At 29.3% G+C, this 115343-nt stretch carries 98 protein-coding genes (1 of these 98 only partly in view); 51 read left to right on the top strand and 47 right to left on the bottom strand.

What is annotated here, in order from left to right:
* Positions 1–265 precede the first annotated feature (265 nt).
* The 3 genes from LPB03_RS01605 to rlmD all read left to right on the top strand — a co-directional run bounded on the left by LPB03_RS01605 (position 266) and on the right by rlmD (position 3023).
* Positions 266–745 carry a lipocalin family protein gene (locus LPB03_RS01605; protein ID WP_065318220.1) on the top strand — a complete coding sequence of 160 codons (480 nt, stop codon included), beginning with the start codon at positions 266–268 and terminating at the stop codon, positions 743–745.
* Between the two features lie 23 nt (positions 746–768).
* Complete coding sequence (locus LPB03_RS01600) at positions 769–1464, top strand: YiaD family glycine zipper/OmpA-like lipoprotein (RefSeq protein ID WP_065318221.1); 696 nt, start codon at positions 769–771, stop codon at positions 1462–1464.
* 104 nt (positions 1465–1568) lie between these two features.
* On the top strand, positions 1569–3023 hold the full coding sequence (rlmD, locus tag LPB03_RS01595; protein ID WP_065318222.1) for a 23S rRNA (uracil(1939)-C(5))-methyltransferase RlmD: 1455 nt from the start codon (positions 1569–1571) through the stop codon (positions 3021–3023).
* Positions 3024–3039: 16 nt separating this feature from the next.
* Here the strand turns inward: rlmD and LPB03_RS01590 are convergent, their stop codons facing one another.
* On the bottom strand, positions 3040–3384 hold the full coding sequence (locus tag LPB03_RS01590; RefSeq protein ID WP_065318223.1) for a hypothetical protein: 345 nt from the start codon (positions 3382–3384) through the stop codon (positions 3040–3042).
* A 257-nt stretch (positions 3385–3641) separates the two neighbouring features.
* On the opposite strand from LPB03_RS01590, the gene LPB03_RS01585 reads away from it, so the two are divergent.
* From LPB03_RS01585 to LPB03_RS16555, 10 genes are all read left to right on the top strand, one after another.
* Complete coding sequence (locus tag LPB03_RS01585; protein WP_065318224.1) at positions 3642–3890, top strand: hypothetical protein; 249 nt, start codon at positions 3642–3644, stop codon at positions 3888–3890.
* Positions 3891–3935: 45 nt separating this feature from the next.
* Complete coding sequence (locus LPB03_RS01580) at positions 3936–4232, top strand: 4a-hydroxytetrahydrobiopterin dehydratase (protein WP_065318404.1); 297 nt, start codon at positions 3936–3938, stop codon at positions 4230–4232.
* A 4-nt stretch (positions 4233–4236) separates the two neighbouring features.
* Positions 4237–4701 (top strand): DUF6452 family protein, encoded by a 465-nt coding sequence (locus tag LPB03_RS01575; protein ID WP_065318225.1) that lies wholly within the window; start codon positions 4237–4239, stop codon positions 4699–4701.
* A complete protein-coding gene (locus LPB03_RS01570) occupies positions 4682–5401 on the top strand; it encodes a DUF6048 family protein (RefSeq protein WP_065318405.1) in 720 nt (239 codons plus the stop codon). The genes LPB03_RS01575 and LPB03_RS01570 overlap by 20 nt, the downstream gene beginning before the upstream one ends.
* A 129-nt stretch (positions 5402–5530) precedes the next feature.
* The gene (locus LPB03_RS01565) at positions 5531–6478 is read left to right on the top strand and encodes an isopenicillin N synthase family dioxygenase (RefSeq protein WP_065318226.1); all 948 of its coding nucleotides are present in this window, start codon (positions 5531–5533) and stop codon (positions 6476–6478) included.
* Between the two features lie 76 nt (positions 6479–6554).
* Positions 6555–6878 carry a translation initiation factor gene (locus LPB03_RS01560; RefSeq protein WP_065318227.1) on the top strand — a complete coding sequence of 108 codons (324 nt, stop codon included), beginning with the start codon at positions 6555–6557 and terminating at the stop codon, positions 6876–6878.
* A gap of 149 nt (positions 6879–7027) precedes the next feature.
* Entirely contained in the window at positions 7028–7972 is a 945-nt protein-coding gene (locus LPB03_RS01555; protein ID WP_065318228.1) for a DUF1835 domain-containing protein, read from the top strand.
* Positions 7973–8842, top strand: a complete 870-nt coding sequence (locus LPB03_RS01550; RefSeq protein ID WP_065318229.1) for a nucleoside phosphorylase — start codon at positions 7973–7975, stop codon at positions 8840–8842.
* The gene (locus LPB03_RS01545; protein WP_065318230.1) at positions 8843–9703 is read left to right on the top strand and encodes a substrate-binding domain-containing protein; all 861 of its coding nucleotides are present in this window, start codon (positions 8843–8845) and stop codon (positions 9701–9703) included.
* A 19-nt stretch (positions 9704–9722) separates the two neighbouring features.
* Positions 9723–9872: a hypothetical protein gene (locus LPB03_RS16555; RefSeq protein WP_157579347.1), complete on the top strand. Its 150-nt coding sequence runs from the start codon at positions 9723–9725 to the stop codon at positions 9870–9872.
* A gap of 131 nt (positions 9873–10003) precedes the next feature.
* On the opposite strand, the gene LPB03_RS01540 is transcribed toward LPB03_RS16555, so the two are convergent.
* Positions 10004–10669: a uracil-DNA glycosylase gene (locus tag LPB03_RS01540; protein ID WP_065318231.1), complete on the bottom strand. Its 666-nt coding sequence runs from the start codon at positions 10667–10669 to the stop codon at positions 10004–10006.
* Positions 10670–10766: 97 nt separating this feature from the next.
* Here LPB03_RS01540 and LPB03_RS01535 point away from each other — a divergent pair, with 97 nt between their 5' ends.
* Positions 10767–12974, top strand: coding sequence for an endonuclease MutS2 (locus LPB03_RS01535; protein WP_065318232.1), 2208 nt, complete (start codon positions 10767–10769; stop codon positions 12972–12974).
* 193 nt (positions 12975–13167) lie between these two features.
* Here the strand turns inward: LPB03_RS01535 and LPB03_RS01530 are convergent, their stop codons facing one another.
* Together LPB03_RS01530 and LPB03_RS01525 are read right to left on the bottom strand one after the other, a co-directional pair.
* Entirely contained in the window at positions 13168–13395 is a 228-nt protein-coding gene (locus LPB03_RS01530; RefSeq protein ID WP_026777944.1) for a DUF8828 family protein, read from the bottom strand.
* 24 nt (positions 13396–13419) lie between these two features.
* On the bottom strand, positions 13420–13929 hold the full coding sequence (locus LPB03_RS01525; protein ID WP_065318233.1) for a DinB family protein: 510 nt from the start codon (positions 13927–13929) through the stop codon (positions 13420–13422).
* 84 nt (positions 13930–14013) lie between these two features.
* Between LPB03_RS01525 and LPB03_RS01520 the strand changes: the two genes are divergently transcribed.
* The 4 genes from LPB03_RS01520 to secA all read left to right on the top strand — a co-directional run bounded on the left by LPB03_RS01520 (position 14014) and on the right by secA (position 19172).
* Positions 14014–14499, top strand: coding sequence for a hypothetical protein (locus LPB03_RS01520; RefSeq protein ID WP_065318234.1), 486 nt, complete (start codon positions 14014–14016; stop codon positions 14497–14499).
* 112 nt (positions 14500–14611) lie between these two features.
* Positions 14612–15184: a cob(I)yrinic acid a,c-diamide adenosyltransferase gene (locus LPB03_RS01515; protein WP_065318235.1), complete on the top strand. Its 573-nt coding sequence runs from the start codon at positions 14612–14614 to the stop codon at positions 15182–15184.
* Positions 15185–15393: 209 nt separating this feature from the next.
* Complete coding sequence (locus tag LPB03_RS01510) at positions 15394–15615, top strand: DUF2795 domain-containing protein (protein ID WP_065318236.1); 222 nt, start codon at positions 15394–15396, stop codon at positions 15613–15615.
* A gap of 215 nt (positions 15616–15830) precedes the next feature.
* Entirely contained in the window at positions 15831–19172 is a 3342-nt protein-coding gene (gene secA / locus LPB03_RS01505) for a preprotein translocase subunit SecA (RefSeq protein WP_065318237.1), read from the top strand.
* Between the two features lie 139 nt (positions 19173–19311).
* Here the strand turns inward: secA and LPB03_RS01500 are convergent, their stop codons facing one another.
* From LPB03_RS01500 to nadC, 7 genes are all read right to left on the bottom strand, one after another.
* Positions 19312–24060 carry a glycosyl hydrolase gene (locus LPB03_RS01500; RefSeq protein WP_065318238.1) on the bottom strand — a complete coding sequence of 1583 codons (4749 nt, stop codon included), beginning with the start codon at positions 24058–24060 and terminating at the stop codon, positions 19312–19314.
* 314 nt (positions 24061–24374) lie between these two features.
* Positions 24375–25040, bottom strand: a complete 666-nt coding sequence (folE, locus tag LPB03_RS01495; RefSeq protein WP_394364925.1) for a GTP cyclohydrolase I FolE — start codon at positions 25038–25040, stop codon at positions 24375–24377.
* A gap of 138 nt (positions 25041–25178) precedes the next feature.
* Entirely contained in the window at positions 25179–26543 is a 1365-nt protein-coding gene (hisS, locus tag LPB03_RS01490; RefSeq protein ID WP_065318240.1) for a histidine--tRNA ligase, read from the bottom strand.
* 97 nt (positions 26544–26640) lie between these two features.
* Complete coding sequence (locus LPB03_RS01485; protein ID WP_065318241.1) at positions 26641–27585, bottom strand: YihY/virulence factor BrkB family protein; 945 nt, start codon at positions 27583–27585, stop codon at positions 26641–26643.
* 41 nt (positions 27586–27626) lie between these two features.
* Positions 27627–28106 (bottom strand): hypothetical protein, encoded by a 480-nt coding sequence (locus LPB03_RS01480; RefSeq protein ID WP_065318242.1) that lies wholly within the window; start codon positions 28104–28106, stop codon positions 27627–27629.
* Positions 28103–28687 (bottom strand): pentapeptide repeat-containing protein, encoded by a 585-nt coding sequence (locus LPB03_RS01475; protein ID WP_422894386.1) that lies wholly within the window; start codon positions 28685–28687, stop codon positions 28103–28105. Before LPB03_RS01475 ends, LPB03_RS01480 begins: the two co-directional genes overlap by 4 nt.
* 78 nt (positions 28688–28765) lie before the next feature.
* Positions 28766–29623 carry a carboxylating nicotinate-nucleotide diphosphorylase gene (gene nadC / locus LPB03_RS01470; protein ID WP_065318244.1) on the bottom strand — a complete coding sequence of 286 codons (858 nt, stop codon included), beginning with the start codon at positions 29621–29623 and terminating at the stop codon, positions 28766–28768.
* Between the two features lie 189 nt (positions 29624–29812).
* On the opposite strand from nadC, the gene rlmH reads away from it, so the two are divergent.
* Positions 29813–30286, top strand: a complete 474-nt coding sequence (gene rlmH / locus LPB03_RS01465) for a 23S rRNA (pseudouridine(1915)-N(3))-methyltransferase RlmH (RefSeq protein WP_065318245.1) — start codon at positions 29813–29815, stop codon at positions 30284–30286.
* Positions 30287–30292: 6 nt separating this feature from the next.
* On the opposite strand, the gene LPB03_RS01460 is transcribed toward rlmH, so the two are convergent.
* Positions 30293–31471 (bottom strand): helix-turn-helix domain-containing protein, encoded by a 1179-nt coding sequence (locus tag LPB03_RS01460; protein WP_231953126.1) that lies wholly within the window; start codon positions 31469–31471, stop codon positions 30293–30295.
* Between the two features lie 467 nt (positions 31472–31938).
* Here LPB03_RS01460 and LPB03_RS01455 point away from each other — a divergent pair, with 467 nt between their 5' ends.
* From LPB03_RS01455 to LPB03_RS01440, 4 genes are all read left to right on the top strand, one after another.
* Entirely contained in the window at positions 31939–32514 is a 576-nt protein-coding gene (locus LPB03_RS01455; protein ID WP_065318246.1) for a non-canonical purine NTP diphosphatase, read from the top strand.
* Between the two features lie 74 nt (positions 32515–32588).
* A complete protein-coding gene (locus LPB03_RS01450; protein ID WP_065318247.1) occupies positions 32589–33617 on the top strand; it encodes a FecCD family ABC transporter permease in 1029 nt (342 codons plus the stop codon).
* 122 nt (positions 33618–33739) lie between these two features.
* Positions 33740–34537, top strand: a complete 798-nt coding sequence (locus LPB03_RS01445; protein WP_065318248.1) for an ABC transporter ATP-binding protein — start codon at positions 33740–33742, stop codon at positions 34535–34537.
* Positions 34538–34604: 67 nt separating this feature from the next.
* Positions 34605–35663, top strand: coding sequence for a M28 family metallopeptidase (locus tag LPB03_RS01440; protein ID WP_065318249.1), 1059 nt, complete (start codon positions 34605–34607; stop codon positions 35661–35663).
* A gap of 139 nt (positions 35664–35802) precedes the next feature.
* Here the strand turns inward: LPB03_RS01440 and LPB03_RS01435 are convergent, their stop codons facing one another.
* The 3 genes from LPB03_RS01435 to LPB03_RS01425 form a co-directional block, all read right to left on the bottom strand.
* Positions 35803–36132: a hypothetical protein gene (locus tag LPB03_RS01435; protein ID WP_065318250.1), complete on the bottom strand. Its 330-nt coding sequence runs from the start codon at positions 36130–36132 to the stop codon at positions 35803–35805.
* A 1-nt stretch (position 36133) separates the two neighbouring features.
* Positions 36134–36976: a sulfurtransferase gene (locus LPB03_RS01430; protein ID WP_231953125.1), complete on the bottom strand. Its 843-nt coding sequence runs from the start codon at positions 36974–36976 to the stop codon at positions 36134–36136.
* Positions 36977–37068: 92 nt separating this feature from the next.
* On the bottom strand, positions 37069–38397 hold the full coding sequence (locus LPB03_RS01425) for a dicarboxylate/amino acid:cation symporter (protein ID WP_065318252.1): 1329 nt from the start codon (positions 38395–38397) through the stop codon (positions 37069–37071).
* A 123-nt stretch (positions 38398–38520) separates the two neighbouring features.
* On the opposite strand from LPB03_RS01425, the gene LPB03_RS01420 reads away from it, so the two are divergent.
* Positions 38521–39162, top strand: coding sequence for a DUF937 domain-containing protein (locus LPB03_RS01420; RefSeq protein WP_065318253.1), 642 nt, complete (start codon positions 38521–38523; stop codon positions 39160–39162).
* 108 nt (positions 39163–39270) lie between these two features.
* Here the strand turns inward: LPB03_RS01420 and bshA are convergent, their stop codons facing one another.
* The 5 genes from bshA to dnaB all read right to left on the bottom strand — a co-directional run bounded on the left by bshA (position 39271) and on the right by dnaB (position 45865).
* Positions 39271–40407 carry an N-acetyl-alpha-D-glucosaminyl L-malate synthase BshA gene (gene bshA, locus LPB03_RS01415; RefSeq protein WP_065318254.1) on the bottom strand — a complete coding sequence of 379 codons (1137 nt, stop codon included), beginning with the start codon at positions 40405–40407 and terminating at the stop codon, positions 39271–39273.
* A 183-nt stretch (positions 40408–40590) separates the two neighbouring features.
* Positions 40591–41436: a transketolase gene (locus LPB03_RS01410; RefSeq protein ID WP_065318255.1), complete on the bottom strand. Its 846-nt coding sequence runs from the start codon at positions 41434–41436 to the stop codon at positions 40591–40593.
* A gap of 102 nt (positions 41437–41538) precedes the next feature.
* Positions 41539–42999 carry a TlpA family protein disulfide reductase gene (locus LPB03_RS01405; protein WP_065318256.1) on the bottom strand — a complete coding sequence of 487 codons (1461 nt, stop codon included), beginning with the start codon at positions 42997–42999 and terminating at the stop codon, positions 41539–41541.
* A 10-nt stretch (positions 43000–43009) separates the two neighbouring features.
* A complete protein-coding gene (locus tag LPB03_RS01400; protein ID WP_065318257.1) occupies positions 43010–44194 on the bottom strand; it encodes an asparagine synthetase B in 1185 nt (394 codons plus the stop codon).
* 159 nt (positions 44195–44353) lie between these two features.
* The gene (dnaB, locus tag LPB03_RS01395) at positions 44354–45865 is read right to left on the bottom strand and encodes a replicative DNA helicase (protein ID WP_065318406.1); all 1512 of its coding nucleotides are present in this window, start codon (positions 45863–45865) and stop codon (positions 44354–44356) included.
* 137 nt (positions 45866–46002) lie between these two features.
* Here dnaB and LPB03_RS01390 point away from each other — a divergent pair, with 137 nt between their 5' ends.
* The 3 genes from LPB03_RS01390 to LPB03_RS01380 all read left to right on the top strand — a co-directional run bounded on the left by LPB03_RS01390 (position 46003) and on the right by LPB03_RS01380 (position 51532).
* Positions 46003–47079 carry a DUF3810 domain-containing protein gene (locus LPB03_RS01390; RefSeq protein WP_065318258.1) on the top strand — a complete coding sequence of 359 codons (1077 nt, stop codon included), beginning with the start codon at positions 46003–46005 and terminating at the stop codon, positions 47077–47079.
* Positions 47080–47255: 176 nt separating this feature from the next.
* Complete coding sequence (locus LPB03_RS01385) at positions 47256–50231, top strand: amidohydrolase family protein (RefSeq protein WP_065318259.1); 2976 nt, start codon at positions 47256–47258, stop codon at positions 50229–50231.
* A gap of 5 nt (positions 50232–50236) precedes the next feature.
* The gene (locus tag LPB03_RS01380; protein ID WP_065318260.1) at positions 50237–51532 is read left to right on the top strand and encodes an amidohydrolase family protein; all 1296 of its coding nucleotides are present in this window, start codon (positions 50237–50239) and stop codon (positions 51530–51532) included.
* Between the two features lie 682 nt (positions 51533–52214).
* Here the strand turns inward: LPB03_RS01380 and typA are convergent.
* The 3 genes from typA to LPB03_RS01365 form a co-directional block, all read right to left on the bottom strand.
* On the bottom strand, positions 52215–53987 hold the full coding sequence (gene typA / locus LPB03_RS01375) for a translational GTPase TypA (protein WP_065318261.1): 1773 nt from the start codon (positions 53985–53987) through the stop codon (positions 52215–52217).
* A 293-nt stretch (positions 53988–54280) separates the two neighbouring features.
* A complete protein-coding gene (locus tag LPB03_RS01370; RefSeq protein WP_065318262.1) occupies positions 54281–54577 on the bottom strand; it encodes an LETM1 domain-containing protein in 297 nt (98 codons plus the stop codon).
* A complete protein-coding gene (locus LPB03_RS01365; protein WP_065318263.1) occupies positions 54577–55740 on the bottom strand; it encodes a proline dehydrogenase family protein in 1164 nt (387 codons plus the stop codon). The genes LPB03_RS01370 and LPB03_RS01365 overlap by 1 nt, the downstream gene beginning before the upstream one ends.
* Before the next feature lie 88 nt (positions 55741–55828).
* On the opposite strand from LPB03_RS01365, the gene aroB reads away from it, so the two are divergent.
* Positions 55829–56887 (top strand): 3-dehydroquinate synthase, encoded by a 1059-nt coding sequence (aroB, locus tag LPB03_RS01360; protein WP_065318264.1) that lies wholly within the window; start codon positions 55829–55831, stop codon positions 56885–56887.
* 97 nt (positions 56888–56984) lie between these two features.
* On the opposite strand, the gene LPB03_RS01355 is transcribed toward aroB, so the two are convergent.
* The gene (locus LPB03_RS01355) at positions 56985–57437 is read right to left on the bottom strand and encodes a cold-shock protein (protein WP_065318265.1); all 453 of its coding nucleotides are present in this window, start codon (positions 57435–57437) and stop codon (positions 56985–56987) included.
* A 292-nt stretch (positions 57438–57729) separates the two neighbouring features.
* Between LPB03_RS01355 and LPB03_RS01350 the strand changes: the two genes are divergently transcribed.
* The 5 genes from LPB03_RS01350 (at position 57730) to LPB03_RS01330 (ending at position 64038) form a co-directional block, all read left to right on the top strand.
* The gene (locus tag LPB03_RS01350; RefSeq protein ID WP_065318266.1) at positions 57730–58752 is read left to right on the top strand and encodes a hypothetical protein; all 1023 of its coding nucleotides are present in this window, start codon (positions 57730–57732) and stop codon (positions 58750–58752) included.
* A gap of 139 nt (positions 58753–58891) precedes the next feature.
* Positions 58892–59563, top strand: coding sequence for a TetR/AcrR family transcriptional regulator (locus tag LPB03_RS01345; protein ID WP_065318267.1), 672 nt, complete (start codon positions 58892–58894; stop codon positions 59561–59563).
* A 3-nt stretch (positions 59564–59566) separates the two neighbouring features.
* The gene (locus LPB03_RS01340; RefSeq protein WP_065318268.1) at positions 59567–61231 is read left to right on the top strand and encodes a peptidase domain-containing ABC transporter; all 1665 of its coding nucleotides are present in this window, start codon (positions 59567–59569) and stop codon (positions 61229–61231) included.
* A 7-nt stretch (positions 61232–61238) separates the two neighbouring features.
* On the top strand, positions 61239–62600 hold the full coding sequence (locus tag LPB03_RS01335) for an HlyD family secretion protein (protein ID WP_065318269.1): 1362 nt from the start codon (positions 61239–61241) through the stop codon (positions 62598–62600).
* A gap of 28 nt (positions 62601–62628) precedes the next feature.
* Positions 62629–64038, top strand: a complete 1410-nt coding sequence (locus LPB03_RS01330; RefSeq protein WP_170324184.1) for a TolC family protein — start codon at positions 62629–62631, stop codon at positions 64036–64038.
* Between the two features lie 102 nt (positions 64039–64140).
* On the opposite strand, the gene LPB03_RS01325 is transcribed toward LPB03_RS01330, so the two are convergent.
* Together LPB03_RS01325 and LPB03_RS01320 are read right to left on the bottom strand one after the other, a co-directional pair.
* Positions 64141–64341 (bottom strand): helix-turn-helix transcriptional regulator, encoded by a 201-nt coding sequence (locus LPB03_RS01325; protein ID WP_065318270.1) that lies wholly within the window; start codon positions 64339–64341, stop codon positions 64141–64143.
* Position 64342: 1 nt separating this feature from the next.
* Positions 64343–64786, bottom strand: coding sequence for a hypothetical protein (locus LPB03_RS01320; protein ID WP_065318271.1), 444 nt, complete (start codon positions 64784–64786; stop codon positions 64343–64345).
* 109 nt (positions 64787–64895) lie between these two features.
* On the opposite strand from LPB03_RS01320, the gene LPB03_RS01315 reads away from it, so the two are divergent.
* Positions 64896–65327, top strand: coding sequence for a hypothetical protein (locus LPB03_RS01315; RefSeq protein WP_065318272.1), 432 nt, complete (start codon positions 64896–64898; stop codon positions 65325–65327).
* A 68-nt stretch (positions 65328–65395) separates the two neighbouring features.
* On the opposite strand, the gene LPB03_RS01310 is transcribed toward LPB03_RS01315, so the two are convergent.
* Positions 65396–65860: a MaoC family dehydratase gene (locus LPB03_RS01310; protein ID WP_065318273.1), complete on the bottom strand. Its 465-nt coding sequence runs from the start codon at positions 65858–65860 to the stop codon at positions 65396–65398.
* Positions 65861–65925: 65 nt separating this feature from the next.
* Between LPB03_RS01310 and LPB03_RS01305 the strand changes: the two genes are divergently transcribed.
* On the top strand, positions 65926–69171 hold the full coding sequence (locus tag LPB03_RS01305) for a S41 family peptidase (RefSeq protein ID WP_065318274.1): 3246 nt from the start codon (positions 65926–65928) through the stop codon (positions 69169–69171).
* A gap of 50 nt (positions 69172–69221) precedes the next feature.
* Here the strand turns inward: LPB03_RS01305 and LPB03_RS01300 are convergent, their stop codons facing one another.
* From LPB03_RS01300 to LPB03_RS01290, 3 genes are all read right to left on the bottom strand, one after another.
* Entirely contained in the window at positions 69222–69845 is a 624-nt protein-coding gene (locus LPB03_RS01300) for a trimeric intracellular cation channel family protein (RefSeq protein WP_065318275.1), read from the bottom strand.
* Positions 69846–70967, bottom strand: coding sequence for a DEAD/DEAH box helicase (locus tag LPB03_RS01295; protein WP_065318276.1), 1122 nt, complete (start codon positions 70965–70967; stop codon positions 69846–69848).
* Positions 70968–71130: 163 nt separating this feature from the next.
* The gene (locus LPB03_RS01290) at positions 71131–71526 is read right to left on the bottom strand and encodes an acyl-CoA thioesterase (RefSeq protein ID WP_065318277.1); all 396 of its coding nucleotides are present in this window, start codon (positions 71524–71526) and stop codon (positions 71131–71133) included.
* Positions 71527–71629: 103 nt separating this feature from the next.
* On the opposite strand from LPB03_RS01290, the gene LPB03_RS01285 reads away from it, so the two are divergent.
* Entirely contained in the window at positions 71630–72979 is a 1350-nt protein-coding gene (locus LPB03_RS01285) for an MATE family efflux transporter (RefSeq protein WP_065318278.1), read from the top strand.
* A gap of 97 nt (positions 72980–73076) precedes the next feature.
* Here the strand turns inward: LPB03_RS01285 and LPB03_RS01280 are convergent, their stop codons facing one another.
* Positions 73077–73751 (bottom strand): DUF2461 domain-containing protein, encoded by a 675-nt coding sequence (locus LPB03_RS01280; RefSeq protein ID WP_065318279.1) that lies wholly within the window; start codon positions 73749–73751, stop codon positions 73077–73079.
* A 56-nt stretch (positions 73752–73807) separates the two neighbouring features.
* Here LPB03_RS01280 and LPB03_RS01275 point away from each other — a divergent pair, with 56 nt between their 5' ends.
* Positions 73808–74620, top strand: a complete 813-nt coding sequence (locus LPB03_RS01275) for a DUF1853 family protein (protein ID WP_065318280.1) — start codon at positions 73808–73810, stop codon at positions 74618–74620.
* A 147-nt stretch (positions 74621–74767) separates the two neighbouring features.
* Here LPB03_RS01275 and LPB03_RS01270 read toward each other — a convergent pair whose 3' ends face one another.
* Genes LPB03_RS01270 through LPB03_RS01255 form a run of 4 tightly spaced genes read right to left on the bottom strand, consistent with a single transcriptional unit; the run spans position 74768 to position 79096 of the window.
* Positions 74768–75880: an efflux RND transporter periplasmic adaptor subunit gene (locus LPB03_RS01270; RefSeq protein WP_065318281.1), complete on the bottom strand. Its 1113-nt coding sequence runs from the start codon at positions 75878–75880 to the stop codon at positions 74768–74770.
* A gap of 23 nt (positions 75881–75903) precedes the next feature.
* On the bottom strand, positions 75904–77148 hold the full coding sequence (locus tag LPB03_RS01265; RefSeq protein ID WP_065318282.1) for an ABC transporter permease: 1245 nt from the start codon (positions 77146–77148) through the stop codon (positions 75904–75906).
* A gap of 2 nt (positions 77149–77150) precedes the next feature.
* Positions 77151–78383 carry an ABC transporter permease gene (locus LPB03_RS01260; RefSeq protein WP_065318283.1) on the bottom strand — a complete coding sequence of 411 codons (1233 nt, stop codon included), beginning with the start codon at positions 78381–78383 and terminating at the stop codon, positions 77151–77153.
* A gap of 2 nt (positions 78384–78385) precedes the next feature.
* Entirely contained in the window at positions 78386–79096 is a 711-nt protein-coding gene (locus LPB03_RS01255) for an ABC transporter ATP-binding protein (RefSeq protein ID WP_065318284.1), read from the bottom strand.
* A gap of 176 nt (positions 79097–79272) precedes the next feature.
* Between LPB03_RS01255 and LPB03_RS01250 the strand changes: the two genes are divergently transcribed.
* Both LPB03_RS01250 and LPB03_RS01245 read left to right on the top strand, forming a co-directional pair.
* Entirely contained in the window at positions 79273–79689 is a 417-nt protein-coding gene (locus LPB03_RS01250) for a thiol-disulfide oxidoreductase DCC family protein (RefSeq protein ID WP_065318285.1), read from the top strand.
* Between the two features lie 62 nt (positions 79690–79751).
* The gene (locus LPB03_RS01245) at positions 79752–80408 is read left to right on the top strand and encodes an HAD family hydrolase (protein WP_065318408.1); all 657 of its coding nucleotides are present in this window, start codon (positions 79752–79754) and stop codon (positions 80406–80408) included.
* Positions 80409–80481: 73 nt separating this feature from the next.
* On the opposite strand, the gene LPB03_RS01240 is transcribed toward LPB03_RS01245, so the two are convergent.
* Both LPB03_RS01240 and LPB03_RS01235 read right to left on the bottom strand, forming a co-directional pair.
* Positions 80482–81297, bottom strand: a complete 816-nt coding sequence (locus LPB03_RS01240; RefSeq protein WP_065318286.1) for a lysophospholipid acyltransferase family protein — start codon at positions 81295–81297, stop codon at positions 80482–80484.
* A gap of 55 nt (positions 81298–81352) precedes the next feature.
* Positions 81353–81979, bottom strand: coding sequence for an NUDIX hydrolase (locus LPB03_RS01235; RefSeq protein ID WP_065318287.1), 627 nt, complete (start codon positions 81977–81979; stop codon positions 81353–81355).
* An 83-nt stretch (positions 81980–82062) separates the two neighbouring features.
* Between LPB03_RS01235 and LPB03_RS01230 the strand changes: the two genes are divergently transcribed.
* Entirely contained in the window at positions 82063–82359 is a 297-nt protein-coding gene (locus LPB03_RS01230) for a hypothetical protein (protein WP_065318288.1), read from the top strand.
* Here the strand turns inward: LPB03_RS01230 and LPB03_RS01225 are convergent.
* The 7 genes from LPB03_RS01225 to LPB03_RS01195 all read right to left on the bottom strand — a co-directional run bounded on the left by LPB03_RS01225 (position 82356) and on the right by LPB03_RS01195 (position 88000).
* Positions 82356–82667 (bottom strand): DUF6787 family protein, encoded by a 312-nt coding sequence (locus LPB03_RS01225; protein WP_065318289.1) that lies wholly within the window; start codon positions 82665–82667, stop codon positions 82356–82358. The two genes, LPB03_RS01230 and LPB03_RS01225, sit on opposite strands and share 4 nt — an antisense overlap.
* Positions 82667–83533: a prolipoprotein diacylglyceryl transferase gene (gene lgt, locus LPB03_RS01220; protein ID WP_065318290.1), complete on the bottom strand. Its 867-nt coding sequence runs from the start codon at positions 83531–83533 to the stop codon at positions 82667–82669. The genes LPB03_RS01225 and lgt overlap by 1 nt, the downstream gene beginning before the upstream one ends.
* A gap of 79 nt (positions 83534–83612) precedes the next feature.
* On the bottom strand, positions 83613–83852 hold the full coding sequence (gene yidD, locus LPB03_RS01215; protein WP_065318291.1) for a membrane protein insertion efficiency factor YidD: 240 nt from the start codon (positions 83850–83852) through the stop codon (positions 83613–83615).
* A 101-nt stretch (positions 83853–83953) separates the two neighbouring features.
* Entirely contained in the window at positions 83954–85432 is a 1479-nt protein-coding gene (gene cysS, locus LPB03_RS01210) for a cysteine--tRNA ligase (protein WP_065318292.1), read from the bottom strand.
* A gap of 112 nt (positions 85433–85544) precedes the next feature.
* A complete protein-coding gene (locus LPB03_RS01205) occupies positions 85545–86915 on the bottom strand; it encodes a hypothetical protein (RefSeq protein WP_065318293.1) in 1371 nt (456 codons plus the stop codon).
* Positions 86896–87459, bottom strand: coding sequence for a hypothetical protein (locus LPB03_RS01200; RefSeq protein WP_065318294.1), 564 nt, complete (start codon positions 87457–87459; stop codon positions 86896–86898). Before LPB03_RS01200 ends, LPB03_RS01205 begins: the two co-directional genes overlap by 20 nt.
* The gene (locus LPB03_RS01195) at positions 87443–88000 is read right to left on the bottom strand and encodes an RNA polymerase sigma factor (protein ID WP_065318295.1); all 558 of its coding nucleotides are present in this window, start codon (positions 87998–88000) and stop codon (positions 87443–87445) included. Before LPB03_RS01195 ends, LPB03_RS01200 begins: the two co-directional genes overlap by 17 nt.
* A gap of 91 nt (positions 88001–88091) precedes the next feature.
* On the opposite strand from LPB03_RS01195, the gene meaB reads away from it, so the two are divergent.
* Both meaB and LPB03_RS01185 read left to right on the top strand, forming a co-directional pair.
* On the top strand, positions 88092–89159 hold the full coding sequence (gene meaB, locus LPB03_RS01190) for a methylmalonyl Co-A mutase-associated GTPase MeaB (protein ID WP_065318296.1): 1068 nt from the start codon (positions 88092–88094) through the stop codon (positions 89157–89159).
* A gap of 302 nt (positions 89160–89461) precedes the next feature.
* Positions 89462–90736 carry a TlpA family protein disulfide reductase gene (locus tag LPB03_RS01185; RefSeq protein ID WP_170324185.1) on the top strand — a complete coding sequence of 425 codons (1275 nt, stop codon included), beginning with the start codon at positions 89462–89464 and terminating at the stop codon, positions 90734–90736.
* A 251-nt stretch (positions 90737–90987) separates the two neighbouring features.
* Here LPB03_RS01185 and LPB03_RS01180 read toward each other — a convergent pair whose 3' ends face one another.
* Complete coding sequence (locus tag LPB03_RS01180) at positions 90988–93528, bottom strand: DUF559 domain-containing protein (protein ID WP_065318298.1); 2541 nt, start codon at positions 93526–93528, stop codon at positions 90988–90990.
* Between the two features lie 291 nt (positions 93529–93819).
* On the opposite strand from LPB03_RS01180, the gene LPB03_RS01175 reads away from it, so the two are divergent.
* From LPB03_RS01175 to LPB03_RS01145, 7 genes are all read left to right on the top strand, one after another.
* Positions 93820–95031, top strand: coding sequence for an RsmB/NOP family class I SAM-dependent RNA methyltransferase (locus tag LPB03_RS01175; RefSeq protein ID WP_065318299.1), 1212 nt, complete (start codon positions 93820–93822; stop codon positions 95029–95031).
* A gap of 73 nt (positions 95032–95104) precedes the next feature.
* A complete protein-coding gene (locus tag LPB03_RS01170; protein WP_139058928.1) occupies positions 95105–97279 on the top strand; it encodes an endonuclease in 2175 nt (724 codons plus the stop codon).
* A 3-nt stretch (positions 97280–97282) separates the two neighbouring features.
* Positions 97283–99502: an endonuclease gene (locus LPB03_RS01165; protein WP_083186987.1), complete on the top strand. Its 2220-nt coding sequence runs from the start codon at positions 97283–97285 to the stop codon at positions 99500–99502.
* A gap of 64 nt (positions 99503–99566) precedes the next feature.
* Positions 99567–101627, top strand: coding sequence for an endonuclease (locus LPB03_RS01160; RefSeq protein WP_065318302.1), 2061 nt, complete (start codon positions 99567–99569; stop codon positions 101625–101627).
* Positions 101628–101786: 159 nt separating this feature from the next.
* Positions 101787–105494: a phosphoribosylformylglycinamidine synthase gene (purL, locus tag LPB03_RS01155; protein ID WP_065318303.1), complete on the top strand. Its 3708-nt coding sequence runs from the start codon at positions 101787–101789 to the stop codon at positions 105492–105494.
* A gap of 517 nt (positions 105495–106011) precedes the next feature.
* Positions 106012–106893 (top strand): hypothetical protein, encoded by an 882-nt coding sequence (locus tag LPB03_RS01150; RefSeq protein ID WP_065318304.1) that lies wholly within the window; start codon positions 106012–106014, stop codon positions 106891–106893.
* A 26-nt stretch (positions 106894–106919) separates the two neighbouring features.
* Positions 106920–107921 (top strand): fasciclin domain-containing protein, encoded by a 1002-nt coding sequence (locus tag LPB03_RS01145; protein ID WP_065318305.1) that lies wholly within the window; start codon positions 106920–106922, stop codon positions 107919–107921.
* Between the two features lie 143 nt (positions 107922–108064).
* On the opposite strand, the gene LPB03_RS01140 is transcribed toward LPB03_RS01145, so the two are convergent.
* Together LPB03_RS01140 and LPB03_RS01135 are read right to left on the bottom strand one after the other, a co-directional pair.
* Positions 108065–109015 (bottom strand): alpha-E domain-containing protein, encoded by a 951-nt coding sequence (locus LPB03_RS01140; RefSeq protein ID WP_065318306.1) that lies wholly within the window; start codon positions 109013–109015, stop codon positions 108065–108067.
* A 9-nt stretch (positions 109016–109024) separates the two neighbouring features.
* Positions 109025–110491: a circularly permuted type 2 ATP-grasp protein gene (locus LPB03_RS01135; protein ID WP_065318307.1), complete on the bottom strand. Its 1467-nt coding sequence runs from the start codon at positions 110489–110491 to the stop codon at positions 109025–109027.
* Positions 110492–110737: 246 nt separating this feature from the next.
* On the opposite strand from LPB03_RS01135, the gene LPB03_RS01130 reads away from it, so the two are divergent.
* Together LPB03_RS01130 and LPB03_RS01125 are read left to right on the top strand one after the other, a co-directional pair.
* Positions 110738–114106 (top strand): transglutaminase family protein, encoded by a 3369-nt coding sequence (locus LPB03_RS01130; protein WP_065318409.1) that lies wholly within the window; start codon positions 110738–110740, stop codon positions 114104–114106.
* A gap of 6 nt (positions 114107–114112) precedes the next feature.
* Positions 114113–115343, top strand: partial view of a circularly permuted type 2 ATP-grasp protein gene (locus LPB03_RS01125; protein WP_231953124.1) — the start only. 1334 nt of this gene lie beyond the right edge of the window; only the first 1231 of its 2565 coding nucleotides appear in the window; its start codon is at positions 114113–114115; its stop codon lies beyond the right edge, outside the window.

Genomic DNA, 115343 nt, shown 5'->3' with positions numbered 1-115343 from the left:
GTCGAAAGGTTCAATCGCTAACGCACATTAAGCATACAAAAAATTGTTGTTTAAAAATTTGATTTCGATTAAAGAAAAAACTTAATGAGCTAAACTGTAAATCAAAAATAAATTAATTTTGAATAATTATATTACAATTAATTAAGAATAGATTAAGTAGAAAATACATTCTTCTAATATTCTTTTGTATACATTAGCCTTTGCTAAAAAAGATTTTTTTTTGTAATAAAAACTAATAAACTAATAAAAAAACAAATTATCAATCATGAAAAAAACCTTATTCACTTTATTATTATTGACAGCTTTTATCAGCTGTAAATCTACATCATCTACAGTAAGCACAAATTTAGACAATAAAACAGAGCGTATGCTAAAAGGAGATTGGACCTTAACTTCCGTTAATTATCCAAACTCTGCATATTTTAAAGTAAATTCTTTTAATATTGAAGACTCCAAATGTTTTGTAAATAGTAACTGGAGCTTTGTTTCAAATAACAACAAAGGTGAAATGTCGCTAAATAACGTAAGTAGTGACTGTAAAAACTTTAGCTCTCCAATAACTTGGTACATCAACAAAGAAGGTAATTTTGTTTTAAAAATTATTAATGATTACAAAGCAAAAGAAGTTAACAATGGTTTTGTTTTAGCTGTAAGAAATGTTACTGAATCTAGTTTTAATTTAATTGACACCATTAATGTTGCAGGACAAACAAAAAATATAACATATACTTTTCAAAGAAATTAATTTAAACAATAAAAACATATATAATGAAAAAAACAATAATTTATAGTTTAGCTATTTTAATAGCATCAGCATTTACATTAACATCTTGTGAGGCTACAAAAAATGCAAATAACACGCAAAAAGGTGCTGCAATTGGTACAGCTGCAGGCGCTATTATTGGTGGTGTTATTGGTAACAATGTTGGGAACAAGAAAAATTCTGAATTAGGTGCCATTTTAGGTGGTGTTATTGGAGGTGTTACTGGTGGTGTAATTGGTAATAAAATGGATAAACAAGCTAGAGAAATTGAAGAAGCTGTTCCTGGAGCACAAGTAGAAAGAGTTGGTGAAGGGATTATGTTAACTTTAGGTGAAAATGCGATTCGTTTTGATACGAATAAAGCTACATTATCTACAACAGCAAAAGAAAATTTACAAAAATTAGTACCTGTTTTAAATAACTATGAAAATACAAACATTATAATTTATGGTTATACAGATAATACTGGTAGAGCAGAATACAATTTATCTTTATCTGAAAAAAGAGCAAATTCTGTAATGGAATTTTTAGCTTCAAATGGTGTACAAAAAAGTAGATTTGAAACAAAAGGAAAAGGAATTGCAGATCCAATTGCTACCAATGAAACTGCAGAAGGAAGAAGTAAAAACAGACGTGTTGAGTTTGCGATTGTTGCCAATGAAGAAATGATTAAAGAAGCGCAAGAAGAAGCAAAACAATAATCATCCTATTTTTTATATAAAAAAGGCTACTCAAAATGAGTAGCCTTTTTTGCTTTGTAAAAGTCTTATTTTACTTAATTTTGTGCATCCATAAAAAACAAGAAATGCCACGTAGAGAACGAAATAAATTTGTCAAAAAAAATCAAATTTTAGAATTAAAGATTGAAGATTATGCTTTTGGAGGAAAAGGAATCGCGAGAATAAAATCCGAAGAAGGTAGTTTTGTCGTTTTTGTTCCAAATACGTTGCCTGGACAATTGGTAAAAGCTCAAATTAATAAAACGAGTAAAAACTACGCAGAAGCAAAATTAATTGATGTTTTACAACCTTCTGAAGATGAAGTTGAAGTTCCTTACCAAGATATTCCTGGTGCTCCTTACATTCAGTTGCCTATAGAATTACAACATCAATATAAAAAAGAAAGCACATTATCTTTATTTAAAAGAATTGGTAAAGTAGAAAATATTGAAGACTTATTTGATGAATTTATAGCTTCTCCAAACGTGTTTCATTATCGAAATAAAATGGAATATGGTTTTTCTGCAATTGGTTATGACAGAGTTAATAAAACTGATAAAGATGAATTTACGCTAGGTTTTAAAAGACGTGGAGTTTGGTGGATGGGAGATAATTTAGAGAAAGATTCTGGTTTGTTTGATAAACAACTAGAAGACAATCTAAAAAACATAAGACAATATTGTATCGAAACTGGTTTAGAACCTTGGCATGGACCTAAGAAAGAAGGTTTTTTCAGATATTTTGTAGTCAGAAAATCTTTTAAAACAGATGAATTATTATGCAATTTAGTAACCACTTCTGATGATTTAGAGAAGTTCGATTTAAACAAATTTGCAGGTTTTTTAAAAGATATTTTTGGAGAACGTTTAGCAGGTTTATTACATACAATTAATGATGAAACTGGAGATAGAACGATTGCAACTTCTGGAAGTTTAAATCTTGTTTATGGAAAAGACAAAATTGTAGAAGAATTATTAGGTTTAAATTTCGAAATCAGCATGAAAAGCTTTTTTCAAACCAACCCTAAATGTGCCGAAAAATTATATGCTAAAGTTGTAGAATATGTTTTGGAAGATAAAAGTAAAGTAGACAATTCTGTTGTGATGGATTTATTTTGCGGAACAGGAACAATTGGTCAAATTGTAGCCTCTAGAAGCGAAAACGCAAAAATTGTTGGGGTAGATATTGTTGCTTCTGCTATTGATGATGCAAAAAAGAACGCCAAAAGAAATAATATTGATGGCTTAAAATTTTATGCTGCTGATGTTGGTAAATTCTTAATTGCGCATCCAGAATATCAAGATAAAATAAAAACAATAATTTTAGATCCTGCAAGAGCTGGAATTGCACCAAAAACATTACAGAAAATCATCAATTTAAATGCGGATAGAATGGTGTACGTTTCTTGTAATCCTGCAACGCAAGCAAGAGATACAGAGTTATTAAGTGAAGCTGGTTATCAACTTAAAAAAATTAGCTTGGTAGATCAATTTCCACATACAAGTCATATAGAAACTGTGGTTTTGTTTGAGAAAAATTAATCAATATTAATCTACTTTAATGCCAACCAGCACAATGGACTACAAATTTATATTCTCCTCCAGAATATGGACTTGTTTTATAATATGCCGTAAATTGACCTCTATCTAAATATGAATTTCCTAAATTATTTCTCCACCTTTTTTCATTGTAAGCAATATCATTTCCTTTTTTGTCTTTAATATAAACCTTTCCTGCCACATATTTATCAGTTTCAGGATTTAAAACAAAATACAATACTTCAATAGTTGCACATTGCCCTCCACTACTTTGATTGTAATTTGATAAAGCAGAGCTTAATTCAGCACAATTATAAAAAGCTAAAAAGCTAATTGATAAAATTATTTTTTTGTAAAATTTCATAATTATAATTTTTATTTTCAAATATATAATTAGAAAAACGTAGTCGAAATACCTACTAATGGGTAATTTTAGATTTTTTTATATTAAATTAGAATTTTCACTTGCATAAGAATAGTAAAATAGTGCATTATGTTAACGTTAAAAAAGAATAATAAATGTATAATTTAGATATTTTATACATGTGTAGAGAAATTATGTATTTAAAAAATCAAATTAATTAACATCAGTAAGAAGTTATACTTTAATATATTTGTAATATGATTAAAAAAATATTTGGTGCTTTTTTTATTTTAATCTCTATTTTTCTTGGATTAGGATTTTTGATGCAAATACCTACAATTATAGGAACATTTTCCAATAATTTCACAGGGTATTCGTTTGGTTATATCTTTGGCTCACTTTTAATTTTAGGAATTGCTATTTTGCTTTTTAAATTAGGTTTAAAGTGGACAAGGAAAAACCCAAATCCTACAGATAATATCAATAATATTGGCATCAACAAATAAACAAAACAAAGAATTAATTTTTTATAAAAAACAATACTTATGAAAATGCTAAAACTATCTGAAGAAGCAATTGAATCAAAATTAAAAAACTTAATTGATTGGGAATATTATGATGATGCTTTGCACACCGATTTTGTGTTCGATAATTTTAAAGATTGTATGTCTGCAATGAATAGAATTGCCTTTGAATGTGAGGCTTTGAACCATCATCCAGAATGGACTAATATTTACAACACCTTAGATATTACCTTAACAACTCACGATGCAAATGGTGTTACAGAGTTAGATTTTAAATTGGCTGCAGCAATCAATAAAATTGTAGAAGTTGAAGAAGAAGATTAGGTTTATGAAAAAAACAATTGCAATTCTTTTTTTGTCAATCATCATTTTTTCAAGTTGTGAGAAAGACGATTTTTGTATACAAAATCCTGTAACTCCAAGTTTAGTTTTAGAATTTTATGATGCTAATAATAGAGAATCACCTAAAAACTTTAGCTCTATAACTGTTTGGTCTGAAAGTGCAGAGAATAAAGATAATCTTTTCGAAAACATTACTGGAAACAAACTGGAAATTCCTTTAAATCAATTCGCTACAGAAACAGTTTATAATTTTTCTCAAAATGGTGTTGTGAATCAATTGACTATAAAATATTCAACTGAAGAAGTGTATGTTTCTAGATCTTGTGGATTTAGAGTTATTTTTAATGATGTAAGTTTTGAATCAGACAATACTTGGATAACCAGTTTTACGCCTCAAACATTAACAACGATAGACAATCAAAATGAAACTCATGTACAAATATTTCATTAATATTTTCGTCCTATTTGTTTTTGTTGATGGATTTTCACAAGAACAACAAAAGGACTCTGTAGGTACTTCAAAAGATTCTATTGTTTACAAATCTCCTTATGGAATTCGTGTTGGAATCGATTTAAGCAAACCAATTCTATCAAGTATTAAAGATTCTTACACTGGTTTAGAAATTGTTGGAGATTATAGAATTTCTAAGAAATTTTATATAGCAGCAGAAGTAGGTTTTGAAGAGGAAACAACACAAGAAGATTTTACAAACTCAACCTCAAAAGGTAATTATATTCGCTTAGGTTTTAATTACAATGCTTATGAAAACTGGTTGGATATGAACAACGAAATTTTTGCAGGATATAGATATGGTTTTAGTATTTTTGATCAAACTCTAAATAGCTACACTCCAAATGTGGTAAGAGGTGAAGGGAATGGGATTCCATATTTTCCTGTAATTACAAATACAACTGCATCAACAACTAGTTTAAATACTCATTGGTCAGAATTCGTGGTTGGTTTTAAAGCAGAAACCTTTAAAAATGTATTTGTAAGTGTTAGTGGTTCTTATAAAATTTTAATGAGCGCCAAAGAACCAGAAAACTTCCAAACATTATACTCACCAGGTTTTAACAGAGTTTTTGAGAGTGGCACTGGTTTTGGTTTCAACTACACCATTAGTTATTTAATTCCATTTACTAAAAGGTAATATTTAAAATATTCTTACATTTACTACCCTAAAAAAGGACCTATAAAAATTGGTTTGCTTTTTTTGAAAGTTAAAAGACAAAATTTTTTGTAACTTTAAACTCTTATTTTACTAAAATTTCAATTAATTATGAATAAAATACCAAGCGTTAATTTAGCTGATTTTTTATCAGATGATACAACTAGAAAACAAAAATTTATAGATGAAATTGGCCACGCTTATGAAAACATAGGTTTTGTGGCATTAAAAGGTCATTTTTTAGATGATAAATTAGTGGATAATTTATATACTGAAATTAAAAACTTTTTTGATTTACCTACAGATGTAAAAGAAAAGTATGAAATTCCTGGAATTGGTGGTCAAAGAGGCTATGTTTCTTTTGGTAAAGAATCTGCAAAAGGAAAAAAAGAAGGCGATTTAAAAGAGTTTTGGCATTTTGGACAATATGTAGATAAAGATTCTAAATATGCAGATGAATATCCTGAAAATGTGCAAGTAGAAGAATTACCTAACTTTAATAAAGTTGGTAAAGAAACCTACCAAATGTTAGAGAAAACAGCAAAATTTGTGTTGCGTTCTTTGGCCTTACATTTAGGTTTAGAAGAAACGTATTTTGACAATTATATAAAAAACGGAAATAGTATTTTAAGACCAATTCATTATCCACCAATAAAAACGGAACCAAAAGGTGCTGAAAGAGCTGCTGCTCATGGAGATATTAATTTGATTACCTTATTAATGGGTGCTCAAGGAAAAGGTTTACAAGTTCAAAATCATAATGGAGAATGGATTGATGCAATGGCTGAACCAGATGAATTAATGATTAATGTTGGTGATATGTTGTCAAGACATAGTAACAATAAATTAAAATCTACCATTCACAGAGTGGTAAATCCGCCAAAAGAAATGTGGGGAACTTCTCGTTATTCAATTCCGTTTTTTATGCACCCAATTTCTGATATGAAATTAGATGTTTTAGAAAATTGTATCGATGACAAAAACCCAAAACAGTTTGATGATATTACAGCTGGCGAGTTTTTAGATGAACGATTAAGAGAATTGGGATTAAAAAAATAGTTGGTAGTTTTTCAGTCTTCAGTTGGCAATAACAAGCTGACTGAATACTGAAGACTGCTGACTGCAAACTGAAAGAATGGATTTTAAAGATCAATTAAAAAACTTATTTCCAGATCATCAGGAAACTGAGGAACCAAAGGAAGAAAAATCTAATATTTGGTTACAGGAGGACCCAATCCTTTGCAAATACGAAAAACGTAAAGGCAAACCAATTACGATTTTAGATGGGTATACAGGAGCAACATCCGACTTTAAAATGTTAGCCAAAGAAATAAAAACAACTCTTTCTGTTGGTGGTAGTTTTAAAGATGATAAAATTATTATTCAAGGAGATTTTAGAGATAAAATCATGAAAATATTGAAAGAAAAAGGCTTTAAAGTTAAAAGAGTTGGTGGTTAAATCAACACTTTACAAAACAAAGAAATTAACTAGATTGAAGTTATAAATTGCAAAATATTTTATACCATTTTTTGAAATTTATTTTGTAAAAACAAGTATATCAATCTAAAAGCACAATAAAGTAAGACTACAAACGTTATTTTTTAATTATGAGTTCATCTATTTTACATATTACAAATGGAGATTTTACTACAAATTATTTAAAAGAATTAAATTTTTCTGGAGATTTTATTACTTGGAGAGAAATGTTGAGTGAAGGCAAAACAACAACAGATGTTGGTAGTGAAGCTTTTTGGAAAAATAGATTCGAGTTTTTTAAAACTTCTTATAAAGTAAGCAAGCAAAAATTTATAGAGTATACTCTTAAAGAATACAGAAACCTTTGTAATAAAAAAAGTAATAAAGAAATCGTGTTGTGGTTTGAGCATGATTTATTTTGCCAAATTAACATGTTGGCAGTTTTAAGTTGGTTAAACCGTTATCGAAAAGGATATGATATTTCTTTAATTTGTAGCGGAAAAATTGGGAATTCTACTAAAATGTATAGTATTTCAGAACTCAATAAAAACCAAATAAATAATCATTTTAAAAATAGAGTTGCACTTTCTCAAGACGATATTGAGTATGCAGATTATATTTGGCAACTATATTGTTCTGATTCTCCTTTGCGATTAGAAACCGTTTATAAATCCAATCCAATGTCGCCATTTCATTATTTGGCAACTGCTATTGAAGCACATTTACAACGTTTTCCATCCATTAAAAACGGTTTAAACAAAATTGAAAATACCGTTTTAGAAGCTGCTCAAAATCAAAATTTTACTTCAAAAAAAGAATTAATTTCTACATTGATACAAGAACAAAAAGTTTATGGTTTAGGAGATTTACAATATGAATATAGTATAGATACCTTAAACCCACTTTTTAACTCTTTTAATCCTGTAAAATTGTCTAAAAAAGGGAAACAAGTTTTAGAAAATCAATTGAATTTTTATGGTCAAATAAGAAATGATATTTCGTATCTTGGGGGCTCTAAAAAATATAGTTTTTTGTTTCAGAACGATTCTAAAAAACTACTACAAATTACCTCATAAATGGCTATAAAACAATCTGAATTAATCTTAAATCCAGATGGAAGTATTTATCATCTTAATTTAAGACCAGAAAATATTGCTACAGATATTATTTTCGTTGGTGATCAAGATCGTGTTGATAAAATCACACAACTATTTGATAATATTGAGTTTACCACTCAAAAAAGAGAATTTAAAACATCCACAGGAATTTATAAAGGAAAACGACTTTCTGTAATTTCAACAGGAATTGGTCCTGATAATATAGATATTGTTTTAAATGAATTGGATGCTTTGGTAAATATCAATTTAGAAACCAGAGAAATTAAGGAAAAACATACTGCCTTAAATATTGTAAGAATTGGTACTTCTGGTTCTTTGCAAAAAGATATTCCAGTAGATTCTTTTTTACTAAGTTCTCATGCAATCGATTTAAATGGGATGCTTCACTCCTATCAAGTTGATGAAATTTCGCATCCAGAAATCGAAGAAGCTTTTGTAAAACACACCAATTGGAGTGCTAAAAAATCGTATCCTTTGGTAATTGCAAATGGTAATGACTTAGCAAATAAAATTATTTCTGACACAATTTTTCAAGGAATTACGGCTACTGCTGGTGGTTTTTATGCGCCTCAAGGACGAATTTTACGTTTAGGTTTACAGGATGAATATTTAAATTCTAAAATTGATAGTTTTAATTTTAACGGAATTAGAATTACAAATTTAGAAATGGAAACATCTGCAATTTATGGTTTATCTAAACTTTTAGGACACAATGCAGTTTCTATGAATGCCATTATTGCCAACAGAGCAAATGGTACTTTTAGTGAAAATCCATATAAAGTTGTTGAAAATTTAATTGAATACACTTTGCAAAAATTAATTGAGTAAATGACAAACTTAAAAATTGGAGGTGTTCCAGAACACTTTAATTACCCTTGGTACATCACTCTAAAAAATAAAGAATATAGCAAACACAATATTAATCTTCGTTGGCAAGATTATCCTGGAGGAACAGGACAAATGTGTAAAGCTTTAAGAGATGGTTCTGTAGATATTGCTATTGTTTTAACGGAAGGAATTATCAAAGATATTGCAGATGGAAATCCGTCGAAAATTGTACAAACTTTTGTACAAACTCCTTTAATTTGGGGAATTCATGTAGGTGCAAAATCTAAATTTAAAACGATTGATGATTTAGAAAATGCTACTATTGCCATTAGTAGATTTGGTTCTGGATCTCATTTAATGGCAATTGTAAATGCCTACAATCAAGGTTGGGATATTGCAAAACTAAAATTTAAAGTGATAAAAGATTTGCAAGGTGGCATTGATGCTTTAACAAATGGCGAAGCAGATTATTTTATGTGGGAACATTTTACCACAAAACCTTTAGTTGATAATGGCACTTTTAGAAGAATTGATAATTGCCCAACTCCTTGGCCTTGTTTTGTAATTGCTGTTAGAAACGAAGTTTTAGAGAATAATTTTGAAGAAGTTAAAAAAGTTTTAGAGATTATAAATGCTGAAACTAAAGATTTTAAAAAATTAAATAATATTGATAAAACCTTAGCAAAAAGATACGAACAGCAATTGGAAGACATTCAAAAATGGTTACAAATAACAGAGTGGAATGATGGAAATCCTATTACTAAAAATTTAATTGGTCGTATTCAAAATAAAATGGTGCAGTTTAACGTTCTAGAAGAGAAGAAAAATTCGGGAGATTTCATAAAAAATATGTACATTTAAACCGTAAATAGAAGAATTAATGAAAAGAGCAGTATTTATTGTAGTTTGTATTTTAGGAATTATTTGTTTTGCTTCTTGCAGAAGTACATCTTCTTCTTGTGGTTTGGCAGATCATATTCAACTAGAGCAACCTCAAAATGAAGAATTAGAACAAATGTTATTTGTATAAATCCTAATTTTCTGTAAATTTTAAAATTTCAGTTTATATATATTTTAATTTATAAACTTAAAAATATACAAAACCCTTCAAGTTTTTAAAACTTGAAGGGTTTTTAATTGATGAGAAATCGTGACAGAAATCTACCAATCTATTTCATTTTTATGAATAGATTTTAAAAAAGCATTGGTCTTCGAAAAATGCTCATTTCCAAACCAATAACCGCGATTTGCACTTAAAGGTGATGGATGCCCAGATTCTAAAATATGATGTTTCTTTTTATCAATTAATTTTACCTTTTTCTTAGCAAAACCTCCCCAAAGTAAAAAAACAATATTTTCTTTTTCGTTTGATATTTGTTTAATCACTTGATCTGTAAAAGTTTCCCAACCTTGTTTTTGATGACTTCCAGCTTCATGAGCTTTTACTGTTAAAGTTGCATTCAATAATAAAACACCTTGTTTTGCCCATTTTTCTAAATTTCCACTTTCAGGAATTTCCTGATTTAAATCTGTAGAAATTTCTTTAAAAATATTTTTTAATGAAGGTGGATAAGCGATTCCGTCTTTTACAGAAAAACACAAACCATTGGCTTGATTTGGTCCATGATAAGGATCTTGACCAATAATAACTACTTTTAAATCATTTAAAGAACAAAAGTCAAAAGCAGCAAAAATATCTTTTCCTTTTGGGTAACATGTATAATTTGAATATTCCTGTTTTACAAATTCTATTAAGTTTTTAAAATAAGGCTTTTCAAACTCGTTTTGTAAAATATTTTTCCAAGGATCGGCTATTTTTACTTGCATTGTTTCTTATTTTTGTTCTCTGAATTCAAGGTTCAAAATTTTGAATTCAAAGTTACTTATTAGTTCGCAAAAAACCTTGAACATTAAATTTTAAACTTTGAATACTAGTATCTCCGAAAAAACATTACAAGATTTAGAATTTTCTACAGTTTTACAACACATTACAGAATTTTGTATTTCTGGTTTAGGAAAAGAAAAAGTGCTGGAAATTATTCCAATTCGCAACAAAAGGCAGTTGTTTAAGGAACTAAATTTAGTGGATGAATATGTGTCTTCTTTTGAAAGTGAAAATAGAGTTCCTAATCATAATTTTGATAATATTTCATCAAGTATAAAACGTTTAGCCATAGAAAATAGTTTTATAGAAACGGATGCCTTTTTAAAAATTGCAACGACTTCTTTAACTGTAAATGAACTGATTAAGTTTTTTAAAAAATTTCAAATTCAGTTTCCAGCGTTTTATGAACTTTCTCAAAAAATCGAATTCACTACTTATATTGATGATGAAATCAAGAAAATTATCGAGATTTCTGGCGAAGTAAAAAACAATGCCTCATCAACTTTAAAACAATTAAGAAAAGATATTAATAATGTTCGTGGCAAAATTGGCGCAAGTTTTTCGAGTGCTTTATCCAAAGCAATTGCTGCAGGTTATTTAGATGATATTAAAGAAACTGTAGTTGATAATCAGCGTGTTTTAGCAGTTGCTGCCATGCACAGAAGAAAAGTTGCTGGTAGTTTATTGGGGTCATCTAAATCTGGAAATATCGTTTACATTGCTCCACAAGCAACCTTGGCTTACAGCAGAGAATATCAAAATTTAATTTATGATGAAAAACAGGAGGTTGTAAAAATTTTAAGAGATTTATCAACCACAATTAGACCAATGGTTTCTTTGTTAGAAGACTATTTTGAGTTTTTAATTCATGTTGATAGCATTGGAGCCAAAGCAAAATACGCGCAAGAAATAAATGCGATTCTGCCAAAAATATCTAAAACAAAAAGAATCTTTTTCAAAAATGCGTATCATCCTGTTTTATGGAGAAAAAATAAAAAACAAAATTTACATACAGTTCCGCAAACTATTGAGTTGAATGAACAACAACAAATAATCGTAATTTCTGGTCCAAATGCTGGTGGAAAAAGTATCACTTTAAAAACGATTGGTTTGTTACAGATTATGGTACAAAGTGGTATTTTAATTCCTGTTGATGAACGAAGTGAAACTCATATTTTCGATATTGTTTTAACGGATATTGGAGACAATCAATCTATTGAAAACCAACTAAGTACTTATAGTTACCGTTTAAAAAACATGCGTAACTTTTTAAGAAGATGTAACGAAAACACCTTGTTTTTAATTGATGAATTTGGTACAGGTTCAGACCCAGAATTGGGTGGAGCTTTAGCCGAAATTTTCTTGGAAGAATTTTACAATAAAAAAGCATTCGGAATAATTACAACCCACTACTCCAACTTAAAAGTGTTGGCAAACGAGTTGGAAAATGTTACCAACGCAAACATGCAGTTTGATGAACGTACTTTAGAACCTTTGTATAAATTATTTGTTGGACAAGCAGGAAGTTCGTTCACGTTTGAAGTAGCACAAAAAAACGGAATTCCTTTTAGCTTAATTAATAAAGCAAAAAAGCGAGTTGATACAGAAAAAGTACGTTTGGACAAAACCATTTCTAAACTTCAAAAAGAGAGAAATAAACTCCAGAAAAACTCAGATAATTTAGAAAAACAAAAAACAAAAGGTCAAGAACATATAGATAGTTTACAAGAAAAAGAACAGCGAATTCAAGAAAAACTATCTGGTTTTCAGGAATTATATGATCAAAATCAAAAAATGCTTTCTTTGGGTAGAAAGACAAATGAGTTATTAAATAAGTACTTCCAAACAAATAATAAAAAGGAATTAAATACTAATTTCAATAAATGGGTTACAGATGAAAAAGTAAAACATTTAAAGAAAAATCCTGTTCAACCTAAAACAAAATCTCAAAAACAGAAAGCAAAAGTTGTTCAAAAACAAATGCAAGAGGTCATTAATAAAGTAGAAAAAGAAGTTTTAGAAAAAGTTGTTGAAGTTAGAAAGGAAAAGAAGATAGAAGCTGTAAAAATTGCTCAAGAAAAATCTGAATACATCTACAAAATAAATGATCGAGTACGAATTATAGATTCTAATTCTGTGGGAACTATCGATAAAATTGACAAAAAAAATGTAACTATTAACTACGGAATTTTTACCACAAAAACTACTTTGAGTAAAATTGAGTTGGTAGAGAAAGCAAAGAAATAATTTTATAGACTTATATAAAAAACGTTAAATAAGTATTAAATAGCCTTATTAAATGAAACCTTTTTTATATTAAATCGTCTTTATTTTGTACTTATAATTTTAAACTTGTAGTAGTAAGCTTAATTTTACAAAGTATAACAACGGTTGGTTAGTTGTTGCCCAAATTAGTTTTTAACTAATTTGGGCTTTTTTATTAATCTTCGAATTGTTTCATTTCAGAATCATAAAATTCTCCAGCTTTATCCATTAAATCTGCTAATTCTGTTGATATATCTTCTTCACTTTCTCCTGTTAAATCTTCAAACCATTCAATTTCATCATCTTTTAGATTAATCAAAAAACGAGGAAACTCTGTGTGTAACACAAAAATATCATCTGGAAAGTTACTATTATCTGCCAATAAAAATTTTGGTAAAGTCATATGCTAAAATTAATTTTTACAAATTTACAAATATCTTTCTTTAAGAATGTTTAAATGATGCATTTGATGTCCAGAAAATAAATATCCTAATGCTCTAACAGAAATTTTATTGCCTGAAGCAATTCCAATTCGCAATAAAGCTTCATCAGAAAAACTTTTATATAAGTGAATAGTCGATTTTCGTAAAGTGCTCATTTCATCCAATAAATCACTAAACTCTAATTGATTTGCATTGCCATTATCAACAAAAATATCTTGATCAAAACCAGGTAAAGAAGTTTTATCATTTCTAGCAAAACACAAAGCTCTATAACAAAAAACACGCTCAGTATCTATACTATGTTGAATCAATTCTTTTAGTGTCCATTTACCTTCTGCATAGCTAAAATTATGCTTTTCTTTTGGTAAGTTTCTTAAAATAGTATCAAATTCTATTTGAGAATTTTGCATATTTTCTATAATCGATTTGCCTTCTTTCGTTACCAATTGCATGTATTGTTCAAAATAAGGAGCATATTCGTTTTTAGGAATCATTTCAATAGATTATTGTAAGTTTGTATCAGCGAATTTAATCATTTTAATAAACAAATTCATCAATCTTAATTAGAACAAATTTTAATGTTTTTTAAAACGTATTCTTACCTCAAGTTTTTAATCAAATCTCAAAATCAACATGGTTTACATTCGCCTTTTGTTTATGATTTTATAACCAAAGGATTGTATCAGCAAAAAATAAGAAATAACGACTTATTAGAACTTAATGAGCTAAAAAGTCTATCAAAAAAACAATTAATAATTTTGACTAAGATTGTTAATTATTTTGAGATTAATCATATTAATTTTGATGTAAATCCATTTATAAAAAATGAAAACAAAACCTATAAACTATTATTTACCAAAGACTTACCTTCTTTAAAAAATATAAATTTCAAGCTTTTAAATTCTCATCATATCATACTTATTGATGCAATTTATCAGCATACAAAAGAGTGGCAAAAATTGATTAATTTACAAGATGCAACAGTTACAATCGATCTTTTTTATTTTGGATTAATTTTCTTCAGAAAGGAACAAGTAAAAGAACATTTTATAATAAGGCCCTAACTTTTTTGGAGTTTTACAATTGATCTTGTGTTAAATTATGCTAACATTTCTTTAAACAATTTTCAAACTTCGTAACTTTGAATTCTAAACTATAAACATTTAACTTTTAAGCATGAAAATATACACAAAAACTGGTGATAATGGCACAACTGCTCTTTTTGGTGGTTCTAGAGTTAAAAAATACAATTTGCGCATAGAAAGTTATGGAACTGTAGATGAATTGAACTCTTACATTGGTTTGATTAAAGACCAAGACATTAGCTCAGCTGCAAAAGATGCTTTGTTAAAAATTCAAAATGAATTATTCACTTTAGGTGCAATGTTGGCAACTCCACCAGAAAAAGAAACGTTGAAATCTGGTAAAGAGCGTTTAAATATTCCTAAAATTGATGAAAATTCTATTCTTTTTCTAGAAAATGAAATTGATAAAATGGATGAAGTATTGCCTCAAATGACTCATTTTATTTTGCCTGGAGGTCATCAAGCTGTGTCATTCTGTCACGTTGCAAGATGTGTTTGTAGACGCGCAGAACGTTTGTCTGTTGAGTTAAATGATAATGAACCCATAAATGAAGACATTTTAAAATACCTAAACCGACTTTCTGACTACCTTTTTGTGCTGGCACGAAAATTGTCTTTAGACTTACAAGTTGAGGAAATCAAATGGATTCCTACAAAACAATAAAGAAATCTTAAAGCCTTGCTAAAAGAAATCTTTTAATGTTAAGTTCTTTTTTTATCGATATTAAAGAAATTATAAAATTTTTATCAAACTAAATAATTGATTTTCAATAGTTTATAAAACAATACAATATCTTTAAGGTATATTTCTTAAAAAAGACTTGCATAATTGCGTAAAAAAATTATTTTTGCACAAAATTAAACAATTAAGAAATGTATTGGACATTAGAATTAGCATCTTATTTAGCAGATGCACCTTGGCCAGCAACCAAAGACGAATTAATAGATTACGCTATTAGAACTGGATCTCCTTTAGAGGTAGTGGAAAATCTACAAGATATAGAAGATGAAGGTGATGCGTATGACTCAATTGTTGAAATTTGGCCAGATTATCCTACAGAGGATGATTATCTTTGGAATGAGGATGAATATTAAACATCATAATAAAATATAAAAAGTCTCTAAAGAGGCTTTTTTTTTGTTTTTAATTAAAAAAGAGCTTTTGAGGTTTTTACCTCAAATTACTATTACAACTGTTATTTCTGTAAAAACAGGAATCCAGAAAATAATTCTTTATTAATTTTTGATAAAAACCGAACATACAATTAAATAATACAGCTTTCTTTAAAGCTGACAAAAACATATAGAGAATGAGTATTTTAAATTCAGTTATTAAACTTTTTGTAGGTGATAAACAGCAAAAAGATTTAAAAAATTTGCAACCAATTGTAGATAATGTTAGAAAGTTTGAAGCGGAAATTGCTAAACTTTCTCATAATGAATTAAGAGCCAAAACGCAAGAATTCAAAAACATTATTAAAGAAGCTTTAAAAGAATTTAATGATAAAATTGAAACCTTAGAAGCAGAAGCAAAAGGTGCAGATATTGACAGACAAGAAGATATTTATACTGAAATTGACGCTTTAAAAGACGAATCTTACAAGGTTTCTGAAGAAACGTTATTAAAAATTATGCCAGAAGCTTTTGCTGTTGTAAAAGAAACTGCAAAACGTTTTGTAGAAAATGAAGAAATTGAAGTAACTGCTTCAGCTTTTGATAGAGAATTGTCTGCAGAAAGAGACAATGTTACTTTAGAAGGCGATAAAGCATATTGGGCAAATTCTTGGGATGCTGCAGGAAAACCTGTTACTTGGGACATGATTCATTATGATGTTCAATTAATTGGTGGTTCTGTTTTACACCAAGGTAAAATTGCAGAAATGATGACTGGAGAAGGAAAAACATTAGTTTCTACTTTACCAGTATACTTAAATGCATTAACTGGAAATGGTGTGCATTTAGTTACAGTAAATGATTATTTGGCAAAACGTGATAAAGCTTGGATGGGACCAATTTTTGAGTTTCATGGACTTTCTACAGATTGTATCGATTATCATCAACCAAACTCAGATGCTAGAAGAAAAGCCTATAATGCAGACATCACCTATGGAACCAATAACGAATTTGGTTTTGATTATTTGCGTGATAATATGGCTAGCTCTAAAGACGATTTAGTGCAAAGACCTCCAAATTATGCCATTATTGATGAAGTAGATTCTGTTTTAATTGATGATGCAAGAACGCCGTTAATTATTTCTGGACCAGTTCCTCAAGGAGACAGACATGAATTTACAGAATTAAAACCTTTAGTTGCTGATATTGTTGCTTTACAAAAACAACATTTGGTAAAAGTTTTAGCAGAAGCAAAAAAATTATTAGCAGAAGGTAATGATAAAGATGGTGGGTTCTTATTATTAAGAGTCTATAGAGGTTTGCCTAAAAATAAAGCCTTAATTAAATTTTTATCGCAAGAAGGTATTAAGCAGATTTTACAGAAAACTGAAAACACATATATGGCAGACAACAATAAGTTGATGCCAGAAGTAGATGAAGATTTATGGTTTGTTGTTGAGGAAAAAAATAATCAAATTGATTTAACTGATAAAGGAATTGCACATCTATCAGAAAAAACTCAAAACGATAACTTCTTTGTGTTACCAGATATTGGTGTAAAAATTGGTGAAATTGATACTGCTGAAATTTCTAAAGAAGAAAAAGCAGCTCAAAAAGACGAATTATATAAAGATTTTAGCATCAAAAGTGAGCGTATTCATACCATGAATCAACTTTTAAAAGCATATACTGTTTTTGAAAAAGATGTGGAATATGTTGTGATGGAAAATAAAGTAATGATTGTTGATGAACAGACTGGACGTATTATGGATGGTCGTCGTTATTCTGATGGTTTACACCAAGCAATTGAAGCAAAAGAAAATGTAAAAATTGAAGACGCTACACAAACTTTTGCAACAGTAACTTTACAAAATTACTTTAGAATGTACAGAAAACTGTCTGGTATGACAGGAACTGCTATTACAGAAGCTGGGGAATTATGGGAAATCTACAAATTAGATGTTGTAGAAATACCTACGAATAAACCAATTCAAAGAGATGATAAAGAAGATTTAGTATACAAAACTGCACGTGAAAAATACAACGCAGTTATAGAAGATATCGTAAAATTAGTTGCAGAAAATCGTCCTGTTTTAGTGGGAACAACTTCTGTAGAAATATCAGAATTATTGGGTAGAATGTTACAAATGCGTAAAATTCCTCATAATATTTTGAATGCAAAATTACACAAACGTGAAGCTGATGTTGTTGCAGAAGCTGGTAAATCTGGAGTTGTAACTATTGCAACAAACATGGCTGGTCGTGGAACGGATATTAAACTTTCTAATGATGTAAAAAATGCTGGTGGTTTGGCAATTATTGGTACAGAAAGACACGATTCACGAAGAGTTGATAGACAGTTAAGAGGACGTGCAGGAAGACAAGGTGATGTTGGTTCTACTCAATTTTACGTAGCTTTAGATGATAATTTAATGCGTTTGTTTGGTTCTGATAGAATAGCCAAAATGATGGATAGAATGGGCTTAAAAGAAGGCGAAGTTATTCAGCATTCTATGATCTCAAAATCTATTGAAAGAGCACAAAAGAAAGTTGAAGAAAATAACTTCGGTATTCGTAAACGTTTGTTAGAGTATGATGATATTATGAACGCTCAACGTGAGTTTGTTTATAAAAGAAGACGTAATGCTTTAGATGGAAAACGTTTGCAAGTTGATATTGCCAATATGATTTACGATACATGTGAATCGATTATCAACTCAAATAAAGCTGTTAAAGATTTCCAGAATTTTGAATTTGAATTGATAAAATTCTCTTCAATGACCTCTCCTTTTTCTGAGGATGAATTCAATAAAATGTCTGAAAAGGAAATGACAGACAAATTATATGATATTGTTACTGAACATTACAAAAATAAAATTGAGAGAAATGCAGTTTTAGCATTCCCTGTTATCAAAGATGTTTTTGAAAATGAAGGTGATAGATATGAGCGAATTGTAGTTCCTTTTACAGACGGAAGTAAATCTTTACAAGTTGTTACCAACTTAAAAGAAGCGTATGAAAGTGAAGGTAAAAGTTTGGTTACAGATTTTGAAAAAAACATTACGTTAGCAATTATCGATGAAAACTGGAAAGAGCATTTACGTAAAATGGACGAGTTAAAACAGTCTGTGCAAAATGCATCTTATGAGCAAAAAGATCCTTTATTAGTCTATAAGTTTGAAGCCTTTGAGTTGTTTAAGAAAACTGTAGATGAAATTAATAAAGAAGTGTTATCATTCTTATTTAAAGGAGAATTACCTGTACAAGACCGTTCTCAAATTTCTGAAGCTAGGAGTCAAAAAAGAGAGCGTTTAAATACGAGTAAAGCAGATGTTCAGAATTCTACAGAACAAGCTATTCAGAATTCTAGATCACAACAATCTGAACCTGTTGAAACCATGGTTAGAGAGCAACCAAAAATTGGAAGAAACGAACGAGTTACTATTAAAAATGTAATGAGTGGAGCAGAAAAAGAGGTAAAATACAAACAAGCTATTCCTTTAATTGAAAAAGGTGAGTATGTTTTGGTGAATAAATAAGTTATTAAAAATGTTCTCGATGCAATTTTTCTAAAAAAGAAAAATTACTCGAACAGACATCTTTTAATTCTTTTAATATAAAAAAATCCGTTTAGAAATATATCTAAACGGATTTTTCAATTTAAAACTTATGCTAATTTTATTCTTTTATAAATTTAGTAGTATAACTTCCTTTATCAGAAATTACCTTTATCAAATACAAACCACTAGATAAATCATCAACATTAACTTTATGTAAGTTTGATGTAAACTGTTTCATTTTTTTACCAATTACTGAATAAATTTCTATTTTAGTTAACTTGAATTCTTTAGAATCAATATTCAATATATTTTTAACTGGATTTGGATATAAGTTCAAAGACTGTGATAAAAGATGATCATCAATACCCAAAACACAATTATTGCCTACTTTATAAGATAAGTATTTAGTTACTGCTAAACCACCTGAAAAAGCAAATTTACAAGCATAATTAATAGTTTGTCCTGCAGTTAATCCACTAACAGTTTTAGTGAATTTTTTGCCTTCAGAATTATTCATTTGAACTTCCGAAAATGGGGATTGTTTCCACAAATAAGCAACTACACCAGTTTTATCTGTGTCTAGCAACTCAAAAGAAATGGTAACATCTGTTCCATTTGTAATAAATTCGTAGGTATAGCCTAGTGAAAAAGAACCATCAGATGCTTCACTGTTAGTTCCTGAACACTCAGAATTTGTATTTGCTAATGTTGTAGCTTGTAAATCAATAGCATTATTTGAGGCCTCATTTCCAGAAAGGTCTTTTGCAGAAACACTAAAAGAATACGAAGTTTCTGGTTGTAAAGCATTTATAATAAATGATTTTTGAACTCCAGAATCTCCATTTACAGATTCAGTATTCGTACCATCAGTAACCTCATAAACTACTTTTCCTGAATCATCTGTTGCATTTAATAAAATCTCTACAGTAGAAACAGTTATATTACCAATTGTAGCCGTAAAGTTTTCTGGAGCAATTGTATCTGAACTACTTCCTGTACAACTACTTCCAACAACATAATCGAAATATTTTGTAACAGATAAACCACCTGAAAAAGCAAATTTAGTTGCAAAACTTATTGTTTCACCAAGGGTAAAACCACTTATTGTTTTAGAAAAAGTTAAACCTGAACTTTCTTGTAATTGTGTTTCTGAAAAAGGCGTTTTTTGCCATAAGTAAGCTACTACTCCAGCTTTATCTGTATCTAATAATTTGAACGTAATATCTACACTTGTTCCTACAGTTTCGAAAGTAACTTCATATCCCTGTGAAAAACTACCTTGTTGTGCATCTGCAGAAACTTCAACACACTTTTTTTCTTCGGATACTGAAATTGTAACTACTGCTGATGTAGTTTTTGCTCCTAGATTATCGGTTGCAATTGCTGTAATTTTATGCGACCCAATACTTGCATCCATCCAAATAAAATTAAAAGAAGATGAAGAGTCTTCACCTAATTTTGTAGTTCCATTAAAAAATTCAACTAAAGTAACTGTACCATCTAAATCAGTTGCTGTTGCAGAGATTGTAATATCTTCTCCTTCTTTAAAAGAGGTATTATTACTTGGTGATGTAATTGATATAGTAGGATTTATATTTCCCCCATTTGAAACTAATATTAACACTTCATCATTAGCTGAATATGTGCCATCATTTACTGTTAATTTACATTTATAAACACCTTCAACTAAATTAGAAATACTAGGAGATGCAATTGCTTTATCTTCAAAAGATATATTTGTTGGCCCATAAATTTGTTCCCAATTATAGGTAATGGTTTGTCCTTCTGGATCGTTACTTGCAGAGCCATCTAAACTAGCAGTTGAATTAGGTAAAATTACTGAAACATTTGCACCAGCATCTGCAATTGGTGGTACGAATGATAAAGCTTCTTTATAGGTAAATGCCATTTTTCCAATATTAAATTCTCCATTTTCTATAAATAAACGTAAAACTTTTTCACCTTTTGTTAATTGAATATCTGAAACAGTTTTAGTTTGCCAAACATCCCAATCTGAAGTATAATCAACAGAAATATCTGGACTTATTTTGCTTCCATCAACTTCAAAATAAAAAGGGCCACCACCATTTTCATTACCAGAAGCATATCTAAAACTTACATCATAAACTCCAGAAGTTTGCACATTTACTGTATACTCCATCCACTCTCCTGCTCCATTCCAACCTACAGTTGCTCCTTCTCCATCTACAATAGTTGCATCAATATTTTCATTTATTCTAAAATCTCCATTATTACCAACAGAAGTATCTACATAAGCAATATTTTGTCCTATTCCACCTTCAAATTTATCATAAAAACCAGCCTCTATTTCACCAGGAATATTATGTGGGCTTCCTAAATAAGAAACCTGTTCACCAACTTGTACTTCTACATTATTGGTTACATTAAATTCGTTACCAATAAAAACTTTGGCATAAAAGCCATGGACTCCTAAAGTTAAATTTTGTGCTTTAAACTCGTATGGTGTACTTGTATCTTCACCAATAGAGGTGGTGCCATCAAAAAATTCAACTTTAGTAACATTATCTCCTGTAATTGCTGCAGATAAATTTACACTACCATTTGGAAAAGCTTGTGTAAAATCTGAACTCAAAACGCCAGAAACATTTGCGTCTCTGCTTGTTTTCATTTGATTTGCAGGAACTGTTAGTTGATATCCATCAGAAAAAGTTACAACAATCTCTGAATCTGAATAATTATGGGCGACATAAGTAGTTTCTCCATTTTGTTTAAAAACCCCAGTAATCGGATAATTTGCAGTAATAGAAGCATCTATAACCCCTAATGCATTTACAGAATGTAACCAGTGATAGGTTTGAGCATCAGAAATACCAAATTTTAAATTTCTTTCTGGATATGCATTATAAAGGTTTATAGCTTCTTGAGGATTGGTCATAGACAAATATTTCCAATAAGTATCGTGCCATAAATTAGCATTATCTTCTTTGCTTAAAACTCCTGTATTTTGTGTAATCTCTGTCCATAATTTTTTTGCATATTCTTGATTGTGTCCTAAATAAAAAGAACCTCCATGAATTGGATACATTTCTATACCATAAGAAGCTGCAATATCTGCTGTCCAAAAAGTACCATTATCAAAAGAATTACCCCAAACTCTAGATACTAAACTAAATTGCTGATTATTAGGAAAATTTCTTTCGTAAACATCAAACCAATATTCTTCAACTGCTGTTTGCTCAGTTGTATAAATATAAATTCCTAAATCTCTAATTTCTTTATTTTCTGTTATCGTTCCCCAATGAATTAAAGAAGACGCAAATTGCATACTTTCTGAGGTAGATTCTTGATCATTTCCTTGAGGAAAAGTTGCAAATCCATTTGCCCAGCTATGACCAGCATAAGGACTTAAGTTTCTTAAAAAGGGAAATTTTGTATCTGTTCTATCAGAAGAAGCAGCATCACTTATTAATGTGTTTATCATTGCTCCCCATTTTGCAGACCATCCAGGTTCAAATTGTTCCATAAATGCAGCAGCATGAATAAAATAACCCCAGTGAAAATGGTGATCATTAATGTTTGTATCTTGTCCATGACCTGAAGGATATCCTAACATTGCTGACCATGTATCATTATAATAAAACAAAAAGGCTTTTTCTCCAGATTCGTAGGTAAGCCAATCTTCCAAACGTTCTTTAACTTTAGCAATCATTTTATTTCTTGCTGAAAGATTTCCTGTTTGATCTGCAATTCTTGCAGTTTGTATTAAACGATTCATTACTTGCCCTTCATTGTAAGAGTCTGTCCAAGTTGATAGACCATCATTCTCAATTTGAGAAATTTTGGAATCTAATTCTGAAGGACTAAAGCCAGTACTATAATTTGCCAAATAAGGTATGGTTGGCAAAATACCTTTAAAAGTATTTTCTACAGTAAAACTATTACCTTCTAACATCTTTAACGCTCCTCTTACTGAACTGTAAGTATAGGTACTAGGAACAGGAGAATTAGAACTTGTATTATACCATTGATGAGGCAATAAACCCAAAAGCATATTACTATTTGTACCTTCTTTAACCTCTGTAGTTACAGAAAATGTAGTTGATAATTTTGAATTACCTTCATTATAAGTCCAAGCTGTAATTGTATTTGTTGGAAAAACAAAAGCGTATTTTTTTAAATCTTGAGCAACAGCTGTAATATTACTTGTATTTTGTGGTAACATTGCCATTGACCAATATGTTTTACCATTTAATGTTGATGTGAAAGTATTTCCAGATTGAATCCAAGTACTACCTGCTGGAGCATAAAAAACAAAGTCTTGCCCATTTGCTGCGTTTTCAACAATTAAAAGTTCGTTATTAATTACAGAAGTTCCAGATTTTACTTTAATTTCAACAACATCATCTACATCTTTTTCATAATATAAAAAAGGCATTCCAATACCAGATGTAACACTTAGTTCGTTATCAGCATCTTTCCAATTCATGGTTACTGTCCAATCAGAATAATCAGAAACAGTAACTCTATCTGTTGATAAACCTTGCAAACCAACTTCTATAGGAGCAGAATCTCCTATAACTCCAGATGGAATATAGGTAACAATTAAACCAGTATTGATGGTTTTCATTGTCATTGGATAATTAAACAAATTATCTGCATGATTTTCTTTGACTAACTTAGACCACCAATCGTTTGTAGGTACAGGTTTGCCTAAAGCATTGCCAGATAATTGAGGAGAGCCAGAAGGAAAGCCATTTCTGCCAGCAATATCTGTTCCTGGAAATGAGTTGGTGTAACTTCCACTGCCAACTTGTGTGATTTGAGCATTTAAATTTACCGCAAACAAAAGCAGTAAGATTTTAAACAATTGCATTCTTAATTTCATATGAGTAGTTTTTAGTTTGTTGTAAAACTATTCTTATTCAACATATAACACCTAAAACACAACAATACAAAAACACAACAAGTATGGAAATATTAAAAATTTACCTGAATTATAATTAAAAAAGATACTGACATTAAAACTCCTTAACTTTAAGGGGTTTATGGAATATTCAACGAAAAATTAAATTAAAAGAGATAAAAATATAACCATACATGAACCGTACAAAAGAATATTAAATCCAAAAAAAACCGTTTAGAAATAAATCTAAACGGTTTTTTATATTTTATAAGAATCTGAAATAAATTCAGGTTGATTTAAAAATTTGTATCCATTTTTATATAATTTAAAAACTCATTTTTGGTATCTTTTTCTTTAAATTTACCTCCAAACTCTGCAGTTACAGTTGAGCTTTCTATATCTTTTATTCCTCTAGAATTTACGCATAAATGTTTTGCATCGATAACACAAGCAACATCTTTTGTCCCTAAAGCTTCTTGCATTGCTTGTACAACTTGCATCGTTAAACGCTCTTGGACTTGTGGTCTTTTTGCAAAATACTCTACAATTCTGTTCATTTTTGATAAACCAATAACTTTACCATCAGAAATATAAGCCACATGTGCTCTACCAATAATTGGTAATAAATGATGCTCGCAAGTAGAATAGACCACAATGTTTTTTTCTACCAACATTTCACCATAACTATAATTATTATCAAAAGTTGATGGAACTGGTTTGTTTTTAGGATTTAACCCCATAAACAACTCATTTACAAACGCTTTTGCAACTCTTTTTGGAGTTCCTTGGATACTATCATCCTCTAAATCCATTCCTAAAGTGAACAAAATATCTTTAACACTTTCTTGGATTCTACTTATTTTTTCTTCGTCAGAAATATCAAAAGCATCAGCTCTTAATGGAGTTTTCGCAGAAGTTCCTACGTGATTTTCTCCTAATTCCTCTATTCTTTCGTCATTCATTTTGCTGTCTAATTCAAACATTTCAAACTATTCTATTAAAATGCAAATTTACGTCTTTACAACGTATTATAAATAATTTTATATCAATTAAAGTTATAATAGAATAAATCTTGATTAGTAAAACGTACCCTTTTAAACTTACTTCAATTTCTGTATCAATTCTTGTAAAGAACAATTGGATTGCTCTCCAGAAATCATATTTTTTAACGTGAATTCCTCATTATTCATTTCATTAGAACCAGCAATAACAACAAATTCGATTTCTCGATTGTTGGCATATGTCATTTGCTTTTTCATTTTTGCGTTATCAGGATACAATTCAGATTTTATATTATTTGCTCTTAATTGTGTAATTGCTTTCATACAATACAAACCTTCTGCATCTCCAAAATTCACGAATAATACTTTTGGTTTTGGCAAAGCCACAGTTTTAAACAATCCTAATTCTTCTAAAACTAAATAAATTCTATCCAATCCAAAAGATATTCCAACACCAGAAACATCTTTCATTCCGAAAATTCCAGTTAAATCATCATATCTTCCTCCACCACCAATGGAACCCATTTTTACACCTTTTGGAGCAGCGACTTCAAAAATTGCGCCTGTGTAATAATTTAAACCTCTTGCTAAAGTTACATCGATCTCTAAATTAGCAGATTGCAAACCTAACTCTGCTATTGATGAAATTACAAAGCGTAATTCCTGCACACCTTGCAAACCTTCTTCCGAAGTTTGTAACATGTTTTTTAAAGACTCCAATTTATCTAAATTAGACCCTGTAAAAGAAAATAATGGCTGTACTTTTTGAATTGCTTCTTCAGTAATTCCTTTGGAAATCATTTCTGCTTCCACTTTTTCTTGACCAATTTTATCTAACTTATCTAAAGCTACAGTAAAATCTATTAATTTATCTTGAGCGCCAATTACTTCTGCAATTCCAGAAAGTATTTTTCTATTATTGATTTTAATAGTCGTTTGTTGTAAACCTAACTTACTAAAAACGGTATCATATAACTGAATAAATTCAACTTCTTGCCATAAAGATTTACTACCAACTACATCTGCATCACATTGAAAAAACTCTCTGAAACGCCCTTTTTGAGGACGATCTGCTCTCCAAACTGGCTGTATTTGATATCTTTTAAAAGGAAAAGTTATTTCATTTTGATGTTGCACTACATATCTTGCAAAAGGTACAGTTAAATCGTAACGAAGTGCTTTTTCTGAGATTTGTGAGGTAAGTTTTAAACTATCTTTTTCTTTAATTAAAGTATCATCTGCCTTAGATAAATAATCCCCAGAATTCAAAATCTTAAAAATCAAACGATCTCCTTCTTCTCCATATTTCCCCATTAACGTATCAGAATTTTCAAAACTTGGAGTTTCAATAGGTTGAAATCCATAGGTTTCAAAAGCAGTTTTAATCGCGTTCATGATATACGTACGATTGGCAACTTCTGTTGGCGAAAAATCTCTTGTTCCTTTTGGGATGCTTGGCTTCATTAAATAGGTTTTAGGTTTTAGGTTTTAGTGATTACACTAAAAACTTAACATTGAACACTTGCAATTAAAAATTGCGAGCGCAAATATCGTGAAAAAGTTATACTTTTTCAGGAGTTTCAAAGGTTTTATTTTGCCTTCTTAAAGCGTAAATTGTAGCATTTAATTCGAACCCTAACAATAGAATAATTGCATTTAACCAGATAAATAACATCAAAATTAAAAGTGTACCAATAGAACCATATAACTCATTATATTTGGCAAATTCATTTACATAATAGCCAAATAAATTAAAGGTTAAAAGCAATAAAACTGTAGTAAAAACGGAGCCTGGAGAGAAAAAACGAGAGTGTTTCCCTTCTTTAACTCCATAATGATATAACATAGAAACTGTTACAAAAATCATGATAAGGAAAATAAAACCACGTACAATTTGAATCCAAATAAGGTTATCATCTAACCAACCTAAGGTTACATGATCCTTTAAAATAAGTTCGAAAAAAATGATGATTGCCACTGTTATCAATAAAAAAACTACAATAATTACAGAAACATACATGGCTATAAAATAGGCTCTAAAAACGTTTCTAATTTCTTTTACGTGATACGAAAATTCAAAACCTCCAAAAATGGCATTTACTCCATTGGTCATTAAAAATATGGAACCAATAAAACCAAAAGAAAGTAAACCTCCATATTGATTTTTAATAATATCTACTAAAACTGAATCTACTGCATCAAAGGTTTTTGGTGGCAAAACATCGCTAATTATAGATAATAAACCTTCTTGAGCACCATCAAAAGGTAAAAACGGAATTAATGTTAATACAAAAAGTAAAAACGGAAAAATAGCCATAAAAAAACTATAGGCAATTCCTCCTGCTCTCGTAGTTAAAGCACCTTCTACAATGCCAATAAAGTACATTTCTAAAAGATCGTATAAAGACATACCTTCTAACCCAGGAATTTTTACTTTTTTCCCGAATTTCACCAACACATTTACGATTGGTATTTTCTCTAATTTGTCTTCAATTTCTTTACTCATTCGTATTTTGTCTTTTAGACATTTCCAAAAAAGGGAAAAACTTACTCAACATTAATTTTGTTTAAATTTAGAAAAAGTTGTTTATAAATTATTTCTCTTTGATTTGCTGAAGTTGAATCTTTTAAAAACAGAAAATTTGCTCCATAGCCAAGAGTTGCAAAAAGACCATAATCTTCATTAAAAACGAATGTTGTGTTATGACTTTTAATTTCTTTATTTTGATACATTTCAAAATTAACTTTTTTAGTTTTAAAACTTTTATTTGTAACTAAAAAAGTATCTAAATCAGCAATTAAAACGTTTTTATTTTTATCATATTTCAGAAATATATTTTTGATAGCATCTTTATCATTGGTATAACTATATTCAATTAAACCATCATTTTTGATTTTATTAAATGAAAGCTTTTCAATTTTATTATTTTGTAATGAGTGTAAATAAATAGTTTCAGAAGTGGTGCTATCATCGCAAGAAAAAATAGTCATTAAACCTAGTAAAAGAGCAAAAACTATATTTCTCATTCAACAATTACTTTAAAAATTGAGACTAAACCAACCACATTTTGTTTATTAAATTTTGCGCCTTTCAAATTATTTTCTTGAGGATTTATATCTAAATTAAAAGCCGTTGTAAAATCTACTTTTTCAAGATTAGTTCTATCGAAAATGGCGTTTTTTAAATCGCACTTTTCAAAAACCGTATTTTGCAACATCGATTCTGTAAAATCTACTTCCTCTAAATTACAACTATTAAAAATTGTTTTTGGTATTTTTAATTGATAAAAAGATGAAAAGTTTAACTGACATTCTTTGAACGTAAATTGCAATAAAAAAGCATCACATTCATTAAACTTAACTCCTATCATTTTACAGTTGATGAAATCTACATCCTTAAAAGCTGTATGGGTTACAATAGCATTGCTAAAATTACAATTAATAAATTCACATTCTACAAACTGAATATTAGAAGCATGAACATTCTCGAAATTACAGTTCGAAAATGTACAATTATCATATTCTCCTTTTTTGATTTTCTTTTTTGTGAAATCAATTTTAGAGTATTCTTCGTTATCAAAAAAGTCGTTCATGCTTTTTAAATCAATATTAAATGTTCAAAATTCAAAATTGGGTTTTAGTTTAAGAATTCAACTTTAAACTTTAAACCTTAAACTCGGAACTTCTTAAAGCGCTTTTAAACTTAAATCTAAATTGTAAACAGAATGTGTTAATGCACCAGATGAAATAAAATCGACTCCACATTCTGCATATTTTCTAATGGTTTTTTCGTTGATTCCTCCAGAAGATTCTGTTAAACATTGGTCGCCAATTAATGCAACTGCTTTTTTGGTGTCTTCATAGTTAAAGTTGTCAATTAAAATTCTGTAAACACCTTCGTTAGCCAATATTTCTTTGATTTCTGCTAAACTTCTTGCTTCTACAATAATCTTAATATCAAGATTTTTTTCGGCTAAATATTTTTTCGTTTTGGTAATTGCTGCAGTAATTCCGCCAGCAAAATCTATGTGATTATCCTTAATCATAACCATATCATATAATGCAAATCTATGGTTTTCTCCTCCTCCTATTTTTACAGCCCATTTTTCTAGTGCTCTAATTCCTGGTGTTGTTTTTCGGGTGTCTAAAACTTTGGTTTTGGTTCCTTTTAATAAATCAGCAAAAAAAGCAGTTTTGGTTGCAATTGCACTCATTCTTTGCATCGCATTTAAAACCAAACGTTCTGCCATTAAAATAGATTGTGATTTCCCAGAAACATGAAAAACAATATCTCCATATTTTACTTTTTCGCCATCGTTTATAAAAGTTTCTACTTTTAAATCTTTATCAACATAACAAAAAACTTGTTTTGCAAACGCAACACCTGCAATTATACCTTCGTCTTTTACCAATAATTTTGCTTTTCCTTCAGCATCAGCAGGAATACAAGAAAGTGAAGTATGATCTCCATCTCCAATATCTTCTCTAATGGCATTTTTTATAATGATGTCTAATTCGTCTTGAAATTTTGCTTCTGATATCATAAATTCTAAATTCTGCTGTAAAAATAACAATGATTTTCATTTTTATCTTACTTCTGATGGTTTAATGTTTTAAAACTAATAAATTTGTATGATTATTTTTGGAAGTTTGTCCCCTCGAGCGCAGTCGAGAGGTTAATTTTTAGGAAATAAATTTAAATAGTTCTCGACTGCGCTCGAACAGACACAGATATGAAAATTAAACTTTTAGCAATCGGAAAAACAGACAATAAAAACTTAATCAAATTAATTGATGAATATCAAAATCGATTAAAACATTATATAAAGTTTGAGTTGGAAATTATTCCTGATATAAAAAATGTAAAAAATTTAAGTGAGATTCAGCAAAAAGAAAAAGAAGGTGAATTAATTTTATCGAAATTGCAAAACACAGATCAATTGGTTTTGTTAGATGATAAAGGAAAACATTTTACTTCGATTGAATTTTCTAATTATTTACAGAAGAAAATGAATGCTGGTTTAAAACAATTGGTTTTGGTAATAGGTGGACCTTATGGTTTTTCTGATGCAGTTTATCAAAAATCAACAGGAAAAATTTCACTTTCTAAAATGACGTTTTCGCATCAAATGATTCGTTTATTTATTGTGGAGCAATTGTATAGAGGCTTTACAATTTTAAAGAACGAGCCTTATCATCATGAGTAAAAAAAATTAAATCTTGTTTACTTTAAGATAGTCTTGAGGTGAAAAACTAGTGATTTTTTTAAAAGCTATAAAAAACGGATTGTATGATGAAAAGCCTGTTGTAAAAGCTAAAGACTCAAAAGTTTCATTATTTAAAAAGCCATCATTTATAAGTTCTATAGCATCTTGAATTCTACTTTGCATTCTGTATTCTGAAAAAGAAATTTTAGAATGATATTTAAATAAATATACAATATGACTTGTTGGCACCCCTAATTTTTCTGCAATATTATTTTGAGATGTTTTTTGATTCCTAAAAATATGTTCTTCCAAACTTAATTTATCAACTTGTTGAATATAACTAGTAATATTTTTGGTTATCTTTTCTTTTAATTTTTGGTCTTGATCAATTTTTTTTCCATTTGCTTCTAAGATCCAATTATTAGGTATCGGTTTTAAAATTTCATTTTTTTCTAACAAAGAATCATTAAATCTTAATAAAGTTTTATTAAGAATTGGAAGTCCATATAAAATTTCTGGAGAAATTAAAATTTTAAAAAATAAAAACAACCAAAAAAACAATAAGAAAATTGCCATTGATTTTCCTGAAAGAATATGTCCACTCTTTATTTCTATATATAAAGAGGCTAGCACAGCAAAGCTAGAAAGTACATGGATTGTAAAAAAATAGATGGTCCAATTTTTAATTAACTTAAAATGATTCTTATTTAGGAGGATTGTTTTTTGAAACCAAATATTTTTACTTAATACTTTAAAAATCAACGTTAAATAGAAAACTAAAAACATTAAGATTAAAAAGAAGTTTGTAAAAGAACCAAAATAAAAGATAAAACTATTTCTTAAACCATCTATTGAATTGATTAGAAATAAGAAAACAATAAAAATTAAATGTTTTAAATCTTTATAGTTAATTGTATTTATTTGAAAAATTAAATTTTTATAATATAAATAAGAACTAGGAACAACAATTAAAAACAGAATTGAATACAAACCTCTATCTGGTTTTAAGATTGTTTGTAAACCTAAATTGTAACTACCATGAATAAAAAATCGAATAGAAACGATACTTATAACAAGTATTAAAAAGAAGTTACAGAATGGATTTGATTTATAAAACCTTAACATTAAGACTAAGGTTACAAATCCAATAATCCCAGTAAATAAAAATAAAAATAATTCTATCAAAATATATGGGGAGTTTGAATGCCAAATGTAATAAATCTGATTCTTTTTTTTGAATATATCTTACTGATTCTTTAAAATTCTTACTGATTTCCCCAAAACAGCAATATTCTATTATATATAGTTAAGTAAAATCTAATTTTTTGTTTTATGTTTGGTAGATAAGATTATACATTCTTAAAAACATTAAATATACCTGTCAGTATAAAATTGTTTATGAAAAAGGGAAGTAAGAGTAGTTATTTATAATTGGGGGATTTTAAAAAACAAACTCAAAAACCTAAATTAAACAATACTGGCAGGTTTATTAAAAAATAAATTTCTTCATAAAAAAAAATCACTTATTTATTGTGATAAATTACACTACATTTTTCCTTTTTTTTTTCTAAAAAATCTTACATAATTTCAGTTATCACATAACTAGTTTAAGTATTTTTCTTTTACGAATTTAAATTGATTATTTTCGCTCCATGAAATTAGTCTTTGCTACCAATAATTTTAACAAGCTTAAAGAAGTGCAAGAAATGTTATCTAATTCAATAGAAATATTGAGTTTAAAAGACATTAATTGTTTTGATGATGTTGATGAAACTGAAACTACTTTAGAAGGAAATTCGAAGTTAAAAGCAAACCATATCACTAAAAAATTTGGTTATAATTGCTTTGCAGATGATTCTGGTTTAGAAGTAGAAAGTTTAGATGGAAAGCCAGGAGTGTATTCTGCACGTTTTGCTGGTGAACCTACAAATGCTGAAAATAATATGCAAAAATTATTATCGGAATTAAAAGATAAAGAAAACAGAAAAGCACAATTTAGAACCGCTGTTTGTTTAAATATTGATGACAAACAATATATTTTTGAAGGAATTTGCAAAGGTGAAATCTTACAAGAAAAACAAGGTGAAAAAGGTTTTGGGTACGATCCTATTTTTAAACCTGAAGGATATAATATATCGTTTGCTGAAATGACACCAGAAGAAAAAAATAAAATTTCTCATAGAGGAATTGCAATTCAAAAATTGGTTGATTTTTTAAAAAGTTATTAATTTAAAGCTGTCTCCTTGAGCGCACTTGAAAGATTATTTTAGCTTTCGACTGCTCCCAACCTGACATCAAAACAATGAAACAAAAAAACTACACAAAACATTTTATAATTTTATCAGTTTTACTAGTCGTTTTATTTTTTGTAAATATTAGTCTAGGTTCTGTTTCTATTCCTTTTGATGAAATTTTTACCACTTTAATTGGTGGAAAATCTACCAAAGCAAGTTGGGAAATTATTATTTTAAATTTTAGATTACCCAAAGCAATTACAGCAATTTTAGTAGGTTCAGGTTTGTCTATCTGTGGTTTGTTAATGCAAACATTATTTCGAAATCCGTTAGCTGGCCCTTTTGTTTTAGGGATTTCTTCGGGTGCAAGTTTAGGAGTTGCTATCTTAATTTTAGGAAGTTCGGTTTTTGGCGGATTTTTGTTATCGGCATCAATTTCTAATATTTCTTTGCCAATTGCAGCAAGTTTAGGTGCTTTTTTAGTTTTATCGGCTGTTATTATTGCTGCAAATAAAGTTCGAAATACCATGTCAATTTTAATTATTGGGTTGATGTTTGGGAGTTTAACATCGGCAGTAATTAGTGTTTTAGCTTACTTTTCTGAAGCTGAACAAATTCAGCAATATTTATTTTGGAGTTTTGGAAGTTTAGGTAATTTATCTTGGAATGAAATTATAGTTTTTATCCTTATTTATAGTATTGGAATTTTAGGAACTTTATCAGTTATAAAGCCTTTAAATAGTTTTTTATTAGGCGAAAATTATGCAAAAAGCTTGGGCATCAACATTAAAAAAAATAGAAATATTATTTTATTAATTACAAGTTTATTAACAGGTGTAATTACCGCTTTTTCTGGTCCAATTGCATTTGTAGGTTTGGCTGTGCCTCATATTGCTCGATTATTTTTTACAACCTCAAATCATAAAATACTAATTCCTGCTGTAGCTATTTTAGGCGGAATTATTTTATTAATTTGTGATGGTATTGCACAGTTACCAACAAGCGAATATACACTGCCAATTAATGCAATAACATCGTTATTTGGTGCGCCTGTTGTCATTTGGTTATTAGTTAGGAAAAAGAAGATTTATATTTAAAAAAGATGAAAGTTTGAAGTAGGAAGTAGGAATTTTTGGAAAATAATCTAATCCTATTTCCAATTTCAGTAAATAATATTCAATATATCGAAGGTAAGATTCAACATTAAAACAATTACACAATTAAACAACAAAAAGAAAATATAGTCCTAAAAACTGAAAACCTAAGCATTGGTTATCAATCTAAAAAAGCGCAAAATATTGTTGCTTCAAAGATTGATATTGCTATTGAAAAAGGCAAATTAGTAGCGGTTTTAGGTAAAAACGGAATCGGAAAATCTACCTTATTAAGAACCATTGCTAAAGTGCAAAACCCTTTACATGGTGATATTTTTATCAACCAAAAAAACATAGAAAAATATTCAAATAAAGACCTTTCTACTGTTTTGAGTTTGGTATTAACTGAACGTTTACCAGAAAGCCAAATGACCGTTTTTGAATTGGTTGCTTTGGGCAGACAACCTTACACAAATTGGATAGATTCACTTTCTGAAACTGATTTAGAAAAAATAAATTGGGCAATTGAACAAACTGAAATCAATCATTTAAAAGATAAATTCTTTTATGAGTTGAGTGATGGACAACTACAACGTGTTTTAATTGCAAGAGCTTTGGCACAAGATACAGACATTATTATTTTAGATGAACCTACTGCTCATTTAGATTTGCATCACACTATAAAAATATTTTCTTTATTAAAGAAATTGGTTTCTGAAACTTCTAAAACCATTATGCTATCTACTCACGAAGTAAATTTAGCGATTCAGTTTGCGAATGAAATTGTTTTATTTACAGATGATAAAATTTTTACAGGAACTCCAACTGAATTGATATCAAAAAATGCGTTTGATAATTTATTCTCTAAAGAAATTGTAATTTTTAACAGAAATTTGCAACAATTTATAATAAACAAAAAGTAATTTTGAAGAAGCTGTAACTTTTTGTTACATTTGGATACTAATAAATTAAATAAATAATTTTTAATCGATGAGAAAAATACTTTATATGGCTAGTGCAGTCGCTTTTATGGCTTGCAGTTCTAGTAAAAATGCGTCTAATGATGATGATGCTAATGTAGATCAAGCTGCAAAATATGCAGCAACAATTACAGCTAAAGATTTAGGTGCTCACTTATTTACATATGCTTCAGATGAGTTTGAAGGAAGAGAAACTGGTGAACCTGGACAGAAAAAAGCCGTTGAATATTTAAAAAACTTTTATGTAAGTAACGAAATCGTATCGCCTTTAGGAGGAGATGATTATTTTCAAGAAGTACCTGCAGAATGGATTAATAAAAATACACGTAGAGGAAAATATAACGATTCAGAAAATGTAGTTGCATTTATTAAAGGTTCTGAAAAGCCAGATGAAATTATTGTTATTTCAGCACATTTAGATCATGAAGGTATTAAAGGTGAAGAAATTTACAATGGTGCAGATGATGATGGTTCTGGAACTGTTGCTATGCTAGAAATTGCAGAAGCATTTCAAATGGCTGTAAAGGCTGGAAAAGGTCCAAAAAGATCTATCTTATTTTTACATGTAACTGGTGAAGAAAAAGGTTTATTAGGTTCTAAATATTATGCTGATGAAGATCCAATTTTTCCTTTAGCTAACACAGTTTGTGATTTAAATATTGACATGATTGGTAGAACTGATGACAGACATAAAGCTGATCCAAATTATGTTTATTTAATTGGTTCTGATAAATTAAGTACTGAGTTGCATAATATATCTGAAGCTATAAACGCAAAATACACAAACATCAATTTAGATTATAAATATAATGATGAGAATGATCCAAATCGTTTTTACTACAGATCTGATCATTATAACTTTGCAAAAAACAATGTGCCAATTATTTTTTACTTTAATGGTACTCACGTAGATTACCATAAGCCAACTGATACTCCTGACAAAATTAATTACGAATTGTTAGAAAATAGAACACGTTTGGTTTTCCATACTGCTTGGGAAGTTGCCAACAGAGAAGCTAGAATTGTAGCTGATAAAGCTGAAGTTAAAAAAGAAGAAACAGGAAAGTAATTTCTTATTTTTATTGATATTAAAAAGCCAAGTAATTTAAATTACTTGGCTTTTTCTATTTCTTTTTATAGATGAAAAAATATTTTATATCTCTTTATTTTTTATGTAATAACAGGTTATTGAACTAATGTTTTAAAAATCAATCAATAATTTTTCTTAAAATAGTAAATACTTTTTTCTCAAGAACATCAACAGAGCCATCTGCAAAAAATACGTTTTTAATATCTCTGATTAAATCCTCTTTTTCATTTTGATTTAATTTATTTTCTGAAATATATTGCTGAATTTTATTCAGATTTTCTTCATCAGAATCTACAATTACTTCTGTATGGATTTTATGATACGTTGTAGAATTCACTCTCGATAAAATATAATTTTCTTCTTCTTTTGATTCAAAGAAGTTACAATGTGCAGCATATAAAAGCACATACGCTTCAAATTCTTTTTGAGTCCAATCTAATTTTTCCATTTTATTTTTCTATTGGTAAATTTTCTGTGGATGCCCATTCTGTCCAAGAACCATCATACACAGCATGATTTTTAAAACCAGCTATTTCTGCTCCTAAAGCCAACACAGCTGCAGTAATTCCTGATCCACAAGAAAATATAAAATCTTTGTTTTTAGGATTCTTTTCCTTAAATATTTCTTTTAAATCTTTTGCTGATTTTAATTTACCATCAACAATAATTTCAGTAATTGGAAAACTAATGGAGTTTGGAATATGGCCTCCTTTTAACCCTTTTCTTGGTTCTGGTTCAGTTGCATAAAAACGTCCTTTTGAACGAGCATCAGCAATTAAAAATTTATCATTTTCAATTTCTTTTAAAACATCTTCTGTAAACTTTACTTTTTGTGGTTGATAATCAACCCTAAAATTTCCTCTTTTAGGTTGATGAGAAAATGGTTTTTCAATTGGGTATTCTTTCTTTTTCCATTCAGGAAAACCGTCATTTAAAACTGCAATATTTTTGAACCCCATCAATTGAAAAAGCCACCAAACTCTTGGTGAGGAATACATTCCTAAATCATCATACACAACAATACAACTGTTATTGTTAATACCTAATTCTTGCGCCTTTTCTTCAAATTCCTTTGGTGATAATATGGTGTTTGGAAATGGCGCATTTTTATCAGAAAAAACAGCTTGTATATCAAAAAATATAGCGTTTTTAATTTGATGTTTCTCTCCTATTCCCTCCTCTTTTGATGTAACTTTTGGAATTGTGGCATCTAAAATAATTAGATGTTCATTTTCTAAATTAGAAAACAACCAATCTACAGAAACTAAAGGTGAGTTTATCTTTAAAGACATCATTTAAAATTCTTAAATCTAGCGTAAAATAAAAAAACATTACTCTTTATTTACATTATAATTAACTGTAAACTGACACTGGAAACTGTTAACTATTTCACATCATCATAATCATCATCCCAATTTTTAGGTTTAGGATTATCGTGTAATTTACCAACAGATTTTGCTACCAAACTTGCTACAGTTGCATCTCCAGTAACATTAATTACAGTTCTACACATATCAAGAGGTCTATCAACTGCAAAAATTAATGCCAAACCTATGGCTAGTTTATCCGCAGGAAAATTAACGGATTCTAATACAATTACTAACATTACCATTCCTGCTCCAGGAACTGCAGCAGATCCAATTGAAGCTAATAACGCTGTTAAAATAATGGTTAATTGACCTGTAAACGTTAAATCGAACCCAAGAGCTTGCGCAATAAAAACGGCTGCAACTGCTTGATATAATGAAGTTCCATCCATATTTATGGTAGCTCCAACAGGCAACACAAAACTAGAAACTTCTTTATCAACACCTATATGTTCTTCAACACGTTCCATAGTTACAGGTAAAGTTGCTGCACTTGAACTTGTAGAAAATGCTAATAATTGAGCAGGACTTAATTGCTTCAAAAACCAAAATGGATTCTTTTTCGTGAAAATACTTATTAAAATCATATAGAAAATCACCATCAATAATAAACCACCAACCACAGTAAGTGCATATTTTAAAAGTGCAATTAGTAAATCTGGATCATTAGATGAAACTACCACATTTGCCAACAATGCAAAAACTGCATAAGGAGCAAAAAGCATAATTAAATCGACCATTTTTAAAACTACTTCATTTAAAGAATCAAAGAAATCTTTTAATGGTTTTGCTCTTTTCTCGCCAATTAATAACATAGAAATACCAAGAAAAATAGTAAAGAAAATTACTTGTAACATAGAGGTGTTATCACCCAAAGCTTTTATAGCATTGTCTGGAACCATGTCTTCTAAAAACTGTAAAGGACCTGTATTTCTTTGTTTAGAAGCTTCCGATAATTTATCTTGTACACCTCCACTATTTGCGTAAGTTTCTGTAAGTTTGGTGATTGTATCTTCAGAGATTCCTTCTCCAGGTTTTACAACATTTACCAATAACAAACCAATTGTAATAGCAATAACAGTGGTACCAATATAAATGGCGATGGTTTTTAAACCAATATTTTTAAATTTTGAAATATCTTTTAAATCTGATATTCCTTTTACTAAAGACGCTATAATTAAAGGAACTGCTATTAATTTTAATAATTTTACAAAAATAGTTCCAAATGGATTTATCCAATTTAAAATAAATTTTGCTCCTCCATCTACAGTTGTCATTCCTAATCCAAAAAGGATTCCAACAACCATTCCTATTAAAATTTGCCAGTGTAATTCTAATTTTTTCATACTATATTATAAACGTTTTTTAAAAAATGAAAGATAGAAAAATATTTAAACTTATAAGTGACTTTATTCTTATATTGTGTCATATTACTATAAAGTAAACATATTAATTATTAAAAATACAAAATGGCAGGAATTTTAGATTTATTAAATAGTGATTTAGGAAAACAAATAGTATCTGGTGTAGCAGGATCTACAGGTACAGATTCAAGTAAAACAAGTAGTGTTTTAACGATGGCTTTACCAGTTTTAATGAAAGCAATGGAAAGAAATGCTGCAACTCCTGAAGGTGCACAAAGTTTACAAAATGCTTTAGAAAATAAACATGATGGTAGTATTTTAGACAATCTTGGAGGTTTGTTTGGTGGTGGAGTTGATGAGAGTGTAAAACAAGATGGAGCAGGAATTTTAAGCCATATTTTAGGAGCTAAACAACAAGGTGTTGAGCAAGTTATTGGACAAAAAGCTGGTTTAGATGCTGGTTCTGTTGCAAATATTTTAAAAGTTGCTGCTCCTTTAGTAATGGGAATGTTAGGAAAACAAAAGAAAGAACAAAACGTAAATTCTTCTGGAGATTTAACTGGACTTTTAGGAGGTTTATTAGGTGGAAGTTCTGCTAGTAACGAACAAAATTTTCTTGAGAAAATTTTAGATGCTGATGGTGATGGAAGTGTTATAGATGATGTTGCTGGAATGTTTTTAGGAGGCGATAAGAAATCTTCTGGAGGTGGACTTGGAGGAATGCTAGGTGGTATGTTTGGAAAATAATTTTTAAGTTGGAAGATGAAGTTAGAAGCATGAAGTTGGAAAATTAGATATTGAAATTAGAATAGATAAAAAAAGCTCAAACAGATTAACGTTTGAGCTTTTTTTATGTTACTTCACTTCACTTTTGTAACAAGATTTATAAATCTCTTCATATACAGGTAAAATATTTTCTAACGAAAAATGTTTGGTATGTTCTTGTGCATTTAGTTTAAAACGTTCTAAAACATCATCGTGTTTTAAAATAGAAATTGCATTTTTAGCCATGTCCTCAACATCGCCTAAATTGCTTAAGAAACCTGTTTCTCCATGAATATTTACTTCTGGCAAACCTCCTGTATTCGTAGAAATTATTGCTGTTTTTGCAGCCATTGCTTCTAAGGCTGCTAAACCAAAACTTTCTGTTTTAGAAGGCAGTAGAAAAACATCTGAATAACATAAAATCTTATCAATTTCTGTACTATTTCCTAAAAAGAAAACTTTGTTATGTATGCCTAGTTTTTTCGTTAAAAGTTCTGCTTTTTTTCTGTCTGGTCCTTCTCCAATCATCAATAATTTTGATGGAATTTCTTTTTGAACTTCATAGAAAACTTTAATAACATCTTCTACCCTTTTAACAGGTCTAAAATTACTAATATGTGTTAGAATACGTTCATTGGGTTCTGCCAAAGCACTTCTTTTACATTCTTCATTTTCTGCTTTGTTATATTTATTTACATCAATAAAATTATAAATAACTTTAATATCTTTTTTGATATTAAAAAGTTGATTTGTGGTTTCTTTCAGGTTATTTGAAACTGCTGTTACTACATCAGAATTATTAATACTAAATTCTACTGCTGTTTTATAGGTTGGGTGGCTACCTACCAAAGTAATATCTGTACCATGCAAAGTAGTAACTACTTTTATTTCAATTCCTTTTTCTCTTAACATTTGCTTTGCCATAAAAGCAGCATACGCATGTGGAATTGCATAATGAACATGTAAAACTTCCAATTCATATTTCTGAACAACTTCAACCATTTTACTAGACAATGCTAACTCATAAGGTTGATATTGAAATAATGGATATTCTTCTATTAAAACTTGATGAAAATGTAATTTATGTGATATAAAATCTAAACGAACTGGTTGATTGTAGGTTATAAAATGAACTTCATGCCCTTTATCTGCCAAAGCCATTCCTAATTCTGTTGCTACTACTCCACTTCCTCCAAAAGTTGGATAACAAACAATTCCTATTTTCATAATTTTATTAAAAGTTTAAAAATTCAATAATTCAAAAGCTGAATGATTGTACAAAATTTGTTAGTTGTAAAGATAAAAGGATTCTTACAGTATACATCCAAATAAATTCATAAAAAAAGAGTTATTCATTTTAAATGAACAACTCTTTTTAAATATTTCAATTCTTTATTTACGAATATTTTTTTAATAATCTCCTAAAGTTGCAGGGTTTTGAGCCAAAGCATTTTCTAACTGCTCATCATTTGGTGCTTTTCCATGCCAAGCGTGTGTATTCATCATAAAATCTACTCCATTCCCCATTTCTGTATATAATAAAATACAAACTGGTTTTCCTTTTCCTGTTAATGATTTTGCTTCTTTTAGTCCAGCTAAAATTGCTTCAATATCATTTCCTTCTTTTACTTCTAAAACATCCCAACCAAAAGCTTCAAATTTTGCTTTGATGCTTCCCATTGGTAAAACATCGTCTGTAGCACCATCAATTTGCTTTCCATTTAAATCGATAGTTGCAATTAAATTATCTACTTTTTTACCTGAAGCATACATAATTGCTTCCCAGTTTTGCCCTTCTTGCAATTCTCCATCACCATGTAAAGTATACACAATTTTATCATCACCATTTAACTTTTTTGCTTGTGCAACACCTAATGCAACAGACATTCCTTGCCCTAAAGATCCAGAAGCAATTCTAATTCCTGGTAAACCTTCGTGCGTTGTTGGATGACCTTGTAAACGAGAATCTATCAATCTAAACGTGCTTAATTCTTCTACTGGAAAAAAGCCACTATGAGCCAAAACACTATAATAAACAGGAGAAATATGTCCATTAGAAAGGAAAAATAAATCTTCGTTTTTTCCATCCATTTTAAAATCCGTAGAATAATCCATTACTTCTTGATACAAACAAGTAAAAAATTCTGCACAGCCTAAAGAACCTCCTGGATGACCAGAATTTACTTTATGAACCATTCTTAAAATATCTCTACGAACTTGTTGTGTAAAATCTTGTAATTCTTTAGTTGTTGGCATTGTATACTTTTTAATTTATATCGACAAAAATACAAAAGTGATTGTATTGATAATAGATAAAATAGCAATTTATTTGATATTTGTTAACAGTTTTAAAAAAAGTTAATTTAAAAGTTTTTCTATATCTTTTTTTAAATTTTCAGAGCTAGGTCTAGATGCATTTTCATAGATTAAATCTCCTTTTTTATTATACAATAAATATCTAGGAATTGTATTGATTTCTAAATCTTTATAAAAATCTGCTGAAGGATAATTAGTAGCTAAAAAACTAAATTTATTATTTAAATCTAAATTTTTAAGAGAATTGAACCAGACTTGCTTTTTTTTATCAATAGATATATAAACGAATATAATATCTTCATCTTTAAAATATTCACTTAATAATTTTGATGCTGGAAATTCTTTTATACATGGAGCACACCAACTAGCCCAGAAATCAATATAAATTACACGTCCTTTATATTTATTTATAAAATCTTGCAAAGTAGATTCTTCAGAATTTACATTTAATAATGTTACATTTTTTGAAGAGTAATTTTTATTGATATCTATTAAATAATCAGATTCAAAGCTTTCATTAAATTTTGATTCTGGATATTCCTCTTTGTATTTGTTAAAATAACTTATTAGTTCATTAGAACTTTGTTTACTTAAAGCTATTTGATGCAAGCAAAATTCTCTAAAAAATTGTAGCTGTTTTCCTTTAAAGAAATTAGGTAACTTATCAAAAGCTATTTTATAATCTGCATTAATTATAGAACTTTCTAAGATTATATTAATAATAAAATTATTCAAATATCCGTATGAAACAAATTCATCTTTATAGGCTATTTCACTTTCAAAAAAAAGTTTATCAATTTTATCTAAATAGTATTGATCTTTTGTTAAGTTATAATTTTGAAGTAAAGATGTATAATAATTAAAATTTAATTTAGACAATTCACTCAAATAATTTGATTTACTTAGTTGTTTCTTTTTGAAAATAGTTGATAAAATTTGCTGTTTTTTAATAAATTTCTTCTCCTTAAATTCATCTAATTTTCTGAATTTTCGCAAATTTGATAATATATATTCTTTGTTAGGTATTATCTTATTTTCGCTAGTAATAGAATTAAATTTTTTGAAATATTTATTATAATTTAGTATCTCTTTCTCAGCATTTAATAAATATAATTTATCAATAGAAATTGTATCAAACTTCATCAATTTTCTATTTAAAAGATTTATAACAATCTCTTTGTTTGTTATATTTATTTTAACAGTATCGTTTGATAAAATGTTTAATACTTTAAAAGAATTATTATTTTTAATATAAATCTTTTTAGAAATATTAGTTTTTATAATAATTATGTCTTTATCATTTTTAGAATCTCTGTCTAATTTAGAAAAACTTAAAGCATCAATTCCACTTCCAAAGTTTGTTAAAATGTTTTCTTTATTATTGATAAAAAAAACAACTTGATTGGAGTTTTCAATAACATTATCTGATTTTTTGTTGATGTTTTCTTTATGATTACAACAAGAAAAAACAAAGAATATTAAGAATAAAAAATTATTTTTCATGATAAAAAAATCAGGTCTTCTGTTTCTTCTTTTTAGCTGCAGGAAACAATACATTATTTAATATTAATCTGTAGCCAGGTGAAGTTTTGTGTAAATCGAGTTCCGTTTTTGGATCGCCAACTCTATGTGTGTAATCTTCTGGATCATGACCTCCATAAAAAGTAAACATTCCTTTTCCTTTGGTTCCATGAATATATCTTGCTTCTCTATTGGTTCTATTTTCACCTAAAACTAACACATTTGTTTTTACGGTGTTTCTATCAAAAGAAGTTGTTTGCCCCATAAAACCTTTCACCAAAGTTGTATGATTTTGAGTTAACATGGTTGGCACAGGATCCCATTTTGCAGAAAATTCTATCAACGAAAAATAATCTGAGGTTTTTGGAATTCTACGTTTTCTTGTCATATCAATAGAAGAAAACTCATACGTAATTGGGTTTCTTTCCAACTCAAAATCTTTAAAAGCAAATGTTTTATTAAAATTTATTTTAGATTGATAATTCATTTCTGAGGCATCACCATCAAACATGGCTTCTGCAATATCAACACCTTCTGCTGCTAAAGCAATATCAAAACTATCTGTTGCAGAACACATAGCAAACATAAAACCACCTCCAATTACATAATCTCTAATTTTTTTTGCGACTGCTAATTTTTCTTCGGATACTTTATTGTACCCTAATTCTTTTGCTAATTTCTCAGCATTTAATTTTGCATCAATATACCAAGGAGTTGTTCTAAATGAACCGTAAAACTTTCCATATTGACCTGTAAAATCTTCATGATGCAAATGCAACCATTCGTAAATTAAGAGTTTATCCGCTAAAACGTCTTTGTCGTAAATTACATCAAAAGGAATTTCTGCATACGTTAAAACCATAGTTACAGCATCATCCCAAGGCATTTTATCTTTTGGAGAATATACTGCAATTTTTGGCGCTTTTTCTAAAGTTACAGCTTCCTGGTTTGAGGATGGAGCAGAAATTTCCTGCAATATTAACTGTGCTTTTGCATCAGAAATAATTTGATAAGAAACACCGCGAATTTTACATTCGTTTTCGATGGCTTTATTATTTTCAATTAAAAAAGCACCTCCATCATAATTCAACAACCATTTCGATTTTAAACCAGCTTCTAAACCAAAATATACAATTCCATACGCTTTTAAATGATTTCTTTGATTATCATGATTCATAGGCACATAAATAAAGGATGCCCAAATTGAATTTGTAGTTAGTATAAATGTTAGTATTGTGAAGAGTTTTTTCATATTAAAAACTAAAATACACAATTACTTGAAAGCAATTGTGTATTTATATAAATTTAATATTTTTTAACAAATGTCGATTATCGACTAAAAAGGAACATCATCTCCAAAAGCATCTTTAGGATCAATTCCTCCTTCACCTGCAAAAGGATCATCTGGAAAATCTGCGTTCATAGAAGATTGGAATTCCGAACTAAAACCTTCCTCTAAATCAGAAAATTTTGCTAAGTGTCCTGTAAATTTCAAACGAATATTATCCAAACCACCATTTCTGTGTTTTGCCACAATAAATTCTCCTTGACCTTCACATGGTGTATGTTCATCATCATCCCATTCTGTCATTCCATAATATTCTGGTCTAAAAATGAAACTCACAATATCTGCATCCTGCTCAATTGCACCAGATTCACGTAAATCTGATAGTAAAGGCCTTTTAGAACCTCCACGTGTTTCTACAGCTCTCGATAACTGAGAAAGTGCAATTACTGGTACAGATAATTCTTTTGCTAATGCTTTTAAGTTTCTAGAAATCATCGAGATTTCTTGTTCACGATTTCCTCCTGCTTTTCCTCCAGCTGTCATTAATTGCAAATAATCAATGACAATTATTTTTACATTATGTTGCGAAACCAAACGTCTTGCTTTTGCTCGTAAATCGAATACAGAAAGCGATGGAGTATCATCAATAAAAATAGGTGCATCAGATAATTTCTTAACTTTTACATTTAATTGTTCCCATTCATGAGCCTCTAAATTACCTTTTCTTAATTTTTCTGATGTTAAACCCGTTTCTGAAGAAATCATACGAGTTATCAACTGAACAGAAGACATCTCTAAAGAAAATACTGCAACTCCATGACCAAAATCGATTGCCATGTTTTTTGCCATCGAAATTACAAATGCAGTTTTACCCATACCTGGTCTTGCTGCAATAATCACTAAATCTGAAGGCTGCCAACCAGAAGTTAACGCATCTAATTTTGTAAAACCAGTTTCCAAGCCAGACATTCCTTCTTGATTACCAATTTCCTGAATTTTTGTCAAAGCTTGTTTTACAAGAGAACCTGCATCTTCTGAACTCTTTTTTAAGTTACCTTGTGTAACTTCAAAAAGCTTTGCTTCAGCGTCATCTAATAAATCAAAAACATCTGTACTTTCATCATACGCATTTTCTATGATTTCTGATGATATTGAAATTAATTTACGCTGAATATATTTTTGTAAAATGATTCTAGCATGAAACTCAATATGTGCAGAAGAAGCTACTTTTTGAGTTAAACGAATTAAGGCAAAATCGCCACCAACAAATTCTAACTTTCCATTCTTTTTCAACAAATTAGAAACTGTTAAAATATCTATAGGTTCAGAATTTTGGAATAATTGATAAATTGCAGCATATATTTCTTGATGTTTTTGATCGTAAAAAGCATCTGCACTTAAAACATCAATAACATCATCAATTCCTTTTTTATCAATCATCATGGCTCCAAGCACAGCCTCTTCCAACTCCACTGCTTGTGGGGGAATTTTACCTTTTTCAAGACTAATAATTCTTGCTTTATCTATCTTTTTGCCTGCTACAGTATTCGTTTTTTCCATTGTTACAAATGTACTTTTTTTAGCTGTTAAATTGTACTTTGAAATACAATTTTCTTTGTTCACAAAAATGTATAAAAATTGTTATTAGAATGTTAATAACTACCTAACTTCCAAAATGAAATGTTATTTTTACCACAATGAAATGGAATAAGACTCATATTTTTTTAGCAATTTTTCTGCCAATTCAAGTTTTATTATTGCAAATTTTTGCAAAAAACCCTGCATTTGTAGAACGTTTTTACTCCAATGGAATTTATCCAACTATTTCATCTTTTTTTAGAATTATATTCGGTTGGATTCCTTTTTCTGTGGGAGATATTTTATTGGCTTTTGGTGTTTTTATTTTTTTTCGTTTTTTATATCGATTGATAAAAACGAGATTCCGAAATTTTATTCCGAAAATAATTCATTTAGTTGCTGTTTTATCCATAATTTATTTTTGCTTTTATCTTTTCTGGGGATTCAATTATTACAGAGAACCTTTGGCGAAAAACTTACACTATCAACAACAAAAATATACAACAGAACAACTTACAAAAGTTACCAAACATATTATTGAACAGCTAAATTTTTATCAACATAAAATTACACAAAACGATACTATAAAAGTTGAAAATAGTTATCAACCAAAAGAAATGTATAGGATTGCTTTTGCTGGTTACGAAAATTTAGCTACCGATTTTCCACAATTAAAATATCAACATATATCTGTAAAAAGTTCGTTAATGAGTTTATTACAAAGTTATAATGGAACTTCTGGTTATTTGAATCCTTTAACTGGTGAAGCTCATGTAAATGACAAAATTCCTAAAACGAGTTACCCAACAACAACCTGTCATGAAATGGCGCATCAAATTGGTTTTGCAGCTGAAAATGAGGCTAATTTTGTAGGTTTTTTAGCGGCCAATTATAATGACGATGTTTATTTTAAATACGCAAGTTATAGAATGGCTTTTGGATATTGTATTTCCGAAATTCGAAAACGAGATACCGAAAAATCTAAAGAACTTTGGCTAACCGTAAACAAAGGAATTATCAAAGATTTTAATGCGAGTTATGATTTTTGGGAGCAATACAAAAATCCTTTTGAACCTTTAGTTAAAAAAGGTTATAACGCTTACTTAAAAGCAAATAATCAAGCAAAAGGGGTTGAATCTTATAATTATGTAGTGGATTTGTTGATTTCCTATTTCGAGGATTCTAATCAACTTTAATTTTATCTGTCGCAAATTCGCGAATTCCTTGCTGAATTTAAAATTCAACTTTCAAATCAGTTTTCAAACAACTAAAAATCAATTTCTTAAAATTTTGTTAAAAACTAAATCATTTAACATTTTTCAAAATACATATCAATAAATTTATCATTAATTCAAAAAACAAATCAAACTACATGAAAAAACTATTTTTCCTACTCTTTTTCTTGTCGCTAACAGTTACACAGGCACAAGATTATTTTCCTACGGATTCTGGAGTAAAAACAGCAGAAAATGCAACTTTTGCATTTACAAATGCAACCATTTATGTAACACCAACAGAAGTTATTAAAAAAGGAACTTTATTAATTAAAGACGGTAAAGTTGTAAGTGTTGGTAAATCTGTAAAAATCCCTAAAGGCACAAGTACTACAGATTTAGAGGGCAAAACAATTTATCCATCTTTTATTGATATTTATAGCGATTTTGGTATTTCAAAGCCAAAAAGAAGTTCTAGCAACTCTAGATCAACTCAATATGACGCATCAAGAGAAGGCTATTATTGGAATGATCATATAAGACCAGACACAAACCCAATCGAATCTTTTAATTTTGATAATAAAAAAGCGAAAGAATTATTAGAAGCTGGTTTTGGAGCCGTAAATACGCATTTACAAGATGGTATTATTCGTGGAAATGGATTGCTGATTGCTTTAAATCCTAACTCATCAAACGCTTACAGAATTTTAGATACAAAATCTGCACAATATTTATCTTTCAATAAAAGTGTACAATCAAGACAAGCATATCCAGGTTCAAGAATGGGTGCAATGGCTTTATTACGTCAAGTTTATAATGACGCAGATTGGTATGCAAAAGGCAATATGAAAAATAAAGATATGGCTTTAGAGGCTTTAAATAGCAATAAAAATCTAATCCAAATTTTTGAAACTGGTAATCATTTAGATGCTGTAAGAGCAGATAAAGTTGGTGACGAATTTTCTATTCAATATACAATTGTTGGTTCTGGAGATGAATATGAAAGAATTGCAGATATTAAAGGAACCAATGCCAATTTTATAATTCCTATCGATTTTAGCAATGCTTACGATGTTTCAAATCCGCTTTTAGCGCAACAAATTTCGTTGCAAGATATGCGTAAATGGAATCAAGAGCCATCAAATTTGTCTGTTTTATCTAAAAACGGAGTTAATTTTGCATTAACCACACACAAATTAAAATCGGTTAAATCTTTTCATAAAAATTTACAAAAAGCCATTAAATATGGTTTTGACAAAGAAAAAGCATTAGCAGCTTTAACAACTATTCCTGCAAATATTATTGGAAATTCATCCTTAGGAAATTTAAAAACAGGAAGCTATGCAAACTTCATTATTACTTCTGGTGATATTTTTGATGCAAAAACTACACTTTTCGAAAACTGGGTTCAAGGAAATAAAAATGTTGTAAATGATATTGATGTAAAAGATATTTCAGGAACATATATGTTATCTGTAAATAATAAAAGTTATGATTTAATTATTTCTGGAGAAGGAGCTAAACAAAAAGCATCAATAAAATCAGGAGAAGATAAAATAAAATCTACTTTTTCTTTTAAAGATGATTGGATTGCTATCAACCTAAATGAAGATGGTAATTACACAAGAATGACTGGTAAAATCATAAACGACGCTAATGTAATGCAAGGAACTGCTTATGATAGTGAAGCAAATGAAACTTCTTGGTCTGCAAGTAAAAAGGTAGCAAAAGAAGAAACTAAAGAAGAGGATGAAGATGAAGACAAAAAAGAAAAAGAAGAAGATGTTCTTACAGTTTTACCTGTAAGTTATCCAAACATCGGTTTTGGAAACTTTACACAACCAAAATCTGAAACTATTTTAATCAAAAACGTTACTGTTTGGACAAGTGAAGATGCTGGAATCTTAGAAAATACAGATGTACTTTTAAAAGACGGAAAAATAGCTGAAATTGGTAAAAACTTAAAAGCGAGAAATGCTGTTGAAGTTGATGGAACAGGAAAGCATTTAACTGCTGGTATTGTAGATGAACACTCTCATATTGCAACTTCTGCTGTAAACGAAGGTGGTCAAAATTCTTCTGCAGAAGTAACTATAGAAGATGTTGTAGATCCTACAGACATCAATATTTATAGAAATATTTCTGGAGGTACAACTTCTGCTCAAATTTTACATGGTTCTGCAAATCCTATTGGGGGTCGTTCTGCAATTCTTAAATTAAAATGGGGAGAAAATGCCGATAATATGATTTATAACAATTCTCCTAAATTTATAAAATTTGCTTTGGGTGAAAATGTAAAACAATCTCGTTCTTCAAATGGAGTTCGTTTTCCACAAACAAGAATGGGTGTTGAGCAAATGTTTACCGATTATTTTACAAGAGCAAAAGAATATGAAGCTAAAAAGAAATCTGGAAAACCATACAGAAAAGATGCTGAAATGGAAACTTTGGTTGAAATTTTAAACGGAGAACGTTATATTTCTTGTCATTCTTATGTGCAATCAGAAATTAATATGTTAATGAAAGTTGCTGATAAAATGGGCTTTAAAGTAAATACATTTACTCATATTTTAGAAGGTTATAAAGTTGCTGATAAAATGGTTGAACATGGAGTTGGTGGTTCTACTTTTTCAGATTGGTGGGGTTATAAATACGAAGTGAATGACGCAATTCCTTTTAATGCAGCAATTATGCACAATGCAGGAGTTACAGTTGCTATTAATTCTGATGATAGAGAAATGTCTAGACGTTTAAATCAAGAAGCAGCAAAAACTATGAAATATGGTGGAATGTCTGAATTAGAAGCATGGAAAACAGTAACTATAAACCCAGCAAAATTATTACATATTGATGATAAAGTGGGTAGTATAAAAGTTGGTAAAGATGCTGATGTTGTTCTTTGGAGCGATTACCCAATGTCTATCTACGCAAAAGTGGAAAAAACCATAATTGATGGTAAAGTATTTTTTGATAGAACTGAAGATGCTAAAAAGCGAGAAGCAATCAAGCAAGAAAAAAGCATTTTAATCAATATGATGTTGAAAGAGAAAATGGGTGGTGGAAAAACAAAAGCTCCTATGATTAGAAAGGATAGAAATTTTGAATGTGATACTTTAGAAGAACTTAAAAACTAAAAAAGATGAAAAAAATATTATATAGTTTACTGTTTTTCTTTTTGATAGGAAATGTAAACGCACAACAAACACCTGCAGATAAACAAACCTCAGCAATTTCTATTGAAGGTGCAACTGCACATTTAGGAAATGGAGAAGTTATTGAAAATTCATTAATTATGTTTAATGATGGTAAAATAACTTTTGTGGGTTCTGCAATGTTGAAAATTGCAAGACAAGGAACCATCATAAATGCTAAAGGAAAGCATATTTACCCTGGTTTTATAGCTGCAAATGCAACGTTAGGTTTGGTAGAAATTGATGCTGTAAAAGCAAGTGATGATGAAGACGAAATTGGTCTTTTAAATCCTCATATTAGAAGTTTAATCGCTTATAATGCAGAAAGTAAAATTGTAGAATCTATGAGACCAAATGGTGTTTTAATGGCACAAATTACGCCTAGAGGTGGTTTGGTTTCTGGAACTTCATCTATTGTTCAATTAGATGCTTGGAACTGGGAAGATGCAGCTTTAAAAGTAGATGATGCAATTCATATGAATTGGCCAGGAAGTTTTACACGTGGTAGATGGTGGTTAGGAGAAGATCCTGCATTAAAAGCCGATCCAAAATATAGCGAAAATGTTGAGAGCATTAAATCTTATTTTGCAAATGCTAAAACTTATTTAGCAGGTAATATAGAAAAAACACATCTTCCATATAAAGCAATGAAAGGTCTTTTTGATGGTTCTCAAAAATTATTTATCCACGTTAATGGAGAAAAAGAAATTACAGATGCTGTTACAACTGCCAAAGAAGCTGGTATTGATAATATTGTAATTTTAGGTGGAGAAGGTGCAGAAAGTGTTGCAGATTTATTAGTAAAACATAATGTTGCTGTGGTTTTAAACAGACCTCATAGAAACCCAAATTCTGAAGATGATGCATACGATTATACTTATACAATTGCAAAAAAATTAACAGATAAAGGTATTTTAGTAAGTATAGGAATGGAAGGAGCAATGGAACGTATGAACACCAGAAATCTTCCTTTTTATGCTGGTACTTTTGCTGCACATGGTTTAGATAAAGAAGAAGCTTTAAAATTAATAACTTCTAATACAGCTAAAATTTTAGGAATAGATGATATGGCTGGAACGTTAGAAGTTGGTAAAGATGCTACTTTATTTATTTCTGATGGTGATGCTTTAGATATGAGAGGTAATATTTTATCGAAAGCTTATATTCAAGGTAGAGATATTAGTTTGGAAACACATCAAACAGAATTATGGAAACGTTATTCTGAAAAATATAAATCAAAATAAAGAAAATTTCTTTTAGATAAAAAAGGCTCGCAATTGCGAGCCTTTTTACTTTTAAATACTATATAAAATCTCCTTTTTCATTTACTTCTTCTTTTTCATAGTTTTTTAAATTACAATAAAAGTTAAGAGAAATCACATATTATTTGATGGCAAAATTGATTAAAATTCTACAAATATAAAATACCTACTATTAGGTATATTTGTGTTTTTTCGAGAAAACATTCTAAAAATATAAATGAAAAAACTATTCTTAAATCTTCTTTTAGTAAATACATTGTTCTTAAAATCTTATTCTTAAGATGATGTTGTAATTGAATCTTGCCTCGAAATTGATAAAGTTTCTGAAAGTTTAGTGTCAACACAATTTAAAGTTGATAAAATCGAAGAAATCATCTTTAAACTCATCAGTTGTTATGAAGTAGATTTTTCTATTACAGATTCTAAAATTTTTGATAATTCAATCAAATCAGTATACAAAGAATCAATAAAAGTGAGATTAACAAACCAGAAGTTTTGATTTTAATCTTTTATTTTCACCAAAGCAAAAGGTGTAAACAGTTTTTTTTTCAATTTACAAAAATATTGGACAAGCTATGATTAATTTATGTATAGAAAGTGTATAAAAAAAAGAGCCGCATAAAATGCAGCTCTTTTTTAAATATTTCAAAAATTAATTTTAAAACTATGCTTTAAAATTAATTTTACGCATACGTAAGCTTGAAGGTGTTACTTCTAAATACTCATCAGCTTTAATGTACTCCATATTTTCTTCTAAAGAGAAATCTACTTTCGGAGCAATTTTCATAGCATCATCTGTACCAGATTTACGCATGTTTGTTAATTGCTTTCCTTTAATTAAGTTAACAGCCATATCATCAGATTTACTGTTTTCACCAATTACTTGACCAACATAGATTTCTTGGTTGATATCAATAAAGAAAACTCCTCTATCTTGTAAACGGTTTAATGCGTAAGCAGTTGCTTTACCAGCTGCAGAAGAAACGATTGCTCCTTTAACTTCTTCAGTAAAATCTCCTTTATAAGGACCATATTCACTAAATCTGTGGTTTATAATTGCTGTACCACCAGTTGCCGTTAAAATTTTGTTTCTTAAACCAATTAATCCTCTTGAAGGAATAGAAAATTCTAAATGTTGTAAATCTCCTTTTGGTTCCATTACTAACATATCTCCTTTTCTTAAAGAAACTAAGTTAATTGCTTTAGAAGCCATGTCTTCTGGTACATCAATAGACAATGTTTCCATTGGCTCATGTTTCTTACCATCAATTTCCTTAAGAATAACTTGTGGTCTTCCCACTTGTAATTCATACCCTTCTCTACGCATTGTTTCGATTAATACTGATAAGTGTAAAACTCCACGTCCGAAAACGTTAAATTTATCTTCACTATCTGTAGTTTCTACTTTTAATGCAAGGTTTTTTTCTAATTCTTTAAATAAACGATCTCTTAAGTGACGAGAAGTTACAAATTTACCTTCTTTACCAAAGAAAGGAGAGTTGTTAATTGTAAACAACATACTCATTGTAGGTTGATCGATTTCTGTTCTAGGTAATGCTTCTGGGTTTTCTAAATCTGCAATTGTATCTCCAATTTCAAATCCTTCTAAACCAGTAATTGCACAAATATCTCCACAAGGAACTTTTTCTACTTGCACTTTACCCATCCCTTCGAATACGTGTAATTCTTTAATTCTAACTTTTTTGATAGAACCATCTGCTTTACATAAGCTATAATCTTTACCAACTTCTAAGTCTCCTCTAAAAACACGTCCAATTGCAATTCTTCCTGTAAATTTAGAAAAATCTAAAGAAGTAATTTGCATTTGTGGAGTTCCTTCATTGTATTTAGTTGCAGGAATAGATTCTAATACAGCATCTAATAAAGGTACAATATCTTCAGTTTGGTTTTTCCAATCTGTAGACATCCAGTTATTTTTTGCAGAACCATAAATAGTTGTAAAGTCTAATTGTTCTTCAGTTGCTTCTAGAGCAAACATTAAATCAAAAACTTTTTCGTGAACGATATCTGGAGTACAGTTTTCTTTATCTACTTTATTTACAACTACAATAGGAGTTAATCCTAATTCTAAGGCTTTACCTAATACAAAACGAGTTTGTGGCATTGGGCCTTCAAAAGCATCAACTAATAATAAAACACCATCAGCCATTTTTAATACACGTTCTACTTCTCCACCAAAATCGGCGTGACCAGGAGTATCAATAACGTTAATTTTTGTGTCCTTATACATAACAGAAACGTTCTTAGAAAGAATTGTAATTCCTCTTTCACGTTCTAAATCGTTATTATCTAACAATAAATCTGTACGTTCTTTACGATCGTCTAAAATTTTTGCTTGATCTATTATCTTGTCTACTAACGTCGTTTTTCCGTGATCGACGTGAGCAATAATTGCGATGTTTCTAATTTCGTGCATTTGTACTTTCTTAAATTTCGTGCAAAAGTAGTTGTTTCTATGCGATTTACACGATTTATGATGAATTATTTTATGTTATAATTTTTCTTTTATTTGAAGGAAAAAATAGCCTAAACACTAATTTTTTAAAAATTATTTTTCTTTTAAGCTTAAAAAAAGCTCTTAAAAAAGTGCGTTAGCGATTGAATGGCTTGTTTGAGCTCTTTTTGTTTTTCACAAAAAAGCGAGTAATGAAAGCGCGACTTGGTCCTGAATGTTTTCAGGATAAAGGAACGCCCAAAGAAATAAATTTGTTATTTTTCTTGTTTTGGAAAATCTTCTCTAAATGCAGAAGGTAAAATATCTGGAATTAGTTTAATTAAAAGGGGTAATAATAAGGCACCTCCAGGCAATAAAAAAACGGCTAATGCTGGGATAGATTTACAAATATCTAATAATTGTAGTTTAACTTTTATTTTTTCTTCTGGAGATAATTTTGAATGAGTAGATTTTTTGATCAAATACATTGCCTCTTTACTTTCAGACAATTCTTTATATAATCTTAATTTATTTCTTTGCAGTAAAATTTTAATTTCGTCTACAGTTTTCATTATAATTTTCTACGCTTACGCTCCGATTTTAAAAGATTTAATTCTCTACTTGTTTGCCCAGCTACTGAGGTATTTTCTTCTGCTCTTCTAATTAAATATGGCATTACATCTCTAACAGGACCAAAAGGTAAATATTTGGCTACGTTATACCCTTCGTTTGCTAAATTGTAGCTAATATGATCGCTCATGCCAAATAATTGACCAAACCAAAGTCTATAATCATTTTCTTGAATGTTAAACTGTTTGGCTAATTCCATGACTAAATAAGAACTATCTTCATTATGTGTACCAACAAATAAAGCCATTTTGGGACTTTCCATCATGTATTTTGTAGCTGCATCATAATTTTCATCAGTAGCTTTTTTGTTGATGCAAATTGGTGATGGATAACCTTTTTCTTCTGCTCTTTCTCTTTCTTTTTCCATATAAGCACCTCTCACTACTTTTAAACCAACATAAAAATCTTTTTCTTGTGCTTTTTTATGTAGGTCTTTTAAATAGTTAAACCTATCATGTCTATACATTTGTAATGTATTAAAAACAATAGCTTTTTTAGTGTTGTAGATTTCCATTAATTCTTCAATTAACTCATCTGCTGCTTTTTGCATCCAGCTTTCTTCTGCATCTATTAATAAAGGTACATCTTTTTCTACAGCAAGCTTACACACTTTATGAAAACGTGCTTCTACTCTACTCCATTCATCTTGTTCTTTTTGTGTTAGTTCTTTTCCTTCAGATATTTTTTGATATAACTCAAAACGTCCAAATCCTGTTGGTTTAAAAACGGCAAAAGGAATCGATTTTTTCTCTTCACAAAAATTAAGAATTTTAACAATCTTATCTAAAGCTCCATCAAAACTTTGTTCTTGGTCTTTACCTTCTACAGAATAATCTAACACACTATGTACATTTCCGTTCTTGTACATATTATCGATTATTGGCAAACAATCTTCTTCTGTTACACCACCACAAAAATGATCGAAAACTGTAGCACGAATTAAACCTTCTATTGGCAAATGTGCTTTTAGTGCAAAGTTGGTTACAGCACTTCCTATTTTAACCAATGGCTGATTTTGTATCATTTTAAACAAAAAATAAGCACGCTCTAATTGAGAATCCGTTTTTAAGGCAAAAGCAACTTGTGTATTGTCAAAAAGTTTCATACTATAACGTTTTAGTGGAACAAAGATAGTTGAAGAGGGTTAATAATTCAATAATTTCTATTTAATTTGCACTATCAATAATAATCCCATGAAAACAATTCAAGCAGTTTCTTATCCTGTTCATTTTCAAGAAGAAAGCTATACAGAGCTTAATAATTTAATCAATAAAAACAATTATTCTACTATTTTTATTTTAGTTGATGAGAATACTTTTGAGCATTGTTATCCTAAATTCATCCCTTTTTTAGACACAAATAAAACAATTGAACTCATAGAAATTGAATCTGGAGAAATTAATAAAAACCTAGAAACTTGTATTGGTGTTTGGAACGCAATTACAGAATTAGGTGGAGACAGAAAAAGTTTACTGATTACTTTAGGTGGTGGTGTTATTACAGATTTAGGTGGTTTTGTAGCATCTTGTTTTAAACGTGGAATCGATTTTGTAAACATTCCAACTACGTTACTTTCTATGGTTGATGCTTCTGTTGGTGGAAAAACAGGTGTTGATTTAGGCGTTTTAAAAAATCAAATTGGGTTGTTTGCGAATCCGCAAATGGTGCTAGTTGATCATCAATATTTAGAAACTGTTTCAGAAAGAGAAATAAAATCTGGCACTGCAGAAATTTTAAAATATGGATTAACCTATGATGTGAATTTATTCCATCAAATAAAAAACAATAAAGAGTTAGATATTAGTGATTTAATTTTTAGATCTGTCGAAATTAAAAACGAAGTTGTTTTGCAAGATCCAAAAGAGCAAAACTTGCGTAAGATTTTAAATTTCGGACATACTTTAGGACATGCAATTGAATCTTTTTATCTAGAATCTGAAGATAAAGAAAACCTAACTCATGGAGAAGCCATTGCAATTGGTATGGTTTGCGAATGTTACCTTTCTCACAAACTTTTAAATTTTCCTGTTGATAAAATTCATGAAGTTAAAGGGGTTGTTTTATCAATATATGATAAAACGAATCTTTTAAAAGAAGATTTTTCTGCCATTATGGATTTATTAAAACACGATAAGAAAAACGTAAACGGTCAAGTAAATTTTGTACTTTTAAATGATTTTGAAGATTTTAAAATTGATTGTAAAGTTCCTGAAGATTTGATTGTTGAAAGTTTGGAGTTTTATAATGAGTAAAATGATTTAAGAGTTAAAATTCAATTTAAGCCACATAAAAAAATCCTATCATTTAATAACGATAGGATTTTTTTATATTTTAAAGCAGTAAGATTCTTTAAATTTTCTTAACTTTTACAGCGTTCATTCCACGCATTCCTTTTTCTAATTCGAAAGAAACTTTGTCGTTTTCTGCAATTTCATCTATTAAACCACTAACGTGTGTAAAATATTTTTCACCATTATCAGAATCAATAATAAAACCAAAACCTTTAGAAGTATCGAAAAAGTTTACTTTTCCTTTTCTTACTGGATCTTCTTCTGGTAAATCTTCTTTTTTAGTTACAGAAATTTGAATATCTTCTAACTCGTACTCTACTTTTAATTCTGGATCTGGTGGAGTATCAGTTAAATTTCCATTATGATCTACATAAGCAAACTGAATTCCTGATGTTCCATTTTCATCTTTGTCGGCTTTTCTTGCCTCCATTTTCTTCTTTTTATCCAAACGCTTTTTCATGCGTTTTTTTTCTTTCTCACTCTTACTAAATGTTTGTTGCGATTTTGCCATTAACTATATAAATGTATTTATTATGATTGTATTTGTTTGTACTAAATTAATATACTGATTTTAATCATCAATAACAAATTATAATCAATTTTTTAAAAGTTGTACAAAAATTGATATGTAATTATAAAATATTAGTAAGCACAAAGATATTATAAATAAAAATGTTTTCAAAATTCAATCAAAAAATAATATTTATGTTTTAAAATGTTAAAAACATCTTAAAATCACCAATTTTAAAAACCAAAACTTAAGTAACCTCGTAAATACTATTATAAACTAAAATAATAAATTTATGAAAACAATTAAAACATTAGCACTTACTTGCGCAATCGCAGTCGGATTAGTTTCTTGTTCAGATAATGATAACAATGATTCAATTATTCAAAATGAAACAAAAGTTTTATTTACCTCTAACAATGCAGATGGTAATGTAAACGTTTACAATGTAACCAATATTAATAGCGTTATGAAATCTACGCTTGAAACTTCTGCTACTGCTGCAGATGGTATTTATTATGATGGTAGTGAAGATTTGATTGTACAAGCTTCAAGATCTACTTTAGGTTTAGAAGGTTATGCAGGTGTTTCTATTATGTCTTCTGCCATTAATGCAACAGTTACAGCAAGTATTATGAGTGGTTTAAACATGTCTAGCCCTAGAGAAGTTGCTGTAAATGGAGATTTTTATGTAGTTGCAGATAATGCAGATGCAGATGGTATTGATATTACTAAAGATGGTAGATTATTTATTTACACAAAAAGTGGAAGTAATTTTACGTTAAGAAATATTATTACAACAGACATTAAATTGTGGGGAATTACTTTTATAGGCAATGATTTATACGCAGTTGCTGATACAACAAATGAATTGGCAGTGTATTCTAATTTTTTAAATAACACATCTACAACTACTTTAACAGCTTCAAAACAAATTGCTATTGAAGGTATAGTAAGAACTCATGGTTTAACCTACGATTCTATGACAGATACCATGATTTTAACTGATATTGGTGATGCTGATAGTGGAACTGATGGTGGTTTTCATGTAATTGAAAACTTTAACTCTAAATTTAATAACACTGCAAATGGTGCAACTTTGGCTGTAAATCAGCAAACAAGAGTTGCAGGTTCTAATACTGTTTTAGGAAATCCTGTAGATGTTGCTTATGATGGTTCTACTAAAACTGTATTTATAGCAGAAGCAAAAAATGGAAAAATTTTAGCTTTTAATAATATTAATACAGGTGGTAACATTACCCCAGTTTACAGTGCAGATTTAGCAGCTGCATCTGCTGTGTACTTTTACAAAGAATAAAAATTAATTGGATTAATTTTACATTGAAAAGTCTTTCGTTAAATCGAAAGACTTTTTTTTGTTAAAAAAGTAATAAATTAATTTATAAAACAACACTATTAATAGTAATACTATTATCTTTGCAATTAAACATAGTAATATGAAAAATTTATTATCAATCTTAAAAATATCTGTACCAGATAAAATTTTTATAAAAGATCCTGAAACATCAGATTTAGGAAAAAGAATTATAGAAAATAGTATTCTGTTAATTTATGAAATAGGTTTTGAAAGCTTTACCTTTAAAAAATTAGGGAGTAAAATTGGCTCAAATGAAAGTTCTATTTATCGATATTTTGAGAGCAAACATAAACTTTTGCTATATTTATCTTCTTGGTATTGGGCTTGGTTAGAATATCAATTAGTAATTGAAACTTTTAGCCTTTCTGACAAAAACGAAAAATTAGATAAAGCCATTACTATTTTAACAAGAACGGTTGAAGAAGACAGTAACTTTTCTCACATAAATGAAACCTTATTATATAGAATAATAGTTAATGAAAGTTCAAAATCTTTTTTAACCAAAGAGGTTGATAAAGATAATAAAGAGGGTTATTTCGAAATTTATAAACGCTTAATTTCTAGATTAGAAGTTATGATTACAGACGTAAATCCTACATATCAATATCCTTTAAGTTTAGCGAGTACAATTTTAGAAGGTGGTTTGCATCAGCATTTTTTAAATGAGCATTTCCCTTCTATTACCAATTGTTTAAACAATACATCACCAACAGAATTTCTTAAACACATCGTAACAAAAACATTAAGTTAATTTATGGAACAGCAAGAATTAACGCCTTGGGTGCGTTTTGTAAGAGCTTTAAAAATAGAAAGAAAAGATATAGTTCAAATATTATATTATTCTGTTTTTGGCGGATTCGTATCTTTAACTTTACCCTTAGGTATTCAAGCAATTATCAACTTAATACAAGGAGCACAAGTTTCTACTTCTTGGATTGTTTTAGTAATCTTTGTTACAGTTGGTGTTATTTTTGCTGGAGCCCTGCAAATAATGCAATTAAGAATTGTAGAAACCATACAGCAACGTATTTTTACAAGAGCTGCTTTTGAGCTTTGTTTTCGGTTTCCAAAAATAAAAATGACGGAATTAAGAAACAATTATCCACCAGAATTGGCAAATCGTTTCTTTGATACGTTAACGTTTCAAAAAGGAATCTCAAAAATTTTAATTGATGTACCAGCAGCAATTTTACAAATAATTTTTGCCTTAATTTTATTATCATTTTATCACCCATTCTTTATTGTTTTCGGAATCTTTTTATTGTTATTAATTTATATCGTTTTTAAATTTACCATTCAAAAAGGACTACAAACCAGCTTGTTAGAATCTAAAATTAAATATAAAGTTGCTCATTGGATTCAAGAAGTTGCTAGAACAATTATCAGTTTTAAACTTTCTGGAAAAACTGATTTAGCAATGACAAAAAATGATTATTTGGTTGATAAATATTTACAAGCTAGAGAAAATCACTTTAAAATATTAATTATGCAATTTACGCAAATGATTGGTTTTAAAGTTATTGTAACTGCTAGTTTATTATTAATTGGTGGTATTTTAGTCTTGAATCAACAAATGAATATCGGACAATTTGTAGCTGCAGAAATTGTAATTTTACTAGTAATTAACTCTGTAGAAAAATTAATTGTTGGGTTAGAATCTTTTTATGATGTGTTAACATCTATCGAAAAAATAGGCCAAGTTGTAGATAAGGAATTAGAATCTCAAGGAGGTGAAAGTCCTACTTTTAAAGATGGCTTATCTATTGAATTAGAAAAAGTTACGTTTAGTGTAAAAGACAAACTTACTCCCATCATCAATAATATTTCTTTAAAAATAGAAGACAAAAGTAGAATTTTAATTACTGGAGAAAGTGGTTCTGGTAAATCGAGTTTACTACGTTTAATTGCTGGAATTATAGAACCAACAGAAGGAAATATTTACGTTAATAATTTATCTTTAAAAAGTTTATATTTAAATCATTACAGATCTCAATTGGGTTTATCCTTATCTGAAGAAACTACTTTTGAAGGCACATTAAGAGAAAATCTTATTTTTAGTAATGATAAATCTAAAGACGAAATTATATTTAAAGTTTTAAGTGCAATTGGATTATCACAATTTTTAAGGGAACAATTAAATGGTTTAGATACTATTTTATATCCTGAAGGAAAGCAAATGTCTTATACAATCTCTAAAAAAATAATTTTAGCAAGAGCTATCATCAAACAGCCCAAAGTTTTAATTTTAGAAGATCCTTTAGATCAATTTAATTCAGATGAATCTGCAAAAATCATAGAATATTTAACAGGCAAAGAAAGACCTTGGGCACTTGTTGTTGTAAGTAATAAAAAAAGTTGGATAACAAAATGTAGCCAAATAGTTATTTTAGAACAAGGAGAAATTAAATATAAAAATTAGAAGTATCATGTTAAATATATCTAAAAACGAATTAGAAAAGAAAATCGATATAACTAATTATGCTTCAGGCAAAAGAGTTTTCAATATAGAATATTACAAACATTTTAATAATTTTTTGAAAATTTTTGCAATCATAATATTTGTTGCTCTATTTTTACCTTGGACACAAAATATTACTGGTAATGGTTTAGTAACTACCTTAACTCCAGGACAAAGACCACAAACGATACAATCTCAAATTCCTGGTAGAATTGAGCAATGGTATGTAAGAGAAGGAGATAATGTTCAAAAAGGAGATACTATTTTAAGAATCTCTGAAGTAAAAAGCGACTATTTTGATGATCAATTAATTGAAAGAACTAACGATCAAATTAACGCGAAAATATCTTCTGTTGATAATTATAAATTTAAAGTAAGTGCTTTAGGAAGACAAATTACAGCACTAAAACAAGATAGAGCTTTAAAATTAGAAATTGCAAGAAATAAACTTTTGCAATCAAAACTTAAAGTTAAAAGCGATAGCATAAAGTTTGAAGCTGCCAAAACAAATATTAAGATTGCAGAGAGTCAATTTAATAGAATTGCCATGTTGCAAAACGAAGGTATTATGGCTGTAAAAGACGTAGAAGAAAAACGGTTAAAGTTACAAGAAACTCAAGCTAAATTAATAGAACAAGAAAATAACTTATTAGCTGCAAAAAATAATGTTTTAAATGCAAAAGCAGAAATTTCTAGCGTAAATGCAACCTATGCAGATAAAATATCAAAAGCACAAAGTGATCAATTTACAGCAGAATCTAGTGGTTTAAATGCGCAAGTTGAAGTTTCTAAATTAGAAAACAGCAATAGTAATTATAAGGTTAGAAATAGTTTATTATTTGTAACAGCTCCACAAAATGGCTACATCAATAAAGCATTAAAAGGTGGTATTGGAGAAACTTTTAAAGAAGGTGAGCAATTGGTTAGCATAATGCCAGCGCAAGTAGATTTAGCTGTAGAAACTTTTGTAAGACCTATAGATTTGCCATTATTACATATTGGAGAGGAAGTTCGTGTAGAATTTGATGGTTGGCCAGCAATTGTTTTTAGTGGTTGGCCTAATGTTTCTTATGGAACTTATGGTGCAAAAGTTGTTGCTATAGATCGTTTTATTAGCAGCAATGGAAAATACAGAATTTTATTGGCTCCTGATGAAAATGACCATGATTGGCCAGAAGGAATAAGAGCTGGTTCTGGCGCAAGAACAATTGCATTGTTAGAAGATGTACAAATTTGGTATGAACTATGGAGACAATTAAACAGTTTTCCTCCAAATTATTATCAACCTGAAGGAAATTCTAAAGGAACATCAGATTCCAAAAAGAAATAAAATATCAATCGATTTTTAAGTATTTAAAATGATAGAAAAAAACATTTTTATATTATTTTTATTGATGTGTACCCAACTTTTTTCGCAAGAAAAAGTGGCGTCTATTATGACTTTGTCAGAGTATTTGGGCTATGTAAAAACGTATCACCCAATTGTAAAACAAGCTAATTTAGTGATTAATGATAGTGAAGCTAAATTGTTAAAAGTAAGAGGTGCATTCGATCCAAAAATTGAGGTAGATTTTGATAAAAAACAATTCAAAGAAAAAGAATATTATAACAAATTAAATGGCGCTTTTAAAATACCTACCTATTATGGTTTAGAATTTAAAGCCAATTTCGAAAACAATAATGGCATTTATTTAAATCCTGAAAATAGTGTACCAACAGATGGTTTATACGCAGCTGGAGTATCTGCATCTTTATTAAAAGGTTTATTGATTAATAAAAGAATGGCTTCTTTAAAACAAGCTAAGCTTTTCTTAAACCAGGCAAAACAAGATCAACAAATTCTAGTAAACGAAATTTTATATGAGGCTTCTTTGGCTTATTTCGATTGGTTAAAAACCTTTAATGAAAAATTAATTTACGATTCCTTTTTAGAAAATGCAGTAATTCGCTTTGATGTTACAAAAAGAGCTTTTTTAGCTGGAGAAAAACCTTCTATAGATACTTTAGAGGCTGGCATCACTTTAAAAAATAGAAAATTAAATCTAGAAAAAGCTCGAATTAAATTGGTAAAATCTTCTTTAGAGTTATCCAATTTTTTATGGTTGAATGATAATATTCCAATTGAATTACAAGACCATATTATTCCAGATACTGCAACTATTACAAATGTTGATACGACTTTTAATATTGCCTTGTTTAACAATGCTAATTTTGATATTGAAAATCATCCAAAAATTAAATCTTTAGAATTTAAAATAAAGAGTTTAAATGTGGACAGACAATTAAAATTGAACAATTTATTACCTCAATTAGATGTTCAATATAATTTTTTAACAGAAACTCCAAGGCAAGCAAACTCTTTAAATGTTGATAATTACAAAGCTGGAATCACTTTTAAACTGCCTATTTTTTTAAGAAAAGAAAGAGCCGATTTAAAAATGGCAAAAATAAAATTACAAGATGCTGAATTAGAAAATGAAGCCACAAAAGTGGTCATTACAAACAAAGTAAATGCTATTCAACAAGAATTAGAATCTTTTGTAATTCAGAGCGATTTTATTGCCAGTATTGTAAAAGATTATGGCACTTTATTAAAAGCTGAAGAGCGTAAATTTTTCTTAGGAGAAAGCTCTTTATTCTTGGTAAATTATCGAGAATCTAAATTGATAGAAACAAGATTAAAGGCTGTAGAGTTAGAAAATAAATTCTTTGAATCGAAAGCAAACTTGTTTAAAACTGCTGTAGTTAATATTGATATTGCTGAGTAATTTTTAATTACAGAAAATAAAATTTTGATAAAGTTCGCAAAGAATAATCTATTTTTCTTTGCGAACTTTCCATTTATTACTTGAGTTTATAGTATTTAAAAACTACTCCTCATCTTCCAAAATAAAAAAATCGTTTACAGAAATATTAAAAACGGCTGATAATTTTAAAGCCAAAACTGTAGAAGGTACATACCTATTTTTTTCAATAGAATTAATTGTTTGACGAGAAACACCGATTTTTTTAGCCAAATCTTCCTGCGTTAAATCTAAAATTGCACGTTGAATTTTTAAAGTATTTTTCATCTTATCTATTCATTCTTTTAAGTTGCCAAAACATCATTAATTGAACTATCAACATAAAAAATAGTACTTGAAAATAACTAAAACCCTGTAATTCATCATCTTGATTAAACAAAACTGCTACTGCATAATTTACTACTGGTTGTACTAAAGAATATACAATTGCCATAATAAAAGCCAATCTATAAGATTGAGAACGCAAACTATCTAGATATTCATCTTCTAACTTTTCTTTTGATAAAGAAATCACCAACAACCCAATAAGCAAAACTCCGTGTAAAATCGGTCTTAACCATTCTGAATTTTCAATGTATTTTCTACCAATCATCAAAATAAATGCAGCAATTGCAATGCCATATCCTACTTTTTTAAATTGATTTCCCAATTGGAATTTATTCATTTTTGATAAATAACTTCTTTCTCTTTCACAAATTGATTGTTTTGACATACTTTATTACTTTACAATTAGACAAGTTTATTTTATATAATGACAAATATACTTTACATTATAACAATATCCAATTTTTTTTAGTAATTTTAAAAAAAATAAAAAATTTATGGCGACAAAAATAAAACCTAAAAAGAATTACTGGATCATTGGAGCAGTTGCTTTTGTGTGGTATTTTGTAGGAATTATTGTACTATTTAGGGAAAATTTAGTACCCGAATTTGTAATTAACGAAATTGCAGATATACAATTAGATTTTATTATTGATAAACCTGTTTGGGTTATTTTTGCTTATGGTCTTTATGCAATTTTCGGTTTATTAGGTTCCATTACACTTTTAGCGCAAAGAAAAATAGCTTATTTTTTATTTTTAATATCTTTTGTAGCATCTATGATAAGACTTGCTTACAACGTTATAACCATAAATATTATTGATGTTTATGGCAAAGTTGGTGTAGCTTTGGTAATCGTAACTTTTTTTGTTAGTGTTTTCTTATTGATTTTTTCTAGAAGTGCGAAAAAAGTTGGTATTTTAAAATAATTTATTATTATTTATATTAAATAGAGGTTTTGCTAAAATGATAACTTTAGCAAAACCTTTTTTATTTACTATTCATACAAAGCTGCCAAAAACTCTGCAACACAAGCTGGTTTATCTTGTCCTTTAATTTCTATGGTACATAAAAATGTAACTTTAATTCCGTTGTTTGCTAAATCTTCAATTTCTTTTACAACAGTGTGCATTCTTAATTCGCTATTAACAGGCACAGCATTTGGAAAACGCACTTTATTCAAGCCATAATTCAAACCCATTTTTACAGATTTTATACTAAAAGCTTCTTCTAATAATTTAGAAATCATAGCTACAGACATAAAACCATGAGCAACCGTTTTTTTAAATGGAGATTCTTTTGCAGCTCTTTCTTCATCAACATGAATCCATTGTTTATCTAAAGTTGCGTTTGCGAAATCGTTAATCATTTGCTGTGTAATTGTGTACCAATTTCCTGTTGGCAACTCCTTCCCTATCATGGTTTTAAATTCCGAAAAATCTTTAAAAACTAATGGTTTCATATTTTTTATATTACAAGTTATTTTAATAATTTTTAAATCATTAATTTAGACAAAAAATTTTACACATGAAACAACTAACCTTACTTTTTACACTATTTTCTATTGCTATTTATTCACAAAACAATCCTCAATGGATGAGACATTCCTCAATTTCTCCAGATGGATCTCAAATTGCTTTTACCTATAAAGGCGATTTGTACAAAGTAAATGCAAATGGAGGAACTGCAACACAACTTACCTATCATTCTGCTCACGATTACAAAGCCATTTGGAATAAAGATGGCTCTAAAATTGCGTTTGCATCGAACAGATTTGGAAATTTCGATATTTATGTCATGAATTCTGAAGGTGGAGCAGCTACAAGATTAACATTTCATTCTAATGATGAAACTCCTTATTCTTTTTCTGCTGATGACCAAAATATTGTTTTTGGAGCCTTAAGACAAGATGATGTAAATCACAGACAATATCCTCATAGATCACAAACTGAATTGTATAGTGTTCCTGTAAATTCTGGTAGAATTTCTCAAGTTTTTACATTTCCTGCAGAAGATGTTCAGTTTTCTAAAGACGGAAAATCGATGTTATATCATGATAAAAAAGGAGGAGAAAATGAATGGAGAAAACACCATACATCTGCAATAGCTAGAGATATTTGGCATTATAATGCTACCACAAATTCGCATAAAATGATTACTTCTCATAAAGCAGAAGACAGACAGCCGTATTTTAGTGAAGATGAAAAAAGCATGTATTTTTTAAGTGAAAGAAGTGGTTCTTTTAACATTCATAGAATGAATTTAGAAAACAATACTACTGAAAAATTAACTGATTTTAGTTTGCATCCTGTACGTTTTTTAAGTGTTGCAAATGGTATTATCTCTTTTGGTTATGATGGAGAATTATACACGATGAAAGAAGGAGATGCTCCTAAAAAAATCAACGTAAAAATAATTACTCAAGATAAAGAAAATACAGAAAAATTTGTTTCTGTAAATGGAGGAATCAGTGAAATGGCTGTTTCTCCAAATGGAAAGGAAATTGCTTTTGTTGCAAGAGGCGAAGTTTTTGTAACGTCAATCGATAAATCTTTTACTAAAAGAATAACCAATACCCCAGAAAATGAACGTTTTGTTTCTTGGAATCATAAAGGTGATGCTGTAATATATAGCAGTGAAAGAAATGGAAAGTGGAGCGTTTTTAAAACTGAAAAAACAAGAAAACAAGAACCGTTTTTCTATGCTTCTACGCTTTTAAAGGAATCTCCATTAATCAATAATAACCTTGATAATTATTTGGCAGAATATTCTCCTGATGGAAAAAAAATTGCATTTATTGAAGGTAGAAGAACCTTGAAAATTTTAGACATCGCTTCTAAAAAAGAAACCACATTATTAACGCCAAAAGATTTATTTCACATGAGAGATGGAGATCAATATTTTACTTGGAGTCCTGACAGCAAATGGTTGTTAGTTGATTGGGGTAAAACTCTAAGCAATAGTGAAGTCCTTTTAATGGCTGCAGATGGTTCAAAAAGAATTAATTTAAACGAAAGTGGTTATTATGATTATAGTCCAAAATGGATAAATAATGGAAAACAAATGTTGTGGTTTAGCAACAGAAATGGCTTAAAATCGTATGCTACAAGTGGGCAATCTCAGTCTGATGTGTATAGTATGTTTTTTACGCAAGATGCTTGGGACGAGTTTAATTTGAGTGATGAAGATTACAAATTAATGGAAGCTATTAAAGCAGAAGAAAAAAAGCAAAAAGAGAAAGAAGAAAAAGACAAAAAAGATGACAAAAAATCTTCTAAAAAAGATAAAAAGGAAACCAAAAAAGATTCAACAAAAACATTAGAGTTTGATTGGGAAACTATGAAAGATAGAACCAAAAGATTAACCATTCATTCTTCTAAATTAGGGGACGCTGTTGTTTCTAAAAAGGGCGATTTTTTATATTATTTATCAAGTTTTGAAGGAAAATCGAATCTTTGGAGTACAAATTTACGTACCAAAGAAACTAAAATGTTAATGCCATTAAACACCAATTATGGAAGTTTACAATGGGATAAGGAAATGAAAAACTTGTATCTTTTAAGTAGTGGAAAAATAACAAAATTAGATCCTGAAACAAAAAAACAAAAAGGTGTTTCTATAAAGGGAGAAATTTTATTAGATGAATATGCAGAAAGACAAGCAATGTTCGATCATGTTTGGATTAGAACAAATGCAGTTTTTTACGAACCTACTTTTCACGGAATTGATTGGAATAATATGAAAGTGGAATATCAAAAATATCTACCTCATATTTCTAATGGATTTGAATTTTCGGAAATGTTATCGGAAATGTTGGGCGAATTAAACGTTTCTCATTCAGGAGCTGGTTTTAGTGCAAGTGGTGTTTCAAATCCTGATGAAACTGCCTCTTTAGGTATTTTTTATGATTTCGATTTTAAAGAAGAGGGTATTTTAATTGATGAAATATTAATTGGAGGTCCTTTAGATAAAGCGAGTTTTAAGATTGAGAAAGGAAATATCATCAAAAAAATAGATGGAATTACAATTGATAAAAATGAAGATTTAGCAAAATATTTAAACAGAAAATCTGATAAATTTATGTTGCTAGAAATTGAAAATCCGAAGACTAAAAAAACTCAAACCATTACAGTAAAACCAATTTCTTTAGGTGCCGAAAGTAGATTATTATATGACAGATGGGTTAAAATGAATGAAAAAGAAGTTGAAAAAGAAAGTAATGGACAATTAGGTTATGTACATATTCCAGGAATGGGAGATGGACCTTACAGAAGTATTTACCAAGATATGATGGGTAAATACTCTGAGAAAAAAGGGGTAATTATAGATACACGATTTAATGGAGGTGGAGATTTAGTGGCAGATTTAGCAATGTTTTTTACAGGAGTTCCTTTTATTACGTATGCAACTGAAGCTAAAGTTGTTGGTGGAGAACCAACAAGTAGATGGACAAAACCAACGTTATCTATCTTTAATGAAAGTATGTATTCTGATGGACATTGTTATGCACAAGGTTATACAGATTTAAAAATCGGAAAAACAGTTGGGATGCCAGTTCCTGGAACTTGTAGTTTTGCAGGTTGGGAAGGTTTACAAAATGGTGGTTATTGGGGAGTTGTGCCTATAAGTGCCAAAAACAAAGCTGGTGAATGGATGGAAAACAACCAAACTGAACCAACCATTCAAGTTAAAAACATGCCTGGACAAATTGATAATGGAATTGATCAACAATTATTACGTTCTATTAGAGAATTATTAAAAGATGTTGAGTAAGGTTATTAAATGATTCTAAAAAAAAGCGAAACTTAAAAGTTTCGCTTTTTTTATGACTTCCCAAATAAATCATCATTAATTTTAGGCAATTGTAATTGAAATTTCACAGAAATTAAACGAATAAAAATAATTACTGATGCAGAAATTACAAAGTTTATATTTTTAGGCACGTTAAATTTAACCAATATTAAATATGAGATTCCACCAGCTAAACAAGCAGAAGCATAAATTTCTTTTTCAAAAATTAAGGGAACTTTATTGGTTAAAACATCTCTTAAAACACCACCAAAAACAGCAGAAATCATTCCCATGATTAAAGCAACAATTGGGTGCAAATCAAGTAAAAGTCCTTTTTGCAAACCTAGCAAGGTAAAAACACTTATACCAACAGTATCAAACAAAAAAAGCGTTTTACTTAAATAGGCAATCTTACTTTTAAATAAAAAAGTTAAAATTACAGCCGCTAAAATTGTAAATAAATAATTTAAATCGCCAATCCAATTAATGGGGTGTGCATTTATTAAAACATCACGTAACATTCCACCACCAATAGCAGTAACAAATGCAATGATAATCACACCAAATAAATCGAACTTTTTATCAGAAGCCACTAAAGCACCACTAATGGCAAACGCAAACGTTCCAAGAATATCTAATACATAAATAAACTCCATTTAAACTGTAACTTCCGTAAATTTAATATTTAATTCTTTTTGAAGTTCATGAACTCTTTCCAATTCATAAGGTAAAACTAATGCTAAAGAAATCCCCGTTTTTCCTGCTCTTGCAGTTCTTCCACTTCTATGAGTGTAATAATCTGTTTGTTCTGGTAATTGATGATGAATTACAAACTCTAAATCTCTCACATCAATTCCACGTGCAGAAACATCTGTAGAAATTAAATATTGTAGACTTTCATTTTTAAAAGCACGCATTACTTTATCACGTTCTTTTTGTTGCATATCGCCTTCTAAAGCAGCAGCAGAAAAACCTTCTTCAATTAACTGATGAGCCAAATTTTGCGCTCCAGCCTTGGTTCTACAAAAAATAATACCTCTTTGTGCACCTCTTTTTTCGATAAACTTGATAATTAAACCTGTTTTTTCTTTAATCGTAGTTTTTATAAATTGATGACGAATATTTTCATTCACCAAAGAGTTAGGATTAATTTCCACTCTTGGTGCATTTGCATCCATATACGTTTTTACAATTTTCTTAATTTCTTCTGGCATTGTTGCAGAAAATAACCAAGTATTTCTGTCGTTTTTAGTCGTGAATTTTAAGATTCTATTCAAATCTTGTTTAAAACCCATACTCAACATTTCATCAGCTTCATCTAAAATAACCGTATTTACATGACTAATATCAATATCTCCACGTTCTATTAAATCGATTAATCTTCCAGGAGTTGCTACAACAATATGTGTTGTTCTTTTTAAATTACCAATTTGTCTATCAATTTTTTCACCACCAAAAACAGCTTCTAAAAATATTTTTTCATCAACATATTTTGTAAACTTAAAGAGTTGTTTTTTAATTTGTTGCACCAATTCTCTTGTTGGCGATAAAATTAAAGCTTGAATATGAGGAGAATTTGCATCAATTTGATGTAAAACAGGCAAACCAAAAGCAGCTGTTTTTCCTGTACCTGTTTGTGCTAAACCAATAAAATCGGTTTTAGAATTTAATAAAATAGGAATCGCTTTTTCTTGAATTTCTGAAGGTTTAGAAATACCTATTTCTTTAATCGATTGTATATATTCTTTACGAATTCCTAATGCAGCAAATGTTGACATTGTTTTTAATTTTTTGCAAAGATACTTTTATTAAAGTTTAATAACACAAAATTAAACAAATTCAAAAAAAGCAAAATTTCATAAAAATAAAACACTTTAATTCTTAATTTAATTTCTTTAATAGATCTAAAATACTTTTTATTGAATTTAATAAAATTAGTGTCTAATTTTCTGGCAGTAAAACATTTAAAACATCCTCTCTTATTCTGGTTGGTTTAAAAGTTTCTGCATGTAACATTGCCCAAACTGTTTTTGCTTTTACTAATAAAACATCCTTTTTATAAAACTCCATAAAACGCACAGAGGTGATTCCTTTAGTTTCACCAACCCACGTTTTTACCACAATTTCATCACCTAAAGTAGCTTGTTTTAAATAATCGATTTCGTGCCTCATAACCACCCAAATATATTGTGGTAAAGGATTGTCTTTAGTCAAAAAATCCCAATGAGTCGTTGCAATTTTATCCATCCATTTTACATACACTAAATTATTTACATGATGCAAAGTGTCTATATCTTCAGGTAAAACTGTAATTGTTAACGTAAAAGCGTTCTTCATTTTTATCAATTTAAACAAATTTAAAAATTTTAATTTTTCTATAACAAATATTGATGATAGAATTCCTTTAAAAATTTATTAATGCTGATATTTGCATCTTCTTATGGCAAAATTAGCAAACGAATTAGGTACCGAAAAAATCGGTAAATTATTGATAAAACAAGCAGTTCCTGCAACTATTGGAATTCTTGTAATGTCTTTAAATATGATTGTTGACACCATTTTTGTTGGTCAATGGATTGGTGTTTTGGCAATTGCAGCAATTACTGTGGTGTTACCAATTGCATTCTTAATATCCTCTATTGGAATGGGAATTGGAATTGGAGGAAGCTCGATAATATCAAGAGCTTTAGGCGCAGATAAAACTGAAAAGGCATTTTTAACTTTTGGAAATCAGATTTGTTTAACACTTATTTTAGCAATTATTTTTGTCTTATTGGGCAACTTTTTTAGTGTGCCAATCTTAAATTTATTTGGTGCAAAAGGCGATATTTTACCAATTGCGTCCGATTATTTTGCAGTGGTAATTTATGGTGTACCGTTTTTGGCTTTTGCAATGATGGGAAATCCTGTAATTAGAGCAGAAGGAAAACCAAAATTTGCCATGTATGCAATGATGATTCCTGCTGTATTAAACATTATTTTAGATGTAATTTTTATTAAATTTTTCGATTGGGGAATGACAGGTGCTGGTTTGGCAACCTCAATTTCTTATGCGAGTTGTGGTTTGTATATATTATATTTCTTTTTATCGAGTAAAAGTGAACTTAAAATTTTACCAAAAAACTTTAAATTAGATTTTAAAATTGTTAGAGAAATTATTGCTTTAGGAGGAGTTACAATTGTTAGACAAGGTGCCATTAGTGTTTTAATGATTGTTTTAAATTACTCACTTTTTACATATGGAGGAGAAATTTCAATATCCATATTCGGGATTATAAATCGAGTAATGATGTTTGCTCTATCTCCAGTTCTAGGAGTTTCTCAAGGTTTTTTACCTGTAGCTGGCTTTAATATTGGAGCCAATAAAAACGAACGTGTTAAGGAAATTATAAAAAAATCGATTTATTTTGGTTCTATTTTAGGAACTGTAATTTTTATAGGGATTGTAATTTTTAAAGAACAAATTATTTGGGTTTTTACCAATGATGAAACTTTATTAAGCGAAACTCCAAATGCCATGTTAATTGTATTTTTAGTAACACCAATTGTTACCATGCAATTAATTGGATCTGCTTATTTTCAAGCTGCAGGAAAAGCTTTTCCTGCTTTAATTTTAACACTTTTAAAACAAGGAATTTTCTTAATTCCTTTAGCTTATATTTTACCTAAATACTATGGAGTTGCTGGTGTTTGGTGGTCTTTTCCCATTGCCGATATTTTATCTACAATTATTACAGTTTTGGTGTTAAGGGATGAAGTTAAGAAGAATTTAAAGGTGGTTAGTGGTTAGTGGTTAGTGGTTAGTGGTTAGTGGTTAGTGGTTAGTGGTTAGTGAAAATAAAAAAAAATACTTTTTTTCAACTTTAGGGGGAAACAACTTTGAAATTTTAAACCATTTTCTCGCCATTTAAATTCGTCGTTAAAATATCGCTAAATAAATCAAAGAAAGGTCTTAGTGCTTTATAGCTTTCATCAACTTTATCTATAAAATTTGGTGATAAAACTTCTGCATCTGTAAAGTTCTTAGTGGCAATAAATCCTTTTTTGCGTAATAAGTCTACATCTGGGTGTTCCTTATCAAAACCTCTTGGTGCTGTTTTTAATTCGCTGAAACTTTCGAAAGTTCCTCCAAAATGTTTTTTGTAAGCTGCATGGTCTAAAATTGCTCTAATTTCTGAGGAATCTTGTTCAATTTCTTTTCTAATTCTGAATAAATCGTCTTTGCTTGGTTCCCAAAATCCACCAGCTAAAAAAGATTCTCCTGGCCTTATTCTTAAAAAATAACCTCCTCTTAATTCTTTTCCTAATCTAGAATATGAATTTGCAAAATGTGCTTTGTATGGTGTTTTATCTTTAGAAAAACGAACGTCTCTATAAATACGCATCATTTTCGATTTTTCTATTTCATCATGGTTTTGTAATTTATGATGAATAGCTGTAAATACTTCTTTTGAATTTTCCTTTGCTTTTTCATATGTAGGTTTATGTTCTGCAAACCAATCTCTGTCATTATTTTTTTGTAAATTTTTTAAGAATTGAAATGTTGATTTTTCTATCTGCATTTATAAGGAATTTAAAAGTTCAATTTACAAAATAGATTTGTAACTTCGATTTTGATATGCACCAAAAAACAAAAGATATTCAAAAAAGATATGATGGATTTTTACAAACAAATTGTTTGTGGAAGAGCAGCGTTGTTTTTGACTTACATCAATTTAAAATTGAGGAGAAATCATCAAAAGTAAATATTGACATTGATGAAAAATTAAGACTTGGAAAATATATAGAACGTTTTGTTTCTTATCAACTAGCGCAAGAAAATAATATTACTGTTTTATGTGAAAATGTTCAAATTCAAAAAGAAAAAAGAACTTTGGGTGAATTGGATTGTATCCTTCTAAAAGATCAAAAACCAATTCATTTAGAAATTATTTATAAATTTTATGTGTATGATACTTCCATAGGTAACACTGAAATAGAGCATTTTATTGGACCTAATAAAAAAGATTCTCTGTTTGAAAAACTAACAAAGCTTAAAGAAAAACAGCTACCTCTTCTCTACTCTAAGGAATGTAAATCTTATTTAAAAACCATCAATTTAAATATTGACAACATTGAGCAACAGGTATATTTTAAAGCACAATTATTTGTTCCGTTTTCTAAATTAAATATTGAATTTACGTCAATAAATAAAGATTGTCTTGTTGGTTTTTTTATCAATACAAAGGAATTAGAACGTTTTTCTGATTCTAAATTTTACATTCCAATTAAAAAAGATTGGCTGGTAATTCCGCATGAAAATGTGGATTGGCTTACCTTTTTTCAATTCAAAGAAAAATCTGATGAGTATTTAGCACGAGATTTTTCTCCTCTTTGCTGGCTTAAAAAAGCCAATGGAGAAATTGAAAAATTCTTTTTGGTTTGGTGGTAATAAGGTTTAAAATTTAATTTCCTTATTATATGTTGTTAAATACTCTTTAAGTCTAATTTTATAAATTAATAACAACAAAAAAGGAACTCAAAATAAATTGAATTCCTTTTTATATTAAAAACCTTCTCGATTAAGATTATTTACTCATTAATCATCAATTTTCTTACCATCTTTAGACGCTTTGTTCCAAATTTTTATTTGATCGTCTATAGTAACGCCTTCTAAAATTTCTACGTTTACTCCATCTGAAGTTCCTAATTTTAGAGTTACATTTTTAAAAGTACCATCTGCTTGTTTTACCTCAACATAAGGCTCCTCTGTTTTTTTATCGAATCTTAAAACAGCTTCTTTTACAGATAAAACACTATCTCTTTTTTCTAAAACAATATCTGCGTTTGCACTATAGCCAGCTCTAATAAAATAATCATCACTTAAAGAAACATCTGCTTTTATTTTAAATTGAACTGCACCACCTTCTTCTGTTCCTTTTGGAGCGATAAAATTTAATTTAGCTGGAAATTTAACACCTTCAATAGCTCCGATTGAAACTTCAATATCTGAACCACTTACTAATTTACCAACTTCAGACTCATCTACCTTTCCTTCAAAAATCATCTTGCTCATATCTGCAATAGATGCGATTGTAGTTCCTGCATTAAAGTTATTAGATTGTATTACTTGATCTCCTTCTTTTACAGGAATTTCTAAAATAGTTCCAGACATTTGCGCCATAATATTTGTATTAGCAGAACCACCTGAACCTGCAGAACCTTTTTTGATAATCAAATAATCGTTTTGAGCATTTTGTAAATCTTGCTTTGCTTGATTATATGTTAATTCAAAACGTTCGAATTCTTGCTTAGAAATAACACCTTTATCAAATAAATTCTTATTTCTTTTGTATGCAATTTCTGAGTTTTCAACGTTCAATTTAATATTATCTACTCTACCTCTAGCACTTATTAAAGATTGCTCATTAGGTACAACTCTTACAGTAGCAATTAAATCTCCTTTTTTTACTTTAGAACCTTCTAACAACATTATTTTATCAATAATACCTGTAATTTGTGGCTTAATTTCAATTTCTTCTAAAGGAGTTACTTTACCTGTTGCTACTGTTTTCTTAATGATTGTAGTTTTAAAAGGCGTTTCAGTTTCGTATTCTATGATACTTTTCTTGTTCTTTTTTCCGAACCAAACTAATGCAACAACAAATAGTATTGCAATTATAATTAAAATAATTTTTGATCTTTTACTCATGATTTAGTTAATTGTGATTGATTTTATTCTTCTCTTAATGCTTCTATTGGTCTTACTACTGTTGCCATGTGTGCAGGAATTAATCCTATTAAAGTTCCTAACACTATTAAAGTGGCAAATGCTATTATAATTATTGGGATATCGACTGTTGGGTTTACAAGTGCTGCATCTTCTCCTTGTCCAAATGCGGAGTCTATTATAAATAATATTAAACTTCCGAAAATAATTCCCAGCATTCCTGCAATGGTTGTTAAAAAAACAGATTCCAATATAATTTGTTGTCGAATACTTTTAGGAGTTGCACCTAAAGCTCTTCTAATTCCTATTTCCTGCGTTCTTTCTTTTACTGTAATCAATAAAATATTACCGATTGCGAAAACTCCTGCAATTAAAGTTGCAATACCTACAAACCAAGTTAAAAACTGCATTCCAGTTAAGAAACCTGTAACTTTTCCTATTTCTTTACCTAGATTAACGCTTCCAAAAGCTCTTTCATCATCTGGATGAACTTTATGCAAACCTTTTAGAGTAAGTAAAATATCTTTTTCCATTTGCTCGATGTTTGTACCTTCATTGGCAGTAATCATCATCCAATCTACTCTATTGGCTGTATTATATACTTTTTTAAAAGTTGAAAATGGAATGTATGCACAATCTCCATCAAAATCTATTGTATTAGAAGGTTTGTAAACACCTATTACTTGGTATCCAATACTGTTTATTTTTATATACTGACCAATTGGCATTTCATCAATATCAAACAGTTGCTTGTACATATCTTCAGAAATAACAGTAACTTTGGCTGTATTTAAAATATCGTTATCATTTAAGAAACGGCCATATAATAATTGTTTTTTCTGAATTTGATCTAATACAGGATAATCTCCACTTACTTGAAAATTACCAGATTTAAAATCTTTTATAATTAAGTTATTGGTTTGATTTCTTGGTGCTAACAACCTAATTTCATTAGCATATTCAGATTTTAAAACCTCAATATCATTCATTTTTAAACTAAATCGTCTGCCTTCTTGAAAACCTTTAAAAGGTGTGTCTGTAGATTGTGTCCATACAAAAACACTATTGGTTGCAAAATTACCAAACAGTTTATTAAAACCATTTTCCATTCCTCTTGCAGCTCCTAAAAGAACAACTAAAAGAAATATTCCCCATAAAACACCAATAATTGTAATTGCTGTTCTTACTTTATTTTTACGAATACTTCCGTAAATTTCTTGCCAAGTGTCTGAATCAAATAAAAATTTCATAATTAATCTGCTCTTAATGCTACAATTGGTTTAATATTTGCTGCTCTTTTTGCAGGTAAATAACCAGCAATTAATCCTGATAAAACTAAAACAACTGTTGCTCCAATTACAATACCTGTGCTTACACTTGGATCTTTTATAAAATAATCTTCCTCTAAACTATTACCAATTAAACTTAAAATATAAGTTCCTAAAGAAAGCCCTAAGTACCCTGCAATTGTAGTTATTAATACAGATTCCTGGACAACCATACCAACAATAGAGGATGGTTTTGCTCCTAAAGCTTTACGAATACCAAATTCTTTAGTACGTTCTTTAATTACAAAAATCATAATGTTAGAAATACCTATAATACCTGCAATTAAAGTTCCTGACCCCACTAGAATTACAATAGCATATAAAATTCCCATAAATTGACCAACTCCTTTATTTGCCTCTGCCATATTTCTAACTGAAAGAGCACTTTGATCATCAGGATGAATGTTCAGTCTTTTACGCATATCACGTTCCATTTGATTCCCAAAAGCAATTGCTGCATCTAAACTTAGATTAGGATTATAACCCAAATTTATTTGGCTTATATAATCATTATTTCCATACATCATTTGTGCTGTTGTAACTGGTATATACGCTAGCCTTTCTTCATTATCACCACCTTCATCAGAAAAAACACCAATAATTAAATAAGAACTACCATTCACATTAAGTCTTTTGCCTAAAGCTGGTTTTTCGCCAAATAAATCTTTTTTTATTAATCTACCGATTACAATAACTTTAGATTTTTCCTTTAAATCCCTTTCGTTTAAATATCTTCCTTCATCTATGATTGTTTTTTCCAAAAATTGATGATCTGGATTTACAGCTCTTACACTATAAGAACTTGCTTCATTTTTGTATTTTAACGTAAAATTTTTATAAATTCTTGCAGATTGATATTGTATTTTGCTCTCATACTCTTCAGTAACAAAATTATAATCATCGTTTTTCAATTGAACTGTTCTACCTGTCTGTAAACCTTTATAAGGCATAGATGTTTTCCATACACGAACAAACATTGAGTTTTGAGCATCATCACTAAAAGCACTTGTAAATGAATTACTTAAACCACTTACAACTCCAAATAATAAAGTGAATAATAAAATTGCAAAAGCAACTGTAAAACCAGACATTACAGAACGTAATCTGTTTTTATTGATACTTTGAAAAATTTCTCTCCAGCGATCTAAATCAAACATAATTAAATTGCTTTTGTTGCGTTTGGTAATTTTTCAGCATTAGTATACTCATCACTAATAATTACTCCATCTTTTAAGCGTACTATTCTTTTGGTTTGTTCTGCTACTTCTTCTTCGTGCGTAATAACAAAAACAGTCATGCCTTCATTATTAATATCTTTTAACAAATCCATTACGTTATCCGTAGTTGTAGAATCTAAGGCTCCTGTAGGCTCATCAGCTAAAACAACTTTTGGTTTCGTAACTAATGCTCTTGCAATGGCAACACGTTGTTTTTGACCTCCAGAAAGTTCGTTTGGTAAATGATTTGCCCATTCTTTTAAACCTACTTTCTCTAAATAATCTAAAGCAACACTTAAACGCTCTTTTCTAGCCATTCCTTTATAATAAAGAGGAAGAGCTACATTTTCTAAAGCTGTTTTGTAAGATATTAAATTGAATGATTGGAAAACAAATCCTAAAAACTTGTTTCTTAATAAAGCTGCCTTCTTCTCATTCATATCTTTAATAAGTTGACCATTTAAGTAATAATCACCTTCATCATGAATATCTAACAAACCAACTATATTTAATAAAGTAGATTTTCCTGAACCAGAAGAACCCATAATAGAAACAAATTCGCCTTCTTTTATGTGTAAATCAATTCCCTTTAATACGTGCAAAGAATCTTTTCCTATAGGATAAGATTTGTGAAGTTTTTCTATTCTAATCATTCGTTTGGTTAATTTTACTATAAAAGTATTGATTGCTATTGATAGCGATTATTAATTTTTTGTTAAAAGGAATTAATAAACTCGAATACAAACATAAGACGACAACAAATAGTTTTTGTTACATCAATTTTAAAAAAAGATACATTAATTTTGTTTTCTACTCTTTAAGCCTTAAAATGATTGAGATTCCTAAAACTAAAAAACTAATTCTTTTTGATGGTGTTTGTAATTTGTGCAATAATGCTGTTTTAAAAGTGATAAAATACGATCAAAAAAATACCTTTATTTTTGCTGCATTACAATCTGAAGCTGGTAAAAAAATTACAGAATATTTACATATAAATACCACTAAAGTAGATTCTATTATTTTATATGAACCTGGTGTTGCTTACTACCTAAAATCTACAGCAGCTTTAAAAGTGATGAAAGATTTTGGCGGACTTTGGCAACTTACTCAAATTGGGTTGCTTTTCCCAGAAAGTTTTAGAGATTTTGTGTACGATTTTATTGCAAAAAACAGGTATAAATGGTTTGGTAAAAAAGAAAGTTGTGTGATTCCAACTCCAGAATTAAAAGCTAAATTTTTAGATTGATATTTTTTTAGAAAATAGATCAAAGAGAATTAATGAATAAGTTTTCAAATAAAAAAAATAAAATGAAAATACCTACAGAAATAAAATGTGTAATATTTGATATGGATGGCGTTATTATAGACTCTGAAGAAATTCATAAAAAAGCCTATTATGAAACCTTTATTTCAATTGGAGTTGATGTTTCTGATGAACTTTATAAATCGCTCACAGGTTCATCCACTATTAATGCATTTCAAAAATTAGTCGCTCATTTTAAGTTGGATTTAAATCCTGAAGAACTCGTTTTAAATAAAAGAAAACGATATGTAAATTTCTTTGAAAACGACCCAACCTTGCACTTGGTAAAAGATGTTGAGGATTTAATTAAACATTGTTACAACAAAGGTTTAACGTTGGTTTTAGCTTCTTCATCAGCAATGGTAAATATTGATAGAGTTTTTAATAGATTTAATTTAAACCCATATTTTACGGCTAAAATTTCTGGTGCAGATTTAACTGCATCAAAACCACATCCTGAAATTTTTGAAAAAGCTGCACTTTTAGGAAAAACATCTAAAGAGAATTGCATCGTTATTGAAGATTCAGATAATGGAATTAAAGCCGCAAACGATGCTGGCATTTTCGTTATTGGGTATAAAAATCCGATGGCTGCAGACCAAACTTTAAAAAATGCCGATGTTATAATTGATGATTTTAGTGAATTACAAAAAATAATTTAGAGATTTTTTAAATTAACTTCATAAAAAAACATCCAAAATTTGGATGTTTTTAGTTATTTTTAGTGAAGTAATATTAACTCCAAAACTCTCTTTTCTTGTTTAATTCTTCTTCTTCTTTAATGTATTCTTCAGCATCTTCTGGAGAAAGCACCTTTAAAAAAGATGGATGTTGCTCAATAGCATATTCTATTTTTGTGACAATATCTGCAATATCTTCGTTTTCGTAATCAATCTCTAAAGGCTCTTTTATCACCATAGATTGTAATACGTTTTTTCTTTTAATACGTAAACCTTTTTTATCAAAAGAACGTCTAAAACCATCAATTACAACTGGTACAACAATTGGTTTGTATGTTTTAATAATATGTGCAGTTCCTCTTCTAATGGGTTTAAAAGGCGTTGTTGTTCCTTGTGGAAATGTTACAACCCAACCATCATTAATGGCTTTACCAATATTAGATATATCAGAATTTTTAACTTGTCTTTTTACATCTTGACCAGCACTTCTCCAAGTTCTATCAATAGAAACAGAACCTGCATAGGCAAATATTTTTGGCAATAATCCAGAACGCATTGTTTCTCCAGCAGCAACAAAATAAAAATTCAATTTTGGCTGCCATATATAACCAATATTTTTAATTGTATCATCTCTACCTTTTAAAGCAGCATTAAAAACATGAAACATGGCTGCAACATCTGCAAAATAGGTTTGATGATTAGATATAAAAAGTACATTTCTTTCTGGTAAATTTCTCAATATTTGTGAACCTTCAATTTTAAGATTGTTAAAATTTTGATATCGACCATGTGAAACCACTCCAAAAAAACGGATAATCCATTTTTTTAAGAATAAATAGTGACCAAAAGGATTTGTCTTAAATAAGGGCATTTATAGGCTTTTTACTTGATTTGTTAACAAAATTACAAAACTATTTGTGAACTTGCTATTTTAAGAGTTCTTTAATTTCTGAAAGCATCATACCTGTTGCTCCCCAAATTATATGATCATCAATCTTAAAACAAGGCACGTCTATATTTTTCATGTATGATGTTGTTAAATTAACAGTGGTAATATTATTTTCATTTAGCAAATCGCTCACTAAAATCTCAATAGTATTTGCAACTTCATGGTTTAAAATAAATGCGGGTTTTTTATCAATAAACCCTAAAAAAGGAGTTGCTAAAAAATTACTTGGAGGAATGTAAACATCTGTTAATTCTCTAATTATTTTTATCGATGAAGTTTGCACACCAACTTCTTCAAACGTTTCTCTTAAAGCTGTTTCTTTTAAATTTCCATCTGTTTTTTCTGCTTTTCCTCCTGGAAAACTTATTTGAGCAGAATGTATGCCTTTATAACTTGGTCTTTGAGTTAAAAGTAAGGTCGTTTCATTTTTTTTATTCGGATAAAATAATGCCAAAACTGCTGCTTTTCTTGGCTTATTTGCTGCAATTTTATCTTTATTATATTGTAATCTAAGTTTTGGTGCCATTTTAAATTGAGCATCTAAACCTCCTAATTCAACATTTTTAAAATCTTCTATTTTATCAGTAAAATTTTTAAAATTCATTTTTGATTTCTTACTTTTAACAAACTTACTATTTTCTGTAGCACCAAATTAATTTTTGGCAGGAATTTTGAATACCTATAAATATGAATAAAAAATATAAAAAATTAGGATTAAGTATTGTTTTAGATATTATCGGTTTTATACCTATTCCTTTATTAGATTTAGCTTGGGCACCAATTTCTGGTTATGTAATGACTAAAATGTACAAAGGTACCAAAGGTAAAATTGCAGGTATTGTGAGTTTTTTAGAAGAAATTCTTCCTTTAGATATTATTCCAACTTTTACAATTATGTGGATTTACACCTATATAATTCAAAAAGAAACTATTGAAACTGATGAAAATACTACTACAGAAAAAACGACTATTATTGACGTTTAGTTATTTTCTTTAAATAAAAAACCCAATCCTAATCTGCCTAAAAACTTTTTCTCGAAAGCCCAAAAGAATTTAAATTGACCAAAAAGCCAACCTACAATTGGTAAAGTAAGTTGATAAACTGGAAAAATTAATAAAATTCTTAACGGATAATAAAACCAAGGGCTCATAGTTTCTGTTGATAATCCTAAAAAAGCTGTAATAGGTTTTGCAACCCAAGCTGCAAAAGATCCATTAATTGCAAAGACAATAAAAATAGCAACGATAGCCCAATTGCTTTCTATGTCCCATCTTTCTTTTAATTTTTCCATTAGGCTATTTTCTCTGAGTTTTTTGTTTTTCTAAACATTAACCACAACCCTATTAAAACTAAAGGAATACTCAATACTTGACCAGTGTTTAAAGGACTAAAGAACCATTCTTCTCCTCTTTCTTGAACTTGTGGTTCTTTTAAAAATTCTATGACGAATCTTAAAGACCATAAAACTGCAAAGAACAAGCCAAATAAGAACCCAGTTTTTTCTTTTTTATCGGTTTTCCAATACAAATACCACATTACAAAAAATAAGATTAAATAACTAAAAGCTTCATATAATTGAGTTGGGTGTCTTGCTAAATCTTCAGCATTATTTTTAAAAATTACACCAAAATCAGTTCCTGTTGCTTTCCCAACAATTTCTGAATTCATAAAATTACCAGTTCTAATAAAGAAACCAGCTAAAGCAACCATAATTGCCAATCTATCTAAAATAAAAAGCCAAGGTTTATGCAAGTGTTTTTTTGCGTAAAAATACATAGCAATAGGAATACCAATGGCTGCTCCATGACTCGCAAAACCAGTGAATCCAGTAAATTTCCAACCTTTAATAAACCCAAATAAAGAGTCGTTTGCACTTTCTTTTATAGGTAAAAATATTTCTAATAAATGATTTTGGTAATAGTCCCAACTATAAAAGAAAACATCTCCCAAACGCATTCCAATTAACATCGAAATAAAAACATACATAAATAATGTATCTAACTTTTCTTTAGGTATTTTATCTTCTACATATATTTTTTTCATTAAGTGTAGACCTAATAAAAAAGCGGCAACAAACATTAAACTATACCAACGAATTACAAAAAAACCTAAATCGATTCCTATTGATGGACTCCACTCTATTGCTGAAAAATTCATATACTTATGTTCAATGTTTAAAATTTAAAGTCTTGCGTCTTTTCTCTTTATTCTTTGCTCTTTTTCTATTTTCTCTAATCTATTTTTTAATTTCTTTCTCTGGCACAGGATCATAACCACTTCCTCCCCAAGGATGACAACTAAAAATTCGCTTCAAAGATAACCAACCTCCAGAAAATAATCCGTGTTTTTGCAAAGCTTCTATTGTATAATGTGAACAAGTTGGGCTATATCTACAAGTTGCTGGTGTATATGGAGAAATTGCTACCTGATAAAAACGAACTAATAAAATAAATGGGTATGAAAGTATTTTTTTCATTACTAAATTTTACGATTTAAATTATGAGATTTCTCCTATCGTCGAAATGACAATTATACTTAAAAATTTGTAATTCGTAATTTACAATTCGTAATTATCTATTAATTAATCGAAAAAGTGGTGCCTTCCTTACCATCTTTTAATTGAATTCCTAGTTCAATTAATTCGTCTCTAATTTGATCTGATAATGCCCAGTCTTTATTTTCTCTTGCTTCTTTTCTTAGTTTGATGAGCAACTCCACTACTCCATTTACTTTACCTGAATTATCTTGAGCGTTTTCATTCATCAACCCTAAAACATCAAAAACCAACGCATTTATAGTTTGCTTAAATTCCACTAAATCATCAGCAGTTAAACTTGCTTTATTTTCTTTTATTTGGTTGATAAGCTTCACAGCATCAAACAAATGCGAAATTAAAATTGGTGTATTAAAATCGTCATTCATTGCTGCATAACAATCCTTTTTCCATTTTTTAACATCCAAAGTTGATGTGTTGCCAGCTTCAATTTTCTCTAAATAAGAAATAGCTTCCATTAATTTTGCATGTCCTTTTTCTGATGCTTCTAAAGCTTCTCCAGAAAAATCTAAAATGCTTCTATAATTAGCTTGCATGTTAAAAAAACGAACTACAGATGCAGAAAATGCTTTTGGTAAAATATCATTTTCTCCAGATAAAATTTCATTTGGTAAAATAAAATTTCCTGTAGATTTTGCCATTTTTTGGCTATTTAACAGCAACATATTTGTGTGCATCCAATAATTTACGGGTTTTACACCAGAACATGTTTGCGATTGTGCTATTTCACATTCATGATGTGGAAATTTTAAATCCAATCCACCTCCATGAATATCAAATTGTTCGCCTAAATATTTTGTACTCATTACAGAACATTCTAAATGCCAACCAGGAAAACCATCACTCCAAGGTGAAGGCCATCTCATAATATGACGTTCATCTGCTTTTTTCCAAAGTGCAAAATCTTGTGGATTTTTCTTGTCAGATTGTCCATCTAAAGCTCTTGTATTGTGGATTAAATCTTCCACTTTTCTACCAGAAAGAATTCCGTAATTTCCTTTTTTATTGTATTCTAAAACATCAAAGTAAACAGAACCATTTACTTCATAAGCAAAACCTTTTTCAATGATTTCTTTAATCATTTCTATCTGCTCAACAATATGTCCTGTTGCAGTTGGCTCTATACTTGGAGGTAAAAAATTGTAGTTTTTTAAAACGTTATGAAAATCGACCGTATATTTTTGAACCACTTCCATAGGTTCAATTTTTTCTAAACGTGCTTTTTTAGAAATCCTATCTTCACCTTCATCAGCATCATTTTCTAAATGCCCAGCATCTGTAATATTACGTACATAACGCACTTTGTAGCCCAAATGCAATAAATAACGATACACCACATCAAAGAACATAAACGTTCTAACATTGCCTAAATGTGCATTGCTGTATACTGTTGGTCCACACACGTACATACCTACATATCCGTCTGTTATAGGTTTAAAATCTTCTTTCGTTTTTGAAAGAGAATTGTATATTTTAAGTTGATTTTCTTTGTATAATTCCATTAAATAAGTGACTATTTACAGGCGATAAATATAGGCACTTTAAAAAGAATACCGAAATGGAAATTAAGGGAAGTTTTGGAAAGAAATTGAGGATATAAAATCTATGAAAATATTATTTTATTACAGTTAATTTACTGTTTTTAGCTTCAATAATAATTCTATTAGTTTTTGCGGAGATCATACCATGAAAAGTAGTACTTTTTGATTTGTTTGATGATGGATTCTCGCTTAAATATGTTGCTGCAAAATTTAATTTATCTTTTATATTTTTAAAATTTAGTATCGCTGATGATGCATCCAAATTTAAATTAAAGGAAGTAAAAGTTGGTGAAAAGTTTAAAACTTCTAGATCACCAAATTTACCTTTAATATCTACATTATCATTAACAAGATTGATAAAAATTCCAGAAGAATTTGTATTTAAGTTGGTATTAGTAACTGATGCTATTTTAGCATCAGTTACATTGTTTAAAAATAAAGTACAAGCGTTTAAATCATTGATAGTTACAGGAGAAAAATCGATAGTTAATTCACCACCATTTAAGTTATGAGCATTAAAAGTGCCATATTTTACGTTTCCAAAGGCAACTGTGTTTGGTAATGTTACTTTACAATGACGCGTATTCAAATCGAAAGTTGCGCCTTTTGGGACTTTAATTTCTAACCTCTTTTTAATTTTAATTTTTTTTCCATTGATGATGATATCATCTGAATTAGATTTAAAGTTTAATTTTTTAAGTTCTTCTTTAACTTTCAATAATTCTTGCTTTATTTTTTCTTTATCTATCTTATAATATTTTTCTTTAGATTCCTTTAATTGCTTTTTCATTTCTTCTTGAGATTCAGCAAAATCTTTTCTTAATTTTTCTTTATCAATTTTCATTTTACTTTTTAGTTCTGCATATTTTTTAGATTTCTTAAATGCTTCCCATTCCTCTTTCGTGTTGATTACAATGTTATTATCATCATCTTTCCATCTAAAGTTATACTTACCATCTTTTCCCATGTTTTCGTCAATATCATCAAAAACATCTTTAAAGTCAAAATTGAAATCAAAATCAAAATCCATCTTTGGTAATTCTAAATTTTCAAAACTCGAAAAATCAATATTTGGCATTTCAAAATCGAAATTCATATCATCAAAAAAGACAAAATCATTCTTAAAGTTAAAGGCATTATTACCTTTAGAGGTAATTTGAACTTTTCTCTTATTTCCTAAAGCTTCAAATTCCCAATTTTTGAAAAACTTTTCAGCTTCTTCTTTAGAAATTCCTTCAATTTCTATAAAAGCCTCAATCTGAACTTCATTTTTATCCCAAGTTGTAACGTTTATATCTGTGTTAGATGCATTAATGGCAACTTCCACATCTTTATTTGTTGTAAAGTTTTCTGTAAACTTTTTATCGAACTTTTGTGCAAAGGCAGTTCCTAAAAAACTGATGGCTATAAAAGTAAAAATATATTTATATGACTTGTGTTTCATGTTGATTTGTGTTTAAATTTTTAAGTTCATTTAGTTGCTTTTTTAAACGTTGTAAAAGCTGTAAGCGTAATTGTAAATTACCAATTAGTGCATCTATAGTTGCATCATTAACCCCATTTGTATTGAGCTCTTTGGTTAATAATTTGTATTCTTTGGTGAGTTCTGCAATTTTTAATAAATAATTATCTACAATTTCTTTATTCCCATCAGATAAGTCTAATTGACTAATTTCTAGTTTAATACTATTTGTATAATAGGTTTCTATAGTGTTAAATTCAGGGGAAATATTTCCTAAAGTAATTTCAGCATCTTTTTTTACTATTGGTTGTTCTTCTATATTTTCTGTAGGATAAAATTTAATTGCCAAACTAACTAACAATACAATTGATGCTGCAACAGACAACCATTTAAAAGGTGTTTTTTTCTTTTTCTTAGAATGTAATTCAGCCTTTAATAAGTTTTCAAACTTTGATGCATGATTTGCTGATAATTCTATATTTTGTTCCTGGAAATCCTTTAATTTTTCTCTAATATCTTGCTGCATAATTCGTGTCTTTTAAATGTTCTCTCAATAATCTTTTTCCTCTAAGCAAATTTGTTCTAGATGTATTTTCTGTAATCTTTAAAACTTGTGCAATCTCTTGATGATCATACCCTTCTAACAAATACAAACTCAAAACCAAGCGATATTTTTCTTTTAATAATTTTATTTTCTCTACAATTTCATCAACAGAAATTTCACAGTCAACTTGCCAGTTATCATCTTCTCTACTCGTTGTAATTTCTTCATTAATGGCAACTAAATCTAATTTCTTTTTCTTTAATTGATCGATACTTTGATTGATAACAATTCGTTTTAACCAAGCTCCAAAAGCGACTTCATTCTTATAATTATCGATATTTTTAAACGCTTTTATAAAAGCATCTTGCATCACATCTTCTGCAATAAATTGGTCTTTTACATATCTATAGGCAATTAAAAACATAGCCTTTCCATACAAATTATACAATTGCATTTGTGCCTTTGCATTATTGTTTTTGCATTGGTTTATAATAGTTTGATGTAATTGTTTGGTTGGTTTCATTAAATCATTCTTACTCTAAAGACGATACATTTTTCGAGTTGTTGCAAAAATTATAAATTAATTATCTTTAAATTTACATATTAATTTTACAATGGATAAAAATAAATCTGCTTTACAAGAAAATGAAGGTGTTTTAAAACCAGAAACAACCAGTTTTTTAAGCGCAGAAAACATAAAAAGAAATAGAGCTAAGCAGAATTCTGTGGATGAGTTTGTGTCCAAAATTTTGGATGGAAATATCACTTTTTTAAGCAGAGCAATCACTTTGGTGGAAAGTACGAATGCAAATCATCAAAAAAAAGCAAACGAAATTTTAGAACGCTGTTTGCCTTTTACTAACAAATCTGTAAGAATCGGAATTACAGGAGTTCCTGGAGTTGGAAAAAGTACATTTATCGAATCTTTTGGAAAACACTTAACTTCTCAACATAAAAAAGTAGCTGTTTTGGCTGTTGATCCAAGTAGTTCCGTAAATAAAGGTTCTATTTTAGGTGATAAAACTAGAATGGAAGAATTAGTGACTGATAAAAATGCGTTTATCAGGCCTTCGCCTTCTGGAACTTCTTTGGGTGGAGTTGCGCAAAAAACTAGAGAATCTATTATTTTGTGTGAAGCTGCTGGTTTTGATACCATTATTATAGAAACTGTTGGAGTTGGGCAATCTGAAACTGTGGTACATTCTATGGTCGATTTCTTTTTGTTGTTAAAACTCGCTGGTGCTGGAGATGAATTGCAAGGAATTAAACGTGGAATTATTGAAATGGCAGATGCAATCGTTATCAACAAAGCTGATGGTGATAATGAAAAAAATGCCAAAATTGCAAAAGTTGAATTCAACAGAGCTTTGCATTTATACCCAATAAAAGAAAGTAATTGGCAACCGAAAGTTTTAACTGCAAGTGCTTTAAAAAACATCGGAATTGATAAAATCGACAAGATGATTGTGGATTATATTGCTTTGACAAAAGCCAATAACTATTTTGATAAAAAACGAAATCAGCAAAATAAATACTGGTTATTAGCGACTATTGACCAACAATTGAAAGCTAATTTTTACCAAAATCCATTAATTAAAAATGCGTTATCAAAAGAAATTGAGGATTTAGAAAATGGAAAAACAACACCTTTTAACGCTGCTAAAAGACTGTTGGAGTTGTAGTTTAGTTTTTTGAAATTTAATAAAATTTGGATTATCTTTACAAGATATGCGTAATAAAAGTTGTTATATAATGAGTTGTATGTAATCAAATCTAAGAATTAGAAATAATAAAAATTCATATGAAAAAAATTAATATCCTTTTTATATTATTAATCTTAATGTTAGGTTGCTCTGAAAAAAAAGATAAGTCTTCTAAAATAAAAGAAGAACCAAAAAAATCTACAATTAGAAACGAAGTTTACATTTCTTTAAATGATTTTTCTGAACCACTTAGTTTAAATGTAAAAAATGACAAAAATCAAATGAAACCAGATTTGATTACAATTAGCAATAAAACAAACTCTAATGACATAATAATTCCAACTGACAATATAGTTGAAATTCTAATTGCAAATAAATTGTACATCACTAAAGCACAATTTAAAAAAGGTGATTCAGTCTTCATTGCCAAAAAAATTATAACCAAAAATAATCAAAATATTGATTATCCATTTTTTAATGTTAAGAACGTAAATCTCTATGAATTGAATTTTGATTATTACGTAGCTTTAAATTCACCCACAAGAAGTAGCTATGTAATTCATAACATTAATACAAAGCTTAATAAAAGATTACGTAGATTTTCTATTGATGAAGTCATAGAAAACACTAAGAAAACAGCAGATAGTTTGTTAAAAAGAAATTTAATTACAGACGAGTTTTATAAAAAAGAAAATTTTGAATTATTATTTTTTAAAAAAAATATGAAAATAAAAAACTCTCTTAAAACAAAACAAAAAAACATTGAACTTAGTCTTGAAAAAATAGATGACATAGAAAATATAACTCCCAATAGTAATTATATCAATTATTTAATAAGCAAAGTTAAATATGACCATTTTTTCAATGAAGGAATTAGAGTTAAAAACTCCGAAGTTTTAAAATATTTAATAATAAATAAACCATTTGAATATAATGATAAATTAGAATATCTAATTTATGACAATTTACTTTCTAATATATACAATCTAGAAAAAGAAAATCTTGATAAAATTCTAAAAAAGCTCGAAAACGATAATCAAATCAAGTTAGTAAACAAATATAAAAATATAAAAACTAACGAGAATAAAGATCTTGAATTAATGAAAAAACTCAGCTCTTTAAAAGAAAAAATACTTGAATTTAACAGTAATGATAATATTCAATCAGCAATGAGTTTTGATAAGATGTTAGAGAGAGAAAAAGGAAAGTTGGTTTTAATCGATTACTGGGCAAGTTGGTGTGCTCCTTGTAGAAAGGAAATGCCAAGTTTAAGGAAAATTAAAAAAGAAATAGACTCTACTAGATTTTCAGTGATTTCGATTTCTATCGATGATAAGATATCTCTATGGAAAAAAGCAGCAAAGCAAGAAATTTTAACAGAAAAAAGTTTTCTTTTATTAGATCATAAAAATTCAGAAATCATAAAAAAATATAAAATAACAACTATTCCAAGATATATGCTATTTGATAAAAATGGTGTTCTAATTTCTGACAATGTAATGAAACCTAGCGAAGAAAAATTTAAAGATTTTATTTTAAAAAGTTTGAATAATTAAATCAACTACTTGCAATATCCAAATATAAGTAATAGAAAAAGTAGAACTTGTATAAAAACTAGAATCATTACCAAACAGAAATATCCTTAAAATTTTATTATAAATTATTATTTGTCACCTATTTTTATACTAATCTTTATTTCAACTTCTTAGGTTTCATCCCAAGAAAAAAATTAACAACTAAAAATTTACACATTCAAGAATGTTTTAAAGGAAACAGGATGAAAACTAGCCATCAACTTTTAACCAACCTAACTAATCTCACTCCAAATTTTAGAACTTCTAGAAATGGCTAAATAAGTAGCTTTAATCATCGCATTTTCTGGTTTCGACAAATTAGAGTCTTCTTGCAATAAAGCAATAGCTGTATTTCTTGCAGAAACTAAGATTTTGGAATCTTTAACAACATCAGCAATTTTTAAGTTTAAAACGCCACTTTGTTGTGTTCCCATTAAATTTCCTGGTCCACGTAATTTTAAATCTACTTCAGCAATTTTAAAACCATCTGTGGTTTCTACCATGGTTTTTAAACGCGTTTTTGCTTCTTCAGATAATTTAAAACTCGACAATAAAATACAATAACTTTGGTCTGCTCCTCTACCAACTCTTCCTCTTAATTGGTGCAATTGACTTAAACCAAATCGTTCTGAACTTTCAATAATCATTACACTTGCATTGGGCACATTTACACCAACTTCAATAACGGTTGTTGCCACCATAATTTGAGTTTCGTGTTTTACAAAACGTTGCATTTCATGTTCTTTATCTGCAGGTTTCATTTTTCCATGCACAATACTTATTTGATATTTTGGCAATGGAAATTCGCGAGAAACACTTTCAAAACCATCCATTAAATCTTTATAATCCATCGATTCTGATTCTTGAATTAACGGATACACAATGTATACTTGTCTGCCTTTTGCAATTTCATCTTTCATAAATTTAAAAACAGATAATCTGTTGCTATCAAATCTATGAACAGTTTTTACTTCTTTTCTTCCTGGAGGCAATTCATCAATTACAGAAATATCTAAATCTCCATAAACTGACATTGCCAAAGTTCTAGGAATTGGTGTTGCAGTCATTACTAAAATGTGTGGGGGAGCCCACCCTAACCCTCCCAAAGGGAGGGAACTCTCACTGTTGTTTTTTAATTCTTGAGAAATCTTTGAGATTGTGTTTTCTATGTTTCCAATTACTTCTTCATTTGTAAATCTGATTACCTTGAAACCTAATTCTTGTAGAATTTTTGTTCTTAAATCATCTGCTTCTTGCTGTTCTTTTGTAGTGTGATATTTGCCATCAACTTCTATTATTAAGTTTTTTTCGATACAAATAAAATCGACAATAAACTCATCAACAATATGTTGTCTTCTAAATTTAGAATCTAATTTTTTAGTTTTTAATTGTTCCCAAAGAATTTGTTCAGCTTCTGTAGTTTTCTTTTTACGTTCCAATTGCAATTCTTTCATCAACTTATAAACTGATGGACGAGCAGTTTCATAACGATTCCGTAATTCTGCTCCTTCCCTTTGGGAAGATTGGGATGGGCCTCCTTTTCCCCATAACTTAGAACGCTGAGCAACCCCAAACCTGTGTTGTTCATCAATAATGGCGATTCCTAAGTTTTTAAATTTCACTTTATCTTCTAACAAAGCATGTGTACCAATTAGAATATGTAACGTACCATCTTCTAAATTAGCGTGAATTTCTCTTCGTTTTTTTGTTCTAACTGAGCCTGTTAAAATATCAACTTTAATATCCATTCCTTGTAAAAGTTCTGAAACAGCTATATAATGTTGATTTGCCAAAATTTCTGTTGGTGCCATAATTGTGGCCTGAAAACCATTATCAATTGCCAAAAGCATCGATAATAATGCAACAATTGTTTTTCCTGAGCCAACATCACCTTGCAAAAGACGATTCATGTGCGCTCCTGAAGCTACATCTTTTCTAATTTCTTTTAATACTCTTTTTTGTGCGTTGGTTAAATCGAAAGGTAGTTGATTACTATAAAACTCATTAAAAATTGGACCAACATTTTCAAATACAAATCCTTTTATTTTTGTTTTGTTGATGAGTTTTTTGCGCAATAATTGTAATTGGATAAAAAATAATTCTTCAAATTTTAAACGGTTTTGTGCTTTGGCTAAACTTTCTTGACTTTTAGGAAAGTGAACATTTAAATAAGCATCTCTTTTTGATATCAACTTAAAATCATCAATAATTTCTTTTGATAACGTTTCTTGAAGTGAATCGTAAACTTGCTGTAACAATTTCTGAATATAATTGCGTATCAATTTATTTGAAACTCCAGCATTTGTTAATTTTTCTGTGGATGGATATACAGGTTGCATTTTAGATTGCAACTTTTTTTTATATTCTGTAACCAATTCCATTTCAGGATGAGGAATGCTAAAAGAACCATTGTAATGATTTAGTTTTCCATAAACTACATAAGGTTCATTTACTTTTAACGAATCTTTAATCCATTTTTGACCACGAAACCAAACCAATTCCATAGTTCCTGTTGCATCTTGAAAAGTAGCCACTAACCTACTTCCTCTTTTTTGAGCCACCGATTTTATATGAGTAATTTTCCCAACAATTTGTACTTCAGAAGAGTTGGGTTGCAACTCTTTTATTGCATAAAATTGAGTTTTATCAATATACCTAAAAGGAAAAAAATTAAGCAAATCGTTACACTTTTTTATACCTAATTCTGTGTATAAAAGTGCAGCTCTTTGAGAACTTATTCCTGAAATATATGTGATGGGTTTGTTTAAAATCAACTTTTAAATTTATAAAGAACGAAAATACACAAATCATTATAAATTTTGATTTCAAAAATAATTTAAAATCATTTAGAATATACATTTTAGAGATAGTTCTCTAATCGAAAAATTTTAATTAAAGAACTTCCATTTTTATAACAAAACTATAATTTTATCAATATTTAAAAATAAAATTTGATTTTTATCTTACTTACAAAACAATAATTTGACTCGCAAAATATATTAATCATCAAAAACAATAATCTTTTTAATTGATGTATCTTTGCAGCCCATTTATTCAATAAAAAAATGAGATTACACAGAAACTTAACATTTGCTGTTATAGACAGTATTAGAGATATATTTAACGAAGGTGTTTACGCAGATAAAGCTGTAGAAAAAGCTTTAAAACGAGATAAACGTTGGGGAGCTAGAGACCGTAAATTTGTTGCAGAAACTATTTATGATATTGTGCGCTGGAACAGATTATACGCAGAAATCGCTGAAGTAAAACTACCTTATGATAGAGATAACATTTGGAGATTATTCTCTGTTTGGTGTATTTTAAGGGGGATAAAATTACCAGATTGGAATCAAATTGGTGATGTGCCAGAAAGACGTATTAAAGGTCGTTTTGCAGAATTATCAAAAACTAGAAAATACAGAGAATCTATTCCTGATTGGATGGATAAATTATGTGTTTCTGAATTGGGAGAAGAAGTTTGGACCAAAGAAATTGCAGCTTTAAACGAACAGGCTAAAGTTATTTTAAGAACAAATACCTTAAATATCTCTAAAGAAATTCTTCAAAAGAAATTAAAAAGCGAAGATGTAGATACTGAGTTTGTACCTAATCATCCAGATGCTTTGGTTTTACCAGAAAGAGCAAATGTTTTTAAAACCGAAGCTTTTCATAATGGTTTTTTTGAAGTACAAGATGCTTCATCTCAATTAGTTGCTGCTTATTTAGATGTAAAACCAGGAATGAAAGTAATAGATACTTGTGCTGGAGCTGGAGGAAAAACCTTGCATTTATCTGCCTTAATGGAAAATAAAGGACAAATAATTGCCATGGATATTTACGAAAGTAAACTCCGTAAATTAAAAGTAAGAGCAAAAAGAAACAAAGCACATAATATAGATATGCGTGTAATTGATTCTACAAAACCTATAAAAAAGTTATATGGTAAAGCAGATCGTGTTTTAATAGATGCTCCTTGTTCTGGTTTAGGTGTTATTCGTAGAAATCCAGATTCTAAATGGAAATTACAACCTGAGTTTATAGATAATATTAAAAAAGTTCAGCAAGATGTATTGCAACAATATTCTAAAATGGTAAAACCTGGAGGAAAAATGGTGTATGCAACATGTTCTATTTTACCATCAGAAAATCAAAATCAAGTTAAAACTTTTTTAGAATCTGAATCAGGAAAAGATTTTACCTTTGTAAGCGATAAAAAAGTACTTGCTCATCTTTCTGGATTTGATGGATTTTATATGGCACTTTTAGAAAAAAAGTAGGTTTTACATTATAATTGCTATTTGTAAAATTACAAACCTGAAAAAGAAATTGTTTTATGTTAAAAACAGTTTTATGATTAAAAAAATTACATTTTTACTATTATTTGTTTGCTCAACATTTATTTATGCGCAACAAACATATTATAATGATGTCAATTTAAATTTAACAGGAATAACTTTAAAAGAAGAATTAGCTACTAAAATTATTAGTACACATACTCAATTTTTATTCTACGACCAAGTTTGGGGCGCAAGTAAAGCCACAGATGTTAATCCAAATAATAACCAAGAGGTTTTATTAATTTACGGTTTTGAAAATGGTACAGATACAGATGTTACCAATAACAGAGAACGTGGAATTGATAATAATAGTGGAACTCCTGGAGACTGGAATAGAGAACATGTATTTTCTCAATCTTTAGGTGTACCTCCTCTATCAGATGCTGGTCCAGGTTCAGATGCACACCATTTAAGAGCTGCAGATGCTCAAAGAAATTCATCAAGAAATAACAGAAAATTTACAATAGGTTCTGGGTTTTCTGGTATTCAACAAAATGGAGGTTGGTATCCAGGAGATGAGTGGAAAGGAGATGTTGCAAGAATGATGATGTATATGTATGTTAGATATAATAACAGATGTTTACCATCAAATATTGGAACTGGAGACAACTCTTCTACTCCAGATGATATGATTGATTTGTTTTTACAATGGAATGTAGAAGATCCTGTTTCAGAATTTGAAAAACAACGAAATACCTATCATGAAAACACAGCAAATCAAAATGCACAAGGAAATAGAAATCCTTTTATTGATAATCCTATTTTAGCAACTAGAATTTGGGGAGGCACAAAAGCAGAAGATCTTTGGGGAATTTATACAAGTAGCGATATTCAAGCACCTTCTACTCCAACCAATTTAATAGCATCAAATAACACAACTTTTTCTATTGATTTATCTTGGGAAGCAGCCACAGATAATGTAGTCGTTTCAAGTTATGATGTTTTTGTAGATGGAAATTTGTTTGCAAATACAACCAACACTTCTTTAACAATTAATCAATTAAATTCTGATACAAATTATAGTTTTACAGTTTTAGCCAAAGACATTGTTAATAATTTATCAGCTCAAAGCAATCCTGTAAATGCATCAACTTTAAAAGATACAGAAGCACCAAGTGTTCCAACTAATCTTGTAATTAGCAACCAAACCACAACTTCTTTTGTAGTTTCTTGGGATGCATCAACAGATAATACTGCTGTTACTGAATATGATGTTTATTTGGATGGAAACAAAATAGCTACTGTAACAGAAACAATGTACACGATTACTAATTTATTTGCAGCTACTTCTTACACTGTTCAAATTTTAGCAAAAGATAAGGTTGGTAATCTATCTAATTTAAGTGATGATATAATTGCGACAACAAATAATATTGATACAAATTCTACAGAAATCTTTTTTTCAGAATATTTAGAAGGTTCATCAAACAACAAAGCTTTAGAATTGGTTAATTTAACAGATAAAGATATCGATTTAAGTGCATACAGCATAAAAAGACAAAGCAATGGAGGTTTAAATGGAGCAGATTGGGAATTTAATTTTCCGTTAACAGGAAAAATTATAAAATCTCAAGATGTTTTTGTAATTGTTAATGAAGCAGCTGGAGAGCATTCAGCTAGTAAATCTCAAAAAGCAATTGCTGCTGGAGATTTTTTAATTTCGATTGCAGATTCTATTCGAGTTCATAATGGAGATACTAATTTTGGAGCTCCACTAAATTTTAATGGAGATGATCCAATAGGATTATTTAAAAATAATGTTTTAATTGATATTATTGGCACGTATAACAGTGGACAAATAGAGTTTGGAGAGGACAAAACGTTAAGAAGAAAAAAAAATATTACACAACCTAACACAAATTTCGACTTAACAAACGAATGGGATATTTTTGATAAAGACAATGCAGATGATTTTGGAAAACATAGTGCAATTGTACTTTCAATCAATCTCTTTTTGGAAGGTAATATTCAGTTTTATCCCAATCCTGTAAGAGATATTCTAAACATTAGAAATACAACAAATAGTGAAATAAAAAATATTACTATCTATAATTTTTTAGGTAAAAAAGTTTTTTATCAAAAAAAACCTACTTACAATATTAACGTTAAAAAAATATCAAAAGGAATCTATATGCTTACTTTTGAAGTCGAAAATAAAATGTATAAATCAAAAATAATTAAATATTAAAATATGAAGAAAATATTACTTTTAGCATTTATCATGCTTTCATTTACTTTCTTTGGGCAACAAAGTTATTATAATGATGTAGATTTAACGCTTACTGGCACAGAACTTAAAGAAGCTTTAGCAGTCAAAACAATTTCGGCTCATACAAATATACTTACTTATACTCCAGGTGTTTGGGAAGCATCTAAAATCACAGATATTAATCCTGCAAATACTTCTGAAGTTATTTTAATTTATGGTTGGGAAAATGGTTCTGATCAAGATATCACGAATGACAGAACTAGAAATAAAAGTTTACAAGATAGGGGAACTGGAGAAAATTTTGTTTGGAACAGAGAACATGTATTCTCTAAATCTTTAGCAAACCCTAATTTAATAGGAGAAGGTAATAGTCAAGGTCCTGGATCTGATGCGCACAATTTAAGACCCGCTGATAGAACAAGAAATTCTGAAAGAAATAATTTTAAATTTGCTCCAGGTTCTGGCAATTCTAGTCGTTCTACAATTACTTACAATGGCCCAGAAGGCCCAAATACAAGAGGCTGGTATCCTGGAGATGAATGGAAAGGAGATGCAGCAAGAATGATTATGTATATGTATCTTCGATATGGAACCCAATGTTTACCTGGAAATGTTGGTGTTGGAAGTAAGGAGTTTACTGCTGATGAAATGATCGATTTATTTTTACAATGGAATGTAGAAGACCCAGTTTCAGCAATTGAAATAGCTAGAAATACATATCATGCAAACACTTCAAACACCTATGCACAAGGAAATAGGAATCCGTTTATAGATAATCCTTATTTAGCTACTAGGATTTGGGGTGGTACATCTGCAGAAGATAGATGGGGAATTTATATTAATAGTGACACTGAAGCTCCTACTGCTCCAACAAACGTAACATTAAGTAATGTAGCTTTAACATCTATGGATATATCTTGGTCTTCTTCAACAGATAATGTTGGTGTAACTGGATATAATGTGTATGTTAATGATGTGCTAACTGCCCAAACTTCTGGTACAACTACTAGTGCAACAATTTCAAAACTTACTACAAATACAACCTACAAGTTTACAGTTATTGCAAAAGATCTAATCAATAATTTTTCTGCAACAAGTATTGCTGTTTTTGAAAAAACTTTACAAGACAACACACCTCCTTCTGTACCACAAGATGTAACAATAACTAATGTTACAGATAGTTCATTTAGTGTAAACTGGTCTGCTTCTTCAGATAATAATGAAGTAAATGGATATGATATTTTTATTGATGAATCGTTTAAAGCATCCTCTTTAACAACATCTTATACAGTTACTGGTTTAACTTCTGCTACAACCTATACTGTAGCTGTATTAGCAAAAGATATTGATGGCAACAAATCTGTTAAAAGTAATTCTATAAGTGTTAAAACTAATGATAAATCTAGTGGAGGAGTTGCTTCAGAATTATTTTTCTCTGAATATGTAGAAGGAGATGGAGGTACAAACAAAGCTTTAGAAATTGTTAATTTAACAGGAAACACAATAAGTCTTGCTGGTTACGTAGTTAAATTAGAAAGAAATGGTGCAGGCGTGTGGACAACACCATTAGCTCTAGATAGTGGAACAGTTAAAAGTATTGTTCCAGAAGATGTATTTGTTATTGGAAATGGTGATAATTCAGCTCCAGAATTACAACCTAAATCTGCTTCTAACCCAAATGGACAAATAGATTTAGTGCAACTTAACAATCAAAATACTAATTTTGGCCAACCTGTAAACTTTAATGGAGATGACGCTGTGGCTTTATTTAAAGATGATGTATTAATTGATATTATAGGAGTTTTTGGAAGCAGTGCTAGTTTTGCTTTAAATGTAACTTTAAGAAGAAATGGAACTATAAGTGCTCCAAATACAATTTTTGATAAACAAGCAGAGTGGACTTCTTTTCCAGCAAATACTTTTGATGGTATTGGCAGCCATACTTATACTTTAAGTACACAAAACAATGTTTTTAAATCTTTTAGAATGTTTCCTAACCCAGCAAACGGAAATAACGTTTATTTTAGTGTTACAGAAGATGCAACTATAAACATATACAATATTTTAGGAAAACTAATACAATCAACAGGAGTTACAAAAAGCAAAAACAACATTGATATCTCAAACTTATCTAAAGGTGTTTATTTACTTAAAATTAACTCTGGTAAACAATTTATCACTAAAAAATTAATTAAAAACTAATACAATTTACCCTTTAACAAAAAACGATTCATTTTAATGGATCGTTTTTTAAATTATTACAACCATGAAAAAAAACCTACTTTTTTTATTACTTTTTTTAACGGCAATAATTTCTGCTCAAGAACAATATTATAACGGACTTGACTGGACAAAATCTGGTCTTGAATTAAAAGAAGAGTTAGCGACAAAAACGATTACTGCCCACACCAATATCCTATCATATGGTTGGGATGCTATAAAAGCAACAGATGTAAATCCAGAAAATAGTGGTGAAGTTTTATTAATTTATGGATATTCTCAATCTGGTACAACTGCAAGAACAAGAGGAATAAACGATAATAGTGGAGATCAAGGAGATTGGAACAGAGAACATACCTACGCTAAATCTTTAGGGAATCCAAACCTCGGTACTTCTGGTCCAGGAGCAGATACACATCATTTAAGAGCTTCAGATGTGAGCTACAATAGTCAAAGAGGAAGTCTTAAATTTGCTGATGGCTCAGGAAATTCTGGAAGCGTTTCTGGTGGTTGGTTTCCTGGTGATGAATGGAAAGGCGATATTGCAAGAATGATGATGTACATGTATATTCGATATGGAGACCAATGTAAACCAACAGGTGTTGGTATTGGTAATAATGCAAATGCAGGTGATGCTATGATCGATTTATTTTTAGAATGGAACGTAGAAGATCCAGTTTCAGATTTTGAAAGACAAAGAAATGAGTATCATGATTCAAATGCAACTTATGCACAAGGAAACAGAAATCCTTTTATAGATAATGCATATTTAGCAACAAGAATATGGGGTGGAGAAAATGCAATTGATTCTTGGGGAATTTTCATTACTTCTGATGATCAAGCTCCAACTGTACCAACAAATGTTGCTTTAAGCAATATTACAACTTCTTCAATAGATGTATCTTGGACAGCTTCAGCAGACAATATAGCTGTAACAAAATATGAAGTATATGTAGATGGAACTTTAAATGGAGAAGTATCAAATACAAACTATACAATTACAGGCTTAACACCAAATACAACTTATACTGTTACTGTTTTAGCTAAAGACATTGCAAGTAATAAATCTGCACAATCAACTGCTGTAAATGGAACTACTTTAGCAGATTTGGAAGCTCCATCTGTACCTACAAATGTAACAATTACAAATGAAGCTGGCACAAGTTTTAAGGTAAATTGGTCTGCTTCTACAGATGATACTGCTGTAGCTGGTTATGATGTTTTTTTAGATGGAACATATAACGGAACTACCACAGAAACAAATTATTCATTTTCTAATTTAACTGCCTCTACAACATATAGTGTAACTGTTTTAGCAAAAGATACAACAGATAATAAATCTGCACAATCTACAGCAGTTAATGCTACAACAACTGATGGTTCTGCTATTACAAATGAAATATTTTTCTCTGAATACTTGGAAGGATCTAGCAACAATAAAGCTATTGAAATTGCAAACTTTACTGGACAAATAGTTTCTTTAAAAGAATATAGTGTTAAACTTGGTTCAAACGGACAAGATTTTGGAACTCAAACTTTAACTTTTACCAATGAAAGTATTGCTGATGGTGATGTTTTTGTAATTGGAAATTCTCAATTAGAAGTTTGTGCATCAGAAGTAGACATAAGCAGTAACGTAACTTATTTTAATGGAAATGATGTTTTAGGTTTATTTAAAAATGGAATTTTAATAGATATTATTGGTGAAGAAAATAGTTCAACTACTTTTGGAGAAAATGTTACCTTAAAAAGAAAACCTTCTATAATATCTCCAAATCCTGTTTATAATCCTAATGAATGGGTAGAAACTTCTACAGACGATTGTTTAGATTTAGGTAAACACACAATAAGTACTGCAAATGTAAATTCTTCTGAATTTGAAAACTTTAAAATGTACCCAAACCCTTTAAATGGAAATAAATTATATTTTAATGTTTCAGACAACGTAAATATTGAAATTTACAGTGTTTTAGGAAAATTAATACAATTTTCAAAAATTACTGAGAGTAAAAAAGATATGGATGTTTCTAATTTAGCTACAGGAATTTACCTTGTTAAAATTAGCAACGGAAACCAATTTGTTACTAAAAAATTAATGAAAAATTAATTTTTTAGATATATTTTATAAAAAAGACTGCTTAAGCAGTCTTTTTTTGATTTATAACCACATGAATAACTCTTAAATTTCAATAAATTAATTCATTATAATTAAATTGAAAAAAAGTAAATTTGTATTTTTAAAACAATACCCAAACACAACACAATAATGATTCATTTCTTTGGAAATAAAGACAGTAAAGTATTCGCTGTTCAAACAACAAAAGATTTAGCTAAAACAACAATTTCTAAACTGACTTGGTTATTTGCTAATCAACCAAAAATAGAAGAAACATCAATCGATGCTTTTTTTGTTGGTCCAAGAGCAGCAATGATTACTCCTTGGAGTACAAATGCAGTTGAAATTACTCAGAATATGGGTATTAAAGATATCATCAGAATTGAAGAATTCACGGCTTCAACTGAGGAGTTTTCTGACTTTGATCCAATGATTTCTGAAAAATTTAATGGTTTACATCAAGAATCGTTTACTATTGATATTCAGCCAGAAGCTATTTTAGATATTGAAGATATTGCTGCTTATAACGAACAAGAAGGATTATCTTTAAGTGATGAGGAAGTTCAATATTTAGAAAGTGTTGCTACAAAAATCGGAAGAAAATTAACAGATTCTGAAGTATTTGGTTTTAGCCAAGTAAATTCTGAGCACTGTAGACATAAAATATTTAACGGAACTTTTGTTATTGATGGTGAAGAAATGCCAACATCATTATTCAAATTGATAAAAGAAACGTCTAAACAATTTCCGAACGATATTGTTTCTGCATATAAAGATAACGTTGCTTTTGTAAAGGGTCCTAAAGTGGAACAGTTTGCACCAAAAACAGCAGACAAACCAGATTTTTATCAAACTTCACTTTTTGATTCTGTAATTTCTTTAAAAGCAGAAACGCACAATTTTCCAACAACAGTTGAGCCTTTTAATGGTGCTGCAACAGGTTCTGGTGGAGAAATTAGAGATAGACTTGCAGGAGGAAAAGGTTCTTTACCTTTAGCAGGAACAGCTGTTTATATGACTTCGTATTCTCGTTTAGAAGCTTCTATAGATTCAGTGAAGAATACAAGATATTGGGAAAACAAATTTGAAGCAAGAGATTGGTTATACCAAACTCCAATGGATATTTTAATAAAAGCATCTAATGGAGCTTCAGATTTTGGAAATAAATTCGGACAGCCTTTAATTACAGGTTCTGTATTAACTTTTGAACATGAAGAAAATTCTTCTTCAAGTGAATCTAAACCAAGAAAACTTGGATTTGATAAAGTAATCATGCAAGCTGGTGGAATTGGGTATGGAAAAGCAGATCAAGCATTAAAAGACACACCAAAAGAAGGTGATAAAATTGTAATTTTGGGTGGTGAAAACTACAGAATTGGAATGGGTGGAGCTGCAGTTTCATCTGCAGATACAGGAGCTTTAGATTCAGGAATTGAATTAAATGCTGTACAACGTTCTAATCCAGAAATGCAAAAACGTGCTGCAAACGCAGTTCGTGGAATGGTAGAAAGCGAAGAAAACTTTATCGTTTCTATTCACGATCATGGAGCTGGAGGACATTTAAATTGTTTATCAGAATTAGTAGAAGATACTGGAGGTAAAATCAATTTAGATGCATTACCAGTTGGAGATCCTACTTTATCAGCAAAAGAAATAATCGGTAACGAATCTCAAGAAAGAATGGGATTAGTTATTGCTGAAGAACATTTAGAAACTTTACATAAAATTGCAGATAGAGAACGTTCTCCTATTTATGATGTTGGTGAAGTTACAGGAAATGACCGTTTTACTTTTGAATCTAAATCAACTGGAAAAAAACCAATGGATTTAGCTTTAGAAGACATGTTTGGTTCTTCTCCTAAAACTGTTTTAACAGATAAAACTGTAAAAAGAAACTATAAGAACTCAAGATATAAAGTTAAGAATTTTAAAAACTATTTAACGCAAGTTTTACAGTTAGAAGCTGTTGCTTGTAAAGATTGGTTAACAAATAAAGTAGACAGATGTGTTGGTGGTAAAGTTGCCAAACAACAATGTGTTGGTCCATTACAAATTCCGTTAAATAACGTTGGTGTAATGGCATTAGATTATAAAGGAAAAGAAGGAGTTGCAACTTCAATTGGGCACTCTCCTATTTCTGGATTAATTGATCCTGCTGCAGGAAGTAGAAATGCAATTACAGAATCTTTAACAAATATTATTTGGGCTCCTTTAAAGGATAATTTAGATTCAATTTCATTGTCAGCTAACTGGATGTGGCCTTGTAAAAACGAAGGTGAAGACGCTCGTTTATACAAAGCTGTAAAAGCGGTTTCAGAATTTTCTATAGATTTAGGAATCAATGTACCAACAGGAAAAGATTCTTTATCAATGAAGCAAAAATATGCTGATGATGAAGTAATTGCTCCAGGAACTGTTATTATTTCTGCTGCAGGTAACTGTAATGAAATAAGTAAAGTTGTGGAACCTCTTTTAAAAGTTGATGGAGGAAATATCTATTATATTAATATTTCTCAAGATGAATTTAAATTAGGAGGAAGTTCTTTCCACCAAGTTTTAAATACGATTGGAAATGAAGCTCCAGATGTAAAAAATTCTGCTTTTGTAAAGAATACTTTTAATACAATTCAAGAGTTAATTAAAGGTGATAAAATTACAGCAGGACACGATGTTGCTTCTGGTGGATTGATTACAACGTTGTTAGAAATGTGTTTTGCTGATGTTAATTTAGGAGCAGATTTTAATATTTCTGATTTAAATGAAGAAGATTCTATCAAAGTTTTATTTTCTGAAAATTCAGGAATTATTTTTCAAGCTGATGCTTCAGTTGAAACTATTTTATCAGAAAATAACATTGAGTTCTTCAATATTGGAACTGCAAATAATTCAGGAACTGTAACTATTAAAAACAGTGAAGAAAACTTCACATTTGATATTGCTGAAATGAGAGATGTTTGGTATAAAACTTCTTTCTTATTAGATCAAAAACAAACAGCTAATAATTTAGCTCAAGATCGTTTTGATAACTATAAAAATCAACCTCTACAATATACTTTCCCTAAAAACTTTAAAGGAAAGTTACCAAAAATAAATTCAAAAGGTGCAAAACCAAAAGCGGCTATTATTCGTGAAAAAGGTTCAAATTCTGAACGTGAAATGGCAAATGCAATGTATTTAGCTGGTTTTGACGTGAAAGATGTACACATGACAGATTTAATTTCTGGTCGTGAAACTTTAGAAGATATTCAGTTTATTGGAGCTGTTGGTGGTTTCTCGAATTCAGATGTTTTAGGTTCTGCTAAAGGTTGGGCTGGAGCATTTTTATACAATGCAAAAGCGAAGAAAGCTTTAAAGAACTTCTTTAAAAGAGAAGATACTTTATCTGTGGGTATTTGTAATGGTGCACAATTATGGATGGAATTAGATTTAATTAATCCTGATCATAAAGTACATGGTAAATTAGTTCATAATGATTCTCAGAAACATGAAAGTTCTTTTACTTCTGTAAAAATTCAAGAAAATAATTCTATAATGTTATCATCTTTAGCAGGAACAGAATTAGGAGTTTGGATTTCTCATGGAGAAGGAAAATTTAACTTACCAGAATCTGAAGAAAACTATAATATTGTAGCAAAATACGGTTATGAAGGATATCCAAATAACCCAAATGGTTCTGATTTTAACACAGCAATGATGTGTGATAAGTCTGGAAGACATTTAGTTACAATGCCACATATTGAGCGTTCTACTTTTCAATGGAACTGGGCAAATTATCCTGCTGGAAGAAAAGATGAAGTAACTCCTTGGTTAGAAGCTTTTGTTAATGCTAAAAACTGGATAGATACTAAAAATTCTTAAAATAAACATATATTTAATATTGAGATGATTCTTTTGCTTATTTTAAATCTCAATTAAATACTTCTAAAACGAATAACATTTTTTAAGAAAAAAAATAATTTTACAATTATTTACCTTTTTAAATCGTAATAAAATATTAATTTTACGATAATTATTTATTTATAGTTTTGGGGGAAACTTTATTTAATAATTCTAGAGTACTAATTATTATAATTAGTACTCTTTTTTTTTTATATAACTTTTATACAAATCATCTTCCAATCAATGAGATGACTTCTTCAAATTTCTTATTCATCATTGTTTCTTTAAAATATTCAAGGCAACTAATGTTTACTTAAAAAAAAATATTAACAACTGAATATCAAAAAGTTAATCATAATTTTTAGATGGTAATTATTTTTTTCATTGATAAAATAAGTTTTTTTTCACTTAAATATCATTTTAATAAAACCAGCCTATAAAATTTCTCGTATATATTTTAGAACACAAAAAATATAAACTAAATCAAATTAAAATTATGAAAATCAATTTAAAATTACTTGGAGGAATGCTTTTTATGCTCCCTTTAACAATGACAGCTCAAAGTCCAATTAGTGGGTTTATGAAATCAAAAGGAAAAGCTAGTATAACAGTTACACAGTCTAGAGAAGATTATAATGATGTTTTTTTAGTACCAAACAAAGTTAACTCAGTTCCTGTATTTAATAAGGTGACTACAAAAAGTGTTTCATTGTATGCAGAATATGGTTTTTCTGACCGTTTAAACTTTGTAGTAAGTTTACCTTACATACAAACTACTGGTGAAGCAACTCCTGCTACTTTAGCAAACAATGGCTTCGAAAATGAAAGAAGTGGATTTCAAGATGTAAGCATTTATGGTAAGTACAAAATTAAATCTTACAAAGTTATGAATGGAAATTTAAGCATCATAGGTGCTTTAGGTGTAGAAACTCCTCTTGGAAATTATAAGGTAGATGAAGGTTTACAATCAATTATTGCAATTGGTAATCGTTCAACAGATATTACTGGTCTTGCAATTGCTAATTATAAACATAATTCAGGATTTTTTGCTATTGGTCAAGCAGGATATAGTTTAAGAAGTAATGAAGTACCCAATGCGCTTATTAGCGAATTAAAATTAGGATATGCAGCCTCTGTTATTTATGGAGATATTTTTATTGCAAACCAATTATCTGGTAATGATGGAGTTGATATTTTAGGTCAAGGTTTTACAGGATTTTTCCCTGCAACTCGTGTAAACTATACAAGAATTGGAGCAAATATGTTTGTACCAATTGTTAAAGGATTTGGCTTAACAGCAGGAATAAACACTTATATAGAAGGGCGTAATTTAGGAGATTCTACAGGAGCATATAGTGGAATTTCTTACTCATTTTAATCAACATAAAACTAAAACAAATAATCATGAAAAATATATATAAAAAATTCGGAATTGGACTAACACTATGTTGTGTTCTATTAACAGCAATTTCTTGTGAAAATAGTTCTTCTTACGAAGATGAATTACCATCCATAGCAAATATTGCAGTATCAAATGACGCGTTTTCTACTTTAGAAGCTGCTGCCATTAATGGTGGAGTTGCAGGAGTTTTAAGTAATAGCAACCCAAATGATGCATCAGGAGATTATACTGTATTTGCACCAAACAATAGTGCTTTTGCACGTTTAGGTTTAGATGAATCTACTTTAGGTGTTTTACAAACTCCTTTTTTAACAAATACTTTATTATACCACGTTTCTAACGGAAATTTACCAAGTTCTGCAATAGCTGCAAATGGAACGTCTGCTTCTGCCTTAGGTGGATTGACAAGAAGATTTGTAAGTAGAGATGGATCTCTTTTTATCAATGGTTCTAAAATTATTGCTACAGATATTACAGCAGAAAACGGAACTGTACATGTTATCGATAAAGTAATGATTGCAACTGGTGGAAATGTTGTAGAATCTGCAATCGCATTGCAATCTGCATCTGTATTTAAAAACCCTGAATTGAGTTATTTAGTAGAAGCTGTTGTATATGCAGAATTAGCGGATGCTTTAAGTAATCCAGCTGCAAAATTTACTGTATTTGCTCCAAATGATCAAGCTTTTATCAATTTAGGTACTGCTTTAGGTTTAACTTTTGATAAGCCTGCTGATGTTAGAATGATCGATAAAGATTTATTAACTGCAGTTTTATTAAACCATGTATTTGCAGAGACTAGCAAAGATAGCTTTACTTCTGAATTAAATGCTGGTTCTTATGATGCTTTAGGAAGTGATACTATTACTTTAGGAACTTACAATAATGGTGTTTTAACTGTTAGTGGTTCAGGAAATACATCTCCTGCAAACATGGTAATTCCAGATGTGCAAACTACAAATGGAATTGTACATGTAATTGACCAAGTATTGTTACCCCAATAAAAAATTATGTTCACAACGTTTAAGAGCAGCTGTTTTAAACAGCTGTTTTTTCTGTAAATGAAACATTGTTAATTCCCCATACTAAAAAATCCACAGAAAGATATATTTTCTGTGGATTTATATTTTGTTTGATAAGTAATTTTTTAATACAAGCTAAAATAATCTTTATCCATTTTTTCGCCAACTAAAGATAAGTCATCTACTAATTTTTCGATACAAACTTTTAAATCTCCTTGTACATCTTCAATCGTTTTATATTGATGATCGTACTTTAATTTACCAATTAAAAATGCTGCAGAATCTTTATGTGGTATTTCTTCTTTTGATAAATAACAAATATAATAATGGATATTATTTAAAGAATTCATGATAGAACGTGGGCAAGCAGGATTTAGAATTAAAAAATCTAAAACAGTGTGACTTGTAGGAACTTTTCTATAATATCTACGCATCATATCATAACTTTCTACACATTTTAATAAAGTAGTCCATTCATAACTTGTGGTTACAGAAATATCTGAGTTTACTTTTTCTACTAAAGCATCATTATATTTAGAGTTAACTATACGAATTACTTGATTTGCTCTCTCAATATAAATACCTAACATAATTATCGCATATACTTCATCATGCAATAATGTTCCTCTAATTTTTGTTCTTAAAGACGCAACATTTGCAGTAATCATTGTGGTAAAATCAAACAAACCATTTTTTACAAAAACATCTTTATTATAATTTTTTACAACTCTATTTAAGGTATTTATCGATTCATATAATTCAGATGAAATTAAATCTCTGGCACCATTTGCATTTTGTTGTGCATTTTGAATGGATGATAAAATTGAAAATTGTTTCTCTGGGTTTAAACCAATATCATACAATACTTTTTGTTCATCTAACTCTTTAATATCTTTTATTTCCTCTTCATCTGCAACAAAAAGCATAGAACGTAATACAAATTGTCTTGATTGAGATAACTCGTTTGGAGCATCTAAAGAAGAAAAATAATTCACATTCATATATCTTGCTATATGCTCTGAACGTTCTATATAACGTCCCATCCAAAATAAATTATTGGCTACTCTTGCTAACATAAAATTGTTTTATTTTTTTAATACCCAAGTATCTTTAGATCCTCCTCCCTGAGATGAATTTACAATTAAATTTCCTCTTTTTAATGCAACTCTTGTTAATCCGCCTTTTAAAACAAAATCTTTGTCTTTACCTAATAAAGTAAAAGTTCTTAAATCTACATGTCTTGGTTCAAAAGAATTTTCATCTTCTATATAAGTAGCGTGTGTAGAAAGAGACATAATTGGCTGTGCAATATATTTTCTTGGGCTTGCTTTTATTGTTTCTTTTACTTTTTCTATTTCCTCTTTGGTTAATTTATTTCCGATAGAAATTCCATATCCTCCAGATTCATCTACAGGTTTTACCACCAATTTATCTACATTTTCTAAAACATATTTTAATTCATCTGGTCTGCTACAATGATAGGTGTGTACATTATTTAATATTGGTTCTTCATCTAAATAATATTTTATAATTTGTGGCATATAGGTGTAAATTGCTTTATCATCTGCAACTCCAGTTCCTGGTGCATTTACCAAGCAAACTTTACCTTTCATATAAGATTTAAACAAACCTGGCACACCTAATAAAGAATCTTTATTAAATTCTAAAGGATCAATAAATAAATCGTCTACTCTTCTATAAATAACATCAACTCTAACCAAACCTCTAATGGTTTTCATGTAAACAAAATCGTTTTCTATAAACAAATCTCTACCTTCAACCAATTCTACTCCCATTTGTTTTGCTAAAAAAGAATGCTCATAATAAGCTGAGTTGTAAACACCTGGTGTTAAAACCACACATTTTGGAATGTCTACTCCTTTTGGCTTTACAGATTCTATAATTTCTAACAAATTCTGGCCATAATCAGAAACATTATAAGATTGATAATGATTAAAAACCCCAAATAAAGTTCTTTTTAATGCAGCTCTATTTCCAACAACATAACTTACTCCAGAAGGACACCTAATATTGTCTTCCAAAACATAATGATTACCATCTGAATGTTTTATTAAATCTGTACCAGAAACGTGGTTATAAATTCCTCCAGGAGGATTAAATCCTTTCATCTGCTTTAAAAAATTAACAGAAGAATTTATTAAATCTATTGGAACAATTTTATCTTTTATTATTTTTTGATCATGATATAAATCCCACAAAAAAAGGTTTAGAGCTTTGCTTCTTTGTAAAGCGCCTTTTTCTATTTTTTGCCATTCGTCATAACCAATGATTCTTGGAAATAAATCAAAAGGAAAAATCTTTTCTTTCGTTTCTTTATCTCCATATACTTGAAATGTAATTCCTTGATTAAAAAACGCATCTTTTGCTTTATCATTTAGATTTGCAAAATCGTTTACAGAATACTCACTAAATAAATTAAAGAGTGTTTCATAAACCTCTCTTACTTCATTATTATCTGTAAAAATTTCATCATAAAACTTAGAATCATATTTATACGATGAAAAAATTGGTAAACTAGTTGGTGCTTTCAAATTGAGAACTTTTTCTGTAAATTTAATAAAATAAATTATAAATAATATACTAAGTTAATAATTAAAATTAAATTATTTACATCAATTCGATGTAAAATATAAATTTTACACATTAAAACTAAATTTTTATTAAAAATTCAATAATCCTTAATAAGTTGAATTTATTTTGTGATATTTGTATGTTAAATTGTATCTGCTTCCATTATTTCGTTGAAGCTTAAAACTAAATTATTAAAAGACGTATTTATGGCATTAAAAATTGTAATATCACACAAAACAAAGTATAAATACGATCGTTCTGTAAAACTTTCTCCACATATTTTTAGGTTAAGACCTGCACCTCATAGTAGAACGCCAATAGAATCTTATTCGTTAAAAATAAAGCCAGAAAATCATTTTTTTAACTGGCAACAAGATCCTTTTGGTAATTATTTGGCACGCGTCGTTTTTCCTGATAAAACAACAGAACTTTCTATTGATGTAGAAATTATTGCCGATCTAAAAACTATAAACCCTTTTGATTTTTTTGTAGAAGAATCTGCAGAAGAGTTTCCTTTCACCTATTCTGAAAACACAAAAAAAGAACTCCTTCCCTATTTGGAAGTAACTGAAAAAGGTGATTTATTAAAAGATTTTGTGGCGTCTTTAGATATGACTCCAAGAAAAACAATTTATTTTTTGATCGACATCAACAGAAAAATATATGAATATTTAAGTTACAATATCAGAATGGAACCTGGTGTACAAACTTGTGAGCAAACCTTACAGCAAAGAAATGGTTCCTGTAGAGATTATGCTTGGTTATTTGTGCAAGCTTTGCGTCATTTAGGTTTTGGAGCACGTTTTGTTTCTGGTTATTTAGTACAATTAAAGTCTGATGAACAATCTTTAGATGGTCCTTCTGGTCCTGCTGAAGATTTTACAGATTTACATGCTTGGGCAGAAGTATATTTGCCAGGTGCAGGTTGGATTGGTTTTGATGCAACTTCTGGATTATTAGCTGGAGAAGGTCATATCCCTTTAGCTTGTACTCCTTCTTTTGAAAGTGCTGCTCCAGTTTTTGGTTTGTCTGATATTTGTGAAACTGAATTTGAATTCGAGAATTCTGTAACAAGAATTTTAGAATCTCCAAGAGTTACAAAACCTTATACCCAAGAACAATGGAAAGCCATTGATAAGTTAGGAAATAAAGTTGAAAAAGAACTGCAAAAAAATGATGTTCGTTTAACAATGGGTGGTGAACCAACTTTTGTTTCTGTGGATGATATGGAAGGTGCAGAATGGAACACAGATGCAGATGGAACTCACAAAAGAACATTGGCAGCAGATTTATCGAAACGTTTTTTAGATAAGTTTTCTGAAGGTGGTTTTTTACATCATGCTCAAGGAAAATGGTATCCAGGAGAACCTCTTCCAAGATGGTCTATTGAATTAGTTTGGCGAAAAGATGGTCGAAAAATATGGTTCAATCAAAATTTATTGGCAGCTTTAGCTCCAAAAACAGAAATTCCTGAAAATGCAGATATCTTATTTTTAGAGAAATTAACCAGTTATTTAGGCGTTTCTTCAGAACATATTTTACCTACTTATGAAGATGCTTTTTTAATGATGTATGAAAAAGGCAATATGCCCATTGATTACAATCCTGCAGAAGATAAAGATAGTTCTATCGCAGAAAAAAAGATTGCAGAAATTCTGAAAAACGGCACATCTAAAGCAGTTGGTTATGTTTTACCATTAAACAAATCTGAAGACAAATGGTTTAGTAGCGAATGGACTTTTAGAAGAAATTATATTTATTTAACGCCAGGAAATTCGCCTGTTGGTTTGCGTTTGCCTTTAAATTCTTTAGAGCAAAAACCAGCACATGAAATGTTTCCAATTTACGAGCCAGATTTATTTTCTTCGAAGAAAAGAATACCAAGTTTTAGACAATTAGTTTCTAAAAGATATGAAGACTTTCAGCAAAATGGCATTCCAACAAATATGCCTAATTATTTTGTAAGAACTGCTATTTGTTCAGAAGTGAGAGAAGGTAAATTGCATTTATTTTTGCCACCTTTAGACAATGCAGAATTTTATTTAGATTTATTAGCATCTATAGAAGCAACTGCAAAAGAATTAGAAATTCCTGTTATTTTAGAAGGGTATGGAATACCTCATGATAACAGAATAGAATCGATGAAAATTACTCCAGATCCAGGAGTTATTGAGGTAAATGTGCATCCTTCTTTAGATTGGAATCAATTAAAAAATACAACTTTCACCATTTACGAGGAAGCAAAAAAATCGAGATTAGGAACCGAAAAGTTTATGTTAGATGGAAAACATACAGGAACTGGAGGTGGAAATCACGTAACTTTAGGTGGAGTTTCTCCAAAAGATAGTCCGCTTTTGCGTAAGCCGAGTTTGTTACGAAGCTTATTAACTTTTTGGCAACATCACCCTGGATTATCGTATTTGTTTTCTGGCTCTTTTGTGGGCCCAACAAGTCAGGCTCCTAGAGTTGATGAAGCAAGACATGATAGTTTGTACGAGTTAGAAATCGCCTTTAGTCAAATTCCAAAAGATGGCGAGGTTCCATTTTGGTTAACTGACAGATTATTTCGTCATTTATTAACTGATTTAACAGGAAACACACACAGAGCAGAATTTTGTATTGATAAATTATATTCACCAGATTCATCCACAGGAAGATTAGGTATTTTAGAATTACGTGGTTTTGATATGCCTCCTCATGCACAAATGAGTTTATTGCAAAACTTATTGGTTAGAACTTTAGTTTCTTGGTTTTGGAAAAAACCTTACGAACATAATTTAGTGAGATGGGGTACAGAATTACATGATAAATTTTTGATTGAACACTTTGTTAAAGAAGACATTAAAGACATTGTAAATCAATTAAATAAAGCAGGTTATAAGTTTGAATTAGATTGGTTTGATCCTTTCTTTGAATTTAGATTTCCTTTATATGGAATGGTTGACATCAACAATATACATTTAGAATTACGTGCAGGAATTGAACCTTGGAATGTTTTAGGTGAAGAAATGACTGGTGGTGGAACTGCAAGATATGTAGATTCTTCTCTAGAAAGATTGCAAGTAAAAGTATCAGATTTTAATCAAGAAAGATACACGTTAACTTGTAATGGCGTAAAAGTGCAATTAAAAAGTACTGGAACACATGCAGAATATGTAGCAGGAATTCGTTACAAAGCATGGAACCCTTACTCTGCTTTACACCCAACAATAGATGTTGATACACCTCTTGTTTTTGATATTGTTGATAATTGGAACAAACGTTCCATTGGTGGTTGTACGTATTTTGTAACACATCCAGGAGGAAGATCTTATGATACATATCCTATAAATAGTAATGAAGCTGAATCTCGTAGAATTAATCGTTTTTGGGATTTTGGACACACACAAGGAGAAATCAAATCGAAAGAAGAAGCTAGAAAAGACAAAGAAGCTCAAGAGAAAGAATTAGCAGAAAATGATAAAGGAATAATCAGAGGAATTAAAAAACAAGGAAGTTCTAAAAAATTCAATTTTAAAGAGATTCCTGTAAACCCAGAATATCCAAATACGTTAGATTTGCGACTTAAAAAATAATTTGTCTTGATAAAAAAGCCAGTTACATCTTTCTTTAAAGATTATTTTAAAGATTTTGAAAACTATGATGAAGTTTTAAAGTCTGATATGAAGATAAACCCTACTTGGGAGAAATTATTATCGAATTTTTCTAAACTAGGTATTAAAGAGATTACAAAAAGACAAGAAAATTTAGATTGGTTATTAGCAGAAAATGGTGTAACCTATAATGTTTATAACGACCCTAAAGGTTTAAACAGACCTTGGAGTTTAAATATAATTCCCTTTGTAATTGATAACAAAGAATGGAAAACATTAGAAAAAGGGTTGCAACAACGTGCACATGTTTTAGATTTAGTTTTAAAAGATATTTACGGAAAAAGAGAATTGATTAAAAATGGGGTTATTCCTCATGAGATAATCTTTTCTCATCGTGGTTTTTTAAGACCTTGTGATCAAATACAATATAAAACAGCTCAACAGCTATTAATGCATTCTGCAGACTTAGCTAGAGGTCCAGATGGACGAATGTGGGTTGTAAACGATAGAACTGAAGCACCTTCTGGAATTGGTTATGCTCTTGAAAACAGGTTTTCTACAAGAGAAGTTGTACCCGATTTTTTTAACGAAATTAATGTAAAACAACCTTTTGGATTTTTTCAAGATTTTAACCAACTCTTAATTAATGCTGCAGTAAGCAACAAAGAAAATCCAACCATTGTAATTTTAACTCCTGGACCACACAATGAAACGTATTTTGAACATGCGTACTTGTCTTCATTTTTAGGATATCAGTTAGTAAAAGGAAGTGATTTGGTTGTAAGAGACCAAAAAGTTTGGATTAAAACTTTAAAAGGATTAATTCAAGTTGATGTAATTTACAGACGTGTTGACGATGCTTTTGTAGATCCCTTAGAATTGAAAGGAGATTCTTTTTTAGGAGTCGCTGGCTTGTTAGAAGTTGTTAGACAGCAAAATGTAGCCATTATGAATCCTATAGGAAGTGGCGTTTTAGAAAACCCAGGTTTAATTCCTTTTATGAATTCTATTTGTAAATACTTTTTAAAAGAAGATTTACTGTTACCACAAATTGCTTCTTGGTGGTGTGGACAAGAAAAAGAGCGAAAACACGTACTAGAAAATATTAAAGACCTTGTTGTAAAACCTATTGATATTACCAACAGAGAAAATATTTATTTCTGTGAATTTTTAAATGATGCTGAAATAGCAGATTTAAAAAAACAAATTTTAGCAAAAC

The organism is Polaribacter vadi (genome assembly GCF_001761365.1).
Classification (GTDB): domain Bacteria; phylum Bacteroidota; class Bacteroidia; order Flavobacteriales; family Flavobacteriaceae; genus Polaribacter; species Polaribacter vadi.
Note: the sequence above shows the minus strand (reverse complement) of the source record. Positions and strands in the feature narration are given on the sequence as shown.

Excerpts from the sequence above, each read along its gene's own strand:
- LPB03_RS01605 (WP_065318220.1), top strand. The coding sequence starts at position 266 with ATGAAAAAAACCTTATTCACTTTATTATTATTGACAGCTTTTATCAGC.
- LPB03_RS01600 (WP_065318221.1), top strand. The coding sequence starts at position 769 with ATGAAAAAAACAATAATTTATAGTTTAGCTATTTTAATAGCATCAGCA.
- rlmD (WP_065318222.1), top strand. The coding sequence starts at position 1,569 with ATGCCACGTAGAGAACGAAATAAATTTGTCAAAAAAAATCAAATTTTA.
- LPB03_RS01590 (WP_065318223.1), bottom strand. The coding sequence starts at position 3,384 with ATGAAATTTTACAAAAAAATAATTTTATCAATTAGCTTTTTAGCTTTT.
- LPB03_RS01585 (WP_065318224.1), top strand. The coding sequence starts at position 3,642 with ATGATTAAAAAAATATTTGGTGCTTTTTTTATTTTAATCTCTATTTTT.
- LPB03_RS01580 (WP_065318404.1), top strand. The coding sequence starts at position 3,936 with ATGCTAAAACTATCTGAAGAAGCAATTGAATCAAAATTAAAAAACTTA.
- LPB03_RS01575 (WP_065318225.1), top strand. The coding sequence starts at position 4,237 with ATGAAAAAAACAATTGCAATTCTTTTTTTGTCAATCATCATTTTTTCA.
- LPB03_RS01570 (WP_065318405.1), top strand. The coding sequence starts at position 4,682 with ATGTACAAATATTTCATTAATATTTTCGTCCTATTTGTTTTTGTTGAT.
- LPB03_RS01565 (WP_065318226.1), top strand. The coding sequence starts at position 5,531 with ATGAATAAAATACCAAGCGTTAATTTAGCTGATTTTTTATCAGATGAT.
- LPB03_RS01560 (WP_065318227.1), top strand. The coding sequence starts at position 6,555 with ATGGATTTTAAAGATCAATTAAAAAACTTATTTCCAGATCATCAGGAA.
- LPB03_RS01555 (WP_065318228.1), top strand. The coding sequence starts at position 7,028 with ATGAGTTCATCTATTTTACATATTACAAATGGAGATTTTACTACAAAT.
- LPB03_RS01550 (WP_065318229.1), top strand. The coding sequence starts at position 7,973 with ATGGCTATAAAACAATCTGAATTAATCTTAAATCCAGATGGAAGTATT.
- LPB03_RS01545 (WP_065318230.1), top strand. The coding sequence starts at position 8,843 with ATGACAAACTTAAAAATTGGAGGTGTTCCAGAACACTTTAATTACCCT.
- LPB03_RS16555 (WP_157579347.1), top strand. The coding sequence starts at position 9,723 with ATGAAAAGAGCAGTATTTATTGTAGTTTGTATTTTAGGAATTATTTGT.
- LPB03_RS01540 (WP_065318231.1), bottom strand. The coding sequence starts at position 10,669 with ATGCAAGTAAAAATAGCCGATCCTTGGAAAAATATTTTACAAAACGAG.
- LPB03_RS01530 (WP_026777944.1), bottom strand. The coding sequence starts at position 13,395 with ATGACTTTACCAAAATTTTTATTGGCAGATAATAGTAACTTTCCAGAT.
- LPB03_RS01525 (WP_065318233.1), bottom strand. The coding sequence starts at position 13,929 with ATGATTCCTAAAAACGAATATGCTCCTTATTTTGAACAATACATGCAA.
- LPB03_RS01520 (WP_065318234.1), top strand. The coding sequence starts at position 14,014 with ATGTTTTTTAAAACGTATTCTTACCTCAAGTTTTTAATCAAATCTCAA.
- LPB03_RS01515 (WP_065318235.1), top strand. The coding sequence starts at position 14,612 with ATGAAAATATACACAAAAACTGGTGATAATGGCACAACTGCTCTTTTT.
- LPB03_RS01510 (WP_065318236.1), top strand. The coding sequence starts at position 15,394 with ATGTATTGGACATTAGAATTAGCATCTTATTTAGCAGATGCACCTTGG.
- secA (WP_065318237.1), top strand. The coding sequence starts at position 15,831 with ATGAGTATTTTAAATTCAGTTATTAAACTTTTTGTAGGTGATAAACAG.
- LPB03_RS01500 (WP_065318238.1), bottom strand. The coding sequence starts at position 24,060 with ATGAAATTAAGAATGCAATTGTTTAAAATCTTACTGCTTTTGTTTGCG.
- folE (WP_394364925.1), bottom strand. The coding sequence starts at position 25,040 with ATGAATGACGAAAGAATAGAGGAATTAGGAGAAAATCACGTAGGAACT.
- hisS (WP_065318240.1), bottom strand. The coding sequence starts at position 26,543 with ATGAAGCCAAGCATCCCAAAAGGAACAAGAGATTTTTCGCCAACAGAA.
- LPB03_RS01485 (WP_065318241.1), bottom strand. The coding sequence starts at position 27,585 with ATGAGTAAAGAAATTGAAGACAAATTAGAGAAAATACCAATCGTAAAT.
- LPB03_RS01480 (WP_065318242.1), bottom strand. The coding sequence starts at position 28,106 with ATGAGAAATATAGTTTTTGCTCTTTTACTAGGTTTAATGACTATTTTT.
- nadC (WP_065318244.1), bottom strand. The coding sequence starts at position 29,623 with ATGATATCAGAAGCAAAATTTCAAGACGAATTAGACATCATTATAAAA.
- rlmH (WP_065318245.1), top strand. The coding sequence starts at position 29,813 with ATGAAAATTAAACTTTTAGCAATCGGAAAAACAGACAATAAAAACTTA.
- LPB03_RS01455 (WP_065318246.1), top strand. The coding sequence starts at position 31,939 with ATGAAATTAGTCTTTGCTACCAATAATTTTAACAAGCTTAAAGAAGTG.
- LPB03_RS01450 (WP_065318247.1), top strand. The coding sequence starts at position 32,589 with ATGAAACAAAAAAACTACACAAAACATTTTATAATTTTATCAGTTTTA.
- LPB03_RS01440 (WP_065318249.1), top strand. The coding sequence starts at position 34,605 with ATGAGAAAAATACTTTATATGGCTAGTGCAGTCGCTTTTATGGCTTGC.
- LPB03_RS01435 (WP_065318250.1), bottom strand. The coding sequence starts at position 36,132 with ATGGAAAAATTAGATTGGACTCAAAAAGAATTTGAAGCGTATGTGCTT.
- LPB03_RS01430 (WP_231953125.1), bottom strand. The coding sequence starts at position 36,976 with ATGTCTTTAAAGATAAACTCACCTTTAGTTTCTGTAGATTGGTTGTTT.
- LPB03_RS01425 (WP_065318252.1), bottom strand. The coding sequence starts at position 38,397 with ATGAAAAAATTAGAATTACACTGGCAAATTTTAATAGGAATGGTTGTT.
- LPB03_RS01420 (WP_065318253.1), top strand. The coding sequence starts at position 38,521 with ATGGCAGGAATTTTAGATTTATTAAATAGTGATTTAGGAAAACAAATA.
- bshA (WP_065318254.1), bottom strand. The coding sequence starts at position 40,407 with ATGAAAATAGGAATTGTTTGTTATCCAACTTTTGGAGGAAGTGGAGTA.
- LPB03_RS01410 (WP_065318255.1), bottom strand. The coding sequence starts at position 41,436 with ATGCCAACAACTAAAGAATTACAAGATTTTACACAACAAGTTCGTAGA.
- LPB03_RS01405 (WP_065318256.1), bottom strand. The coding sequence starts at position 42,999 with ATGAAAAATAATTTTTTATTCTTAATATTCTTTGTTTTTTCTTGTTGT.
- LPB03_RS01400 (WP_065318257.1), bottom strand. The coding sequence starts at position 44,194 with ATGAATCATGATAATCAAAGAAATCATTTAAAAGCGTATGGAATTGTA.
- dnaB (WP_065318406.1), bottom strand. The coding sequence starts at position 45,865 with ATGGAAAAAACGAATACTGTAGCAGGCAAAAAGATAGATAAAGCAAGA.
- LPB03_RS01390 (WP_065318258.1), top strand. The coding sequence starts at position 46,003 with ATGAAATGGAATAAGACTCATATTTTTTTAGCAATTTTTCTGCCAATT.
- LPB03_RS01385 (WP_065318259.1), top strand. The coding sequence starts at position 47,256 with ATGAAAAAACTATTTTTCCTACTCTTTTTCTTGTCGCTAACAGTTACA.
- LPB03_RS01380 (WP_065318260.1), top strand. The coding sequence starts at position 50,237 with ATGAAAAAAATATTATATAGTTTACTGTTTTTCTTTTTGATAGGAAAT.
- typA (WP_065318261.1), bottom strand. The coding sequence starts at position 53,987 with ATGCACGAAATTAGAAACATCGCAATTATTGCTCACGTCGATCACGGA.
- LPB03_RS01370 (WP_065318262.1), bottom strand. The coding sequence starts at position 54,577 with ATGAAAACTGTAGACGAAATTAAAATTTTACTGCAAAGAAATAAATTA.
- LPB03_RS01365 (WP_065318263.1), bottom strand. The coding sequence starts at position 55,740 with ATGAAACTTTTTGACAATACACAAGTTGCTTTTGCCTTAAAAACGGAT.
- aroB (WP_065318264.1), top strand. The coding sequence starts at position 55,829 with ATGAAAACAATTCAAGCAGTTTCTTATCCTGTTCATTTTCAAGAAGAA.
- LPB03_RS01355 (WP_065318265.1), bottom strand. The coding sequence starts at position 57,437 with ATGGCAAAATCGCAACAAACATTTAGTAAGAGTGAGAAAGAAAAAAAA.
- LPB03_RS01350 (WP_065318266.1), top strand. The coding sequence starts at position 57,730 with ATGAAAACAATTAAAACATTAGCACTTACTTGCGCAATCGCAGTCGGA.
- LPB03_RS01345 (WP_065318267.1), top strand. The coding sequence starts at position 58,892 with ATGAAAAATTTATTATCAATCTTAAAAATATCTGTACCAGATAAAATT.
- LPB03_RS01340 (WP_065318268.1), top strand. The coding sequence starts at position 59,567 with ATGGAACAGCAAGAATTAACGCCTTGGGTGCGTTTTGTAAGAGCTTTA.
- LPB03_RS01335 (WP_065318269.1), top strand. The coding sequence starts at position 61,239 with ATGTTAAATATATCTAAAAACGAATTAGAAAAGAAAATCGATATAACT.
- LPB03_RS01330 (WP_170324184.1), top strand. The coding sequence starts at position 62,629 with ATGATAGAAAAAAACATTTTTATATTATTTTTATTGATGTGTACCCAA.
- LPB03_RS01325 (WP_065318270.1), bottom strand. The coding sequence starts at position 64,341 with ATGAAAAATACTTTAAAAATTCAACGTGCAATTTTAGATTTAACGCAG.
- LPB03_RS01320 (WP_065318271.1), bottom strand. The coding sequence starts at position 64,786 with ATGTCAAAACAATCAATTTGTGAAAGAGAAAGAAGTTATTTATCAAAA.
- LPB03_RS01315 (WP_065318272.1), top strand. The coding sequence starts at position 64,896 with ATGGCGACAAAAATAAAACCTAAAAAGAATTACTGGATCATTGGAGCA.
- LPB03_RS01310 (WP_065318273.1), bottom strand. The coding sequence starts at position 65,860 with ATGAAACCATTAGTTTTTAAAGATTTTTCGGAATTTAAAACCATGATA.
- LPB03_RS01305 (WP_065318274.1), top strand. The coding sequence starts at position 65,926 with ATGAAACAACTAACCTTACTTTTTACACTATTTTCTATTGCTATTTAT.
- LPB03_RS01300 (WP_065318275.1), bottom strand. The coding sequence starts at position 69,845 with ATGGAGTTTATTTATGTATTAGATATTCTTGGAACGTTTGCGTTTGCC.
- LPB03_RS01295 (WP_065318276.1), bottom strand. The coding sequence starts at position 70,967 with ATGTCAACATTTGCTGCATTAGGAATTCGTAAAGAATATATACAATCG.
- LPB03_RS01290 (WP_065318277.1), bottom strand. The coding sequence starts at position 71,526 with ATGAAGAACGCTTTTACGTTAACAATTACAGTTTTACCTGAAGATATA.
- LPB03_RS01285 (WP_065318278.1), top strand. The coding sequence starts at position 71,630 with ATGGCAAAATTAGCAAACGAATTAGGTACCGAAAAAATCGGTAAATTA.
- LPB03_RS01280 (WP_065318279.1), bottom strand. The coding sequence starts at position 73,751 with ATGCAGATAGAAAAATCAACATTTCAATTCTTAAAAAATTTACAAAAA.
- LPB03_RS01275 (WP_065318280.1), top strand. The coding sequence starts at position 73,808 with ATGCACCAAAAAACAAAAGATATTCAAAAAAGATATGATGGATTTTTA.
- LPB03_RS01270 (WP_065318281.1), bottom strand. The coding sequence starts at position 75,880 with ATGAGTAAAAGATCAAAAATTATTTTAATTATAATTGCAATACTATTT.
- LPB03_RS01265 (WP_065318282.1), bottom strand. The coding sequence starts at position 77,148 with ATGAAATTTTTATTTGATTCAGACACTTGGCAAGAAATTTACGGAAGT.
- LPB03_RS01260 (WP_065318283.1), bottom strand. The coding sequence starts at position 78,383 with ATGTTTGATTTAGATCGCTGGAGAGAAATTTTTCAAAGTATCAATAAA.
- LPB03_RS01255 (WP_065318284.1), bottom strand. The coding sequence starts at position 79,096 with ATGATTAGAATAGAAAAACTTCACAAATCTTATCCTATAGGAAAAGAT.
- LPB03_RS01250 (WP_065318285.1), top strand. The coding sequence starts at position 79,273 with ATGATTGAGATTCCTAAAACTAAAAAACTAATTCTTTTTGATGGTGTT.
- LPB03_RS01245 (WP_065318408.1), top strand. The coding sequence starts at position 79,752 with ATGAAAATACCTACAGAAATAAAATGTGTAATATTTGATATGGATGGC.
- LPB03_RS01240 (WP_065318286.1), bottom strand. The coding sequence starts at position 81,297 with ATGCCCTTATTTAAGACAAATCCTTTTGGTCACTATTTATTCTTAAAA.
- LPB03_RS01235 (WP_065318287.1), bottom strand. The coding sequence starts at position 81,979 with ATGAATTTTAAAAATTTTACTGATAAAATAGAAGATTTTAAAAATGTT.
- LPB03_RS01230 (WP_065318288.1), top strand. The coding sequence starts at position 82,063 with ATGAATAAAAAATATAAAAAATTAGGATTAAGTATTGTTTTAGATATT.
- LPB03_RS01225 (WP_065318289.1), bottom strand. The coding sequence starts at position 82,667 with ATGGAAAAATTAAAAGAAAGATGGGACATAGAAAGCAATTGGGCTATC.
- lgt (WP_065318290.1), bottom strand. The coding sequence starts at position 83,533 with ATGAATTTTTCAGCAATAGAGTGGAGTCCATCAATAGGAATCGATTTA.
- yidD (WP_065318291.1), bottom strand. The coding sequence starts at position 83,852 with ATGAAAAAAATACTTTCATACCCATTTATTTTATTAGTTCGTTTTTAT.
- cysS (WP_065318292.1), bottom strand. The coding sequence starts at position 85,432 with ATGGAATTATACAAAGAAAATCAACTTAAAATATACAATTCTCTTTCA.
- LPB03_RS01205 (WP_065318293.1), bottom strand. The coding sequence starts at position 86,915 with ATGAAACACAAGTCATATAAATATATTTTTACTTTTATAGCCATCAGT.
- LPB03_RS01200 (WP_065318294.1), bottom strand. The coding sequence starts at position 87,459 with ATGCAGCAAGATATTAGAGAAAAATTAAAGGATTTCCAGGAACAAAAT.
- LPB03_RS01195 (WP_065318295.1), bottom strand. The coding sequence starts at position 88,000 with ATGAAACCAACCAAACAATTACATCAAACTATTATAAACCAATGCAAA.
- meaB (WP_065318296.1), top strand. The coding sequence starts at position 88,092 with ATGGATAAAAATAAATCTGCTTTACAAGAAAATGAAGGTGTTTTAAAA.
- LPB03_RS01185 (WP_170324185.1), top strand. The coding sequence starts at position 89,462 with ATGAAACCAGATTTGATTACAATTAGCAATAAAACAAACTCTAATGAC.
- LPB03_RS01175 (WP_065318299.1), top strand. The coding sequence starts at position 93,820 with ATGAGATTACACAGAAACTTAACATTTGCTGTTATAGACAGTATTAGA.
- LPB03_RS01170 (WP_139058928.1), top strand. The coding sequence starts at position 95,105 with ATGATTAAAAAAATTACATTTTTACTATTATTTGTTTGCTCAACATTT.
- LPB03_RS01165 (WP_083186987.1), top strand. The coding sequence starts at position 97,283 with ATGAAGAAAATATTACTTTTAGCATTTATCATGCTTTCATTTACTTTC.
- LPB03_RS01160 (WP_065318302.1), top strand. The coding sequence starts at position 99,567 with ATGAAAAAAAACCTACTTTTTTTATTACTTTTTTTAACGGCAATAATT.
- purL (WP_065318303.1), top strand. The coding sequence starts at position 101,787 with ATGATTCATTTCTTTGGAAATAAAGACAGTAAAGTATTCGCTGTTCAA.
- LPB03_RS01150 (WP_065318304.1), top strand. The coding sequence starts at position 106,012 with ATGAAAATCAATTTAAAATTACTTGGAGGAATGCTTTTTATGCTCCCT.
- LPB03_RS01145 (WP_065318305.1), top strand. The coding sequence starts at position 106,920 with ATGAAAAATATATATAAAAAATTCGGAATTGGACTAACACTATGTTGT.
- LPB03_RS01140 (WP_065318306.1), bottom strand. The coding sequence starts at position 109,015 with ATGTTAGCAAGAGTAGCCAATAATTTATTTTGGATGGGACGTTATATA.
- LPB03_RS01130 (WP_065318409.1), top strand. The coding sequence starts at position 110,738 with ATGGCATTAAAAATTGTAATATCACACAAAACAAAGTATAAATACGAT.